Below are 86,346 nucleotides of genomic sequence, written 5' to 3'. Positions count from 1 at the left end.
CGGCGCCGGAGGCGCGCCCAGCAGCAGGGTCTGCGGGGCCGGCGCCTGCGGCTGCTGCGGGGCGGGGACGTGCTGCTGTGCCTGCTGGGCGTACGGGTTGGCCGCGTCGCCGCCCGGCGCGGCGGGAGCGCCGTAAGCGCCCGCCTGCGGGCCGCCGTACGGCCCGCCGGGCGCCTGGGGCATCGCGAACGGCTGGCCGCCCTGCTGGGGCGGCGGCGGGGCGTACCAGCCGGGCTGGCCCTGGCCGGGCACCGGCAGGGGCGGCTGGGCGCCCGGCGGCAGCGGCTGCTGCAGGCCCGCCTTCTGGTCGATGGTCGAGCGGTAGTCCACGGCGCCCTGCGTCATCCGCATGTACGCCTCCTCCAGCGAGGCCTGGTGCGGCGACAGCTCCCACAGCCGCACGCCCGCCTCGTGTGCGAGGTCGCTGATCCGGGGCAGCGGCAGCCCGGTCACGCGCAGCGCGCCGTCCGGCTCCGGCAGCACATGGCCGCCCGCCTCGGCGAGCGCGGTGCCGAGCTTCTCGCGCAGCTGCGGCTCGGTGTCCGGGGTGCGCACCCGGGCGAAGTCGGCGGAGTTCGCCGAGATGAAGTCCTTCACGCTCATGTCGGCGAGCAGCTGGCCGCGCCCGATGACGATGAGGTGGTCGGCGGTGAGCGCCATCTCGCTCATCAGGTGCGAGGAGACGAAGACCGTACGGCCCTCGGCGGCCAGGGCCTTCATCAGGTTGCGGACCCAGAGGATGCCCTCCGGGTCGAGGCCGTTGACCGGTTCGTCGAACAGCAGCACCTGCGGGTCGCCGAGCAGCGCGGCGGCGATGCCGAGGCGCTGTCCCATGCCGAGCGAGAAGCCCTTGGACCGCTTGCGCGCCACGTCCTGCAGTCCGACCACGCCGAGCACCTCGTCCACCCGCCGGGCCGGGATGCCCGACAGCTGGGCGAGGCTCAGCAGATGGTTGCGGGCACTCCGGCCGCCGTGCACGGCCTTGGCGTCGAGCAGCGCACCGACCTGGCGGGGGGCGTTGGGCAGCTTGCGGTACGGATAGCCGCCGATCGTCACCGACCCGGACGTGGGATTGTCCAGCCCGAGGATCATCCGCATCGTCGTCGACTTCCCCGAGCCGTTCGGCCCGAGGAAGCCGGTGACGGCACCCGGCCGCACCTGGAAGGAAAGGTTGTACACGGCGGTCTTGTCGCCGTAGCGCTTGGTCAGGCCGACAGCCTCGATCATGCTCCGCACCCATCGAAAGGTTCAGGACAGCGGGGACCCGCCCCCGTAAGGGTTAGGAGGATATCGGGGCGCTGACGGTTCCGCCCAAGAGAAAGTAAAGCTATGCGTCCCGGTTCCTGAGCACTGCGTAACCGCCGGCGAGCGCCGCGATCACCCACAGCACCATGATCCCGAGCCCGCCCCAGGGCCCGTACGGCGTGTCGTCGGCCCTCGGGACCACCTGCATGATCCGGCTGCCCGCCTGGTCGGGCAGGAACCGGCCGATCTTCTTGGTGGCGTCGACGTTGCCGAGGATGTTCGAGATCAGGAAGAAGAACGGCATCAGGATGCCGAGCGACAGCATCGGCGAGCGCAGCATCGCGGCGACGCCCATGGAGAAGACCGCGATCAGCGCCATGTAGAGCCCGCCGCCGAACACCGCGCGCAGGACGCCCGGATCGCCGAGCCGGGCCCGGTACGGGCCGAGCACCGCCTGGCCGAGGAAGAACGCGGCGAAGCTCGTGGCCATGCCGACCACCAGCGCGAGCGCGCCGGCCACCGCGATCTTGCCGGACAGGAAGGTGCCGCGTCGCGGCACGGCGGCCAGCGAGACGCGGATCATGCCGGTGCTGTACTCGTTGGAGACGACCAGCACGCCGAACACGATCATGGCGAGCTGGCCCAGGCTCATGCCCGCGAAGCTGACGTAGGTCGGGTCGAACGCCAGCCGGTCCTGCACCGGCATCGAGGCGAAGCCGCTGCGCGAGAGCGCGGAGATGAGCATCCCGACGGCGATGGTGACCACCACGGCCAGCGACAGCGTCCACACCGTGGATGCCACCGACCGGATCTTGGTCCACTCGGACCGGAGGACCTGCACCGCTGCCATGGCCGTCAGGCCCCCTTCCAGCCGGCGCCCCAGTCCTGCGCGGCGGGTCCCGGCCCGGCCTGCGCGGCGGGTCCCGGCCCGCCCTGCGCGTGGTACTCCACCGCCTGCGCCGTCAGCCGCATGAACGCCTCCTCCAGCGAGGCCTGCCGCGGGCTCAGCTCGTGCAGCACGATCCCGTGCCGCGCCGCCAGCTCACCGATCCGCTCGGCCTTGCCGCCCGCCACCTCCAGCGCGCCCCCGCCGGCCTCCACGACGGTGATCCCGTCCTCGTGCAGCACGTCGAGCAGCCGCTCGCGCTGCGGAGAGCGGATCCGGACGCAGCTGCGCGAGTTCTCCCGGATGAAGTCGGCCATGGACGTGTCCGCCAGCAGCCGTCCCTGCCCGATGACCACGAGATGGTCGGCGGTGAGCGCCATCTCGCTCATCAGGTGACTGGACACGAACACCGTCCGCCCCTGCGCGGCCAGCGATTTCATCAGGTTCCGGATCCAGTGGATGCCCTCCGGGTCCAGCCCGTTGACCGGCTCGTCGAACATCAGGATCCGCGGCTCCCCGAGCAGCGCCGCCGCGATCCCCAGCCGCTGCCCCATGCCGTACGAGAACCCCTTGGCCTTCTTCCGCGCCACCGCGCCGAGCCCGACGGTGTCCAGCACCTCACCCACCCGGCGCTTCGGGATCCCGTTGCTCTGCGCGAGACACAGGAGATGGTTGTAGGCGCTCCGCCCACCGTGCACGGCCTTGGCGTCCAGCAGCGCGCCGACGTACGTCAGCGGGTCCGTGAGCTGCTCGTAGTGCCTGCCGTCGATCCGCACGTCACCGGCGGTGGGGTGATCGAGCCCGAGGATCATCCGCATGGTGGTGGACTTCCCGGCCCCGTTGGGCCCGAGGAACCCGGTCACCACCCCGGGCCTGACCGCGAAGGTGAGATGGTCGACCGCCACCTTCTCCCCGAACCGCTTGGTCAGTCCCTCCAGCTCGATCATGCGGCCACGCTAAAACGGGGGAAAGCCCCCCGCCACTTGAGGACAGGGGGCTCCACAGCGCGCCCGAAGGGGCGCGGGGAACTGCGCGACCAGCCACAGCCGGCCCGCAGTTACCCACGGACCGAAGTCACCGGGACTGCTGCGCCGGCACCCCACGAGAGATGGGCTCATCGTCCCCCGGCGTGCCCGCGGCAGCGACCGCCGCACCGGTCAGCGTCGCCAGCATCTCCCGGACGTTCGTCAGCTGGGCGTTGATCGAGTCGCGGCGGTTGGTCAGCGCGGCGAGCTCACGCTCGGATTCCGAACGGATCCGGTCGGCCTTGGCGTTGGCGTCGGCCACGATGTCCTCGGCCTGGCGCTGGGCGGTCTCCACCGTCTGGCGGGCGCGGCGCTCGGCGTCGGTGCGCAGCTTCTCGGCCTCCAGGCGCAGCTGCTCGGCGCGGTGCTCGATCTCGGCGAGGCGCTTCTCGGCCTTCTGCTGACGCGAGGCCAGGTCGCGCTCGGACTGCTCGCGGCGCTTGGCCAGGTTCGTCTCGAAGTCGGCGGCGGCCTGCGCGGCCTTGGCGCGGGTCTCCTCGAAGAGGGCGTCCGCCTCCTCGCGCTTGGACTGCGCGTCCTTCTGCGCCTCGGCGCGCAGCTGGGCGGCGTCGCCCTTCGCCTTCTCGACGATCCGGACGCCCTCGTCCTCGGCCTTGGCCTTGCGCTCGGCGGCGTAGGACTCGGCGTCGTTGCGGACCTGCTGGGCCGCGGACTCGGCGAGGTCGCGGTGCTGTTCGGCCGCCCGCCGGGCCTCCTCACGCAGCTCCTTGGCCTCTTCCTCGGCCAGCCGCAGGATCTTCTCGACCCGCGCGCCGAGACCCGCGTACGACGGCTCGGCGTCGGTGACCTGGGCCTGGGCGTTCTGCGTCTCGAGGTGGAGCTCCTCGATGCGCTTCTCCAGGGCGGTGATGCGGGCGAGTGCGCTGTCACGGTCGGAGACGAGCTTGGAGATACGTTCGTCCACCTGAGCGCGGTCGTACCCACGCCGCACAAGCTCGAAGCCGTAGGGGGAAGTGTCGCTCATGGGGTTCCTGTCAATGAGACCGGTGAGGTGATAAGGGGAATCCTAGGGGCCGAAGCGGTGTGTCATCGAGCGGATACGGTTTTGATCTGGAGAATGGCACCTCTTTTGAGTGGCTGACCGCCGGACGGCTTGCCAACGAGTCGGGCAAAGCCCCCAGACGTTACCGGAACGCACCGCTCAGGTTAGCCGTCTGACGACTTGCCACCCGATCGGGGGGCGCCCACCGTCGCGCCGGCCTTGACCGAGCCGTCCTTGCCCGGCGGCGCCTCGAAGGACTCGAGCGCCTCCAGGACGTCCTGGACCCGGGAGATCTCGGCGTTGATGTCCTCGCGCCGGCGCACCAGGATCTCCAGCTCGCGCTTGCCCTCCTCGACCGTGCGCCGGGCCTCGCGGATCGCCTCGGCCTTGAGCTCCTCGGCCTCCTTGACGAGGCTGGCCTTCTTCTGCTCGGCCTCCTTGAGCAGCCCCTCCGCCTTCTTGACGGCGGCGATGCGCACCTTGCCGGCCTCGGAGTTGGCCTCCGACACCAGCTCCTTGGCCTTCGCCTCCGCCTTGGCCAGCTGCTCCTCGGCGGCCTTGATGAGCGCGTCGCAGCGGTCGCCGGTCGACTTCATGGTCTCGGCGGCCTCGCGGCGGGCCCGCTCGTGCAGCTCCTCGATCTCGGCGGTGATGCGGTCGCGCAGCTCCTCCGCGCGCTCCCGGATCGCGGTCGCGTCCCGGCGGGCCCCGACCAGCAGCTCGTCGGCGTCCGTACGGGCCTTCTCCACCAGCGAGTTGCCCTCGATCGTCGCCTCGGAGACGATCCGCTCGGCCTCGCTGCGGGCCGCGCCGACCATCGTGTCGGCCTGCGACTCGGCGTCCGCGGTGGTCTTCAGCGCCTGCTCCTGCGCCTCGCTGAGCAGCTTGTCGACCTCGGCCGTGGTCTCGGTGATGAGCGTGTCGACCTGCTCGGCCGCCTCCGAACGCCGCTTGTTGGCCTCCTTGCGGGCCTCGTCCAGGGTCCGCTCGGCCTCCTCGCGGGCGGAGCCCACCAGCCGCTCGGCCGTGTCCTCCGCGTCCGCCTTGAGCTGCTCGGCCTCCGCCCGCACCCGCTCGGCGTGCGCCTGCGCCGAACCGACCGTCTCGGCGGCCTCCGCGCGCAGCCGCTCGGCCTCGCCGGTGGCGTCCCCGAGGAGCTGCTCGGCGGCCGCCCGGGCCTCCGCGCGCACCCGGTCCGCCTCGGCGAGGGCCTCCGTGCGCACCCGCTCGGCCTCGGCGGCGGTCTCCGTCTGCAGCCGCTCCGCCTCGGCGATCGTCTCGGTCTGCAGCCGCTCGGCCTCGCTGCGGGCCTCGGTGATGAGGGTGTCCGCCTGGGTCGCCGCGTCGGAGCGGATCCGGTTGGCGTCCTCGCGGGCGTCCGCCCGGGTCCGGGAGGCGGCCTGGTCGGCCTCGGCGAGGGCGTCCGAGGCCTCGGTGCGCACCCGCTGGGCGTAGTCGCCGGCGTCCGCGCGCAGCCGCTCGGACTCCGCCATCGCCTCCGCGACCGTCCGCTCGGCCAGCGCCTTGGCGGCCTCCGACGCCTCGTTCGCCTCGCGCCGGATCCGGCTCGCGTCCTCGCTCGCCCGCTCCCGCTCGGCGTAGGCGTCGGCGCGGACCCGGTCCGCCTCCTCCTCGGCCTCCCGCCGGGTACGGTCCGCCGCGTGCTCGGCGGCCGACCGCAGCCCGGCGATCTCCTCCTGCGCCTGCTCGTGCAGCCCGGCGACGGAGTCCCGCACCTGCTGGGCGTGCTGCTCGGCGGCGGACACCATCTCGGTGGCGCGCCGGTCGGCCTCCTCGACCAGCCGGGTCGCCTCGGCCTGGGCCTCCTCCACGCGCCCCCGCGCTACGGCCAGCAGCTCCTCGCTCTGCTCGCGGGCCCGCAGCCGCTCCTGGTCGGCCTCCTCGCGGGCCGAACCGAGGGTCTCCTCGGCCTCGCGGCGGCGCCGGGCGGCCTCCTCCTGGGCGGCGGCCAGCGTCTCGGACGCCTCGGTGCCGAGCCGCTCGGCGGCGGCCTGCGCCTCCGCGCGCACCCGGTCGGCGGTGTCCTGGGCCTCCGCCTTCAGCCGCTCGGCCTCGGCGGCGGCCTCGCTGCGCAGCCGTACGGCGACGGCCTCGCCCTCGGCGCGGGAGGCGGACGCGTCGGACGCGGCCTCGGTGCGCAGCCGGTCCGCCTCGGCCTCGGCCTGCTGCTGGAGGGTGCGGATCCGGTCGGCCGCCTCGGTGCGCAGCCGCTCGGCCTCCTCGGCGGCCTCGCGGCGGATCCGGGCGGCCTCCTCGCGGGCGTCGGTGAGCGCCTGCTCGGCCGACTCCAGCCGGTCCTGCGTCTCGGTCTGCAGCCGCGTCAGCTCCTCGGCGGCCTCCGCGCGGCGGGCCTCGACGGCGCGCTCGGTCTCCTCGCGCAGCTCGCGCGCGGCCCGCTCGGCGTCCGCCCTGACCGACTCGGCCTGCTCGTCGGCCTCGGCGCGCAGCCGCTCGGCCTCCTTGCGGGCCCGGTTCAGGGTCTCCTCGGCCTGCCGGCGCAGGCTGGTGGCCCGCTCGATGGCCTCGGTGCGGACCTTCTCGCTGTCGGTGGTCGCCTTCTGCCGCAGCTCGTCGGCGTCCGCCTTGGCCTTGGCCAGCAGCTCCTCGGCTGACCTGGCCGCCTCCTCGATCTGGGCGACCGCCTCGCGGCGGGCCTCGGCACGGATCGACTCGCCCTCGGCGACCGCGTCGGCGCGCAGCTGCTCGGCCTCGCCGCGCAGCCGACGGGCCTCCTCCTGCAGCTCGACGGTCTTGGCGCGGTACTCCTTGGTGTCGTCCTTCGCCGCGCCCTTGAGCTGCTCGGCGATGTCGTGCGCCTCGGCGCGCAGCCGGTCCGCCTCGGCCTCGGCCTCGGTGCGGATCCGCTCGGCCTCCTCGGCGGCGGCCCGGGTGGTCCGCTTGGCCTCCTCGGACGCCTTGTTGAGCACGTCCTCGGCGGTCTTGGCCGCCTTGGACAGCTGGGTCGCGCTCTCCTCGGCGGTGATCGTGCGGGCCTTCTCCGCGGCCTCGGCGACGATCTTCTCGGCCTCGGCCCGGGCGTCCGCGACCAACTGCTCGGCCTCGGACCGGGTGGTCTCGGCCTCCTTGGTGGCCTCCTCCACCAGCCGGGCGACCTGCTCCTTCGCGGTGCGCGTGCGGGCCTCGCCCGCGGCCTCGGCGCTGGAGAGGGTCTTGGCGGCGGCCTGCTCCGCCTCCGTGACCAGCTTCTCGGCCTCGGCCTGCGCCTTGCGCAGCGCCTCCTCGGCCGCCGCGATCCGCTCCTCGGCGGCCCGGCTCAGCTCGGCGGCCTGCCGGCGGGCGCTGTCGGACTCGCCGACCGCGTCGGTGCGCAGCTGCTCGGCGTGGTCGGTGGCCTCCTGGGCCTGCTGGGAGGCGGCGTTCAGCAGGCGTTCGGCGTCCGTCCGGGCGCGGCGCAGGATCTCCTGGGCCTCCGTGCGGGCCGTCTCGGCGTCGCTCTGCAGCCGCTCACGGGCCTCCCGGGTCAGCCGCTCGGCCTCGGCGCGGGCGGCGGCCAGCGCCTGCTCGGCCTCGGCGCGGGACTCCTCCAGCAGCCGGCGGGCCTGCTGCTCGGTGCGGGCCCGCAGCTGCTCCGCCCAGGCCACGTTCTCGTTGACGTGCGACTCGACGGTGGCGCGGCGCTCGGCCAGCTCCTGGTCGAGCTGCTGGCGCCGGGTCACCGCCTCCTGGTGCAGTTCGGCCTGCAGCCGGGCGGCCTGCTCGGCGTGTTCCTGCAGGATGCGCTGGGTCTGCGCGCGGGCCTGGCTCAGCTCCCGCTCGGCGTCCTGACGCAGCTGGTCGGCCTGCATCTGGGCATTGCGGAGCAACTGCTCGGCCTGATAGCCGATGTCACCGCCGTCGAAGGCGGGCCGGGTCATGAGGGTGCGGCGCGCCTCGTGCAGCTTGGCGCGCAGCACCTCGACCTGGTAGCCGAGGTCCTCGGCGTGCTGGATCGCCTTCTCCCGCTCGGTCTTCAGCCGCTTCATCTCGGCCTCGAACCGAGAGAGGTGGTCGACGTCAGCCGCCGGCTCTCGCTCCTGGCTCTCGTAGCCCCGCACTGCGCGGTCCCATCCGTCCCCTGGTCAGCTTCTCCAACGAGCTCCGTCCATCCGCCGAACGGGGCCCCCGGGGAATGGTGTCAGACAGACGGCGGAGCACGGGCTGCTGCCCCGACGCTCGTCCCCCGAAACCCGGACCCCGGCGCGGCCGTCCCCCGCTTTCAGGGACGACCGCCCCCAACCCTACCGGCCCTTATGTACGGGGGTCAGTGCTCAGGGGACTCAACCGGGGCCGAAGTGACCAGTTCTGTGAGCACGCCATGGCAATCCTTGGGGTGCAGGAAGGTGATCCGCGACCCCATGGAGCCGCGTCGTGGCTCGTCGTACAGCACGCGGACGCCCTTGTCCCGGATGTCCGCGGCGTCCCCGTCCACGTCGGCGGTGCCGAAGGCGATGTGGTGGACACCCTCGCCGTTCTTCGCCAGCCACTTGCCGACCGCGGAGTCCTCGCGGGTCGGCTCCAGCAGCTGGAGGTAGGAGGCGCCGCCGTCCGAGGTCTCGTTGATCTTGAGCATGGCCTCGCGCACGCCCTGTTCCTCGTTGACCTCGGTGTGGAACACCTCGAAGCCGTAGGTGGCCTTGTAGAACTCGACAGTGGCGTCGAGGTCGTGGCAGGCGATCCCGATGTGGTCGATTCGCGTCAGCATGGATTCAGTGCAGCGCTACGGCGGTGGTTACGCAACGTGCGAGCGATCACACTGACAGCCCGATGACGGCACGGAGTGCCATCAGTACATTCGAAGTAAACCCTCGTTCACTCCTCGGCCTGGGCAGGCCGGTAAGGGGATCGCAGCTCATGCCTTCTGGAACGAACAGCTCGGTGATCGTCGCTGGGGCGCGCACGCCCATGGGACGACTGCTCGGCTCCCTCAAGTCCTTCTCCGGAGCCGACCTCGGCGGCTTCGCGATCAAGGCCGCCCTCGACCGTGCGGGGATCGGCGGCGACCAGGTGCAGTACGTCATCATGGGCCAGGTGCTCCAGGCCGGCGCCGGGCAGATCCCGGCCCGCCAGGCCGCCGTCAAGGCCGGCATCCCGATGAACGTCCCGGCGCTCACCATCAACAAGGTGTGTCTGTCCGGCCTCGACGCCATCGCGCTGGCCGACCAGCTGATCCGCGCCGGCGAGTTCGACATCGTCGTGGCGGGCGGCCAGGAGTCCATGACCAACGCCCCGCACCTGCTGCCGAAGTCCCGCGAGGGCTTCAAGTACGGCGCGGTCCAGATGCTCGACGCCATGGCGTACGACGGCCTGACCGACGCCTTCGAGGGCATCGCCATGGGCGAGTCCACGGAGAAGCACAACACCCGCCTCGGCATCAACCGCGCCGAGCAGGACGAGATCGCCGCCCTGTCCCACCAGCGGGCCGCGGCCGCGCAGAAGAACGGCCTGTTCGAGGCCGAGATCACCCCGGTGGAGATCCCGCAGCGCAAGGGCGACCCGGTCCTGTTCAGCAAGGACGAGGGCATCCGCGGCGACACCACCGCGGAGTCCCTGGGCAAGCTGCGCCCGGCCTTCAGCAAGGACGGCACGATCACGGCCGGGTCGAGCTCCCAGATCTCGGACGGTGCGGCGGCCGTGGTCGTGATGAGCAAGGCCAAGGCCGAGGAGCTGGGCCTGCACTGGCTCGCCGAGATCGGCGCCCACGGCAACGTGGCCGGACCGGACAACAGCCTGCAGTCCCAGCCGTCCAACGCCATCCAGCACGCCCTGAAGAAGGAGGGCCTGGAGGTCTCCGACCTCGACCTCATCGAGATCAACGAGGCCTTCGCCGCGGTCGCCGTGCAGTCGATGAAGGACCTCGGCGTGTCCACCGAAAAGGTGAACGTGAACGGTGGTGCGATCGCCCTGGGCCACCCCATCGGCATGTCCGGCGCCCGGCTCGTGCTGCACCTGGCGCTGGAGCTCAAGCGGCGCGGCGGCGGGGTCGGCGCGGCCGCGCTGTGCGGTGGCGGCGGTCAGGGTGACGCGCTGATCGTGCGGGTACCGAAGGCGTAAGCACCCTCGTGGTGCGCACCCGCTTGTGGTGCGCACCGGTACGTCTGCGTATGCGCCTGTACGTCTGCGTACGCGTCCGTACGTCTGCGTACGTATCTGTACGTCTGCGTACGTCTGTACGTCTGTGAACTGAACGGAGCTGTTTGATGCAGGACGTCTCCTCTCTGGTGGCCCAGGCCAGGGAAGGCCGGCCGCGGGCCGTGGCCCGGCTGATCTCCCTGGTGGAGGGGGCGTCCCCGCAGCTCAGGGAGGTCATGGCGGCGCTGGCCCCGCTGACCGGCAACGCGTACGTGGTCGGCCTGACCGGCTCCCCGGGGGTCGGCAAGTCGACCTCGACCTCCGCGCTCGTCACGGCGTACCGCAAGCAGGGCAGGCGGGTCGGCGTCCTGGCCGTCGACCCGTCCTCGCCGTTCTCCGGGGGCGCCCTGCTCGGCGACCGGGTGCGGATGTCGGACCACGCGTCGGACCCAGGCGTGTACATCCGCTCGATGGCGACCCGCGGCCACCTGGGCGGCCTGGCCTGGGCCGCGCCCCAGGCGATCCGGGTCCTCGACGCGGCCGGCTGCGACGTGATCCTGGTCGAGACGGTCGGTGTGGGCCAGTCGGAGGTGGAGATCGCCTCCCAGGCCGACACCTCGGTCGTCCTCCTGGCCCCCGGCATGGGCGACGGCATCCAGGCGGCGAAGGCGGGCATCCTGGAGATCGGCGACGTCTACGTCGTCAACAAGGCGGACCGGGACGGCGCCGACGCCACCGCCCGCGAACTGAACCACATGCTGGGCCTCGGCGAGTCCCGTGGCCCCGGCGACTGGCGCCCGCCGATCGTGAAGACGGTCGCGGCCCGCGCCGAGGGCGTCGACGAGGTCGTGGAGGCCCTGGAGAAGCACCGCGCGTGGATGGAGGAGCGCGGTGTCCTCGCGGAGCGCCGCAAGGCCCGGGCGGCCCGCGAGGTGGAGACCATCGCGGTGACGGCCCTGCGCGAACGCATCGGCGACCTGCACGGCGACCGCCGCCTCAGCGCGCTCGCGGAGCGGATCGTCGCGGGCGAGCTGGACCCGTACCGCGCGGCGGACGAGCTGGTGGCGGGCCTGACACAGAGCTGAACCCGGTCGCCGACTCCGCTGCTCCACTGGTAAGTTGACGGGCATGTTCCTCACCTTGGCGTAGAGCGCACACCGGACAGCGAGGCCGTGGACGACCGGCCCTCGCGTCCTTCGGTGTCCCCTCTTCCGCCTCCACCAGAGGAACTCCCGCATGTCGACGCATGCCCCTGCGCGGCCCTCGTACGCCGCCGTGCTGCGCCTCCCGCACGCGCGCCGCACCTTCACCTCCGCCCTCACCGCCCGGCTGTCCTACGGCACGGTCTCGCTGGCGGTGATGCTGTCCGTCACCCGGGCCACCGGCTCCTACGCCGTCTCCGGGGCCGTACTCTCCCTGTTCGGCGCCACGACGGTCTTCCTGGCGCCGCTCAGGGCGGCCTTGATCGACCGCCACGGCGCACGCCGTGCGCTGCCGCCCATGGCGCTGCTCTACGGCGCCCTGCTGTGCCTGCTGGCCGCGCTGACCTGGCGCCCCGGGGCACCGCCGGCGCCCATCGCCGTGGCGGCGGCCCTCGCGGGTGCGTGCGCGCCGCCGCTGGGGCCGACGATGCGTGCGGTGTGGGCCGAACTGGCCGTGGGTCCGCAGCTGCTGAGCCGTGCCTACAGCCTGGACGGCGTCGCCGAAGAACTGCTGTACGTCTCCGGCCCCGTCCTGATCGGCGTGCTCACCGGCTGGGCCCCGCCGGCCGCCGGGATCCTGCTGAGCGCCCTGCTGGTCGTGGGCGGCACCGGAGTCTTCGTCACGTCCCCGGTGCTGCCCGGTCCCCGGGGCGCCACCCCCGGCACGGGACGGGGCGCCCTGTCCGGCCTGCTCGCGCCGGTCGCGGTGGCCACGGGCGCGGGGCTGGCCCTCAGCGGCGTGGACCTGCTGGTGACGGCCTTCGCCACACAGCGGTCGTACGGCACCGCCGTGGTGCCCTGGGTCCTGGGCGCGCTCTCGGCGGGCAGCGCGGTGGGCGGCCTGCTCAACGGCGCGGTCCGGTGGCAGGCGCCGGCCCGGGTCCGCCTGTGCGGGTCGGCGGTGGCCCTCGGCCTGGTGATCGCGGCGGCGGGGCTGGCGCCCGGCCTGTGGGCCCTCGCCGGGGTCATGGGGATCGCCGGGGCGTTCATCGCCCCCACGCTCACCACGGCGTACCTCGTGGCCGACGAAACGGCACCCGAGGGTGCGCGCACCCAGGCGGGCGCCTGGGTCAACACCGGTGTGAACGCGGGGAGTTCGCTGGGTGCGATGGCGACGGGGCTGCTGATCGGGCGGATGCCGCTCGGAGTGTGCTTCCTGCTGGCGGGCGGGGCGGCCGTGCTACCCGCCGCGGGGGCGTATCGCCGTCGCCGGGTGCGGGGCCGTCGTGGCTGATCGCGCAGTTCCCCGCGCCCCTTCGGGGCTCATCGCAGGCGGCACCCCGCCAGCGCGGGCAAAGCGCACCACCCCGCCCAGCTCCCGCACCCTCAGCTTCTCAGGAGGCTCAGGGACGCCCCCGCTGCCCCCGCAGATGCTCGGCGATGGGCTTCAGTGCCTTGTCCAGTTCGTACAGGGCCTCCGGCGACAGCAGATCGATGAAGTGCCGCCGCACGGAGGCGACATGATGTGGCGCCACCTTCTTCATCGTGTCCATGCCATGCTCGGTCAGCACGGCGTACAGCCCCCGCCGATCGGACTCGCAGTTCTCACGGCGCACCAGGTTCGCGTTCTCCATCCGCGTGATCTGGTGCGACAGCCGGCTCTTGGACTGCAGCGTCGCGGAGGCGAGGTCGCTCATCCGCATGCGCAGGTCGTCCGACTCGGAAAGGTTCACGAGGATCTCGTAGTCGTTCATAGTCAGGCCGAACGGCTGCAGGTCCTTCTCGAGCTGGTACGTCAACAGCCTGTTGACCTCCAGGTGGGTGCGCCAGGCGCACTGCTCCGCATCGGTCAGCCAGCGCGTGGCCGTCTCGGTCTCCATGAATGAAGTCTACCTAAGGAAGTTGAATGCCGAACTACTCTGGATGGTGTGACAGTGCGCACGCGTTCGATGTCACCCTCCGCAGACTACCGCTCACAGCCCGAAGCGGCGCTGGAGGTCCCCCAGCTGTCCGGGAAGGCGCGGTGCGCCCGACGGTTGCCGACCGTGTCCATCCGGTGTCGCTCCGCCACCTCCGGGCACCCCCGGTTCGGACGGAACGACGCCCGTCGCCGCCTCCTCCATGAGCGTCTCCGTCGACTGCAGCAGGACCGTCCCGGCGCCCACGAACTCGAACTGGTGCTCCTCCCCGGATACCCCGCCCAGGCCCGTCATCGCACGTAGACCGCCCAGTACGCCCGTCAGATAACCGTGGTCGTAGTGATGGCACGGTGACGGGCAGTCGGCCCACCCGACGAGCGCCTGCGGGTCGACCCGGATCGGAGGTTCCATGAACACCACCGGACCGTTAGATGCGGCCACGAACTTTCCGGTTCCGATCAGGGTCAGAAAGCCCGGCACGATCGATTGTTTGAGCGCGAGACTTGGCTGAAAAGCGAGCAAGTTGCCCGCGCGAATGGTCAGGTTCCCGTCGTCCAGGTCGTAGGAGTTGACGTCGAAGGCCCGGTCGGCGAGCAGCATCTTGCCCGAGCCGGCCGCCACGACCCAGTCGCTCGCGTGCAGTGGCGAATGGAACGAGGTGCGGACGAGCCGGTCGAGCCGGCCGTGCCCGATGCCGTTGAAGTCGATCGCCCCGTAGTAGGCGATCATCTTCCCCTTCTGCAGGAACCACTGCCCGCTCTTGAGCTCGACGCAGAACGTGTACGGGTTCACGTTGTCGTCGGCGGGCAGCGTCATCGGGTCGTACACCACCGGCCCGGCGCCCGGGGTTCCGTACGCGCTCACAGCTTCTCCTCCGACGCCTGGACGTACACCGTGCCGCTGCCGCTCAGCTCCAGCTGGAAGGCCTCGCCGGAGCCGCGGCCCACCATCTCGCGCCAGCCGAGCGCGGCGGACAGCTTGTTGCGGACCTCGCCGTGGTGGGCGACGTAGGCCTGCGGATCGACGTGGACCGGGCGCTGGGGGGTGATCGGGATCTCGAAGACGCCGCCGTGCGCCATCACCGCGACGGAGCCCTGGCCCTGGAGGGTCGTGGTGAACAGCCCCTGCCCGGTGACCTGGCCCCGGACCAGGCCCATCACCCCTCCTTGCGAGCCCATGAACATCGTGCCCTGCCGGAGCGTGCCCTCGAAGGCGAGCAGGCGGTCGGCCTCGACGTAGAGGGTGTCGCCGGTCAGGTGGATGACGTGGACGTGGTGGCCGCCGTGCCCGAAGAAGACGGTGCCGCTGCCCTCCACCGTCATCAGCGGGGTCGCCTCGCCCGTCACCCGGCGCCCGATCATGGACATGAGCCCGCCCTGGCCGCCCTGGATGTTCGGGGTGAAGGTCACGTCCCCCCGGTACGCGAGCATCGCCCCGCGCTGGCTGAACAGCCGCTGCCCGGGCAGCACGGTCGCCTCGACCATCTTGGAGTTGATCTCCCTCAACGCCATGGCTACAGATCCCCCGCGATCGTGTTCCGCTCGCTCGGCTGCACGTACACCAGTCCGTCGCCCTCGAAGCGGATCTGGAAGGCCTCGCCGCCGCCCTCCCCGAGGAACGTGCGGAACGTCACGCCGGACTGGAAGGACTGCCGGACGCTGCCCTGGTGGGCGATATAGGCACCCGGGTCGACGATCAGCGGGTACTGCGGGCTGACCCGGAGCACCACCGCCGGCCCGTCGGACAGGAGCGCCGCCTGCCCGTGCCCCTCGACGGTCGTCGTGAACAGACCGTTGCCCTGCGAGGCGCCGCGCAGCCCCGTGAACGTCGTGCCCGTGCGCAGCCCCGCGTCTGTCGCCAGCAGGTTGCTCGACTCCACGTACAGCTTGTCGCCCTGGAGAGCGACCAGGTTGATCTCCGAGGCCCGGTCCGCGAACCAGCACGTGCCGTGCCCCTTCACCTCCATCACCGTCATCTGCTCGCCGGTGAGCCGCCGGGTCACCATCCCGCGCAGCCCCTCACCCCCACCGGTGAGCTTCTTGAAGCTCATCTGCCCGTCGTACGCGACCATCGAGCCGTTCTTCGCCTTCACGGCGTCCCCGGTCATGTCGACGGCGAGCACCTTGCTGCCTTGCAGTCGGAACATCGCCACGCAGCGAAAGTAGCGGCGCCGCGGGTGGACCGAACAGGGCCCCTGGGTGGACACGGACCCTGAGCCGACCCCTAGGGCCGCCGTTTGCCACAATGGGGGGCGCTTGTGCTTCCGTTCACAAATTGTGGACGTCTCTCCCACCGAAGGTGACCAGTGGACCTCAAGACAGCCTCCGCCATCCGCCGCCTCCGCCTCATCTCCGTGCCGGAGGGCATCTCCTGGATCGTTCTCGCGACCTGCACGGTCATCAAGTACACGGTCGACTCCGGGGTCAACGTCGCCCCGGTGCTGGGCCCGATCCACGGCGTGCTGTTCATCCTCTACGTGATCTTCTGGGCCGACGCCTGGAACCGCGCCAAGTGGAACAAGGGCAAGGCGGCCCTCTACTTCGCCTACTCGATCATCCCGTTCGGCGGCTTCATCATCGAGCGCGCCCTGCGCCGCGAGGCCGAGGACGCCGTGATCGCGGCCCGCGCCCGCAAGGAAGGGATCGTGAACGCGTGATCGTCGCCTTCTCCGTGACGCCCCTCGGCGTCGGCGAGGACGTGGGGGAGTACGTCGCCGACGCCGTCCGCGTGGTCCGCGAGTCGGGCCTGCCCCACCGCACCGACGCCATGTTCACCTCCATCGAGGGCGAGTGGGACCAGGTCATGGACGTCGTCAAGCGCGCCGTCGCCGCCGTGGAGGCGCGCGCCCCGCGCGTGTCGCTCGTCCTCAAGGCCGACATCCGCCCCGGCGTGACCGACGGGCTCACCTCCAAGGTCGAGACCGTCGAACGGTATCTGGCGGGGTAGTCGGCCCCCTTTTGAGCGGTCGCAGGCGGAGGTGTACGTTCCCCTCCTGATCATCCGAATCATCCGAGCGATCGCTCAACTTCACGTTCTGGCCTGGGGGAACACCATGGGTCTCTACCGAGAGACACACATACGCGCCGACCTCGACGAGGTGTGGGCGCGCACCCAGGATCCCGTCACGCGCCTGCGCTGGGACCTCCGCTTCGCCTCGATCGCCCCCCTGCCGCCCGTGGCCGGCGAGCCGCGGCGCTTCACCTGCACCTGGCGTGTGCTGCCGCTCTTCACCGTGCCCGGCGCCGGCGTCGCCGCCGGTGAGCGGGACCGCCCCGACGGCACGCGCGTGTGCGCCCTGCGCTTCTCCTCCTCGCACCCGCTCTCCCCGATCGCCGAGGCGAGCGCCTACTGGCGTTACGTGCCGGACGCGCAGGGCGTGCGCCTGCTCACCGGGTACGAGTACCGCGCACGCGGGGGCGCGTTCGGGGCGGTCGCCGACCGTCTGGTGCTCCGGCCGCTGACGGGCTGGGCGACGGGGTGGTCCTTCGACCGGCTCCGGTTGTGGCTGGAGCGGGGGATCACTCCCGAGCGGGCCCTGGTCAACTGGCTCGTCGAACTCGCGGTCCGCGCGGTTGTCCTCACGGTGTGCCTGACCGGACTGGGGCTGGAGTCCCTGCTGCGGCTCTTCGGCTCCTTCGCGGACACCGTGGCGTATCTGTGCCCGCTGGTGCTGGTGGTCGCCGGGTCGCTCGCGGTCCTCAAGGCGCCGGCCGCGGGGACGCCCGCGGCTCGGCGGTGCCTGCGGGCGCCGGTGACTCAGGCACGTACGCCCCGGGTGCTGCGGAGGCTTGAGGCCGTACGGATGGCGTGACGGTGGTGCTGTGGGCTGCCGGTCGGCCTACCCGGAGCCGGTGAGTGCCATCCCCAGTGGTGTCCTCTCGTACAGGACCTGGTGGCCGTAGCGACGGGCCGTGAGCAGGCCCGCGTCGCGCAACACCGTCAGATGGGACGAGACCGAGGACGCGGCCAGCCCCAGCCGGTGGGCCAGGGCCGTGGTGGTCGCCGGTTCGTCCAGTGCGGTCAGCACCTCGGCGCGGTTCCGCCCCAGCAGCCGTACCAGCGCCCCTGGTGTCCGTTCGGCCGGCTCGGTCCACAGACCCGCGGTGCCCCGGGCCGGGTAGACCACGGTGGGCTGCCACGGGGGCTCGAAGCCGGTGACCACGTCGGGCCAGGAGAACACGCTCGGCATCAGGACGAGGCCCTGGCCGGCCAGGTCGCGGGTGTGCTCGGTGTGCTGGGCGAGGGTCAGCGTGCGGCCGTCCCAGGACAGGCGGGGGTCCAGCTCCGGCAGCAGCGTGCCGAGGCCCACCTCGGCCAGGCGACGGGAGTGGAAGGCCACGTCCGCCTCCAGCAGCGCCCGCAGCCGGGGCCAGTCCGGGGCGATCAGCACCCGCCAGGCCTCCTCGACGGCGTCCGCCAGCTCCCGGATCATCCGGGCCGGATCCGCGAGCCACGCGCGGCCCCGCGACGAGTCCAGCGCACCGGGCGTGCAGGCCAGGGAGAGGGCGGTGTCCTCGCGGGCCGCTTCCGGGTCGGACGCCCGTACGGCCGCGATCTCCTCCTCGAACGTGGCGGCCGGCCCGATCGGCGGCGCCCCGAGCCAGTCCGGCGAGTGCCCGCGCCGGGGCATCAGCAGCCACAGCGGAGCCAGGTCGAGCCCCGCCGCCGCGTCCCTGATCCGCCGCAGCCAGGGCGCCTGATAGGCGTGCCGGTCGGGCCGCTTCAGGGTGCGCACCGCCTCCTGCGTCTCCCACAGCGGGGAGATCGCGAACCGGCAGCGCAGGAAGTCGTCGTCGCCGAAGTGCAGCCTCGACGCCATGCACACCCCCGGGAAGATTCGGCTGGAGCCGAAACTCTACGGCCGTCCGCCCACCTTCGCGCACGCTGCCCGGCATGTCCGCACCCACCCGGGCCGCCCCGGCGTCCGCCGGCTACGGCCGTGTCCTCGCCGTGCCCGAGTTCCGGGCCGTCTTCGCCGCGCACGTGCTGTCGATGCTCGGCGTGATCGTCAGCGAGATCGCGCTCTCCGTCCTCGTCTACGACCTCACCCGCTCGCCCCTGCTGAGCGCGCTCACCTTCGCGCTGGGCTTCCTGCCGTACGCCGTCGGCGGCACCCTCCTCGCACCCCTCGCCGACCGCTTCCCGGCCCGGCACGTGCTGGTCGTCTGCGACCTGGTGTGCGCGGGCTGCGTGGCCCTGATGACGCTCCCGGGCACCGGCATCGGCCTGCTGCTCGCACTGCGCTGCGGGCTCGCCGTCGTCGCGCCGGTGTTCGCCGGGACCCGCATGGCCACGCTGGCCGACGTCCTCGGCGAGGGCGACCTGTTCGTCCTCGGCCGCTCCCTGCTGCGGATCGTCGCCCAGAGCGCCCTGCTCGTCGGCTACGGCCTCGGCGGCCTGCTGCTGACCGCCGTCAGCCCGCGCCACGCCCTGCTGATCACCGTCGGCACCTTCCTCGCCTCCGCCGCGCTGCTGCGCCACGGCACCCGGCACCGCCCCGCCCGCACGCGCCGGGACACGGACACCCCGCCCGGCCCGCGCAGGCTGTTCGCCGATCGCCGCGTGCGCGTTCTGCTGCTCGCGTTCTGGCTCCCGGCGGCCTTCTCGGTCGTACCCGAGGCGCTGGCGGCGCCGTACGCCGACGAGCTGGGCAGCGGTTCCGCGGGCCTCGGCCTGCTGATGTGCGCGCTGCCCGTCGGCACGGTGGCCGGCGAGCTGTTCGCCGGGGCCGGGCTGGGGCCGAAGGCCCGCGAGCGCGTCGCCCTGCCGCTGCTCTGCCTGACCCTGCTGCCGTACCTCGGCTACGCCCTGCGTCCCGGCCTGACCGCCTCCCTGGTGCTCCTGCTGCTGTCCGGGGCCGGGTCGGCGTACACCCTGGGCCTGGACCAGTGGTTCGTGCGGGCCGTGCCTCCGGAGCTGCGCGGGCGGGCCATGACCGTGCTGAGCGCGGGGCTGATGACGGTGCAGGGCGTGGGCATGGCGCTGGCCGGTGTGGTGGCGCAGACGACCGGCGTGCGTACGGCGGTGGCCGGGGCCGGCGTGGCGGGGGTGCTGTGCTGCTGCGGGCTGGCCGCGGCGGCCCGGGCCACGAAAGAGGGACCGGGAGGCGGGCAGGAGACCGAAAGCCGAGACAGGGCTGCCCGGAATATGACTGGCCGGTAGGGTCTGATGACGTGCCGAAGCCACTCAGCCTCCCCTTCGACCCCATCGCCCGTGCGGACGAGCTCTGGAAGCAGCGCTGGGGAAACGTGCCGTCCATGGCCGCGATCACCTCGATCATGCGGGCCCAGCAGATCCTGCTCGCCGAGGTCGACGCGGTGGTCAAGCCGTACGGACTGACGTTCGCGCGGTACGAGGCACTGGTGCTGCTCACCTTCTCCAAGGCCGGCGAGCTGCCCATGTCCAAGATCGGCGAGCGGCTGATGGTGCATCCCACCTCGGTGACGAACACCGTCGACCGGCTGGTGAGGTCCGGGCTGGTCGCCAAGCGCCCCAATCCCAACGACGGCCGCGGCACCCTCGCCGTCATCACCGACAAGGGCCGCGAGGTGGTCGACGCGGCCACCCGGGACCTGATGGCGATGGACTTCGGGCTCGGCGTGTACGACGCGGAGGAGTGCGCGGAGATCTTCGCGATGCTGCGTCCGCTGCGGGTCGCGGCGCACGACTTCGAGGACGAGTGACGCCGGGGACGGGTGACCCCGACCCCGGGCAAGATCTCCCGGAACGGGTGGTTACGCTCGTCTGCATGAAGAAGAGCGTGCTGACCCGCTACCGCGTCATGGCCTACACCACCGGTGTCCTGCTGGTCCTGCTGTGCCTGAGCATGATCGCGAAGTACGGGCTGGACATCAGCGGTGCCGCCGACGTCACCCGGGTCGTCGCCATCGCCCACGGCTGGCTGTACGTCGTCTACCTCGTCGTCGCCTTCGACCTGGGCTCGAAGACGAAGATGCCGATCGGCAAGCAGCTGTGGGTGCTGCTCGCCGGGACGATCCCCACCGCCGCCTTCTTCGTCGAGCGGAAGATCAGCCGCGAGCTGGAGGCCAGGGTCGCCGACCAGGCCCCGGCCGTCGCCAAGGCGTAAGGGCGACCGTCGTCACACCGTCGTACGGACACCGTACGGCGGTCAGCCATCGACATTTACTAGGACGTCCAAGTAAATTCGATGGTATGGACGCTCACGCCATCGAGGAGGGCCGCCGCCGCTGGCAGGCCCGCTACGACGCCGCGCGCAAGCGCGACGCAGACTTCACCACGCTCTCCGGCGATCCCGTGGAGCCGGTGTACGGGCCCCGACCGGGCGACACGTACGAGGGATTCGAGCGGATCGGCTGGCCCGGGGAGTACCCCTTCACGCGCGGGCTCCATCCGACCGGCTACCGCGGGCGTACCTGGACCATCCGCCAGTTCGCCGGGTTCGGCAACGCCGAGCAGACCAACGAGCGGTACAAGATGATCCTGGCCGCCGGCGGCGGGGGCCTGTCCGTGGCCTTCGACATGCCGACGCTCATGGGCCGCGACTCCGACGACCCGCGCTCGCTCGGCGAGGTCGGGCACTGCGGGGTGGCCATCGACTCGGCCGCCGACATGGAGGTCCTGTTCAAGGGCATCCCGCTGGGCGATGTGACGACGTCGATGACCATCAGCGGTCCGGCCGTGCCCGTCTTCTGCATGTACCTGGTCGCCGCGGAGCGGCAGGGCGTGGACCCGTCGGTGCTCAACGGCACGCTGCAGACCGACATCTTCAAGGAGTACATCGCGCAGAAGGAGTGGCTCTTCCAGCCCGAGCCGCATCTGCGCCTGATCGGCGACCTCATGGAGTACTGCGCCGCCGGTATCCCCGCCTACAAGCCGCTGTCCGTGTCCGGCTACCACATCCGTGAGGCGGGCGCGACGGCCGCGCAGGAGCTGGCGTACACGCTGGCGGACGGCTTCGGGTACGTGGAACTGGGGCTCTCGCGCGGGCTGGACGTCGACGTCTTCGCCCCCGGTCTGTCCTTCTTCTTCGACGCGCACGTCGATTTCTTCGAGGAGATCGCCAAGTTCCGTGCGGCGCGCCGCATCTGGGCCCGCTGGATGCGGGACGTGTACGGCGCGAGGAGCGACAAGGCGCAGTGGCTGCGGTTCCACACGCAGACCGCCGGTGTGTCGCTGACGGCCCAGCAGCCGTACAACAACGTCGTCCGTACGGCCGTGGAGGCGCTGGCGGCGGTCCTCGGCGGGACCAACTCGCTGCACACCAACGCGCTGGACGAGACCCTCGCGCTGCCGAGCGAGCAGGCCGCGGAGATCGCGCTGCGCACCCAGCAGGTGCTGATGGAGGAGACCGGGGTCGCCAACGTGGCCGATCCGCTGGGCGGTTCGTGGTACGTCGAGCAGCTGACCGACCGGATCGAGGCCGACGCGGAGAAGATCTTCGAGCAGATCAAGGAGCGGGGCCTCAGGGCGCACCCGGACGGGCGGCACCCGATCGGTCCGATCACCTCCGGGATCCTGCGCGGTATCGAGGACGGCTGGTTCACGGGCGAGATCGCCGAGTCCGCGTTCCGGTACCAGCAGGCGCTGGAGAAGGGCGACAAGAAGGTCGTCGGGGTCAACGTGAACACCGGGTCGGTCACCGGGGATCTGGAGATCCTGCGGGTCAGCCACGAGGTGGAGCGGGAGCAGGTCCGGGTCCTCGGTGAGCGCAAGGCGGGGCGGGACGAGGCCGCGGTGCGCTCCGCGCTGGAGGCGATGCTGGGTGCGGCTCGGGACGGCTCCAACATGATCGAGCCGATGCTGGACGCGGTGCGGGCCGAGGCGACGCTGGGCGAGATCTGCGGGGTGCTGCGGGAGGAGTGGGGCGTGTACACCGAGCCCGCCGGTTTCTAGGCACCGTTGCCCGGTGCGGGCGTACCAGGGGGCTCCGCCCCCTGGACCCCCGGGCCTATGCCCACCCACCACCCGACTCGGTCGGCTGTGAGGTGGCCGTACGGGGTTCCGGCTCGGTCGGCGGGGAGGTCAGCCCCAGTAGCAGTACCCGCGTGAAGCTTCGTACCCACTCCTCGTCCGCCGGTTTGCCGCTCACCAGGGTTCGGTGGACCACCGCGCCCGCGACCATGTCGAAGATCAGGTCCACCGTGCGGGCGGACTCCGCGGGGTCGGGCTCCGGGGGGAGTTCGCCGCGGCTCTGGGCCCGGGCGCGGCCCTCGAGGACCAGGCGCATCTGGCGTTCCACGATGGAGGCGCGGATGCGCTCGCGCAGGGCGTCGTCGCGGGTGGACTCGGCGACCACCGCCATCAGGCCACTCTTGGCCTCCGGACGGGCCAGGATGGCCGCGAACTGCAGGACCACGCCCTCGATGTCGGCGGCCAGGCTGCCGCGGTCGGGGAGCCGAAGCTCGTCGAAGAGTTCCGCCACCGCGTCGCACACCAGCTCGGGCTTGCCGGCCCAGCGGCGGTACAGGGTCGTCTTCGCCACCCCGGCCCGGGTCGCCACGTCCCCCAGGGTGAGCTTCGACCAGCCCAGCTCCACCAGCGCCTCCCGCGTCGCGGCCAGGATCGCGGTGTCCGCGGCGGCGCTGCGCGGGCGCCCGGTACGGCTGGCGGGAGTGCGGCTCTGCATCCCTCGACCATAACCGGCGGGAACTGTGCGGTCGTGAGGGAGATCACCGGCGTGTGGTGTCGCGAGGGGTCCGCATGGCATTACGCTACGACTCGTAGCGAAAGCTCGCCGAGGCTCGTGATGGACGTACACGAGGCGTACGCGAGCGGTGACCCAAGGGGGCGTGGGGTGGGGACCCGGCGCCCGCTCACGACACTTTTTCATTCCGACGCGGTAACGGGGGAGGATAGACGCATGCAGCCACGGAACATGTCCATGAGCGGCGTCGTCGACCTCGCCGCGGTGAAGGCGGCCCAGGAGGCCAAGGCCAAGGCCGAGCAGGCGCGCGCCGAGGCCGCCCGGCAGGGCGGCACGGGGGCCGTCGCCCCGGCCGATCTCGTCATCGACGTCGATGAGGCGGGCTTCGAGAGGGACGTCCTCCAGCGCTCCGCCGAAGTGCCCGTCGTGATCGACTTCTGGGCCGAGTGGTGTCAGCCCTGCAAGCAGCTGAGCCCGGTCCTGGAGCGGCTGGCGGTCGAGTACGACGGGCGCTTCCTCCTCGCCAAGATCGACGTCGACGCCAACCAGATGCTGATGCAGCAGTTCGGGGTGCAGGGCATCCCGGCCGTGTTCGCCGTTGTGGCCGGACAGGCGCTGCCGCTGTTCCAGGGAGCGGCCGGCGAGCAGCAGATCCGGCAGACCCTGGACCAGCTGGTGCAGGTCGCCGAGCAGCGGTTCGGCATCACCGGCCTGGCCGTCGACCCGGACGCCCGGCCCGGCCAGGCCCCCGCGCCGGAGCAGGCGGGGCCGTACGACGCGGCGCTGAACGCCGCCGCCGACGCGCTGGACGCGGGCGACCTGGGCGGCGCCATCCAGGCCTACAAGAACGTGCTGGCCGAGGACCCGGCCCACCCGGAGGCCAAGCTCGGCCTGGCACAGGCGGAGCTGTTGCAGCGGGTGCAGGGCTTCGACCCGCAGAAGGTCCGGCAGGAGGCCGCGGAGCGGCCGAAGGACGTCGACGCGCAGATCGCCGCCGCGGACCTGGATCTGGTCGGCGGGCATGTCGAGGACGCCTTCGGGCGGCTGATCGAGACCGTGCAGCGCACGCTGGGTGACGACCGGGACACCGTGCGGCGCAGACTGCTCGAACTGTTCGAGGTCGTCGGGCCCGAGGACCCGCGTGTGGTGGGCGCACGAAGGGCCCTCGCGCGCGCGCTGTTCTGACCAGTCGCTAAACGCCGCGGCTTGTGATGCCGGGGTGAAAGGTTTGCCGACGAGTCGTCGCGGTGACTCGGCTTTACCAAATCTTGGTAATCGTGCGACCTGTTACTCGGAGTAAATCGAAGCCGTTGGTCTGTCTGGTTTTGTCCAGCGATCAACGGCTTTGCTCTGCCCTTGGATGCCACCGAGCGTCGCACTCCGAGACCGGTCGGTCGTACTCCGGTTATCCGGCCGTTACTAGCCAGTAACGAACCCCCTTGTGCCCAGGCCGAGAATGCACCACGATCGGCGACGCTCGGTCCATTCCCGCACCCCGGCAGCCGGTCGGGTCACGGGAGACTCTGGGTCCCCACCGAGCAGAGCCGGCGGCAGTGGCGCCGGCTCTAGGGCAGGGGGGTCTTCGTCCACCCGGCGAAGCCTGTCCAGCAAGGTTGTGCGTGATGCGTGTCAGGCGCGACCAGTGGTTGTCGCTCGGGGGTGATCGCCGGTGATTCGGGCGCGGTTCGCGCCACCGAGCGCGGGCGCTCTCCTTCCCGAGGACGTAGCACTTCTCCCATCCCTGCCTGGCTGAGCCCCCGTTCCGGGGCGAGGTCCGGGCCAGGAGATGTACGTCCGAGAAGGAGGAAATATGGAGTCCCAGGTGCGTGGCGGGACCAGATGGAAGCGGTTCGCTGTGGTCATGGTGCCCAGCGTGGCCGCCACGGCGTGCATAGGTGTCGCCCTCGCGCAGGGCGCTCTCGCGGCGTCGTTCAGCGTGTCGGGCCAGTCGTTCAAGGTCACGGCCGACAAGCTCGTCGGTCAGGGCTTCGAGCAGTACGGCGCGATCGACAGCGGGTACACCCTCGACGGGCAGAAGACGGCGCACCCGGTTGCGGTCTCGGGCTTCAAGTCGGCCTCGATCAGCAACATGTGCCAGTCCGTCGTCACGCCGAACATCCCGCTGTTCGGCTCGGTGAGCCTGGTCCTGAAGGCGGGCGCCGACAAGCCGGTCGAGGCTGACAACCTCTACATCGACGTCGCCGACCTCAACGCCGACGCCACCTTCAACAACATCGACATCGGTGTGGCCGGCAAGGACGCCAGCAAGGGTCCCGGCATGAAGGGCGGCGGCGAGCAGGCCAACCCGTACGGGTTCGCGCAGCAGGCCGACTCGGCCACGCTGACCGACGTGAAGCAGACGGCCTGGGCGACCACGGCCGGAACCTTCAAGCTCAGCGGTCTGCACATGTCGCTGCAGACGGGAACGCACGAGTGCTACTGAGCACTCGGTGACGGGCGGGGGAGCCATCGGCGCCCCCGCCCGTGTCACTCCGGCCGCGTTTTCACACGCGGCACACATCACCACCACAGCAACGCCGCACCAGGGAGCTGTTTTCCATGAGCGCCGAGATCTCTGCCGCCGCACCCGGCCAGTTCACCCGCCGGAGGCTGCAGTTCCGCGCCTGGCGGGGCTCGCGTCCGTTCTGGGCCGGACTGTTCGTCATGCTCGGTGGCTTTCCGATCATGTACTTCCCGTACGCCCATCTCCAGATCGGACACCTCACGCTGGCGATGGCGACCACCGCGGGAGCCGGGTCCCTGATCATCGGCGTGCTGCTGATCGTCCTGGGCATCAGCCTCTGGTTCCAGAAGCACGTGCGCACCTTCGCGGGCGTCGCGGCGATCCTCCTCGCGCTGGTGTCCATCCCCGTGTCCAACTTCGGCGGCTTCGTCATGGGCTTCCTCTTCGCCCTCATCGGCGGAGCGATGGCCGTGGCCTGGGCGCCGGGCGCGCCGCCGCAGCCGCAGCCGCCGGCCGGGGCCGCCCCGGGCGAGGGCGGTGCCCCGCAGACCGCGGAGCTGCCGCAGCAGTACCCGGACGCGCTGGAGAAGAACGACCTGTCAGGAACGAGCCCGGCCAACGGGGCGAACGGGAGGCACAGTGCCGGCTGACGAGGTGACCCGCGGGACCGATGTGGACGGGTCCCGCGCGAGAACCGGGCCCCGACACGCGGCCCCCAGGAAGCCGCTGTTCACCAGGTTCCACATGCCGGCCGGCAAGGCGATCGCCTCCGTGGCGATGCCGACGGCGGTGCTGATGGGCATGGGCTTCACATCCTCGCTGGCCCTCGCGGCCGGCAACGGCAGCCCGTCCCCGTCGACCACGGCCAAGAGCCTGACGGCGGACGAGTACAAGGACTGCGTCAAGGCGCTGGACAGCTCCAAGGACCCCTCGTCCTCGCCCTCGCCGTCCGCCTCGAAGAGCGCCGACACGGCCACGCCGTCGCCCTCGGCCAGCGCATCGAAGGACTCCCAGTCCGGGGACACGGGCAAGACCTCTTCGCCGGATTCAGGTTCCGGCGACAAGGCCACGCCCACCCCGTCCGCGACCTCCGGCTCGTCCGGCTCGGACTCGGGCTCCGGCTCGCCGGGTTCGTCGTCCTCCAGCGGCGCCACGGCCACGCCCACCCCGTCCGCGTCCAAGAGCAGCGGCGGTCTGCTGGGCGCCATCGGCGACACGCTCGGCGGCATCCTCGGCGGCGGCAGCTCGGACTCCGCCGGCTCGTCCGCGAGCCCGACGCCGTCCGCGACCCCGTCGGCGAGCGCGTCCTCGGACTCCGCGACCCCGTCGGGTACGTCGTCGTCCGGCACCAAGGCCACCGGCACCCTGGGCGACACCGTCTCCAAGGCCACCAAGACGGTCGGGGACACGGTGCAGAAGACCACCGACACCGTCTCCAAGACGGCCCAGGACGCCACCAAGACGGTCAAGGACGCGGCCGCCTCCGCCACCCCGAGCCCGTCGGCGAGCTCCTCCGCCTCGGCGCAGAACTGTCCGGCGGCCACGACCGACCAGGGCGGCGTCGACAACAAGGTGCCGGTGGCGGACGACCCCTGGTACCTCAGCGCCAGCTCGCTGCTGCTCAAGGGCGCCGACTACCAGGGCATCGTGGAGGTGAGGACGGCCTCCGGCACCACCAAGAAGGTGCTGAAGTACGTCATCTCCGACGGCACGGACATCGGCGACCTGCACCAGACGGTGAAGGACAAGCTCTCGGGCAAGACCTACCACGTGCAGGCGGCCGGCGGGTCGACGTCCACCATCCGGGGCGGCGCCACCACGATGTACACCGAGAGCATCTCGGGCAACCTCTTCGGCCTGATCCCGATGACGTTCACGCCCGACAGCCCGCCCCCGCTGAACCTGCCGCTGATCTACTTCACCAACGTCAAGGTGGTCCAGGCGGCACAGTTCGGCGGCAACCTGCACGTGCCCGGCATGCACGTGTACACGACCGACTGACCGGTCCTGCAAAGCCCGTTCGGGAGCCGCACACAGCTGAGGGCGCCCCCTGCTCCAGGGGGCGCCCTCAGTGCCGTACAAGGCCCTTACGGAGCCCGTCAGTTGTTCTGCGTGCTCAGGTGGTGGACGCGGAGCATGTTGGTGGTGCCGGGGACGCCGGGGGGCGAGCCGGCGGTGATGATGACCGTGTCGCCCGCGTCGAAGCGGCCCAGCCGGGCGACCTCCTGGTCCACCAGGTCGACCATCTCGTCCGTGGTGTTCACGAACGGCACGACGTGCGGCTCCACGCCCCAGCTGAGGGTGAGCTGGTTGCGGGTGTTCTCGTCCGTGGTGAAGGCGATGATCGGCTGGACCGCGCGGTAGCGGGACAGGCGGCGCGCGGTGTCACCGGACTGGGTGAAGGCAATCAGGCCCCGGCCGCCGAGGAAGTCGGCGATCTCGCAGGCCGCGCGGGCCACCGAACCACCCTGGGTGCGCGGCTTCTTGCCCGGCACCAGCGGCTGCAGGCCCTTGGAGAGCAGCTCCTGCTCGGCCGCCTGGACGATCTTCGACATGGTCTTGACCGTCTCGACCGGGTACGCGCCCACGCTGGACTCGGCCGACAGCATGACCGCGTCCGCGCCGTCCAGGATCGCGTTGGCCACGTCGGAGGCCTCGGCGCGGGTCGGGCGGGAGTTGGTGATCATCGACTCCATCATCTGGGTCGCCACGATCACCGGCTTGGCGTTGCGCCGGCACAGCTCGATCAGGCGCTTCTGCACCATGGGGACCTTCTCGAGCGGGTACTCGACGGCGAGGTCACCGCGGGCGACCATCACACCGTCGAACGCCATCACGACGTCCTCCATGTTCTCCACCGCCTGCGGCTTCTCCACCTTGGCGATGACCGGGACCCGGCGGCCCTCCTCGTCCATGACGCGGTGCACGTCCTGCACGTCCTTGGCGTCCCGGACGAAGGACAGCGCGACCAGGTCGCAGCCCATGCGGAGGGCGAAGCGCAGGTCCTCGACGTCCTTCTCGCTCAGCGCGGGCACGTTGACGGCCGCGCCGGGCAGGTTGATGCCCTTGTGGTCGGAGACGACACCGCCCTCGATGACGATCGTCTTCACCCGGGGGCCCTCGACGTCCAGGACCTTCAGCTCGACGTTGCCGTCGTTGATCAGGACCTGGTCGCCGCGCGAGACGTCGCCCGGCAGCCCCTTGTACGTCGTACCGCAGATGCTCTTGTCGCCCGGCACGTCCTCGGTCGTGATGACGAACTCGTCACCCCGCTCGAGCTCGACCGGACCCTCGGCGAAGGTCTCCAGGCGGATCTTCGGGCCCTGCAGGTCGGCGAGGACGCCGATGGGGCGGCCGGTCTCCTTGGACGCGGCCCGGACGCGGTCGTACCGCGCCTGGTGCTCGGCGTGGGAGCCGTGGCTGAAGTTGAACCGGGCCACATTCATGCCCGCCTCGATCATGGCGACGAGCATCTCGTGGGAGTCGACCGCGGGGCCGAGAGTACAGACGATTTTCGAACGGCGCATGGGGCGATCCTATCGGTTTGTTTCGCAACGGAATATTCCGTCTGGCGGAAGATACAAATGAGTGCCGCGCTGCTCAGGTGCTGCTATTCAGTTGTTCTTTCCGACCAGTGCGTAGGTCTGCGTCGCGATCTCCAGTTCTTCATCCGTCGGCACCACGGCCACCGCCACCCGCGCGCCGCCGGGCGAGATCAGCCGGGCCTCGCCGGAGCGCACCGCGTTCAGCTCCGGGTCGACGGACAGGCCGAGCCCGTCCAGGCCCGCGATCGCCGCCTCCCGCACGGGCGCCGCGTTCTCGCCGACTCCCGCCGTGAAGGCGACCGCGTCGACCTTTCCGAGCACGGCGTAATAGGCGCCGATGTACTTCTTGAGCCGGTGAATGTAAATGTCGAACGCGAGAGCGGCCGCTTCGTCACCCTCGTCGATCCGGCGGCGGATCTCCCGCATGTCGTTGTCCCCGCACAGACCGAACAGACCGCTCCTCTTGTTGAGAAGAGTGTCGATCTCGTCCATGGACATATCCCCAACCCGGGCCAAATGGAAGATGACGGCCGGATCCACATCACCGGAGCGCGTACCCATCACCAGCCCCTCCAAAGGAGTGAGCCCCATGGAGGTGTCCACGCACCGGCCCCGCTCCACCGCCGACGCCGAGGCGCCGTTGCCCAGGTGCAGCACGATCACGTTGACCTCGGACGGGTTCTTGCCCAGCAGCCGCGCGGTCTCCCGCGAGACATACGCGTGCGAGGTGCCGTGGAAGCCGTAGCGGCGGATGCGGTGCCGGTCGGCGATCTTCGGGTCGATCGCGTAGCGCGCCGCCGGCTCCGGCATCGTGGTGTGGAACGCGGTGTCGAAGACGGCGACCTGGGGCAGGTCGGGGCGCAGCCCCTGGGCGGTGCGGATGCCGGTCAGGTTGGCCGGGTTGTGCAGCGGGGCGACCGGGATCAGCCGCTCGATCTCGGTGAGCACCTCGTCGTCGATGACGGTGGGCTCGGTGAAGAACATCCCGCCGTGCACCACCCGGTGCCCGATCGCGGCCAGTTCCGGCGAGTCCAGGCCCAGGCCGTCCCGGCTCAGCTCCTCGGCGACCGCCTTCAGCGCGGCGTCGTGGTCGGCGATCGGGCCGGTGTGCTCGCGGGTGCCGCCGGAGGTGAGGCAGGTGTGCTTGAGCCGGGAGGTCTGCTCGCCGATGCGCTCCACCAGCCCGACGGCCAGCCGGCTCGCGTCGCGCATGTCGAGCAGCTGGTACTTCACCGACGAGGAGCCGGAGTTGAGGACGAGGACACGGGTCGCGGTCACGGTGATGGTCATGCTCTCTGTGGTCGGTGGGCGGGCTGTGGTCAGTTGGCGGGCGTCTGGGCCTGGATCGCCGTGATGGCGACGGTGTTGACGATGTCCTGGACGAGCGCGCCCCGGGACAGGTCGTTGACCGGCTTGCGCAGTCCCTGCAGGACCGGTCCGACGGCGATCGCGCCGGCCGAGCGCTGTACGGCCTTGTAGGTGTTGTTGCCCGTGTTGAGGTCCGGGAAGATCAGCACCGTCGCCTGCCCGGCCACGTCGGAGTCCGGCAGCTTGGTCGCGGCGACGGACGGCTCCACCGCCGCGTCGTACTGGATCGGCCCCTCGATCTTCAGGTCGGGCCGGCGCGCGCGGGCCAGCTCGGTGGCCTCGCGCACCTTGTCCACGTCGGCGCCCGAGCCGGAGGTGCCGGTGGAGTACGACAGCATCGCGATCCTGGGCTCCACGCCGAACTGCGCGGCCGTGGTCGCCGACTGGACGGCGATGTCCGCGAGCGCCTGCGCGTCCGGGTCCGGGTTGACCGCGCAGTCGCCGTAGACCAGCACCTTGTCGGCCAGGCACATGAAGAAGACGGACGACACGATCGACGCATCGGGCTTCGTCTTGATGATCTCGAAGGCGGGCCGGATGGTGGCCGCCGTGGAGTGCACGGACCCCGACACCATGCCGTCGGCCAGGCCCTCCTGGACCATCAGGGTGCCGAAGTAGTTGACGTCCGAGACGAGGTCGTAGGCCAGCTCGACCGTGACGCCCTTGTGGGCGCGCAGGGCCGCGTACTTCTCGGCGAACGCGTCGCGCAGTTCGGAGGTGGCCGGGTCGATCAGCTGCGTGTCACCGAGGTCGATACCGAGGTCGGCGGTCTTCTTGCGGATCTGGTCCGCCGGCCCGAGCAGGGTCAGGTCGCACACCCCGCGGCGCAGCAGCACCTCGGCCGCGTGCAGCACCCGCTCCTCGGTGCCCTCCGGCAGCACGACCCGCCGCTTGTCGGAGCGGGCCTGCTCCAGCAGCTTGTGCTCGAACATCATCGGGGTGACCCGGTCGCCGCTCGGCGCGGAGACCCGGCGGGCCAGGTCGGCGGTGTCGGCGTACCGCTCGAACAGGCCGAGCGCCCGCTCCGCCTTGCGCGGGGTGGCCGCGTTCAGCTTGCCCTCCAGGGAGAACAGCTGCTCGGCGGTGGGGAAGCTGTTGCCGGTCACGGAGAGCACCGGGGTGCCGGGGGCGAGGCGCGCGGCGAGGGTGAGGATCTCCTCGCTCGGCACCTCGTTCAGGGTGAGCAGCACGCCGGCTATCGGCGGGGTGCCGGCGCTGTGCGCGGCCAGCGAGCCGACGACCAGGTCGGCCCGGTCGCCCGGGGTCACCACCAGGCAGCCGGGGGTCAGGGCGCCGAGCAGGTTGGGCAGCATCGCGCCGCCGAAGACGAAGCCGAGGGCGTCCCGGGCCAGTCCGGAGTCGTCGCCGAGCAGCACCCTGGCGTCGAGGGCCTGGGCGATCTGGGAGACGGTCGGCGCGGACAGCGCCGGCTCGTCGGGCACGACGTAACAGGGCACCGGCAGCCGGTCCGCGAGCCGCCCGGCGATCTCGTCCCGGTCCTCGGGGGCCACCCGGTTGGCGACCATGGCCAGCACGTCGCAGCCGAGGCCGTCGTACGCCCGGTAGGCGTTGCGGGTCTCGGCGAGCACCGACTCGGTGGTCTGCCTGCGGCCGCCGACCACCGGGATCACCGAGGCGCCGAACTCGTTGGCGAGGCGCGCGTTCAGGGACAGCTCGTCCGGCAGCTGGGTGTCGGCGAAGTCGGTGCCGAGGACGAGGACGACGTCGTAGTCACGCGCGACCAGGTGGAAGCGGTCGACGAGCGCGGAGACCAGCTCGTCGGTACCCTGCTCGGCCTGCAGCGCGGACGCCTCGTGGTAGTCCATGCCGTAGACCGTCGCCGGATCCTGCGAGAGGCGGTACCGCGCGCGCAGCAGCTCGAAGAGCCGGTCCGGGCCGTCGTGCACGAGCGGCCGGAACACGCCCACCCGGTCGACCTGCCGGGTCAGGAGCTCCATCACTCCCAGCTCCACGACCTGGCGGCCGTCACCGCGGTCGATCCCGGTCACGTACACGCTGCGCGTCACGTGTGCACTCCGATCCGTCTCGTCTGCCCGACTCCGTCATGTCCGGGTCTACGCCATGTCTGGGTCTGCGTATGCCTGGGTCGCAAAAATCGCCCACCGAGGTGAGCGGAACCCTCTTGACAATACCCCTGGCTCCGGATAAGGCGCCCGTCAAGTGGCTCAGTGCCCCGGCGGACGTGGAACAATCGACACTGGCTCACCGGCATACGACAGCGAGCAGGAGACACAGCACGATGCGCATCGGAGTTCTCACCGCAGGCGGCGACTGCCCCGGCCTGAACGCCGTGATCCGGTCGGTCGTGCACCGGGCGGTGGCGCAGTACGGCGACGAGGTCATCGGTTTCGAGGACGGCTACCGGGGTCTGCTCGACCGGCACTACCGCACCCTCGACCTGGACGCGGTCAGCGGCATCCTGGCCCGCGGCGGCACCATCCTCGGCTCCTCCCGCCTGGAGCGCGACCGGCTGCGCGAGGCCTGCGACGGCGCCGCCGACATGGTCGAGGAGTTCGGCATCGACGCGCTGATCCCGATCGGCGGCGAGGGCACGCTGACCGCGGCCCGCATGCTCTCCGACGCAGGGCTCCCGGTCGTCGGCGTCCCCAAGACCATCGACAACGACATCTCCTCCACCGACCGCACCTTCGGCTTCGACACCGCCGTCGGCGTCGCCACCGAGGCGATGGACCGCCTGAAGACCACGGCCGAGTCCCACCAGCGGGTGATGGTCGTCGAGGTCATGGGCCGGCACGCCGGCTGGATCGCCCTGGAGTCCGGCATGGCCGCCGGCGCCCACGGCATCTGCCTGCCCGAGCGGCCCTTCGACCCCGCCCACCTGGTCAAGATGGTCGAGGAGCGCTTCTCCCGCGGCAAGAAGTTCGCGGTCATCTGCGTCGCCGAGGGCGCCCACCCCGCCGAGGGCACCATGGACTACGGCAAGGGCGAGATCGACCAGTACGGCCACGAGCGCTTCCAGGGCATCGGTACGGCGCTGGCGTACGAACTGGAGCGGCGCCTCGGCAAGGAGGCCAAGCCGGTCATCCTCGGCCATGTGCAGCGCGGCGGCGTGCCCACGGCCTACGACCGCGTCCTCGCCACCCGCTTCGGCTGGCACGCCGTCGAGGCCGCGCACCGCGGCGAGTTCGGGAAGATGACCGCGCTGCGCGGCACCGACATCGTGATGGTGCCGCTCGCGGAGGCGGTCACCGAGCTGAAGACGGTGCCGAAGGACCGCATGGACGAGGCCGAGTCGGTCTTCTAGACCGTCCTGATCGCCTGGACCCTCCTGATCGTCTGACCGTCCTGGTCGTTCAGACCGTCCTGTCCGCCACGCCGTTCCAGAAGTTCTCCACGATCCCGTCGAGGAACTCCCGCCCGGCCTCGCTCGCGCTTCTGCTGCCGCCGCCCCAGCTGAGGGTGGCGGCCATGTGGCCCTGGTAGTCCTCGTAGAGCTGCTCCAGCACCTTTTCGAGGACGCCCGCGTCCAGGGGCACCATCTTGCGCACCGGTCGCACATAGGCCTGCCAGCGGGTGGTCACCGCGCTGTGCAGCAGGTCGGCGAGCTTCGCCTCGCGGCCGGTGACGGCGACGAAGTCGGGCAGCGCGAGATCCAGGACCCGGGCGAGCGCGGCCGACTGGCGCTCGTTGCCCCGCCACTGCCCGGTGTCCTCCATGCGCAGATAGGTGCGCAGGTCCATGTCCACGGCGCGGGCGACGTCCTCGGGCGCGACGGCCCGCGCGATGCGGTGCTCACGCAGGGTCTGCGGCCGGCCGAGGAGCTCGCCCGGGGAACACCACAGCACCCCGGCCAGCGCGGTGAGCTCGGGGTGGCTGGGGGCGGCGGAGCCGCGTTCCCAGGCGATCACCAGATCGGGTGTGACGTACGGCAGCCCGTACGAGGCCCGCATGCCGTACGCGACGTGCTCGGGGCCCATGCCGAGCGCGGCGCGCAGCCGGCGGGCCGCCGGGGCGTTGAAGGGGGGAGCTGAGGGTTGGCGCACCTCGCACAACCTAGGGGCGCGGTGACGGGATGGCTACGGTCCGTTCGGACAGGATCACGGATTGTCGGAACGTACAGTTCCGGCCGTTCGGTATGTAACGGACGGACCACCCTTACGGCTCATCCCTTGACCGCCCCGCCCAGCGCGAAACCACCGCCCAGCCGACGTGCGACCAGGACGTACAGAAGGATCACCGGCGTCGAGTAGATGACGGAGAACGCGGCGAGCTGGCCGTACGCCACCATGCCCCGGTTGCCGAAGAAGTCGTTGATGCTGACCGAGGCCGGCATCTGGTCCGGGGTGAGCAGCAGCATGAACGGCACGAAGAAGTTCCCCCACATCATCACGAACGAGAACACCGTGACGACGGCGAGCCCCGGCCCCATCAGCGGCAGCACGATCCGGACCAGGGACTGCAGCGAGGACGCCCCGTCCGTCCAGGCCGCCTCCTCCAGCTCCTTCGGCACCCCGTCCATGAAGTTCTTCATCAGCCAGATCGCGAACGGGAGTTGGGAGGCGGCGAAGAACAGGATCGTGCCCTGCAGGGTGTCGATCAGGTTCACCCGCACGAACAGCGCGTACACCGGCACCATGATCGCGGTGATCGGCAGGCTCGTCGCGAACAGGATCGACAGCAGGAACGGCCGGTTGAGGCGGGAACGGAACCGGGAGAGCGGATACGCGGCGAGGGCGGCGCAGGCGACGGTCAGCGCGGTGCCGCCGCCGCACAGGATCAGGCTGTTGAGCAGCGGGGTGTAGGTGATGTCCGGGGTCAGGATCGCGTCGAAGTTGCCAAAGGTGAATCCGTCCGGGATCCGCACCCTGAGGTCCGCGTGGGGATCCACGGAGGACAGCGCCACCCAGGCGAGGGGCAGCGCGAAGGCGACGGCCACCAGCAGGAGCGACACGTCGGCGGCGAACCGCCGGGACGCGCGTTTCCGGGACATCACACCTCCGTCCGCAGCAACCGCAGATAGACGACCGAGAAGAGGGATCCGACGAGCAGCAGGAGCAGGGAGACCGCGGTGCCGTACCCGATCATGCTGTTCTGGAAGGCCTGTTCGTACATGAACAGGGGCAGCGTCTGGCTCTTGTTCCCCGGCCCGCCCCGGGTCATCACCCAGATCAGCCCGAAGACGGAGAGCGTCTGCAGGGTGTTGAGCATCAGGTTGGTGCCGATGGACCGCCGGATCATCGGCAGGGTGATGTGCCACATGCGCCGCCATCCGCCGGCCCCGTCCACCTCGGCGGCCTCCGTGATCTCGGCGGGTATCCCGTCCAGCGCGGCGGAGTAGACGAGCATCGAGAACGCCGTACCGCGCCAGACGTTGGCGAAGGACACGGCGAGGATGGGGAGCGTGAACAGCCAGTTCTGGCGCGGCAGATGCAGCCAGTCCAGGATGGCGTTCAAGGTGCCCTCCCGCCGGAAGAAGGCGTACAGCAGGAACCCGGCGACGACTTCCGGCAGCACCCAGGCCGTGACCACGACCCCGCCGGTGAACGTGCGCACCGGCTTCGAGGCCCGCTTCATGAGCGCGGCCAGGGCCAGTCCCAGCGTGTTCTGCCCGACGAGCGAGGACAGGACGGTGAACACCAGGGTCAGCCAGACGGCGTTCAGGAACGCGTCGTCCTGGAAGGCGCGCCGGAAGTTGGCGAACCCGGTGAACGAGGAGTGTGCCTGACCGGTCAGCTGCAGGTCGGTGAAGGCGATCCAGACGCAGTAGGCGATCGGCCCGGCGAGGAAGAGCAGCAGGAGGACGAGGGCGGGTGCGAGCGGGAGCGCGCGGCCGATCCGGCGGTGGGGCCTCACTTCCGGACCACTTGGCCGCCGGTCACGTCCTTGAGCGTGTCGTCGTACCCGCTCGCCGCCTTCTCCACCGACCGGTCCCCGGTCGTCACGCCCTCCATGGCCTCCTGGATGGCCGTCGACACCTTCGGGTACGCCGGATACGCGGGCCGGTAGTGCGTGCTGGACACCAGGTCGGTGAAGAACCTGATGCCGGGCTGGGCGGTGGCGTAGGCGGGGTCGGCGGCGACGTCCTTGCGCAGCGAGATGCCCGAGTTGGCGATGTACCACTTCTTGGCGTTCGCCTCGGTCTGCAGTGTCCTGATGAAGTCGAAGGCGAGGTCCGGGTGGGCGGCCCTGGCCGGGATGGCCCAGGTCCAGCCGCCGGACATGCTCACCTTGCCGGGCGCCTGCCCGTGCTGGGTGGGCATGTACGCGAGGCCCAACTGCCTCGACCAGTCCGGCCACTCGTGCCCGCTGCCCGGCAGCCACTCCTGCGGCAGCCAGGAGCCGTCGAGGTCGATGCCGAGCTTGCCCTGGGGGAGCAGCTCGCCGTTGACGGTGGTGGCGAAGTTGGGGTCGAGGGCGTCGGAGACGTCGGGCCCGAGCCTCTCCTTGTACACGGTTTCCACGAACTTCAGCGAGTCCTTGAAGCCCTGCCCTGCCGTGATCCACTTCTTCGCCGTGCTGTCGTAGAGCGGGTCGGAGGTGCCGTCGCCGGTGCCGTACAGGAGCATCTCGAACCCCTGCATGGTGGAGCGCTCCCCGCCCGGCTTGCCGGTGTAGACGTTGACCGGGGTGACGCCGGGCACCTTCCGCTTGATGGTCCGGGCGGCGGCGAGGACGTCGTCCCAGTTCTTCGGCTGCCAGTTCAGCGGCAGTCCGGCCTGCTTGAAGATCCGCTTGTCGAACCACAGTCCGCGGGTGTCGGTCCCGTCCGGCACGCCGTACGTCTTCCCGTCCTGCCCCTTCGCCGCCGCCTTCGCGGTGCCGATGAACTGGTTCCAGTCCGGCCATGTGGCGAGGTAGGGATCGAGAGGCTTCAAGTACCCGCTGGTGATGTCGGAGTTGATGAGGAAGGTGTCCTCGTAGACGAGGTCCGGGGCGGTCCTCGGCGATCGCAGCATCTGCTGCAGCTTGGTGTAGTACTCGGAGTCCGGGGCCTTGATGGGGACGAACTCGACCTTCTTCCCCGGGTACTTCTTCTCGAACTCCTTCTTGATCCCGGCGAGATAGGTGTCCATCACCTTCACGGAGTTGTCCGTGGACTGCTTGTACGACACCTTGAGCGTGTTCGGGCTGCTGCCGGATCCGTTGCCGCACGCCGTGAGGGCGGTGGCGGCGAGAACGGCGGTGAGGAGGGCGGAGAGGGCGGCGGTGGGGCGCACGGGCGTGACCTCCTGCGGGCGCACGTGGGGGTGGCCTCGGGTGGTTGCCGTGTGAAGGTAAGAGGAGTGGTCTAGTCAGGTCAATGCGTGTGCAGGGGATTGGTGCGTCACCGCCCCTGCGGCACCCACCGGTAGACCAGTTCCGGCCTGCCCACCTGTCCGTACAGCGGACTCCGGCCCGCCCGGCCCGCCTCCACCAGGTGCTCCAGATAGCGCCGGGCCGTGATGCGGGAGATCCCCACCGTCTCGGCCAGCGCGGCCGCGGTCAGTCCCTCGGAGGCCTCGCGCAGCGCCCCCGTCACCCGCTCCAGCGTCGGGCCGCTCAAGCCCTTCGGCAGGGCGGCGGGCGACGGGGCCCGGAGCGCCGCCAGCGCGCGGTCGACCTCGTCCTGGCCGCTCGCCTCGCCCGCCGCCGCACGGAACTCGGCGTAGCGGACCAGGCGGTCGCGGAGGGTGGCGAAGGTGAAGGGCTTCAGGACGTACTGGACGACGCCCAGGGAGACGCCCTCGCGGACCACCGCCAGGTCCCGGGCCGACGTCACCGCTATGACGTCCGCGTGGTGCCCGGCGGCGCGCAGGGAGCGGGCCAGCTGCAGCCCGTGCACGTCCGGCAGGTGCAGGTCGAGGAGCAGCAGGTCGACGGGCGTACGGTCCAGGAAACGCCGGGCCTCCACGCCCGTGTGCGCCTTGCCGACCGCGACGAACCCGGGCACCCGGCCGACGTACATGACATGCGCGTCGGCGGCCACCGGGTCGTCCTCGACCACCAGGACGCGGATGGGCCGCTGTTCCTTCGTCATCTGCTGCCACCCGTGGGTGTACGCAGCGGCAACCGCACCTCGAACACCGCTCCGCCCTCACCGTCCTCGTCGGACTCCGCCACCGTCAACGTGCCCTCGTGGCGGGTCACCGCCTGCCGGACCAGGGCCAGCCCGAGACCCCGACCGCCCGGACCGGCCGGCTTCGTCGAGAACCCCCGCTGGAATACCAGGTCGGCATGGGCCGGGTCGACCCCTGGGCCCGTGTCGGACACCCTGAGGACCACCTCGGCGTCCGAGGCGTACGCGGTCACCGTCACCCGCGCCCGCACGCTGCCCTGTGCCGCGTCCACCGCGTTGTCGATCAGGTTGCCGAGGATGGTGACGAGGTCCCGGGCGGGCAGGTCCTCCGGGAGCAGGCCGTCGTCCAGGCGGCTGTCCGGGGACACCACCAGCTCCACGCCCCGCTCGTTGGCCTGGGCCGTCTTGCCGAGCAGCAGGGCGGCGAGCACCGGTTCGCCGACCGCCGCGACCACCTGGTCGGTCAGCGCCTGGGCCAGCTCCAGTTCCGCCGTGGCGAACTCCACGGCCTCCTCGGCCCGGCCCAGCTCGATCAGCGACACCACCGTGTGCAGCCGGTTGGCGGCCTCGTGCGCCTGCGAGCGCAGCGCCTGGGTGAAGCCCCGCTCGGAGTCCAACTCGCCCATCAGCGACTGGAGTTCGGTCACGTCGCGCAGCGTGACCACCGTTCCCCGGCGCTCTCCGCCCGACACCGGGGAGGTGTTCACCACCAGCACCCGGGCCGCCGTCAGGTGCACCTCGTCCACCCGGGGTTCCGAGGACAGCAGCGCGCCGGTCAGCGGGGCGGGCAGGCCCAGGTCCGCCACCGAGCGGCCGACCAGCTCGGTGTCCGGAGCGCCCAGGCCCAGCAGCTCCCGCCCGCCGTCGTTGATGAGGGCGACCCTGTACTGCCCGTCCAGCATCAGCAGGCCCTCGCGGACCGCGTGCAGCGCCGCCTGGTGGTAGTCGTGCATCCGGCTGAGCTCGGTGGCGTTCATGCCGTGGGTGTGGCGGCGCAGGCGCGCGTTGATCACGTACGTGCCGACCGCACCCAGCAGCAGGGTGGCGCCGGCGACGCCGAGCAGGGCGGTGACCTGGCCCTGCACCCGGGCGCTGATCGCCTCGACCTTGATGCCGGCGCTGACCAGGCCGATGACGCGGCCGTTCTCCTCGACCGGGGTCACCGCGCGGACGGAGGGGCCGAGGGTGCCGGTGTAGGTCTCGGTGAAGGTGTGGCCGTGCACGGCGGGGCCGATACGGCCGAGGAAGCGTTTGCCGATCTGGTCGCGGTCCGGGTGGGTCCAGCGGATGCCCTCCGGGTTCATGATCGTCACGAAGTCGACGTCCGCGTCCCGCATGACCTGCAGGGCGTACGGCTCCAGGGCCGCCGTGGGGCGGGTGGTGTGGATCGCCGAGCGCACCGAGGGGGCGTCCGCGATCGAGCGGGCCACCGCGGTGACCTGGCGGACCGCCGCGTCCTCGGCCTGCCGCCGGTCGCCGACGTAGGTGAACAGCGCGTACCCGGCCACGACCACCGCTATCAGCACGGCCTGCATGGCGAACAGCTGGCCGGCGAGGCTGCGGGGCCGGGTCAGGGACGGGAAGCGCATGTCAGCAGTGTGCCTCTCCGGTTAAGCGTGAACTAAATGAACGGAAGGGTGACCGCCCTCACAGGGCGGGAGATAGTCACGGCATTCCCCGAGCAACGCCCGGACGTGAGCCGCACGCCGGTTGTTCACCGACGAAGACGTCAAGGAGGGCAGTCGTGGCCGCCACAACCCCCGATACGGCACCTGCCGCACCCCGCGTGAAGCGGGACCGGACCCATTACCTGTACATCGCCGTCATCGTGGCGGTCGCGCTCGGCATCGCCGTGGGCCTCATCTGGCCCGACGCCGCGGTCCAGCTGAAGCCGCTCGGCACCGGATTCGTGAACCTGATCAAGATGATGATCTCGCCGATCATCTTCTGCACGATCGTGCTCGGGATCGGGTCCGTACGCAAGGCCGCCAAGGTCGGCGCCGTCGGCGGTATCGCCCTCGGCTACTTCCTCGTGATGTCGCTCGTCGCGCTCGCCATCGGGCTCGTCGTCGGCAACGTGCTGCACCCCGGTGACGGGCTGCACCTGACGAACGCGATCAAGCAGACCGGGCACGCCCAGGTGTCCCCGGACGCGCTGCCGCCCGTCGACTTCGTGCTGTCGATCATCCCGACCACGTTCGTCTCCGCCTTCACCGAGGGCCAGGTCCTGCAGACGCTGCTGGTCGCCCTGCTCGCCGGGTTCGCGCTGCAGGCCATGGGCTCGGTCGGGCAGCCGGTGCTGCGCGGCATCGAGCACATCCAGCGGCTCGTCTTCCGCATCCTGTCGATGGTCATGTGGGCCGCGCCGATCGGTGCGTTCGGTGCCATCGCGGCGGTGGTCGGCTCGGCCGGCATCGACGCGCTGAAGAGCCTCGCCGTGCTGATGCTCGGGTTCTACGTCACCTGTGTGTTGTTCGTCTTCGTGGTGCTCGGACTGATCCTCCGGGCCGTCGCGGGCCTGAACGTCTTCTCCCTCTTCAAGTACCTGGGGCGGGAGTTCCTGCTGATCCTGTCGACCTCCTCCTCCGAGTCCGCGCTGCCGCGGCTGATCGCGAAGATGGAGCACCTGGGCGTCAGCAAGCCGGTCGTCGGCATCACCGTGCCGACCGGGTACTCCTTCAACCTCGACGGCACGATGATCTACATGACCATGGCGTCGCTGTACATCGCGGACGCGCTGGGTACACCGATGTCCGTCGGCGAGCAGATCCCGCTGCTGCTCTTCCTGCTGCTGGCGTCCAAGGGCGCGGCGGGTGTCAGCGGCGCGGGGCTCGCCACCCTGGCCGGCGGTCTGCAGTCGCACAAGCCCGCGCTGGTCGACGGGGTCGGGCTGATCGTCGGCATCGACCGGTTCATGAGCGAGGCGCGGGCGCTGACGAACTTCGCGGGGAACGCGGTCGCCACGGTGCTGATCGGCACGTGGACCAAGGAGATCGACAAGGTGCGGGTGCGGCAGGTGCTGGCCGGTGAGCTGCCGTTCGACGAGACCACGTTGATGGACGAGGGCCGGGGCTCGGTTGCCGATGTTCCCGAGCCGCGGGAGGGGGAGCTGGCCAAGGCCTAGGCGTCTGCGGGGATCTGCCGGTGCGCGGGCGCGGGTCTGATGTGGCTTGTCGCGCAGTTCCCCGCGCCCCTTACGGGGCGCAGTCCCTCCGCCTCGCTGAAAAAGCGCACCCAATACTCCGGATGTCCGGCCCCGCCTGAACCCGGGCCGGGCGTCCGGGACCGCTGCCGGGCGGTTGAGGTTCCCCCGTACCTCAGCCGCCCGGCTTCTCGCGTTTCTCCTCGCTCACCCGGGCCACCAGCGCGGTGGCCGTCGAGGCGGGTACGCCCGCCGCGGTCAGGACCGTGACCGTGGCCGAGCGGCCCGCCTCCTGTGCTGTCACGAGGCCGTCGTTCACCGCCTCCATCACCGCGAACAGCAGCTGCTCGTGCACGTACGCCAGCGCCGGCGCCGGCAGCGGGGAGCTGAACACGCCTTCGTCCAGGCCCTGTTGGAGCAGCCTGACCTTGGCGGCGCGCAGCGGGGCGAGGCGTTCGCGGATGCCCTGGACGGTGACCGTGCGCTGGGCGAGCGCGATCAGCAGGCGGTAGCGGTCGGCCGTCGCCCAGATGGCGAGCACCGACCGGGCCACCGCCTCCGCCGGGTCCGTCACCCCGGCGCGGACCTCGGTGTCCGCGTCCGTCAGCGCCTGCACCGCCTCGTCGACGAGGGTGCTGATCAGCGCCTCACGGCTGGGGAAATGGCCGTACACCGTCCGTCGTACGACGCCCGCGGCGCGCGCGATCTGGTCCATGGAGGCGTCGGGGTCGCGCAGCAGTTCGGCGAGGGCGACGTCGAGGATGCGGCGCCGGTTGGCGTCGGCGCGGCTGGTGTTACCCGTGGTCATGGCCGACATTGTGCCTCCCCGGTCGACTTGCACAGTGCTGTGCAACGGCGTACATTGCACATGGTTGTGCAATTGCACGGTGCTGTGCAAATCCACTCCGTACGTCCCGTCGCGCACCGAGGAAGGCGACCCCTGCCATGCGACTCGTCATGACCGAACCGGTCGAGAAGATGGAGCGCCCCTACGCCCGGCGCTGGTGGGCACTGCTCGTGCTCTGCCTGAGCCTGCTGATCATCGTGATGGCGAACACCGCCCTCACGGTCGCCGCGCCCGACATGACGAAGGACCTCGGGCTCTCCAGCGCCGACCTGCAGTGGGTGATCGACGGCTACACCGTCCCCTACGCCGCGCTGATGCTGCTGCTCGGCGCCATCGGCGACAAGTACAGCCGGCGCGGCGCGCTCGTCCTCGGCCTCCTCGTCTTCGGCGGCGGTGCCGTCTTCGGCTACCTCGCCGACAGCGCGGCGACCGTCATCGCGGCCCGCGCCGTGATGGGCGTCGGCGCGGCGCTGATCATGCCCGCCACGCTCTCCCTGCTCGCCGCGACCTTCCCGCGCGCGGAGCGGGCCAAGGCGATCACGCTGTGGACCGCCACCGCCGGCCTCGCCATCGCCGCCGGCCCCGTGGTCGCCGGCGCCCTGCTGCGCCACCACGGCTGGTCCTCCACCTTCCTGATCAACGTGCCCATCGCAGCCGTGGCGATCGGCGCAGCCTTCGTCCTGGTCCCGCCCTCCAGGGCCGGTCACCACGACCGGATCGACTACGTCGGCGGACTGCTGTCGGTGCTCTGGACCGGTTCGCTGGTCTACATGATCATCGAGGGCCCGCACTTCGGCTGGGGCGTCAAGGCCGTCACGGCGGCGGTGGTCGCGGGTATCGGCCTGGTCGCCTTCGTGGCCTGGGAGCTGCGTCACCCCCGCCCGATCCTCGACGTGCGCCGCTTCACCGCCCGCCGCTTCGCCGGCTCCAACCTGGCCGTCGCCCTGTTCTTCCTGGCGGTCTTCGGCGCCTTCTACTACCTCACCCAGCACCTGCAGTTCGTCCTCGGCTACGACGCCCTGGAGACCGGCGTACGCATGCTCCCGCTGGCCGGCGCGGTCTTCGCCGGCTCGGCGCTGACCGGCTGGCTCACCCCGCGCGTGGGCATGAAGTGGACCGTCACCGCAGGCATGGTCGGCGGTACGACGGCCCTGGCGCTGCTGACCCGGGTCGACGCGGCCTCGACGTACACCGACTTCCTGGCCCCGCTGATCATCCTGGGCCTCGCCATCGGCCTCGCCCTCTCGCCCTGCACCGACGCCATCATGGGCGCCTTCCCGGAGTCCGAGCTGGGCGTCGGCGGCGCGGTCAACGACACCTCGCTGGAACTCGGCGGCTCCCTCGGCATCGCGATCCTCGGCTCGCTGCTCGCCACGTCGTACGGCAACCACCTGGGCGACGCCACCGCCGGCAGCGGGCTCCCGGCGAGCGCCCTGGACACCGCGCGGGACTCCGTCGGCGCCGGGTACGCCGTCGCCCAGGGCATCGGCGACAAGGCGCACGCGCTGGCCGCGCAGGCGGCCCACGCCAAGGACCCCCAGCAGGCCGCGCAGCTCAGGCAGCAGGCCGCCGAACTCGCCTCCGGGGCCCGGCGGATGGCGGAGGCGGTCGGCTCCTCCTTCTCGGACGCCGTCGCGCACACCAGCCTGGTCGGCGCGGTGGTCCTCGGCATCGGCACGGTCCTCGTGGGCATCCTGCTGCCGCGCCGTGAAGCCGCCGCGCCGGAGGTGAAGACCGAGGAGAAGGAACTGGTGGACAGCTCGGCCGGCTGACCCTTTCCAGCCTCCATCCGCTAACGTGCCGCTCCGGACCGACCGGAACGGCACGTTCGTGTCCGGCGTCCGTACAGGTGAATCGGTAAGTGCGATGGAGGCACGGGGGAATGAAGATCGACTGGGACCGGCGGACCTGCGCGCGCAAGGGCCATGTCACCTACGCGCCGGACGATCCCCGGCTGCGGCTCCGGCTGCGCGCCGAGACCGCGCTCGGGGACGTGTGGCGCTGCCTGCGCTGCGGTGACTTCGTGCTGGGCGAGCCGCACGGCTCCGGACCGGCCGCCGACGCGCCGCTCGTGCCGCGCGGCAAGGTGCTCCGCGACCTGTTCATCCTGCGCTTCCTCGCGATCGAGCGGGCCGTGCGCGGGGTGTTCATCGTGCTGGTCGCGGTGGCGGTGTGGAAGTTCAGCAACAGCCAGGACGCCGTGCGCAAGCTCTTCAACGAGAACCTGGACGTCTTCCGCCCGGTGTTCCGCCACTTCCACTACGACCTCGACCACTCCCCGGTCGTCGGCTCCATCCAGAAGGCGTTCGGCTACAAGCACAACACCCTGCTGCTGGTCGCCGCCCTGCTGCTCGCCTACGCGCTGATCGAGCTGGTCGAGGCGGTCGGCCTCTGGTACGCCAAGCGCTGGGCGGAGTACCTGACGGTGGTCGCCACCGCCGCCTTCCTGCCTCTGGAGATCTACGAGCTCACCGAGAAGGTCAGCTACCTGAAGATCGCCACGCTGGTCCTCAACATCCTCGCCGTCCTCTACATCGCCCTGGCCAAGCGTTTGTTCGGCCTCCGCGGCGGCCGCCGCAAGTTCGAGGAGGAGCGCCACAGCGCCTCCCTGATGGAGGTGGAGGAGTCGGCGGGGGTGACCGTCTGACGCCCGGCGGGAGCGAGGAGGACCACCGCCTCCCGCCGGCCCTGGCCGACGGTTACGGCCCCAGGGAAGCCCTCTGCCGCTGAGGAGCCCCCCCGGTCACCCGCCGGACGACCGCTTGCCCTGACGTCGACGGCAACCCCTACGGTCGTGGGCATGCGAATCGGCGAGCTGGCCGCACGGGCCGGGACCACCACCCGCACCCTGCGGTACTACGAGGCACGCGGGCTGCTGCCGGCGCGGCGCGACGGCAACGGGCACCGCCGTTACGACGAGGGCGATCTGCGCCTGCTGGAGCAGATCCGGACCTTGCGGGACTTCGGCTTCGAGCTGGAGGAGACGCGGCCCTTCGTGGAGTGCCTGCGCGCCGGGCACCCGGAGGGCGACTCCTGTCCGGCCTCGCTCCAGGTCTACCGGCGCAAGCTGGGCGAGCTGGACGCGCTCATCGGGCAGCTGCAGTCCGTGCGGGAGACGGTCGCCGGGCAGCTGCGGCGGGCCGAGCTGGCCCGGGACGCGCTGGCGGCCGAGGCGCTGGTTCCGGGGGGTCCGGAGCCCGTGTGCGAGCTGGGAGGGCTGTCGCGATGAGCTTGGTGAGCGGACTGGACGAGGTGACGGACGCGGATTTCCAGGCGGAGGTGATCGGCGCCGGTCTTCCGGTGCTGGTGCAGTTCACGGCCGACTGGTGCGGTCCGTGCCGGCAGCTCGCGCCGGTGCTGAAGGACATCGCCTTCGAGGAGGGCGACCGGCTGAAGGTCGTACAGCTCGACGTCGACCGCAATCCGGAGACGACGGTCGCCTACGGGGTGCTGTCCACGCCGACCCTGATGGTCTTCCGGGACGGTGAGCCGGTGCGGTCCATGGTGGGGGCGCGGCCCAAGCGGCGCCTCATGGAAGAGCTGGCCGACGTGCTGTAAAGCGCGGACGCCCATCAAAAAATCCCCTGAGCAATTGCGCTCGGGGGATTTCTGTGCGTATATTCAGTGGTTCGTGACTTCATTTGGAACAAGTCGCGGAGAAGTTCACTGGCACAGTATATCCGGGCGGGAGCGGAATTGTCAAACACCGAATTTCCGGACGATGAATTGCGGCGCGAGCAGGAATTCATCGACGGACTGTACGCGCGCGTGGACGTCCTGCGCGGCGAGGCCGCGACCTCGGTCGAGGACGCGCTCGCCCAGGGCGACAAGCCCATGCAGGCCCGGCTGGAGCGGGACATCCTGGTCGCCGAGCGCTCGGGGCTGCTCGCCGCGCTGAACGCCGTCGACGGCTCGCTCTGCTTCGGCCGGATCGACCTCGCCGACGGCACCGCCCACCACATCGGCCGGATCGGCCTGCGCGAGGACGACGCCGAGCGCACCCCGGTCCTCATCGACTGGCGGGCCGACGTCGCCCGCCCCTTCTACCTGGCCACCGGTCACACCCCGATGGGCCTGCGCCGCCGCCGGCACATCGGCACCGAGGGCCGGACCGTGACCTCCCTGCACGACGAGATCCTCGACCTCGGCGACGCCACCCGCACCGGGTACGAGGACCACAGCGGCGACGACGTGCTGCTGGCCGCGCTGAACTCGGCCCGCACCGGCCGGATGACCGACATCGTGCAGACCATCCAGGCCGAGCAGGACCGGATCATCCGGGCGCCGCACCGGGGGGTGCTGGTGGTCGAGGGCGGCCCCGGCACCGGGAAGACCGCGGTCGCGCTGCACCGCGCCGCCTACCTCCTCTACGAGTACCGCGAGCTGCTGGCCCGCCGGGCCGTGCTCATCGTCGGCCCCAACCCGGCCTTCCTCGGCTACATCGGCGAGGTGCTGCCCTCCCTCGGCGAGACCGGCGTGCTGCTGGCCACGGTCGGCGAGCTGTTCCCCGGGGTGAAGGCCACCGCCACCGACACTCCCGAGGCGGCCGCCGTCAAGGGCCGCGCCGACATGGCCGACGTGCTCGCCGCCGTCGTACGCGACCGGCAGGCCCTGCCCGACCCGGTCATCGCGATCCAGCACGACCGCGAGGTGCTGATGCTCGACGACGGCCTGGTGAGCGTCGCCCGCGAACGCACCCGCGCCGCGAAGCTGCCGCACAACGCCGCCCGTGAGTACTTCGAGGGGCACATCCTCAACACGCTCACCGAACTGTACGCCGAACGCGTCGGCACCGACCCGTACGACGGCAGCAGCCTGCTGGACGCCTCCGACATCACCCAGATCCGCGACGAGCTCGCCGAGAACCCCGAAGTCTGGGACGCCATCGACCAGTTGTGGCCCCGGATCACCCCGCGGCGGCTGGTCGCCGACTTCCTCGCGGAGCCCGACGGGTACGTCAGCGCGGAGGACGCCGCCGCCATCCGGCGCCCGGTGACCCGCGCCTGGACCGTCGCCGACGTCCCCCTGCTGGACGAGGCGGCCGAACTCCTCGGTGAGGACGAGCGCTCGGCACGGGCCCGTGCCGAGCGCGAACGAGAGACCCAGATCGCCTACGCCCAGGGCGTGCTGGACGTCTCCTACGCCTCCCGGACCTACGAGTTCGAGGACAAGGAGGACAGTGATCCCGATGCGAGCGAGGTCCTGTCCGCGCACGACATCATCGACGCCGAACGCTTCGCCGAGCGGCACGAGGAGGCGGACCACCGCAGCGCCGCCGAGCGCGCCGCGGCCGACCGGACCTGGGCGTTCGGGCACATCATCGTCGACGAGGCGCAGGAGCTGTCGCCGATGGCCTGGCGGCTGCTGATGCGGCGCAGCCCCACCCGCTCGATGACCCTGGTCGGCGACCCCGCCCAGACCGCCGAGGCGGCCGGTGTCGGTTCCTGGGCGGACATCCTCGCCCCCTATGTGGAGGACCGCTGGGAGCACACCCGCCTCGGCGTCAACTACCGCACCCCGGCCGAGATCATGGACCTGGCAGCGGCCGTGGTCCGCGCCCAGAACCCCGGTTTCGAGCCGCCCAGCTCGGTCCGCTCCACGGGCGTACGCCCCTGGGTGCGGCGGGCCGACGGCGACCTGCCCGAGGCCGTGGCCAAGGCGGTCGCCGAACTCACCCCGGCCGAGGGCCGGCTGGCCGTCATCGCCCCGCGCGCACTGCACCGCCGGCTGGCCACCCGGCTGGACGGCGTCACGGCGGGCGCCGAGCCCGACCTGACCCGCACGGTCGTCCTCCTCGACCCCCGCCAGGCCAAGGGTCTGGAATTCGACTCGGTCCTGGTGGTGGAGCCGGGCCACTACGGCACCAGCGACCTCTACGTCGCCCTGACCCGCGCCACCCAGCGGCTCGGGGTGCTGTACACGGAGGATCTGCCCGAGGCGCTCGCCGCGGGCGTCACCGGGGAGTAGCGGAACCGCCGGGGGGCGACGGCGGGTAGCTCGGGTGCGGCGCGGAGGACAGGGGCTTCAGCGACGCACGGCTCCCGCTCGCCCAGCGGCTCGGGCAGTCGTACGCGGGCGGCTGCCCTCCGCTCCCTGGTGCAGCCCGACGCCCCTCCGCCGGCCCCTGCCCCCCGGGTGCCGCAGCCGCTCGGCGACGGCCGACGGCACCGCGAGGCGCGCCTCGCCCGGTCAGGCCGGCCGCAGCCACACCGTGGCCAGCGGGGGCAGGGTCAGCCGGATGCTCGCCGGGCGGCCGTGCCATCCCTGGGGTTCCGGTTTGATGACGTCGGGGTTGGTGACATCCCCGCCGCCGTACCGCGCGGCGTCGGTGTTCAGGGACTCGTGCCAGGCCGGTACGTCGTCCGGGATCCCGAGCCGGTAGTCGTGCCGGACGACCGGGGACAGGTGCGACACCGCCAGCAGCGGAGAGCCGTCGGCGGCCAGGCGCAGGAACGCGAAGACGTTGTCGTCCGCGGCGTCCCCGGTGATCCACTGGAAGCCCGCCGGGTCGGTGTCCCGCTGCCACAGCGCCGGGCTCGCCCGGTACAGCGCGTTCAGGTCCCGTACGAGATCCCGCACGCCCCGGTGGTCGGCCTCGGCGCCGTAGGACGGGTCGAGCAGCCACCAGTCCGGGCCGTGCGCCTCGGACCACTCGGCGCCCTGGGCGAACTCCTGGCCCATGAAGAGCAGTTGCTTGCCGGGGTGGGCCCACATGAAGGCCAGGTACGCGCGGTGGTTGGCCCGCTGCTGCCACCAGTCGCCGGGCATCTTCGACACCAGCGACCGCTTGCCGTGCACGACCTCGTCGTGGGAGATGGGCAGGACGTAGTTCTCGCTGTACGCGTACACCATCGAGAAGGTCATCTCGTGGTGGTGGTACTTCCGGTGAACCGGCTCGTGGGCCATGTACTCCAGCGAGTCGTGCATCCAGCCCATGTTCCACTTCAGGCCGAAGCCGAGCCCGCCGAAGCCGCTCGGGCCCTTGTGGTGGGTGGGCCGGGTGACGCCGTCCCAGGCCGTCGACTCCTCGGCGATGGTCACCACGCCCGGGCAGCGCCGGTAGACGGTGGCGTTCATCTCCTGCAGGAAGGCGACCGCGTCCAGGTTCTCCCGGCCGCCGTGCTCGTTCGGGGTCCACTGGCCCGGCTCGCGCGAGTAGTCCAGGTAGAGCATCGAGGCGACCGCGTCCACCCGCAGCCCGTCGATGTGGAACTCCTCGCACCAGTACACGGCGTTCGCCACCAGGAAGTTGCGCACCTCCCGGCGGCCGAAGTCGAACTCCAGCGTGCCCCAGTCGGGATGCGCGGCCCGCACCGGATCGTGGTGCTCGTACAGCGGGCGCCCGTCGAACTCGGCCAGCGCCCAGTCGTCGCGCGGGAAGTGCGCCGGCACCCAGTCCATCAGCACCCCGATCCCGGCCTGGTGCAGCCGGTCCACCAGGTACCTGAAGTCGTCCGGGATGCCGAGCCGGGCCGTGGGCGCGTAGAAGCCGGTGACCTGGTAGCCCCAGGACCCGCCGAAGGGATGCTCGGCGACCGGCATCAGCTCCACGTGCGTGAAGCCCATCTCCCGTACGTATGCGGGGAGTTGCTCCGCGAGCTGGCGGTAGGTGAGGCCCGGCCGCCAGGAGGGCAGGTGGACCTCGTAGACGGAGAAGGGCGCCTCGTGCACCGGGATGTCGGCCCGGTGCGCCAGCCACTCCGCGTCCCCCCACTCGTGCTGTGACACGTCCACGATGGACGCGGTCGCGGGCGGGGCCTCGGTACGGCGGGCCAGTGGATCGGCGCGCAGGGTGCGTGAGCCGTCCGGGCGGGTGATCTCGAACTTGTACGCCTCGCCCGCGCCGATCCCCGGCACGAACAGCTCCCACACCCCGGAGGAGCCCAGCGAGCGCATCGGGAAGCCGGTCCCGTCCCAGAAGTTGAAGCCGCCCGCGATCCGCACGCCCCGGGCGTCGGGCGCCCACACCGCGAACCGGGTGCCGGCCACCCCCTGGTGGCTGGTGACATGCGCGCCGAGCGCCTGCCACAGCTGCTCGTGCCGGCCCTCGCCGATCAGGTGCAGGTCCAGCTCGCCCAGGGTGGGCAGGAAGCGGTAGGGGTCCTCGGTGTCCAGGACGTTCCCCTCGTACGCCACCAGCAGCCGGTATTCCGGTACGTCCCCGAACGGCAGCAGGCCCGAGAAGAACCCGTCGCCGTCGTCGCGCAGTTCGGCCCGCACGGCGCCGGTGACGACCGTGACGGACAGCGCGTACGGCCTGAAGACCCGGAAGGCCACGCCGCCGGGCACCGGATGGGCCCCCAGGACGGCGTGCGGGTCGTGATGGGTCGCCTCCAGCAGCCGCGCGCGGTCCTCGGATGCGAGGGCGGCCCCCGGCCGCGCCCCCTCCGCGACGCTCTCGTGCCGGGGCACCGGCTGCTTCGGAACCGTCTTCGCCCTGCTCTTGGTGTGCTTCTTGCCCTTCGGTGTCACGGACGAGCCTCCTGGGTCTTCACGCGGCGAGGCGACGGATCGCCGAGAGCGGTACGGGCAGCCAGTCGGGGCGGTGCCGGGCCTCGTAGACGGTCTCGTATACCGCCTTGTCGGTCTCGAAGGCCCGCATCAGCACCGGATCGGTGCGCGGGTCGCGGCCGGCCACCTCCGCGTACCCCGCGCAGTAGGCGGCCCGGCAGACGCGCGCCCAGTCCGGCGCGGGCGGGGTCACGGAATGGGCCGCGTAGTCGAAGGAGCGGAGCATCCCCGCGATGTCCCGCACCGGCGGCTGCGGCATCCGCCGTTCGGCCGGCGGCCGGGCCGGCTCGCCCTCGAAGTCGATCAGCGACCACTCCCCGGAAGGGGAGCGCAGGCACTGGCCCAGGTGCAGATCGCCGTGGATCCGCTGCGCGGTCCAGGTACCGCCCTCGGCGGCGAGCGAGGCGAGCGCGGCGTAGGCCGAGCGCAGTCCGTCCTCGTACGGCCGTAAGGAGGGCACCGCCTGGACCGCCGCCTGAAGCCGCTCGGTCATCCCGTCGGCCAGCGACTGCAGCTGCACATGGCCGAGGGTGACCGTCGGCAGGGCGTGGGCGAGCGCGGTGTGCACCTCGGCGGTGGCCCGGCCCAGAGCCCGCGCCTCGGCGGCGAAGTCCTCGCCCTTGGCCAGCTCGCGCAGCGCCAGCTCCCAGCCGTCGCTCGCCCCGCTGACGAAGGGCTGGAGCACCGCCAGGACGTACGACTCCGGGCCCAGCTCAGCGTGCAGCCAGGCGGTCGGCGCGGGCACCCGGGGGCAGCCCTCGCGGGCCAGCGCCAGGGGTATCTCCAGATCGGGGTTGACGCCGGGCACCACCCGGCGCAGCAGTTTCAGGATGAACGTATCGCCGTAGACGATCGACGAGTTGGACTGCTCGGCGGTCATCAGCCGGGCCACGAGACCCTCGCGGATCTCCTGGCGCGGATCCCGCTCGAAACACAGCCCGCCGATGCGGGCCCGGGTGCGCAGGGCCTCCAGGAGCACCTCGGCGGGCCGGGGGTCGTACAGGGCCTCGTACACCGTGCGTCCGGCGAGCGGCCCGTCCGGCACATGTCCGATCAGCGCGGGCGCCAGCCTGGGCGGCAGCGCCTCGCGCACGCCTATGAGGAGCTGGTAGCAGTCGCCCGGGTGGGTCTCGGCGCCGAGCGCGGGCGGCTGGTGGACGCGCAGCAGCAGGTGGTACAGGCCCAGCCGGCCGTCGGGCGGCAGCAGTTCGGTGACGGCCACGGGGGTGAACCCGGTGACCGGACGCCCCTTGCCGGCGAACCAGCGCTGCCTCGGCAGCCACTCACGCAACAAGGGGTCGAGCGAGGCGAGGAGAGGAACGGTGGTGCTGGAAGAGGTGACCGTTTCCGCCATGGGCGTCACGTCCTTTCCCCGGGTCGTCGGGGTGTTACTGATGCGTGCCCCGGGTGGGGCGGTGGAAACCGCCCCACCACAGGGGTCTAGACCGGCTCCCTGCGCAGCCGGAACCAGTAGAAGCCGTGCCCCGCGAGGGTGAGCAGGTACGGCAGCTCGCCGATCGCCGGGAAGCGGACACCGCCGAACAGCTCGACCGGGTGCCGCCCGCCGAACCGGCTCAGGTCCAGCTCCGTGGGCTGCGCGAAGCGGGAGAAGTTGTGGACGCAGAGCACCAGGTCGTCCTCGTACTCCCGCAGGAAGGCGAGCACCGCCGGGTTGGTGGACTGCAGCTCGTTGTAGGACCCCAGTCCGAAGGCGGGGTTCTGCTTGCGGATCTCGATCATGCGGCGGGTCCAGTGCAGCAGGCTGGACGGCGAGGACATCGAGGCCTCGACGTTGGTGACCTGGTAGCCGTAGACCGGGTCCATGATCGTCGGCAGGTACAGGCGTCCCGGGTCACAGGACGAGAAACCGGCGTTGCGGTCGGGGGTCCACTGCATGGGGGTGCGGACGGCGTCGCGGTCGCCGAGCCAGATGTTGTCGCCCATGCCGATCTCGTCGCCGTAGTAGAGGATCGGCGAGCCGGGCAGGGACAGCAGCAGGGCGGTGAACAGCTCGATCTGGTTGCGGTCGTTGTCGAGGAGGGGGGCCAGCCGCCTGCGGATGCCGATGTTGGCGCGCATCCGTGGGTCCTTGGCGTATTCGGCCCACATGTAGTCGCGCTCCTCGTCGGTGACCATCTCCAGGGTCAGCTCGTCGTGGTTGCGCAGGAAGATGCCCCACTGGCAGTTCGACGGGATCGCCGGGGTCTTGGCGAGGATTTCCGAGACCGGGTAGCGCGATTCGCGCCGTACGGCCATGAAGATGCGCGGCATGACCGGGAAGTGGAAGGCCATGTGGCACTCGTCGCCGCCGGAGGAGTAGTCCCCGAAGTAGTCGACGACGTCCTCGGGCCACTGGTTGGCCTCCGCCAGCAGCACCTTGTCGGGGTACTGGGTGTCGATCTCCTTGCGCACCCGCTTCAGGAACTCGTGGGTCGCCGGCAGGTTCTCGCAGTTGGTGCCCTCCTGCTGGTACAGGTACGGCACGGCGTCCAGCCGGAACCCGTCGATGCCGAGATCCAGCCAGAACTTCAGCGCGGAGATCATCTCCTCCTGCACCGCCGGGTTCTCGTAGTTGAGGTCCGGCTGGTGCGAGAAGAAGCGGTGCCAGTAGTACTGCTTGCGTACCGGGTCGTACGTCCAGTTGGAGGCCTCGGTGTCGACGAAGATGATCCGGGCGTCCTGGAACTGCTTGTCGTCGTCGGCCCAGACGTAGTAGTCCCCGTACGGACCGTCCGGATCCCGCCTCGACTCCTGGAACCACGGGTGCTGGTCGCTGGTGTGGTTCATGACGAAGTCGATGATCACGCGCATGCCGCGCTGGTGGGCGGCGTCCACGAACTCCACGAAGTCGGCGAGATCACCGAACTCCGGCAGGACGGCGGTGTAGTCGGAGACGTCGTAACCGCCGTCTCTGAGCGGCGACTTGAAGAAGGGCGGCAGCCACAGGCAGTCGACCCCCAGCCACTGCAGATAGTCCAGCTTGGCCGTCAGACCCTTCAGGTCGCCGATGCCGTCGCCGTTGCTGTCCTGGAAGGAGCGGACCAGGACCTCGTAGAAGACGGCGCGCTTGAACCACTCCGGGTCCCGGTCCCTCGCGGGAGTGTCCGTGAAGGTGTCCGGAACGGGCTCATTGACGATCATATTGTGGGTGACCCTCCGATCTGCGGGTTGGACGGTCGCAGGACGGTGAGAACGTGCGCGGGCCTATGGCCCGGTTCGAGGCGCACATAGTTGGCCCTGCCCCAGTAGTAGGTCTCGCCGGTGAGCTCGTCGCGCACCGGCACGGACTCGTGCCAGTCCAGGCCGAGTTGCGGCATGTCCAACGAGACCGTGGCCTCCTGGGTGTGGTGGGGGTCGAGGTTGGCGACCACGAGAACCGTGTTCGATCCGCTCCGCTTCGAGTAGGCGATCACCGCCTCCTTGTCGGCGTGGTGGAAGTGCAGATCGCGCAGCTGGCGCAGGGCCGGGCTGCGGCGCCGGATGGTGTTGAGCCGGGTGATGAGCGGGGCGATGGTCCGGCCCTCGCGTGCGGCCGTCTCCCAGTCGCGGGGCCTGAGCTGGTACTTCTCCGAGTGGAGGTACTCCTCGCTGCCCTGCCTGAGCGGGGTGTTCTCGCACAGCTCGTAGCCGCTGTAGATGCCCCAGGTGGGGGAGAGGGTCGCGGCGAGCACGGCCCGCACCTCGAAGGCCGGGCGCCCGCCGTGCTGGAGGTAGGCGTGCAGGATGTCCGGGGTGTTGGTGAAGAGGTTCGGCCGCATGTAGGCCGCCGCCTCCCCCGACAACTCGCTCAGGTACTCGGTGAGTTCCTGCTTGGTGGTGCGCCAGGTGAAGTACGTGTACGACTGCTGGAAGCCGATCTGGGCCAGGGTGTGCATCATCGCCGGCCGGGTGAACGCCTCCGCCAGGAAGATCACGTCCGGGTCCGTGCCGTTGACCTCGGCGATGACCCGCTCCCAGAAGACGACCGGCTTGGTGTGCGGGTTGTCCACCCGGAAGATCCGCACCCCGTGGTCCATCCAGTGCCGCAGGATCCGTACCGTCTCCGCGACCAGCCCGTCCATGTCCGCGTCGAAGGCGATCGGGTAGATGTCCTGGTACTTCTTCGGCGGGTTCTCCGCGTACGCGATCGTGCCGTCGGGCCGGTGGTGGAACCACTCCGGATGCTTGTGCACCCAAGGGTGGTCCGGGGAGCACTGCAGGGCGAAGTCGAGGGCGATCTCCAGGCCGTGGGAGCGTGCCTGGGCCACGAACCAGTCGAAGTCCTCGATCGTGCCCAGGTCCGGGTGGACGGCGTCGTGCCCGCCCTCCGGCGAGCCGATCGCCCACGGCACGCCCACGTCGTCCGGTCCGGCGGTGAGGGTGTTGTCGGGCCCTTTGCGGAAGGTCGTGCCGATGGGGTGGATAGGCGGCAGGTAGACGACGTCGAAGCCCATCTCCGCGACCGCCTCCAGCCGGCGCGCGGCCGTACGGAAGGTGCCGTGCGGCTGCTCGGCCGTGCCCTCCGAGCGCGGGAAGAACTCGTACCAGGAGCCGTACAGGGCGCGTTCGCGCTCCACCAGCAGCGGCATCGGATCGGAGGCGGTGACCAGCTCCCGCAACGGATGGCGGGCCAGCAACTCCTGCACCTGCGGTGCCAGTGCCGCCGCGAGGCGCCAGGCGGCGGGGCGGTGCTCGTCCCGCAGGGCCGCCACCGCCTCCTCGAGGACCGGCCGTTGCCCGTCCGGGACTCCGGCGGCGGCGCGCTCGTACAGCCGCGCGCCCTCCTCCAGCACCAGCTCGGTGTCGATGCCCGCCGGGATCTTGATGCCGGCGTGGTGCCGCCAGGTGGCGACCGGGTCGGACCAGGCCTCCACGGTGTACGTCCAGCGGCCGGGCTCGCCCGCGGTGACGGTGGCGCCCCAGCGGTCGGTGCCCGGCGCGAGTTCGCGCATCGGCGTCCACGGTCCGGGCCGGCCGGCCGGGTCGCGCAGCACGACGTTCGCCGCGACGGCGTCGTGCCCCTCCCGGAAGACGGTGGCGGACACCTCGAACGACTCACCGGTCACCGCTTTGGCCGGCCTGCGCCCGTGCTGGACCACGGGGCGTACGTCGAGGACGGGGATACGGCCGAGCGTGGCCGCCCCGGAGCCGGGTGGGGAATCGGCGCCGCCGCCGGGCGGTCCGGGCGGTCCGGGCACGCGGGCGGCGGCCTTCGCCGCCTTCTTGCCCGTTGTCTTCTTTGCCGGAGCCTTCTTTGCCGGTGCCCTCTTGGCCGTTGTCTGCTTGGCCGTTGTCTGCTCGGCCGTTGTCTTCTTGGCCGTCGTCTTCTCGGCCGGTTTCTTCGCGGGCTTGGCTGCCGCTGCCGTGGTGTCGCTGCTTGTCGGAGGTGCTGACGAATGGTGCGTGGCGGGCATGACCGCTCCTGTCCGCGTCAACGTGGGTGTGGCGGATGGATGTGGGGAGGTGGGTCCTGCGGAGGTGCCGTGGGACGCCTGTGGGGCCGTACCGGAGGAGCCTTCCCACCCTGTTCGGGTGGGCAATCCGGAACTTTGTTAACTACTCCCGCGTATGTCCACCCACAAGACCGGCCCCCTTTTCCACGGGTGCCCGCGCGCCGCTCCTTGACGCCCCCGACACCCTCCGGGAGCCTCCCCACCGACCACCCGGTAACCACTACCGTCGAGGTTGACGACGAGACGTACAGCGCCGTGCGTCTCACTCCGCGACGCGTCCGAGGTGGCATGTGAAGGCGATCCGTCGGTTCACCGTCCGTCCCGTTCTCCCCGAACCCCTCCGGCCGCTGAGCGACCTGGCGCGCAATCTGCGCTGGTCCTGGCATGCGGAAACGCGCGACCTGTTCCAGTCCGTCGACCCCGAGGCCTGGGCCGCCGCCGGGGGCGACCCGGTGCGGACACTGGGCCGGGTGCGGCCGGCGCGGCTGGCCGAGCTGGCGGGGGACCGGCGGTTCCTGCGCCGCCTCACCGCCGTCGCCGACGACCTCGACGACTATCTGACCGGCGACCGCTGGTACCAGACCCAGGCGGCCGGCATGCCCGCGGCCATCGCCTACTTCTCCCCGGAGTTCGGCATCACGGCCGCGCTGCCCCAGTACTCCGGCGGCCTCGGCATCCTGGCGGGCGACCACCTCAAGGCCGCCAGCGACCTCGGCGTGCCCCTGATCGGGGTCGGCCTCCTTTACCGGCACGGGTACTTCCGGCAGACCCTGTCCCGCGACGGCTGGCAGCAGGAGCACTACCCGGTGCTCGACCCCAACGAACTGCCCCTCACCCAGCTGAAGGAGGCCGACGGCGCCCTGGCGCGGATCTCCCTTGCGCTGCCCGGCGGCAGGGCGCTGCACGCCCGGATCTGGCTGGCCCAGGTGGGCAGGGTGCCGCTGCTGCTCCTGGACTCGGACGTGGAGGAGAACGACCTCGGCGAACGCGGGGTGACCGACCGGCTCTACGGCGGCGGCAGCGAGCACCGGCTGCTGCAGGAGATGCTGCTCGGGATAGGGGGTGTCCGGGCGGTACGGACCTACTGCCGCCTCACCGGCCACCCGCACCCCGAAGTGTTCCACACCAACGAGGGGCACGCGGGCTTCCTGGGCCTGGAGCGGATCGCCGAACTCTGCGCCGCCGGGCTGGACTTCGACTCCTCCCTGGAAGCGGTGCGCGGCGGCACGGTCTTCACCACCCACACCCCCGTCCCGGCCGGCATCGACCGCTTCGACCGGGAGCTGGTCGCCCGGCACTTCGGGGCGGACGCCGAGCTCCCCGGCATCGACGTGCAGCGGATCCTGACCCTCGGCATGGAGACGTACCCGGGTGGCGAGCCGAACCTGTTCAACATGGCGGTGATGGGGCTCAGGCTGGCCCAGCGGGCGAACGGCGTGTCCCTGTTGCACGGGCACGTCAGCCGGGAGATGTTCGCGGGCCTGTGGCCGGGATTCGACCCCGACGAGGTGCCGATCACCTCCGTGACCAACGGGGTGCACGCGCCGACCTGGGTCGCCCCGGAGGTGCTGCGCCTGGGCGCCCGACAGGTCGGCTCGGAGCGGGCCGAGGACGCGCTCACCGTCGGCGGCTCCGAGCGCTGGGACTCGGTCGCGGAGATCGAGGACCAGGACATCTGGGAACTGCGCCGCACCCTGCGCGAACAGCTGGTGCTGGAGGTACGGGAGCGGCTGCGGACGTCATGGCGGCAACGGGGCGCGGGCGACGCCGAGTTGGGCTGGATCGACGGGGTACTCGACCCCGACGTCCTCACGATCGGCTTCGCGCGCAGGGTCCCGTCGTACAAGCGCCTGACGCTGATGCTGCGGGACCGGGACCGCCTGATGGAACTGCTGCTGCATCCCGAGCACCCGATCCAGATCGTCGTGGCGGGCAAGGCACACCCGGCGGACGACAGCGGCAAGCGCCTGGTCCAGGAACTGGTGAGGTTCGCCGACGATCCACGGGTCCGCCACCGCATCGTCTTCCTCCCCGACTACGGCATGGCGATGGCGCAGAAGCTCTACCCCGGCTGCGACATCTGGCTGAACAACCCCCTGCGCCCCCTGGAGGCCTGCGGTACGAGCGGCATGAAGGCGGCGCTCAACGGCTGCCTGAACCTCTCCGTCCTGGACGGCTGGTGGGACGAATGGTTCCAGCCGGACTTCGGCTGGGCCATCCCGACGGCGGACGGCGCGGGCACGGACCCCGACCGCCGCGACGACATCGAGGCGGCGGCGCTGTACGACCTGCTGGAGCAGCGGGTGACCCCGCGCTTCTACGAGCGGGGCCGGGGCGGACTGCCCGACCGCTGGATCGCGATGGTTCGCCAGACGTTGAGCCTGCTCGGCCCCAAGGTGCTGGCCGGCCGCATGGTCCGCGAGTACGTCGACCGCCTCTACGTCCCCGCCGCGCACGCGCACCGCGCCCTGACCCCGGACACGGCGAGCGACCTGGCCGCCTGGAAGGCGCGGGTGCGGGCGGCCTGGCCCGGGGTGAGCGTCGACCACGTGGAGACGACGGCGCCGACGGCCACGGCGGAGCTGGGCACGACGGTGGGCCTGCGGGTCCGGGTGGCCCTCGGTTCGCTGACCCCGGACGACGTGGAGGTCCAGGCGGTGTCGGGCCGGGTGGACGCGGAGGACCGCATCACGGACGCCACGGTGGTCCCGCTGAAGCCGACGAGCGCCCCGGACCTGGAGGGCCGCCTCCTGTACGAGGGCCCCCTGGCCCTGGACCGCACGGGCCCCTACGGCTACACGGTCCGCATCCTCCCGTCCCACCGCTTGCTCTCCTCCGCCGCGGAGATGGGCCTGGTGGCGGTGCCCACGGAGGAGGGGGTGGAGGGGGCGGGGGTTTTGTTGCGGTAGCGACTGCGGCGGTCCGCGCGCTACGGCGTCTGCTTCAGGGCCTCGATGAAAGGAGCGAAGGACCCGGCCGGGACGGTGGGGGTGCCGACGGCTGGGTCCCTGGATTCGCGGATGGCGGTGTGGGAGGGGGAGGTGGCTATTTCCACACAGGTGTTGCCGTCGTCGGGGCCCGAGTAGGACGACTTCCGTCAGTTGTCCGGGGCGTCCATGGGATGCCTCACAGCTCTTGCGCCAGTTTGTGGATGAAGTCGCGCGGCCGGTCCGGGCCGAGCGATGCGGCCTCCACCTTACGGAAACGCGTTCGAAAGATGCTGAGCTGCGCTTCGGAGTCGATGAAGGCCGAGCCGTGCGGAACGTCACGCACGACCGTGTCCAGCTTGGGAACGGAGCCACCGGCGTACGTCATGGCGCTGGCGGCTCTTGCGAAGCCGTCCAGGTCGAAAGGGATGACCCGTACGGTGGCATGGTCCGACTCGGATCGTTCCAGCAGCTTGCCCAGTTGGAGGCGTCACGGTCGCTGACTCTGATGCGCAGGGCCGCCTCGTGGATGACCAGCGCGTACGGGACGCTGAGCTGCTGACGCCTTAGCCGATGCTGGACGCGCAACTCAAGCTCGTCGTAATGAGACGCCAGCCGACGTAGCCGCTCCTCGATCACTCCGGTGATCCCAGACTCGATATGGCTGATCTGGACCCTGTTCATACCGAGGAGCGCCGCCGACTGGACTGCGGTGAGTCCGGCCGCCTCGCGGAGCCTGCGCAGTTCGAGCCCCAGGCGCAACTGACAATGCCGTCTTGCGGTGCTGTCGGCCATGACGCACGGGCGTGGGCCGCAGGCTCCGGCCATACTGGAATCGTCGGCCGCTGCCCTGCGGACCATCGACCCAGACAGTGCCGCAGTCTTCGTGCAGTTCGTCGACTCCTGCCTGGCCGACCCTCAGGCGAAGCAGATGTGGAGGGATCTGTGACGGCGATCCAGTACTGCTGGCGACACCCGCTGGCCGAGCAGGTACGGGAGGAGGGCCGCATTCAGGACCGCCAGGAGATGACCCTGCGCATCCTGGAATGGCGCGGCATCCCGGTGCCCGACTCCCTCCGTGAGCGCCTGCTGGCCTGCACCGACCTGGATCAGCTGGAGGTCTGGGCCCAGCGAGCCGTCCACGCAACCCATGCGACGGAATTGTTCGACGCGGAGTGAGCATCACGCGGAGCGAGCGGCCTGGAAGGGCGGTGGACCTGACCGGTACCGGGCCTTGGGCCGGCCGGATGCGTTCCGTCGGCCAGGGGCGCGGTCGCGTCTCGCGTGGACGCCGGTCGGCTGAATTCCGATCCCTGCGCGTTCTACGGCGCGAGCAGATGCAGCCCTGAGCAGCCGTACCCGCCTGCCGGGTCCGGTGCGTACACCCAGTAGAGCGCCAGGAGCTGCACGAACAGCAGGAACAGCGCGAGGGTCGCGGAGATCGTCGCGAGCCAGGCACGTCCGCCTCGGCCCGGCACCAGACCAGGGCTGTGCGCACGGCGCAGCAGCCCTGCGTACAGCGCCACCGCGGCGACGGAACACAGCGGACCGGCCCATGCAGTGATGTACATCCGCGTGGACGGTCCCAGGTACTTGCAGTGCTGGAAGGTGTCGGAGGAGAAGGAGAAGTGGGCGGCCAGCAGCCCGAACGACGCGATCGTCAGGACGGGCACGAGCAGGTCGGTGCGGCGCCGGGCCGGGGAGGAGGCGGTGGCCTGGTCGGTGGTGGCAGGCGTAGGGGGAGGTGTCATCAGTACCAGTCCGGGTTGGGGCGAACGATGCGGACGTTCTGGGCGCCTTCGTGCTTCTCGGTGGCGGGGAGACGTCCGTCCAGGCTCACGTTCTGGTAGGAGTCGGTGTGCTGGGTGTACTTGATCTCACCGTCCGGCATCACGGCCGTGACGATCGCCGCGTGATGCGTGTTGCCCTTCGCGATGGAGTCGTTGGGGCCGGACTGCTCGAAGTAGAGGATGTCACCCGGCTTCACCTCGGAGCGCGGGATCTCCTCACCACCGTGCCGGAGCATGAAGTCCTTCTGGTTCTCGGCGGCGGACCAGGTGTTGGAGTAGGCGAGTGACCTGTCTATCCGGTCGATGCCGGTCGGGTTGCCGATCATCCAGCTGTCGTCGTCGCTGGTTCCCCAGATCGACGTCTTCTCCTTCATCCCCGCCGCGTGCAGGGCGTTGGAGACGAAGTTGGTGCAGTTGTTGCCGAAGTCGGTGGGGTCGCTCTTGTCCCAGTTGTCCAGGGCGTACTGGACCAGCTTGACACGGTCGTACTTGCCGTTGCCGCGCAGGTCCTGCTGGACGTCGGGGGGTATGCCGTCGAGGTTGGCGATGAGAACCGGCTCGGCCAGCATCATGTCCTTGCGCTGCTGGGCCGTCAGGCCGTCCCACCACTCGCGCACGGTCGTCGGGCCCTGTCCGACCGGGACGTCGGCGGCCAGCATCTGCATCTCGACGTGCGACGCGTCGTTCTGCAGCTTGAGCGCCTTGTCGGGATCGGACAGGTTGGTCTGCTCGGCGAGTTTGGCGAATTCCGTCGCGGCCAGCTTGTCGGCGGTGGTCACCTGCTCCACGGCCTGGTTGATGAGATCCAGCACCTGCGTCCGGTAGGGCCCGAGATCCTCGGCCTCCATGCGGTTGTGGACGGGCGGGCCGGTGACCGTGCCGTCGGTGCTGATCGTCAGTCCGTACCGGTCGGCGAGCTCGGTCGCCTCACGCAGGGTGCTCTGTGCGGTCTCGATGGCGGTGGTCACGCCCTCGACGGCCATCTTGACGGAGAGCAGGATGTCGGAAGCCGCCTCGAGTTGGTTGGCCAGATTCTCGAACTTGCCGGCGGCGGCCTGTCCGACCTCGTCGGTCCAGTTGTCGGCCAGCGGCTTGACTCCGAGGTTGCGCAGGTCCTTCGCCGCGCCGAGCGCGTACTTGGACAGCGACGCCCACTCCGCCGCGGCCGTCTGCCACTTCTTGGGGAGGGCGTTGTTGATTCCTTCGTACGAGACCACGCTCAGGCCTTCCCCAGATCCTGGACGGCCGCGTGCAGCCGGGCCTCGGCCTCGGCGTCAGCCCTGTCGTAGCCCTGGGCGGAGTCCTTCAGCTTGGCGCTGAGGTCGCCGAGCTGCTTGGCGAGCGACACCATGTGGTCTTCCCAGTCCAATGCACACACCTTGAGCTGGAGAGGGCTCAGCCAGCCATAGCCGTAGTGGGCCCCGTACACCTCGTCGCTCGAGTCGAGGGAGTGGCTCAGGCGCTGCATCGCCTGGCGTGACAGGGTCTCCGTGTCGTCGGCCGCGCCGTGTACGCCATGCGTCTTGATGTCGATGTCCGGGCGGCCCCCGCCGCCGGCGCCCGCGTCGGCCACGTGGTTCAGCCGCATGTGCGCCGATGCGGGGCCGGTCGCGCCCTCCCCGTTCTGGCGTCGCTCAGCGGCCTCGGCCTTCAGCTGCTCCCACTCGTCCCATGCCATGGGCGTGTGCCTCCCCCGTGTGTACTGATCCCGGCGAATCTAGCAGCCGACGGTAGTGAACACGCCAAAGGGCGCGGAGGGTGCCTGGGCGGGGTGTGAAGATTCCGGGTGCGGGTGCGCCTCGGCCCGCTCGACCGGCACACCACCACGCCGCGGAGCGGTCAGGTCTCGGACAGTCCCTCGCAGAGCCTGCGCAGTACCGTCCCGCAGCGGCGTGCGTACGCGTGCTGCAGGCCCCGGGTCGCCGGGCCGCCCGCCCTCGCGTACCACTTGGCCGGCCTGCTGAAGGCCGCCACCGTCAGCCAGGCCGTGCCGTCTCCCGTGCGGTCGACCACGAAGGCCTCCTCGCCGCATTCGGGGTGGCCCTCCAGGGTGCCGTAGGCCCAGCCGGCCCGGCGGGGCTCCTCCACCGTCCAGATGATGCGGCAGGGGGCCTTGATCAGGCCCGCCAGGGTGACCGTGACGTCGGTGCCGGGGGCCGCGCGGTCGGCGGTGGCGGTGATGCCCACGCCCAGGGCACGGTGCATCTCCCAGGTGAGGACCGCCTCGGCCGCCCGGTGGAAGAGCTTCTGGCCCTCGCCGAGGCGGGTGCGGACGAGCATCGGGTGGAAGCCGGGCGGGCAGTACGTCAGGTCGTCGCGGGTCGCGCCGACCGGCTCGTAGGTGAAGGGCGCCGGGGACATGGGTCACAAGGGTAGGGCGGTACCCGGGACGCCTTCCGTCCGGGTACCGCCCGATCGTCAAATGCCCCGTGGTTCCGGCTAGTTGACGTTCACCGCCGACCAGGCCGCGGCCACCGCCTTGTACTCGGTGCTGCTGGAGCCGTACAGCGCCGCCGCCGCGCTCAGGGTGCCCGTGCGGGCCGCCTTGTAGTTCGTCGTCGACGTGAAGTACGTGGTCAGCGCCTTGTACCAGATCTGCAGCGCCTTGTCCCGGCCGATGCCGGTGACCGTGGAGCCGTTGGAGGTGGGCGAGTTGTACGTCACCCCGTTGATCGTCTTCGAACCGCTGCCCTCCGAGAGGAGGTAGAAGAAGTGGTTCGCGACTCCGGACGAGTAGTGGACGTCCAGGTTGCCGACCGACGAGGACCAGGAGTCGGCGCTGCCGCCGTCCTTGCTGGGCTTGTCCATGTAGCGCAGCGGGGTGCCGTCGCCGTTGATGTTGATCTTCTCGCCGATGAGGTAGTCACCGGGGTCCTTGGCGTTGTTGGCGAAGAACTCCACGCCGGTGCCCATGATGTCGCTGGTGGCCTCGTTCAGGCCGCCGGACTCACCGCTGTAGTCCAGGCCGGCGGTGTTGGCGGTGACACCGTGGCTCATCTCGTGGCCGGCCACGTCCAGCGAGGTCAGCGGGTCGGCGTTGCCCTCGCCGTCGCCGTACGTCATGCAGAAGCAGCTGTCGTCCCAGAAGGCGTTGACGTAGCTGCTGCCGTAGTGGACGCGGGAGTAGGCGCCGACGCCGTCGTTCTTGATGCCGCTGCGGCCGAACGTGGACTTGTAGAAGTCCCAGGTCTCCTGCGCGCCGTAGGCGGCGTCGGCGGCCGCGGTCTGGTCGGAGGAGGAGGTGGAGGCGGTGCCCGTGCCGAAGGTGTTGGTCGAGTTGCTGACCAGCGTGCCCTTGCCGGACGTCTTGCGGGCCAGGTTGTAGGTCTTGTGGCCGCCGCGCGTGGCGTCGGTCAGGTTGTACGACGAGCCCGACTGCGTGGTGGTGAGGCTGACGGTGCCGGAGTACAGGGTCTTGCCGGTGCCGGTCGCGTTCTCGATGCCCTGGTACTCGAACAGCTTCTTGCCGGTGGCGGCGTCGGTGATGACGTGCAACTGGTTCGGGGTGCCGTCGTCCTGCAGGCCGCCGACGATCGTCTCGTAGGCGAGGACGGGCTTGCCGGAACCGGCCCAGATCACCTTGCGGGCGCCGTCCGCGGTGGACTTGGCGGAGCCGAGGGTCTTGGCGGCGGACACCGCCTGCTTCTCGGCCTTGGCCGCGGTGATCTGCGGCTTGAGCGAGGCCACCTTGATGGCCGCCTGGTTCGCCTTGGTGACGCCCTCGGTTCTGCCCGACTTGGCCGTGTGGACGACCAGGTCGCCGCCGAGCACGGGCAGGCCGGCGTAGGTGCGCTCGTAGCGGGTGTGGACGGTGCCGTCGACGTCCTTGACGACGTCCTTGACGACCAGCTTCTCCTTGGCGCCGAGGCCGAGTTGCCGCGCGGTGTGGTCGGCGTCGGCCTGCGCCTGCTGTATCAGGGAGACACGGGCCGAGTCGGACAGCGCGGCGGGGGCGGCGGCGAGGGTCGCGCCGCTCTTGCCGGCGCCGGCCGCGGTGGCGGTCGAGGTCAGACCCGTGGAGAGCAGGGCTCCGGCGGCGACGGCGGTGGCGATGGCCAGAGTGGCGCGCTTGTGACGCGTGTAGCGGGGGGTCACGCAAGCTCCTTCTCGTGGGGAGTCCGGTCAGCGTGGGGTTACTGGCCGGAGAGGTGGGGTGAAGCTCTGCGGCGGGTGAAGGAAGGGTGACATCAGGGGCGCGTACATGTCAGGACCCTGAAGTGATGTTGGCCGGAAATCAACTGTCCGGGAAACGTTTCAGGGGTATTAACGGGTGCCGTCCGAGGGTGCCGGACCCTCGGACGGACCCCAGTTCCCGGGCTTTTTGCCGTCCGTTTACGGGAACGTCAGCTTCCAGCCGTTGATCGTTCCGGTGTCGTAGGTGGCCTGATCCTGCACCTTCAACGTCCAGGTCCCGTTGGCCGGTTCGGCGGAGGCGTTGACCGTGAAGGTCTGCTTCACGTTGTCCGCCGAGTCCGAGGAACTGAAGTTCTTCAGACGGTAGGCGGTGCCCGAGGGGCCGACGAGGTCGATCACCAGGTCACCCCGCCAGGTGTGCGTGATGTCGACGTACACCTGGAGGTTGCTCGGCGCGTTCCCGCTCCGGCCGGAGACCGTGATGCCGGAGGTGACGGCCGGCCCGTTGTCCGGGATGGCGACGGAGGTGTTGCTCTCGTACGTCGTGCCGCCGCCCCCGCCACCGCCGCCGTCGGAGCGCGACCCGACCGCCACGGCGGCCCAGGCGTCCTGCACCGCCTTGTACTCGGTGCTGGAGGTGCCGTACAGCTCGCCGGCCGCAGCGAGGGTGCCGGTGCGGGCGTCCGCGTAGTTCGTGGTGGAGGTGAACTTGGTGGTGAGCGCCCGGTACCAGATCTGCAGCGCCTTGTCCCGGCCGATGCCGGTCACCGGAAGCCCGTCCGCGGTCGGCGAGTCGTAGCTGACGCCGTTGATCACCTTGGCGCCGCTGCCCTCGCTCAGAAGGTAGAAGAAGTGGTTGGCGACACCGGACGAGTAGTGCACGTCGAGGTCGCCGACCCCGTCGTACCAGCTGTCCGCCGAACCGCCGTCCTTGCTGGGCTTGTCCATGTAGCGCAGCGGGGTGCCGTCGCCGTTGATGTTGATCTTCTCGCCGATGAGGTAGTCACCGGGGTCGGAGGAGTTGTTCGCGTAGAACTCCACACCGGTGCCCATGATGTCGCTGGTGGCCTCGTTCAGGCCGCCGGACTCCCCGCTGTAGTCCAAGCCGGCGGTGTTGGCGGTGACACCGTGGCTCATCTCGTGCCCGGCGACGTCCAGCGAGGTCAGCGGGTCGGCGTTGTTCGAGCCGTCGCCGTAGGTCATGCAGAAGCAGCCGTCGTCCCAGAAGGCGTTGACGTACGAGTTGCCGTAGTGCACCCGCGAGTACGCGCCGACGCCGTCGTTCCTGATGCCGCTGCGGCCGAAGGTGTTCTTGTAGAAGTCCCAGGTCTCCTGCGCCCCGTAGTGCGCGTCCGCGCCCGCGGTGGCCGCGTTGGACGTGCTGCCGTTGCCCCAGGTGTCGTTGCTCTGGGAGAACAGGGTGCCGGTGCCCGAGGTGCCGTGGTTCAGGTTGTACGTCTTGTGGCCGCCGCGCGCCCCGTCGGTCAGCGTGTACGTCGAGCCCGACTGGGTCGTGGTCAGCTGCACCTGCCCGCTGTACTGGGTGTTGCCGACGCCGGTCTCGATGCCCTGGTACTCGTAGAGCTTCTTGCCGGTGGCGGCGTCGGTGATGACGTGCAGCTGGTTCGGGGTGCCGTCGTCCTGGAGGCCGCCGACGACCGTCTCGTAGGCGAGGACGGGCTTTCCGGTCGCCGCCCAGATCACCTTGCGGACGCTGTCCGCGGCGGACCTGGTACCGCCCCGGGCCTTGGCCCGCTGTACGGCCTGCTTCTCGGCGGCGGCCTTCGACACGGCCGGGGTGAGAGCCGCGACCTTCACCAAGGCGCGGGTGGCCTTGACGACGTCCATGGTCTTGCCGGAGCTGTCGCTGTGCACGACCAGGTCGCCGCCGAGCACGGGAAGGCCGGCGTAGGTGCGCTCGTACCGGGTGTGCAGGGTGCCGTCGGCGTCCTTGACGACATCCTTGACGACCAGCTTCTCCTGGGCGCCGAGGCCGAGGGACCGGGCGGTGGCGGCCTTGGTGGCGTCGGCGTGGCGGATCAGCTCGACGCGCTGCGACGGCGTGAGCCGCACGGCCACATGGGCCTTGTCGATCTTCCCGGGCCCGGGTTTCGCCGGTGCGGCGCTGGCCGCGCCCGACTGGACGGCGGCGGCGATCAGGGCGGCGACGCCGGCGAGGGCGACGGTGGCGGTGCGCCGGTGGGACGCGTGGGGGGTGCGTCTGCGAGAGGAACTGCTTCTCAACACTGACTCCTTCTGCGTGACCGCGGGTCGCGCGGCCAGGGGAGACCGGACGGTGGGTTGGGGCGTCCGGGCAGAACAGGGCGGTACGCGGAACCACGTGCAGGCCGGCTCACACGAAGCAGGCGTGATGGTGGGGTTGCTGTGAGTCGGCCTGGGAAGAGTGACAGGGGATCACCATTCCTGTCAGGACCGCGTCACAAAGTTGGCCGGAAATGGTCCGTTGTCCGGGTGTTCATGTTCGATATACGGAAGTGGTCACCAGGACGGGGGACAGGGGGGCTGTGCAGGACCGGCGACACCCTTACCGCACGGGGGAGTTGGAAGCCTCGCCGGTGTCGCCGTGCCAGGTCCGCCACAGGTCCGCGTAGGCGCCGTCGGCCGTCACCAGGTCCTCGTGGGTGCCCAGTTCCGTCAGGCGGCCGTCCTCCATGACCGCCACCCGGTCGGCGTCGTGGGCGGTGTGGAGCCGGTGTGCGATGGCGATGACCGTACGGCCCTGGAGGACGGCGGCGAGGGCGTGTTCGGCGTGCCGGGCCGTCGTGGGGTCCAGCAGCGCGGTCGCCTCGTCCAGGATCAGCGTGTGCGGGTCGGCCAGCACCACCCGGGCCAGGGCGAGTTGCTGCGCCTGGGAGCCGTCGGTGGCGCGGCCGCCCGCGCCCAGCCGGGTGTCGAGGCCGTCCGGCAGGTCCCGGACCCAGTCGTCGGCCCCGACCGTCGCGAGCGCCGCCCACAGTTCGTCGTCCGTGGCCTCCGGCTCGGCGATCAGCAGGTTGTCGCGGACCGTGCCGAGGAACACATGGTGTTCCTGCGTCACCAGCACCACCTGGCGGCGCAGCAGCTCCGGCTCCAGCTCGGCCACCGGCACCCCGCCCACCGTCACCTCGCCCGTGCCGGGCCGGTCGATGCCCGCGAGCAGCCTGCTGAGGGTCGTCTTCCCGGCGCCGGAGGGGCCCACCACCGCCAGCCGCTCCCCGGGCCGTACCGTCAGGTCGACCCCGCGCAGCACTTCGCCGCCGCGCTCATAGGCGTACCGGACCCCGCGCACGTCGATCCGGTCGTCCGCAGGGACCGGGGACCCGGCCGCGCTCTCTGAACGCGGGGCCTGCGCCAGCCCCTCCACGCGGGCGAACGAGGCGCTGCTGCTCTGCAGTTGCTCCACGCGCATCAGGATCTGGTCCAGCGGCTCGGTGAACTGCCGCAGGTACAGCGCCGCCGCCACCACCGCGCCGACGCCGACCGCGCCCCGCTGGTGCAGCCAGCCGCCGAGCAGCAGCACGCCCACCACGGGCACGGTGTACGTCACCTCGACCGCCGGAAAGAACACCGTGCGCAGGAACAGCGTGTGGAAGCGGGTACGGCGGGACTCCTCCAGCGCGTCCCGGCTCGCCGCCACCCGCCGCTCCCGCAGCCCGAACGCCTCGACCGTCCGGGCCCCGGCCGCCGTCGCGGCGACGATCTCCGCGACCTGGGAGGTGGCCGCGCCCTCGGCGAGGTAGCCGTCCCGGGCGCGCCGCAGGTACCAGCGCAGCGCCAGCCGGATCGGGGTCAGCCCGAGCAGTCCGAACGCCCCGAGCAGCGGGTCGAGCGCGAACACCGCGACCAGCACGAACACCGCCTGCACGGTGTTGACCAGCAGCTCCGGGCCGACGTCCCGCAGCGTGCTGCCGACGATCGCCACGTCCGCCGTGCCGCGCGCGGTCAGATCGCCGGTGCCGGCCCGCTCCACCACGGACGCGGGCAGCGCTAGCACCCGCTCGACGTACTCCTCGCGCACCCGGGCCAGCGTCCGCTCCCCGAACCGGTACCCCACGTAACGCGCCCAGCGGGCCAGCAGCAGCTGGGCCAGCGCGCACACCAGGATCCACGGCGCGAGCCGGTCCACCGCGCCGGTTCCCTGCCCGCCCCGCACCTCGTCCACGATCCGCCCGACCAGCCAGGGCCCGACCAGCCCGGCCCCCGCCGCCAGCGCGTTCAGCAGCAGCGTGGCCGCGAACGCCCGCCCGTCGGCCCGCACCAGCCGCAGCGCGGCCCGCCGCACCCGGGCCGGACCGGCGACCGGCAGCAGCCCCTCACCCGCCGTCACGGTGCGACCCCTTGGGCCTCGCGGCGCGCGGGCGCCGGACCGCCGGCGCACCGGCCGGCCGCGGTCGCCGCGGCCCCTCGCCCTGCCGCACCGTACGACCTCCCGCGCGTCGCGGCGCGTGGCCGCCCGGCCGCCGGGGCGTCGGCCGGCCGCCATTGCCGCGGCCCCTCGCCCTGCCTCACCGTATGGCCCCTCGCACATCGCGGCGCGGGCACCTGGTCGCCCGGACATCGGCCGGCCACCGTCGGCGCCGTCCCTCGCCCGCCGGTGCCGCGAGGCCCCTGCCGGACGGCGGTGTGTGGGTGCCCCGCGGCCCGCACCCCTGGCGCGCGGCCGCCGATCCCGTCCCGTGCCCCCGTCACCGTACGACTCCTTCCGTGTCCCGGGCGACGAGCGCCCGATAGCCCGGCTCCGCCGTGAGCAGGCGCCGGTGCGGGCCGCTCGCCGCGACCTTGCCGTCGACCAGGAAGACGACCGTGTCCGCGTGGTCCAGCACCAGCGGGGAGGTCGACGTCACCAGCGTCGTACGGCCCTCCCGCGCCTCGCGCAGCCGCCGGGCGACCGTCGCCTCGGTGTGCGCGTCCAGCGCCGAGGTCGGCTCGAGCGCGAGCAGCACCTCGGGAGCGGCGAGCAGCGCCCGTACCAGCCGCATCCGTTGCCGCTGCCCGCCCGACAGGCTGCGGCCCTGGCCGGACACCGGCGAGTCCGTGCCCTCCGGCAGCCCGCGTACGACGTCCTCGGCGGCCGCCGCGTACAGTGCCCGGCCGAGTTCGGCCTCGTCGGCCTGGTGCCCGGCGGCCACGACCTCGCGCAGCGGCCCCGCGAACAGGTCGGCCTCGTTGTCCGCGACCAGGATCCGCCCGCGCACGTCCGCCAGCGGGACCGCGTCCAGCCGTACCCCGCCCCAGGTGGCGTCGGTCGGCCCGAAGCGGCCGAGCCGGTCCACCACGGCGGCGGCCTCGGCGGGCCGGGCGGCGGCCAGCGCCGTCAGCCGGCCCGGCACCACCCGCACCCCCGACGCCGGATCGTGCAGCTCGGCCGGTCCCTCGGGCGCCCGCAGCGTGCCCTCGTCCGGCTCCGGCTCCAGCCGCAGCAGCCGTACCACCCGGCGCGCGGCCACCACGCCCCGGTTCAGGTCGTAGGCCATCTGCACGAAGAAGGCGACAGGACCGATCAGTACGGCGACGTAGCCGTACACCGACACCAACTCGCCGATGCTGATGGACCCCTGGGCCGCGAGCCGCGCCGCGAGCCAGGTCACCACGGCCAGGAACAGGGTGGGCAGGCCCACGCCGAGCGCCTGCACCCAGCTGGCCACCGCGCCCACCCGGTAGCCCTGCGCGCGCAGCCGCCGCGAGTCCTGCCGGAAGGCGTCCGCGAACAGCCCCTTGCCGCCGAGGCCGTTGAGGACGCGCAGCCCGCCGGCGACGTCGCCGATGCGCGCGGCCAGCACGCCCTGCCGCTCCCGGTAGGCGCTCTCCGCGCCCTGCAGCCGCAGCGTCAGCGGCCCGGTGAGCAGCACGATCACCGGCAGCCCGAGCAGTACGACGGCGGCGAGCGGCGCCGAGACCGCCAGCAGCAGCCCGGCCACCACGACGTAGACCACGGCCGAGCCGACGCCCGGACCGACCACGGTCAGCGCCTGCGCGACGGTCTGGACGTCGCCGACCCCGATCGTCACCACCTCACCGGCCCCGGCCCGGCGCGGCAGGGCCGCCCCGAGCCGCACCACATGACCCACGACCACCTTCACGGTGCGGAAGTTGGCGTCCATCCGCACCCGGGTCATCGTGCGGTGCCGCATGATGCTCAGCCAGGCGTTGACCGACCCGAGCACGAACATCACCCCGGTCCACCCGGCCAGCACCCCCAGCCGCCCCGGCACCAGCCCCTCGTCCACGGCCCGCGCCATCAGATACGGCTGCGCGGCCAGCAGCACCATCCACACACTGGCCAGCAGCGCCCCGGCCGCCGACCGCCCCGGCTGACGCAGCACCAGCCACCACAGATAGCGCCAGCCGCCGCGCGTGTCCGGGGTGCCCGGCTCCTCGTACGCGTCGATCATCCGTCCCCCGATCGGCTCGGTCTCGCCGGAGACCTCGAAGGTATCCAGGGTGGGGACGGGTGCTCCATCGAATAAAGAGGCTGTTCGGGGCGCAGGCGGTGGGTACGGCGGAGGGCCGGTTCCTCCTGGCGGAGGCACCGGCCCTCGCGTGCGGCGATCGCTCAGCTCAGGCCGAGGCTGGACAGGGCGGTCGTCCAGTCGGTCATGATGGCGTTCTGCGCGTCGGCGAGGCTGACGTCACCGGCGCAGACGGCCTTCTTCAGCTTGTTCTCGACGGTGTCCTTGTTCGCGGAGGTCTCGGCGCCGTAGTGCGGCTCGGGCCAGAGGTTCTGCTCGCTCCTCGGGGAGCCGCCGAGTTCGAGCGGGACGAAGTGGTCCTCCTCGTAGTCCGAGAGGCTGGTGTCGGAGTAGCCGTACGCGGCGATCTGCTTCTTCTTCAGCGCGGTGGTGTAGGAGCTGGGGGGCCGTACGGTCGAGGTCCAGCCGGAGACGCAGATGGTCGAGTCGATGGTGTCCTGGGTGACGTCGGGGTTGAGGGCCCCGGGCGTGCAGACCGGGTCGGGCAGGGGGAGGTAGCTCTGGCTGCAGCCGGCGGCGTGGGCGGAGCCGGTGGTGACGGTGAGGCCCGCCGCAGCGAGGGCGAGGGAGGAGAGGGCGGTCACCAGGGGGCGCGGTATTCGGGACATGTGGGGGTCTCCCGGTGCGGTGCCCGGCAGAAGTCCGGGCGGTCGTGAGCATGACAGCACCGGGATCGTCTATGCGAGTAGACCCCTTTGCCCGACCGAGAGCCGCTTTGGTTGAACGTTTATTCACGCGAGAGCAGTGCACGGGGAGGCCTTGACGCGGCCTTGACATCCCGACCGACGGAGAGGCGCGGACGGGCGCCGACGGGGCGTGATGGTCCGTCAACTACCCACCATATCCCGCGTGAACACCCGCTGAACTACGCCAGACTGTCCCGCCACGCCCGGTGCAGATCCGCGAACCGGCCCGTGCCGCCGGTCAGTTCCGCCGGAGGGCCGTCCTCGACGATCCGGCCGTGTTCCATCACCAGCACCCGGTCCGCGATCTCCACGGTCGACAGCCGGTGCGCGATCACCACCGCCGTACGGCCCCGCAGCACCGTCGACATCGCCCGCTGCACGGCCCGCTCGCCCGGGATGTCCAGCGAACTGGTCGCCTCGTCCAGGATCAGCACCGCCGGGTCGGCCAGCAACGCGCGGGCGAAGGCGACCAGTTGGCGCTGCCCGGCCGAGATGCGCCCGCCGCGCTTGCGGACGTCGGTGTCGTAGCCGTCGGGCAGGGCGCTGATGAACTCGTGCGCGCCGATCGCCTTCGCCGCCCGCTCGATCTCCTCCCGGGTGGCGTCGGGCCGCCCGATGGCGATGTTGTCGGCGACCGTGCCGGAGAACAGGAAGGCCTCCTGGGTCACCATCACCACCCCGCGCCGCAGTTCCGGCACGGGCAGCTCGCGCAGGTCCACGCCGTCCAGCAGTACGCGGCCGTCGGAGGGGTCGTAGAAGCGGGCGAGCAGCTTGGCGAGCGTGGACTTGCCGGCGCCCGTGGAGCCGACCACGGCGACCGTCTGCCCGGCCGGCAGGGTCAGATCGAAGCGGGGCAGCACCTCGCCGCCGGTGCGGTAGCCGAACCGGACCCGGTCGAAGACCACCTCGCGGCCCGGGAAGTCCCCCTTGAGCGGCGGGAGTTCACGGGGGGCCGCCGGCTCCGGCACGGACGGGGTCTGCGCCAGCAGCCCGGCGACCTTCTCCAGGGAGGCGGCGGCCGACTGGTAGGAGTTCAGGAACATCCCCAGCCGGTCGATCGGGTCGTACAGCCGGCGCAGGTACAGCACCGCCGCCGCCAGCACACCCAGCTCCAGCGAGCCCGACGCCACCCGGTAGGCGCCCCACAGCACGATCCCCGCGACCGCCGTGTTGGCCACCAGCCGGGAGCCGACCACATAGCGGGCCATCTCCAGCAGCGCGTCCCCGTTGGTCCGCTCGTGCCGCCGGTTGAGCACGGCGAACTCGGCGTCGTTGGCCGCCTCCCGGCGGAAGGCGCGCACCGGGCGGATGCCGTTCATCGTCTCCACGAACTTCACGATCACCGCCGCGATCGCCGTCGACCGCGCCCGGTACACCCGTCCCGCCCGCCGCTGGTAGAGCCGGACGAGCAGGTACAGCGGCACGAACGAGGCCACCGCGAGCGCGCCGAGGCCGAGGTCCAGCCACAGCAGCATCGCCGAGATGTAGACGAAGGACAGCACGACGGTCACGAGCTCCTGCAGGCCGTCGTTGAGGAGTTCGCGGAGCGACTCCACGTCCGTGGTGGAGCGGGAGATCAGCCGTCCGGACGTGTACCGCTCGTGGAAGTCGATGCTCAGCGCCTGCGCGTGCCGGAAGATCCGGCCCCGCAGATCCAGCAGCACGTCCTGGCTGACCCGGGCGGAGACCTCGATGAACGCGGACTGCAGCAGGCCGGAGCCGAGGGCGCACAGCAGATAGCCGACGGCCACCGCGATCAGCGGGCCGTGCCGGTGGTCCCGGAACGCCGGTACGGCGCTGTCGATGGCGTACGCCACCAGCAGCGGGCCCAGCTGCACCGCCGCCTGCTGGAGGAGGAGCAGGAGGGTGGTGACGGCCACCCGGGCCCGCATCGGCGCGAGCAGGGAGCGCAGCAGGGCGGCCGTGGCGCCGGGCGGGGAGGGCAGGACGTCCCGGTCGAAGACGTCGCCGTCACCGGCGTCGCCCTCCCGCTGCGGGCCGGGGAGTTCGTCGTCCTCGGCGGTGGGCGTGGCGGCGGTCGTGGTGGTCAACGGGAGCCCTCCTCGTCACCGGAAGCGTCGGCGGAGTCGTCCCCGGAAGCGTCAGCGGAAGCGCTACCGGAAGTGCGACCGGAAGCGCCGCCGGAGTCGTCCCCGGAAGCGTCAGCGGAAGCGCTACCGGAAGTGCGACCGGAAGCGCCGCCGGAGTCGTCCCCGGAAGCGTCAGCGGAAGCGCTACCGGAAGTGCGACCGGAAGCGCCGCCGGAGGCGCCCCCGGAAGCGTCAGCGGAAGCGCTGCCGGAAGTGCGACCGGAAGCGCCGCCGGAGGCGCCCCCGGAAGCGTCAGCGGAAGCGCTGCCGGAAGTGCGACCGGAAGCGCCGCCGGAGTCGTCCCCGGACATCAGATGCGCGTACTCGGCGTTGGTGCGCAGCAGTTCGTGATGGGTGCCGACGGCGGCGATCCGGCCGCCCGAGAGCAGGGCGACGCGGTCGGCGAGCAGCACCGTCGACGGGCGGTGGGCCACGATCAGCGCGGTGGTGTCGGCGAGCACCTGCCGCAGCGCGGCCTCCACGGCGGCCTCCGTGTGCACGTCCAGGGCGGACAGCGGGTCGTCCAGCACCAGGAACTCCGGTCTGCCGACCACCGCCCGGGCCAGCGCGAGGCGCTGCCGCTGGCCGCCGGAGAGGCTCAGGCCCTGTTCGCCGACGCGGGTGTCCGTGCCCTGGGGGAGAGCGTGCGCGAAGTCCGCCTGCGCGACGGCGAGCGCCCGGTCCAGCTCCGGCTCTCCGGCACCGTCCGGGGCGCCCATCAGGACGTTCTCCCCGACGCTCGTGGAGAACAGCGTGGGTTCCTCGAAGGCGACGGCGACCTTGGCGCGCAGCTCCTCGCGGGGCAGCGCGTTGATGTCGACGCCGTTGAGCGTGATGCGGCCGGAGCTGACCTCGTGCAGGCGGGGGACGAGCGCGGTGAGCGTGGTCTTCCCGCTGCCGGTGGCACCGACGAGGGCCATCGACTCGCCGGGGCGGATGTGGAGGTCGATGTGGGTGAGGAGGGGAGGTGACCCCGGGGGTGCGTCGGGGTAGCGGAACGAGACGCTCTCGAACCGAAGTCCCGCGGTGCCTCCCGGCGTCGAGTCGTGCGACCCACCGCCGGCCCCCGCATCCTCCGGTACCTCGTCCATCACCTCGAAGTACCGCTCCGTCGCCGTCGCCGCCTCCTGGCTCATCGCCAGCAGGAAGCCGATGGAGTCGACCGGCCAGCGCAGGGCGAGCGCGGTGCTCAGGAAGGCGACCAGCGTGCCCGCCGACAGGCCGCCGTCGGCCACCCGGACCGCGCCCAGCACCAGTGCCGTGCCGATGGCGAGTTCGGGAAGGGTCACGATGACACCCCAGATGACCGCCAGCAGCCGGGCCTTGCGCAGCTCCGTGCCGCGCAGGGTGACCGCCAGCTCGCGGAACGCCCGTGCCTGGCTGCGGTGCCGGCCGAAGCCCTTGATGATGCGGATGCCGAGCACGCTCTCCTCGACCAGCGTCGTGAGGTCGCCGACCTGGTCCTGCGCGCGCCGCGCCACCAGGGCGTACCGCCGCTCGAAGACCACGCAGGTCCACATCACGGGGATCGCGGGACCGAGGATGACCAGGCCCAGCACCCAGTCCTGCATCAGCATGATCACCACGCCGACGAGGATCGTGACGCCGTTGACCAGGAGGAACGTCAACGGGAAGGCGAGGAACATGCGCAGCAGCATCAGGTCCGTCGTGCCCCGCGACAGCAACTGGCCGGAGGCCCAGCGGTCGTGGAAGGCGACGGGCAGCCGCTGCAGATGGCCGTACAGGCCCGCCCGCATCTCCGCCTCCACGTGCGACAGGGGACGGGCCACCAGCCAGCGCCGTATGCCGAACAGGACCGCCTCGGCGATGCCGAGCAGGAGCAGGTACAGCGCCCCGAGCCAGACTCCCGCCGGGTCACGGTCGGCGACCGGCCCGTCCACGAGCCACTTCAGGACGAGCGGGATCACCAGCCCGGTACAGGAGGCGACGACCGCGACGAACGCGGCCGTGAACAGCCGCGCCCGCACGGGGCGGACGTACGGCCACAGGCGCAGCAGCGTGCGTACGGCGGAACGGTCGGTCTCGGTGGTTGCACGTGTCGTGGGCATCACTCGCGAGCGTACGGACCGGCACTGACAACGCCCACCGAGTTTTGGCCGGACCCGGGTCCGTCGCTGGTCCTACGACCTGCGCGTTCGACCCCTCGGACACGGGTTCCGGGCGACGGGTCGTAGGCCCGCCTCAACCGATCGGACGATGCCGCTTCGAGCGGGGCGGCCGATGTGCCGGGCCCCGCCCGCCCGGGATTCTCGGAGCATGCCATCCGTCATCGAAGTCACCGATCTGCGCAAGTCGTACGGCGGCCGGGCCGTCGTCGACGGCGTCTCCTTCGCCGTCGAGGAAGGCGAGATCTTCGGCATCCTCGGCCCGAACGGCGCCGGCAAGACCACCACCGTGGAGTGCGTCGAGGGGCTGCGGGTCCCCGACGGCGGCCGGGTCCGGGTCACCGGCCTGGATCCCGTCGCCGATCACGACGAGGTCGCCCGGATCCTCGGCGCCCAGCTCCAGCAGAGCGAGCTGCAGCCCAAACTGACCGTGCGCGAGGCGCTGGAGCTGTACGCCTCCTTCCACCCGGACCCGGCCGACTGGCGGCCGCTCGCCGAACGCCTCGGCCTCACCCCGAAGCTCGGCACCCGGTTCGCCAAGCTCTCCGGCGGGCAGCGGCAGCGGCTGTTCATCGCGCTCGCCCTCGTCGGCCACCCGCGCGTCGTCGTGCTGGACGAGCTGACCACCGGCCTCGACCCGCGCGCCCGCCGTGACACCTGGCAGCTGATCGAGGACGTCCGCGCGAGCGGCGTCACCGTGCTGCTCGTCACCCACTTCATGGAGGAGGCGCAGCGGCTGTGCGACCGGATCGCGGTGATCGACAAGGGGCGGGTGGCCGCCCTGGACACCCCGGCCGGGCTCATCCGCCGGTCGGCGGGCGCCACCGTCATCAGCTTCACCCCGTCGGCCCCGCTGGACGACCATGACCTCGCCGCCCTCCCGGCCATCGCCTCCATCGAGCGCAAGGACGGCCGGATCACGCTCTCCGGCACCGACGAGACCGTGAACGCGGTCATCACCCTGCTCGCGCGGCACCGCGTCACCGCCCATCAGCTGCGGGTGCTGGACGCCACCCTCGACGACGCGTTCCTGGACCTGACCGAAGACCGGACCGACCGGACCGACCGTACCGGCGACCACACCGAGGAGGCCGCGGCATGAACACCGCCGTCCTGCGCACCGAGTTCCGGCTGTTCCGCCGGGAACCCGGCGCCGTCTTCTGGATCTTCCTCTTCCCGACGCTGCTGCTGGTGATCCTCGGCTCGATCCCGTCGTTCCGGCACGCCGACAAGGCCCTGGGCGGGCTGCGGCCGGTCGACGCCTATGTGCCCATCGCCGTACTGATCGCCCTGATCATGTCCGGGGTGCAGGCGCTGCCCCAGGTGCTGACCGGCCACCGGGAGCGGGGCATCCTGCGCCGGATGCGGCTCACCCCCGTACGGCCCTCCGCCCTGCTGTCCGCGCAGATGGTCGTGCAGGGCACGGTGGCGCTGGCCTCGGCGCTGCTCGCGCTCGCCGTCGGCCGGCTCGCCTTCCACGTACGGCTGCCCGGGCAGGCGGCCGGCTATCTGCTGGCGCTGCTCCTCGCGACCGCGGCGGCCCTCGCCCTCGGATCCGTCGTCTCCGCGGTGTCCCGCACCACGAAGATCGCCGGTGCGATCGGCTCGGCGGTGTTCTTCCCGATGATGTTCTGCTCGGGTCTGTGGCTGCCGGTGCAGGAGATGCCGCACACGCTGGCCCGGGTGGTCGGTCTGACCCCGTTCGGCGCGGCGGCCCGTGCCCTGAACGAGGCCGCGGCCGGGCACTGGCCGGGCTGGACGCACCTGGGTGTGCTCGCGCTGTGGACGGTGCTGCTCACGGCCGGTGCCGCCCGCTGGTTCCGCTGGGAGTGAGCGGGCCGTGCCGGACACTGGTGGGATGACGAACGCCGCGCAACCGCAGATCCGGGCGCGCTTCGACAGGTGGGGGCCCTGGGCACTGCTGGTGGCCGGTACCGTCGCGGCGGCCATCTCCGCCCACCCGGTCGGCATGGACCGGCACAAGACGGCCCAGTCGGCGGTGCTGGTGGTCGCGGCCGCCGTGCTGCAGGGGTACTGGGCATGGAGGAAGCGCAGGCGGCCGGACCCGGACTGGACCGGTGCCTGCCTCTACCTCCTGCGCTGGGCCATCGGCTTCGTGCTGGCCTGGCTCAACCCGTTCTTCGCCTTCTACGCCGTGATCGGCTACTACACCGCCGCCGTCGACCTGCCCCGCCGTCTGGTGCTGCCCGGTCTCTTCCTGACCGCCATCACCATGGCCGGCGGCCAGGTGGGCGGCTGGCCACCGCACGGGCCGGTCCTGTGGACCGGCTTCTTCCTCGTCCTGGCCGTCAACATGGGCCTGGTCACCGCGTTCACCCGCTACGCCCAGCAGGAGCAGGCCCGTTCCGTCGTCCAGGCCGACACCATCGCCGAACTGGAGCGCACCAACACCGCGTTGCAGCAGGCGCTGGACGAGAACGCGGCGCTTCACCAGCAACTCCTCGTCCAGGCACGGGAGGCGGGCGTCGCCGACGAGCGCCGCCGGCTCGCCGCCGAGATCCACGACACCATCGCCCAGGGCCTGACCGGGATCATCGCCCAGCTCCAGGTGGTGGCCAACGCCCCCGACCTGGTCACCGCCCGCACCCACCTGGAGCGCGCCTCCGCGCTCGCCCGGCACAGCCTCGGCGAGGCCCGCCGCTCGGTGCACAACCTGGCCCCGGTCGCCCTCGCCGCCGACGGGCTGCCGGAGGCGCTGCAGAAGACGGTCGACGAATGGGGCCAACGCACCGCAGTGCGGGCGGAGTTCACCGTCACGGGCACCGCCGAGCAGCTGCACGACGAGGTCTCGGCGACCCTGCTGCGCATCGCCCAGGAGGCCCTGTCCAACGCGGCCCGGCACGCCCGGCCGACCCGGGTCGGGGTGACCCTGTCCTTCATGGGCGACGAGGTCACCCTCGACATCCGCGACGACGGCACCGGCTTCAATCCGGCCGCCGTACCGCGGCGCACCCGCGGTGGCGGCTTCGGGCTGGACGGGATGCGGGCGCGCGCCGAGCGCATCGCCGGCTCCCTCACGGTCGAGTCCGAGCCGGGCAGCGGCACGGCGGTGTCGGCTCGCGTACCCTTGGTCCGCGATGACCGCTGAGCCCGCCGTCACCCTCCTGATCGTCGACGACCACCCGGTGGTCCGCGACGGCCTGCGCGGCATGTTCGAGTCGGCCCCGGGCTTCCGGGTACTCGGGGAGGCGGCGGACGGCGCCGAAGCGGTGGCCCGTACCGCGGCCCTGGACCCGGACGTGATCCTGATGGACCTGCGGATGCCCGGCGGCTCGGGCGTGGACGCGATCCGCGAGCTGACCCGCCGGGGCGTCCGCGCGAAGGTCCTGGTCCTCACCACCTACGACACCGACTCCGACACCCTGCCCGCGATCGAGGCGGGCGCGACCGGCTACCTCCTCAAGGACGCCCCGCGCGACGAGCTGTTCACCGCCGTCCGCGCCGCCGCCGAGGGCCGTACGGTCCTCTCCCCGGCCGTGGCCTCCCGCCTGGTCCACGCGGTCCGCACCCCGCGCAGGACCGACGCCGAGCCGCTGTCGGCCCGTGAGCGCGAGGTGCTGGCCCTGGTCGCCAAGGGCACGTCGAACCGCGAGATCGCCCGCGAACTGTTCATCAGCGAGGCCACCGTGAAGACCCATCTGACCCACCTCTACGCCAAGCTGGGCGTGAAGGACCGAGCGGCGGCGGTCGCGGCGGCGTACGACCGGGGCATCCTGGGCTAGGCCCTGTCGTCAAACTCCCTCCCCCAGCCTTCGGCCGGGGGGACCCCCAGAGCACGCACCTACGGCAGGCATCAGCTGCTCCGCAGCGGGCGCGAAACCCGCCTTCCGGGCGGACGGCGGGAGTTTGACGACAGGACCCAGCGGGCGGGGCGACGCAGGGTCAGGCCACTTTCAGCAGCAGTACCGCCCGCTCCGGCACCGTGATCTCCGTACCCGCCGGGTGGACCGTGCCCGGGGCGTCCGCCTGCTCCTCCCGGGAGGTGTCCACGACGACCTCGTACCGCTCCGCCCACGGCGGCCCCGGCAGCACGAAGCCCGTCGGCCGCTCGCCCGCGTGCAGGACCGCGAGGAAGCTGTCGTCCGCGACCGGCGCGCCCCGCTCGTCGCGGCCCGGGATGTCCCGGCCGGAGAGGTACATGCCGAGCGTGGCGGCGGGGGCGTACCAGTCGCTCTCGGTCATCTCCGCGCCCCGGGCGGTGAACCAGGCCAGGTCCCGCAGCCCGTCCGCCGAGTGGGCCCGGCCGGAGAAGAAGGCCCGGCGGCGCAGCACCGGATGCCGGTGGCGCAGCGCGATCAGCCGGGAGGTCAGGTCGAACAGGGGCCGCCAGGCCGGGTCGTCCAGCAGGGACCAGTCCAGCCAGCTGATCTCGTTGTCCTGGCAGTAGGCGTTGTTGTTGCCGCGCTGGGTGCGGCCGAGTTCGTCGCCGGCCACCAGCATGGGCACACCGGTGGACAGCAGGAGGGTGGTGAGGAGGTTCCTCAGCTGGCGGCGGCGCAGCGTCCGTACCCGCTCGTCCTCCGTCTCGCCCTCCGCCCCGCAGTTCCAGGAGCGGTTGTCGTCGGTGCCGTCGCGGTTGTCCTCGCCGTTGGCCTCGTTGCGCTTGCGCTCGTACGACACCAGGTCGCGCAGGGTGAACCCGTCGTGCGCGGTGACGAAGTTGACCGAGGCGTACGGGCGGCGGCCGCCCCAGGCGTACAGGTCGCTGGAGCCGGACAGGCGGTAGCCCATCTCGCGCACGTCCGGCAGGGCGTGCCGCCAGAAGTCCCGGACGGCGTTGCGGTAGCGGTCGTTCCACTCCGTCCACAGCGGCGGGAACGCGCCCACCTGGTAGCCGCCGGAGCCGATGTCCCACGGCTCGGCGATGAGCTTCACCCGGCGCAGCACGGGGTCCTGGGCGATGACCGCGAGGAACGGGGACAGCATGTCGACGTCGTGCATCGAGCGGGCCAGCGCCGCCGCGAGGTCGAAGCGGAAGCCGTCCACGCCCATCTCGGTGACCCAGTAGCGCAGGGAGTCGGTGATCAGGCGCAGCACCTGGGGCTGGACGACGTGCAGGGTGTTGCCGCAGCCGGTGTAGTCGGCGTACCGGCGGGCGTCGTCCTGGAGCCGGTAGTAGCCGCGGTTGTCGATGCCCTTCAGGGACAGGGTCGGGCCCAGCTCGCCCGCCTCCGCGGTGTGGTTGTAGACCACGTCGAGGACGACCTCGATGCCGGCCGCGTGCAGCGCGCGCACCATCCGCTTGAACTCGCCGACCTGCTGGCCCGTCGTACCGGAGGCCGCGTAGGCGGCGTGCGGGGCGAAGTAGCCGATGGAGTTGTAGCCCCAGTAGTTGCGCAGGCCCCGGCGCAGCAGGTGGTCCTCGTGCGCGAACTGGTGCACGGGGAGCAGCTCCACGGCCGTGACGCCCAGCCGCACCAGGTGCTCGATCGCCGCCGGGTGCGCGAGGCCGGCGTAGGTGCCGCGCAGCTCCTGAGGGACGCCGGGGTGCAGCTTGGTGAAGCCGCGCACGTGCAGCTCGTAGATCACCGAGTCGGCCCACGGCGTCTTCGGCCGGCGGTCGTCCTCCCAGTCGTCGTCATCGTCGACGACGACCCCCTTCGGGACGTACGGCGCCGAGTCCCGGTCGTCGCGCACGGTGTCGGCGACCTGCTGCTGGGGCCAGTCCCGGACGTGCCCGTACACCTCCGGCGGCAGGCCGAACTCGCCGTCCACCGCGCGCGCGTACGGGTCCAGCAGCAGCTTGGCCGGGTTCCAGCGGGCGCCGGTCCACGGGTCCCAGCGGCCGTCCACCCGGTAGCCGTACCGCTGCCCCGGCATCACGCCCGGCACGAAGCCGTGCCAGATCTCGTGCGTCAGCTCGGTCAGCCGGACCTGGGTCTCCCGGCCCCGCTCGTCGAACAGGCACACCCGGACCGCCTCCGCCCCGCCCGCCCACAGCGCGAAGTTGGTGCCCGCGACCCCGTCCGGGCCGACCCGGAACCGGGCCCCCAGCGGGGTCGGGGCGCCCGGCCACACCACCGGGGCCGGCACCGCGGCGCGCCGGGCGCCGTTCACCACGGCCGGCTGCTGCCCGGTCCCGGCGGCCGGCTCCCCGGCCGGTGCCCGCTGCTCGGCTGCGCTCGTCACCTGTCGGCCCCTCTTTCAGTGGCTCGCCCCGGGGCGGTGCAACCGGCCGTGCCGAAGCGCCGGGGCTGCCCCGCAGCACCCCCGGCCGCCCGGTACGGCTGCGCCCCGACGGTCGGGGGCGCCCTCTGGATCGCGCTCCTGCGTCCCTTTCAGCCGATCCGATCCAAGAGGGCGCCCCTCCGGCGCGGGCGCGGCGGCTCCCCAGCGTGTCGTCCTTCCCTCTGTTCTGCCCAGTGCATGGGTCGCACTCACGTTTCCCCGGAGCGGGCCCGGTCGTTGAGCCGCGCGTGAGGCACGTACAAGGACGCGCGCGGCGCGCGGGGGCCGCGCTGGCCGCCGCGGTGACGTCGGCGGCACTGCTGGCAGGGTGCTCCTTCGGGGGCCTGGGACCGCTCGGGCTGGACGGGGCCCCCGGCAAACCCCCGGCACCCGAGGACGTCATCCACGTCACCCCCGACGACGGCAGCAAGGCCGTCCGCCCCGGCGAGCGGCTGCGGGTCCGGGTGCCCGACGGGCGCCTGCGGAAGGTGACCGTGGTCAGGTCGCAGGACGCGCAGGACTCCCCGGTGCCCGGGCACATCAGCGCCGACGGCCGGACCTGGCGGCCGGACCGGGACCGGCTGGCGCTCGCCGCCCAGTACACCGTCGACGTCGTGGCGCAGGACGCGGACGGCCGCCGCTCGGCCCGGCACACCACCTTCACCACGCTCGTCCCGGACGAGCGGTTCATCGGCTACGTCACCCCCGAGAACCGCGCCGTCGTCGGCACCGGGATGATCGTGTCCCTGAGGTTCAGCCGGAGGATCACCGACCGGGCCGCCGTCGAACGCGCCGTCCGGGTCAGCGCACAGCCCCCGGTCGAGATCCGCCCGCACTGGTTCGGCGACAGCCGTCTCGACTTCCGTCCCGAGCAGTACTGGAAGCCCGGCACCCAGGTCAGCGTCGATCTGAACCTGCGGGACGTCCAAGGGGCGCGCGGTGTCTACGGGTTGCAGGACAAGACCTTCGCCTTCACCATCGGCCGCAGCCAGATCTCGCTGGTCGACGCGGCCCGGCACACCATGCAGGTGCGCCGGGACGGCCGGCTGCTCGCCACCGTGCCGATCACCGCGGGCGCCCCGGAGAACCCCACGTACAACGGCCGCATGGTGGTGATGGACATGCTGAAGGTCACCCGCATGAACGGCAGCACGGTCGGCTTCGGCGGCGAGTACGACATCCCCGACGTCCCGCACGCCATGAAGCTCACCGACTCCGGCACCTTCGTGCACGGCAACTACTGGTCGCCGGACGCCCCGGGGCACGCCAACGTCAGCCACGGCTGCGTGGGCCTCAGGGACGTCAGGGGCGGCAGTTCCGCCACCCCGGCCGGCTGGTTCTTCGACCGCAGCCTCGTCGGTGACGTCGTCGAGGTGGTCAACAGCCGGGAGAGGACCGTCGCCCCCGACAACGGCCTCGGCGGGTGGAACCTGACCTGGCAGGAGTGGAAAGCGGGCAGCGCGGTGAAGTAACCAGGTGAGGGGCCCGGTCTCGGACGGCGGTGTGCGGGCGGAAGTTGCGACGGAACGGTGACATTCGCCTGACACCCCGCTCAAAACCAGGCGGTTAATATGCGCGCACCAAGTGTGGTGGGGAGCGGGCCGGGGCCAGGCCCGGCGAGGGGAGAACAACTTGAACATGCGGCCTGTATGGGGGGCGTCGGTGGCGGGACGGCGGGGTCGTAGGGGGCTGGCGCTGATATCCGGTGCCCTGGTGCTCTCGCTCGCGGCGTGCGGCGGGGGAGGGGGCAAGGGATCGGACGCCGGCAAGGGCGAGGACTCCAGCACCCAGCAGGGCAAGCAGCAGTCCACCGCCACCGTCTCCATATCCCCGAAGTCCGGTGCCACCGGCGTCGACACCAGCGGCGCGCTGAAGGTGAACGTCGCGAAGGGCAAGCTGACCGAGGTCACCGTCAAGGACGCCAAGGGCCATGCGGTCACCGGCAGCATCACCGGCGGGGGCGCGTCCTGGACGCCGGCGACCCATCTGGCCGCCTCCACCAAGTACACGGTGCACGCGGTCGCCAAGGACTCCGAGGGCCGCGAGGCCGCCGAGGACTCCACGTTCACCACGCTGACCCCGAAGAACACCTTCCTGGGCTACTTCACCCCCGAGGACGGCTCCACCGTCGGCGTCGGCATGCCGTTCTCCGTGAACTTCACCCGGGGCATCACCCACCCCGGCGCCGTGGAGAAGGCCATCAGGATCCGGACCGAGCCGGCCGTCGACGTCGAGGGCCACTGGTTCGGCAACGACCGCCTGGACTTCCGCCCGGAGAAGTACTGGAAGGAAGGCACCAAGGTCACCGTCGACCTCGACCTCGACGGCGTCGAGGGCCGCGACGGCGTCTACGGCAAGCAGCACAAGACCCTCACCTTCACCATCGGCCGCAACCAGGTCTCGATCGTGGACGCCAAGAAGCACACGATGAAGGTCACCCAGGACGGCAAGGTCATCAAGACCCTCCCGGTCACCACGGGCAAGCCGGGCTACGACACCTGGAACGGCCAGATGGTCATCAGCGAGAAGCTCGCCGTCACCCGGATGAACGGCGAGACGGTCGGCTACGGCGGCGAGTACGACATCAAGGACGTCCCGCACGCCATGCGCCTGACCACCTCCGGCACCTTCCTGCACGGCAACTACTGGGGCGGCGACGCCTTCGGCAACTACAACGCCAGCCACGGCTGCGTCGGCCTGCGCGACGTGCGCGGCGGCTACGACAGCTCGACCCCGGCGGCCTGGATGTTCAACCACTCCCTCATCGGCGACGTGGTGATCGTGAAGAACTCCCACGACCGCACGGTGGACCCGGCGAACGGGTTCAACGGGTGGAACATGTCGTGGGCGGACTGGACGAAGTAGACCTTCACCGACGTACGGACCCGGTGCTGTGAGGCTGCATTTTCCGGGGGGAAACCCCCCAGACCCCCCGTGCACCGGGTCCGTTGCGGTTAGTCCCCGTTAACCTGCCTCCATGACCGTGAATCTCGAAGTCGCCGAAGGCGTCGGAACCCTGCGCCTGGACCGTCCGCCGATGAACGCGCTGGACGTCGCCACCCAGGACCGGCTGAAGGAGCTCGCCGAGGAGGCCACGCGCCGCGACGACGTGCGCGCCGTGGTGATCTACGGCGGCGAGCGGGTGTTCGCGGCCGGCGCGGACATCAAGGAAATGCAGAACATGGACCACACCGCGATGGTCCTGCGCGCCCGCGCCCTGCAGGACTCCTTCACGGCCGTGGCCCGCATCCCCAAGCCCGTCGTCGCCGCCATCACCGGCTACGCCCTCGGCGGCGGCTGCGAACTGGCCCTGTGCGCCGACTACCGCATCGCCGCCGAGAACGCCAAGCTCGGCCAGCCCGAGATCCTGCTCGGCCTGATCCCGGGCGCCGGCGGCACCCAGCGGCTGCCCCGGCTGGTGGGGCCGTCCAAGGCCAAGGACCTCATCTTCACGGGCCGTCAGGTCAGGGCCGACGAGGCCCTCGCGATCGGTCTGGTGGACCGGGTCGTCCCGGCCGCCGAGGTGTACGAGCAGGCGCACGCCTGGGCCGCGAAGCTCGCCCAGGGCCCGGCGATCGCCCTGCGCGCGGCGAAGGAGTCCGTCGACGCGGGCCTGGAGACCGACATCGACACCGGCCTCACCGTCGAACGG

67 protein-coding genes and 3 pseudogenes (1 of these 70 cut by a window edge) are annotated in these 86,346 nt (G+C 71.4%); 30 read left to right on the top strand and 40 right to left on the bottom strand.

Features of this window, described 5'->3' with window-relative positions:
• The 6 genes from ABB07_RS12360 to mce form a co-directional block, all read right to left on the bottom strand.
• The coding region (locus tag ABB07_RS12360) for an ABC transporter ATP-binding protein (RefSeq protein WP_208898768.1) at positions 1–1,227 on the bottom strand (1,227 nt) is incomplete at its 3' end.
• Positions 1,228–1,327: 100 nt separating this feature from the next.
• A complete protein-coding gene (locus ABB07_RS12355) occupies positions 1,328–2,095 on the bottom strand; it encodes an ABC-2 transporter permease (protein WP_208898767.1) in 768 nt (255 codons plus the stop codon).
• A gap of 5 nt (positions 2,096–2,100) precedes the next feature.
• Positions 2,101–3,078, bottom strand: coding sequence for an ATP-binding cassette domain-containing protein (locus tag ABB07_RS12350; RefSeq protein WP_208898766.1), 978 nt, complete (start codon positions 3,076–3,078; stop codon positions 2,101–2,103).
• Positions 3,079–3,205: 127 nt separating this feature from the next.
• Positions 3,206–4,141: a coiled-coil domain-containing protein gene (locus ABB07_RS12345; protein ID WP_055704834.1), complete on the bottom strand. Its 936-nt coding sequence runs from the start codon at positions 4,139–4,141 to the stop codon at positions 3,206–3,208.
• Positions 4,142–4,323: 182 nt separating this feature from the next.
• Complete coding sequence (gene scy, locus ABB07_RS12340) at positions 4,324–8,235, bottom strand: polarized growth protein Scy (RefSeq protein WP_208898765.1); 3,912 nt, start codon at positions 8,233–8,235, stop codon at positions 4,324–4,326.
• A gap of 206 nt (positions 8,236–8,441) precedes the next feature.
• On the bottom strand, positions 8,442–8,882 hold the full coding sequence (gene mce, locus ABB07_RS12335; protein WP_208898764.1) for a methylmalonyl-CoA epimerase: 441 nt from the start codon (positions 8,880–8,882) through the stop codon (positions 8,442–8,444).
• A gap of 149 nt (positions 8,883–9,031) precedes the next feature.
• Here mce and ABB07_RS12330 point away from each other — a divergent pair, with 149 nt between their 5' ends.
• From ABB07_RS12330 to ABB07_RS12320, 3 genes are all read left to right on the top strand, one after another.
• A complete protein-coding gene (locus ABB07_RS12330; protein ID WP_208898763.1) occupies positions 9,032–10,231 on the top strand; it encodes an acetyl-CoA C-acetyltransferase in 1,200 nt (399 codons plus the stop codon).
• 146 nt (positions 10,232–10,377) lie between these two features.
• Complete coding sequence (meaB, locus tag ABB07_RS12325) at positions 10,378–11,334, top strand: methylmalonyl Co-A mutase-associated GTPase MeaB (protein WP_208898762.1); 957 nt, start codon at positions 10,378–10,380, stop codon at positions 11,332–11,334.
• 151 nt (positions 11,335–11,485) lie between these two features.
• A complete protein-coding gene (locus tag ABB07_RS12320; RefSeq protein WP_208898761.1) occupies positions 11,486–12,685 on the top strand; it encodes an MFS transporter in 1,200 nt (399 codons plus the stop codon).
• Between the two features lie 109 nt (positions 12,686–12,794).
• On the opposite strand, the gene ABB07_RS12315 is transcribed toward ABB07_RS12320, so the two are convergent.
• The 4 genes from ABB07_RS12315 to ABB07_RS12300 form a co-directional block, all read right to left on the bottom strand.
• Complete coding sequence (locus tag ABB07_RS12315; RefSeq protein WP_055704828.1) at positions 12,795–13,271, bottom strand: MarR family winged helix-turn-helix transcriptional regulator; 477 nt, start codon at positions 13,269–13,271, stop codon at positions 12,795–12,797.
• A 93-nt stretch (positions 13,272–13,364) separates the two neighbouring features.
• Entirely contained in the window at positions 13,365–14,174 is an 810-nt protein-coding gene (locus ABB07_RS12310; RefSeq protein ID WP_208898760.1) for an AIM24 family protein, read from the bottom strand.
• Entirely contained in the window at positions 14,171–14,821 is a 651-nt protein-coding gene (locus ABB07_RS12305; RefSeq protein WP_208898759.1) for an AIM24 family protein, read from the bottom strand. Before ABB07_RS12305 ends, ABB07_RS12310 begins: the two co-directional genes overlap by 4 nt.
• Before the next feature lie 2 nt (positions 14,822–14,823).
• Complete coding sequence (locus ABB07_RS12300; RefSeq protein WP_208903403.1) at positions 14,824–15,456, bottom strand: AIM24 family protein; 633 nt, start codon at positions 15,454–15,456, stop codon at positions 14,824–14,826.
• Between the two features lie 159 nt (positions 15,457–15,615).
• Between ABB07_RS12300 and ABB07_RS12295 the strand changes: the two genes are divergently transcribed.
• From ABB07_RS12295 to ABB07_RS12285, 3 genes are all read left to right on the top strand, one after another.
• Entirely contained in the window at positions 15,616–15,966 is a 351-nt protein-coding gene (locus tag ABB07_RS12295) for a DUF3817 domain-containing protein (RefSeq protein ID WP_208898758.1), read from the top strand.
• On the top strand, positions 15,963–16,256 hold the full coding sequence (locus tag ABB07_RS12290) for an MTH1187 family thiamine-binding protein (protein WP_208898757.1): 294 nt from the start codon (positions 15,963–15,965) through the stop codon (positions 16,254–16,256). Before ABB07_RS12295 ends, ABB07_RS12290 begins: the two co-directional genes overlap by 4 nt.
• Before the next feature lie 106 nt (positions 16,257–16,362).
• On the top strand, positions 16,363–17,121 hold the full coding sequence (locus ABB07_RS12285) for a hypothetical protein (protein ID WP_208898756.1): 759 nt from the start codon (positions 16,363–16,365) through the stop codon (positions 17,119–17,121).
• A gap of 27 nt (positions 17,122–17,148) precedes the next feature.
• Here the strand turns inward: ABB07_RS12285 and ABB07_RS12280 are convergent, their stop codons facing one another.
• Positions 17,149–18,129, bottom strand: coding sequence for an ArsR/SmtB family transcription factor (locus ABB07_RS12280; protein ID WP_208898755.1), 981 nt, complete (start codon positions 18,127–18,129; stop codon positions 17,149–17,151).
• 74 nt (positions 18,130–18,203) lie between these two features.
• On the opposite strand from ABB07_RS12280, the gene ABB07_RS12275 reads away from it, so the two are divergent.
• The 4 genes from ABB07_RS12275 (at position 18,204) to icmA (ending at position 22,184) form a co-directional block, all read left to right on the top strand.
• Positions 18,204–19,472, top strand: coding sequence for an MFS transporter (locus ABB07_RS12275; RefSeq protein ID WP_208898754.1), 1,269 nt, complete (start codon positions 18,204–18,206; stop codon positions 19,470–19,472).
• An 11-nt stretch (positions 19,473–19,483) separates the two neighbouring features.
• The gene (locus ABB07_RS12270) at positions 19,484–19,993 is read left to right on the top strand and encodes a MarR family winged helix-turn-helix transcriptional regulator (protein ID WP_208898753.1); all 510 of its coding nucleotides are present in this window, start codon (positions 19,484–19,486) and stop codon (positions 19,991–19,993) included.
• A 65-nt stretch (positions 19,994–20,058) separates the two neighbouring features.
• Positions 20,059–20,397: a DUF3817 domain-containing protein gene (locus ABB07_RS12265; RefSeq protein ID WP_208898752.1), complete on the top strand. Its 339-nt coding sequence runs from the start codon at positions 20,059–20,061 to the stop codon at positions 20,395–20,397.
• An 86-nt stretch (positions 20,398–20,483) separates the two neighbouring features.
• On the top strand, positions 20,484–22,184 hold the full coding sequence (icmA, locus tag ABB07_RS12260) for a coenzyme B12-dependent isobutyryl-CoA mutase large subunit (RefSeq protein WP_208898751.1): 1,701 nt from the start codon (positions 20,484–20,486) through the stop codon (positions 22,182–22,184).
• A 55-nt stretch (positions 22,185–22,239) separates the two neighbouring features.
• On the opposite strand, the gene ABB07_RS12255 is transcribed toward icmA, so the two are convergent.
• Positions 22,240–22,917, bottom strand: coding sequence for a TetR/AcrR family transcriptional regulator (locus tag ABB07_RS12255; protein WP_208898750.1), 678 nt, complete (start codon positions 22,915–22,917; stop codon positions 22,240–22,242).
• Between the two features lie 234 nt (positions 22,918–23,151).
• On the opposite strand from ABB07_RS12255, the gene ABB07_RS12250 reads away from it, so the two are divergent.
• From ABB07_RS12250 to ABB07_RS12235, 4 genes are all read left to right on the top strand, one after another.
• Positions 23,152–24,120: a tetratricopeptide repeat protein gene (locus tag ABB07_RS12250; protein WP_208898749.1), complete on the top strand. Its 969-nt coding sequence runs from the start codon at positions 23,152–23,154 to the stop codon at positions 24,118–24,120.
• 625 nt (positions 24,121–24,745) lie between these two features.
• On the top strand, positions 24,746–25,378 hold the full coding sequence (locus tag ABB07_RS12245) for a DUF6230 family protein (RefSeq protein WP_208898748.1): 633 nt from the start codon (positions 24,746–24,748) through the stop codon (positions 25,376–25,378).
• Between the two features lie 116 nt (positions 25,379–25,494).
• Positions 25,495–26,049, top strand: coding sequence for a DUF6114 domain-containing protein (locus tag ABB07_RS12240; protein ID WP_208898747.1), 555 nt, complete (start codon positions 25,495–25,497; stop codon positions 26,047–26,049).
• Complete coding sequence (locus tag ABB07_RS12235) at positions 26,039–27,400, top strand: hypothetical protein (protein ID WP_208898746.1); 1,362 nt, start codon at positions 26,039–26,041, stop codon at positions 27,398–27,400. The genes ABB07_RS12240 and ABB07_RS12235 overlap by 11 nt, the downstream gene beginning before the upstream one ends.
• A 98-nt stretch (positions 27,401–27,498) precedes the next feature.
• Here ABB07_RS12235 and pyk read toward each other — a convergent pair whose 3' ends face one another.
• The 3 genes from pyk to pta form a co-directional block, all read right to left on the bottom strand.
• Complete coding sequence (pyk, locus tag ABB07_RS12230) at positions 27,499–28,926, bottom strand: pyruvate kinase (protein WP_208898745.1); 1,428 nt, start codon at positions 28,924–28,926, stop codon at positions 27,499–27,501.
• Between the two features lie 87 nt (positions 28,927–29,013).
• Positions 29,014–30,222, bottom strand: a complete 1,209-nt coding sequence (locus ABB07_RS12225; protein ID WP_208903402.1) for an acetate kinase — start codon at positions 30,220–30,222, stop codon at positions 29,014–29,016.
• 41 nt (positions 30,223–30,263) lie between these two features.
• On the bottom strand, positions 30,264–32,339 hold the full coding sequence (gene pta, locus ABB07_RS12220; protein WP_208898744.1) for a phosphate acetyltransferase: 2,076 nt from the start codon (positions 32,337–32,339) through the stop codon (positions 30,264–30,266).
• Positions 32,340–32,572: 233 nt separating this feature from the next.
• Between pta and ABB07_RS12215 the strand changes: the two genes are divergently transcribed.
• On the top strand, positions 32,573–33,598 hold the full coding sequence (locus ABB07_RS12215) for an ATP-dependent 6-phosphofructokinase (RefSeq protein ID WP_208898743.1): 1,026 nt from the start codon (positions 32,573–32,575) through the stop codon (positions 33,596–33,598).
• Positions 33,599–33,647: 49 nt separating this feature from the next.
• Here the strand turns inward: ABB07_RS12215 and ABB07_RS12210 are convergent, their stop codons facing one another.
• The 6 genes from ABB07_RS12210 to ABB07_RS12185 all read right to left on the bottom strand — a co-directional run bounded on the left by ABB07_RS12210 (position 33,648) and on the right by ABB07_RS12185 (position 39,939).
• Entirely contained in the window at positions 33,648–34,337 is a 690-nt protein-coding gene (locus tag ABB07_RS12210; protein ID WP_244189333.1) for an XRE family transcriptional regulator, read from the bottom strand.
• Between the two features lie 119 nt (positions 34,338–34,456).
• A complete protein-coding gene (locus ABB07_RS12205) occupies positions 34,457–35,284 on the bottom strand; it encodes a carbohydrate ABC transporter permease (protein ID WP_208898741.1) in 828 nt (275 codons plus the stop codon).
• Positions 35,284–36,147 carry a carbohydrate ABC transporter permease gene (locus tag ABB07_RS12200; protein WP_208898740.1) on the bottom strand — a complete coding sequence of 288 codons (864 nt, stop codon included), beginning with the start codon at positions 36,145–36,147 and terminating at the stop codon, positions 35,284–35,286. The genes ABB07_RS12205 and ABB07_RS12200 overlap by 1 nt, the downstream gene beginning before the upstream one ends.
• Positions 36,144–37,511, bottom strand: coding sequence for an extracellular solute-binding protein (locus ABB07_RS12195; protein ID WP_425264710.1), 1,368 nt, complete (start codon positions 37,509–37,511; stop codon positions 36,144–36,146). The genes ABB07_RS12200 and ABB07_RS12195 overlap by 4 nt, the downstream gene beginning before the upstream one ends.
• A gap of 107 nt (positions 37,512–37,618) precedes the next feature.
• Positions 37,619–38,311 (bottom strand): response regulator, encoded by a 693-nt coding sequence (locus ABB07_RS12190; protein ID WP_208898738.1) that lies wholly within the window; start codon positions 38,309–38,311, stop codon positions 37,619–37,621.
• Positions 38,308–39,939, bottom strand: a complete 1,632-nt coding sequence (locus ABB07_RS12185) for a sensor histidine kinase (protein WP_208898737.1) — start codon at positions 39,937–39,939, stop codon at positions 38,308–38,310. The genes ABB07_RS12190 and ABB07_RS12185 overlap by 4 nt, the downstream gene beginning before the upstream one ends.
• Before the next feature lie 155 nt (positions 39,940–40,094).
• Here ABB07_RS12185 and ABB07_RS12180 point away from each other — a divergent pair, with 155 nt between their 5' ends.
• Complete coding sequence (locus tag ABB07_RS12180; RefSeq protein WP_279617385.1) at positions 40,095–41,474, top strand: cation:dicarboxylate symporter family transporter; 1,380 nt, start codon at positions 40,095–40,097, stop codon at positions 41,472–41,474.
• A gap of 193 nt (positions 41,475–41,667) precedes the next feature.
• On the opposite strand, the gene ABB07_RS12175 is transcribed toward ABB07_RS12180, so the two are convergent.
• On the bottom strand, positions 41,668–42,309 hold the full coding sequence (locus ABB07_RS12175; RefSeq protein ID WP_208898736.1) for a TetR/AcrR family transcriptional regulator: 642 nt from the start codon (positions 42,307–42,309) through the stop codon (positions 41,668–41,670).
• Between the two features lie 128 nt (positions 42,310–42,437).
• Here ABB07_RS12175 and ABB07_RS12170 point away from each other — a divergent pair, with 128 nt between their 5' ends.
• The 5 genes from ABB07_RS12170 (at position 42,438) to ABB07_RS12150 (ending at position 48,306) form a co-directional block, all read left to right on the top strand.
• Complete coding sequence (locus ABB07_RS12170; protein WP_208898735.1) at positions 42,438–44,111, top strand: MFS transporter; 1,674 nt, start codon at positions 42,438–42,440, stop codon at positions 44,109–44,111.
• Between the two features lie 110 nt (positions 44,112–44,221).
• Positions 44,222–44,986 carry a DUF2127 domain-containing protein gene (locus ABB07_RS12165; protein ID WP_208898734.1) on the top strand — a complete coding sequence of 255 codons (765 nt, stop codon included), beginning with the start codon at positions 44,222–44,224 and terminating at the stop codon, positions 44,984–44,986.
• Between the two features lie 153 nt (positions 44,987–45,139).
• Positions 45,140–45,568: a MerR family transcriptional regulator gene (locus tag ABB07_RS12160; protein WP_208898733.1), complete on the top strand. Its 429-nt coding sequence runs from the start codon at positions 45,140–45,142 to the stop codon at positions 45,566–45,568.
• Complete coding sequence (trxA, locus tag ABB07_RS12155; protein WP_055704800.1) at positions 45,565–45,897, top strand: thioredoxin; 333 nt, start codon at positions 45,565–45,567, stop codon at positions 45,895–45,897. Before ABB07_RS12160 ends, trxA begins: the two co-directional genes overlap by 4 nt.
• A gap of 168 nt (positions 45,898–46,065) precedes the next feature.
• Positions 46,066–48,306, top strand: a complete 2,241-nt coding sequence (locus ABB07_RS12150; RefSeq protein WP_208903400.1) for a HelD family protein — start codon at positions 46,066–46,068, stop codon at positions 48,304–48,306.
• Positions 48,307–48,528: 222 nt separating this feature from the next.
• Here ABB07_RS12150 and glgB read toward each other — a convergent pair whose 3' ends face one another.
• The 4 genes from glgB to ABB07_RS12130 all read right to left on the bottom strand — a co-directional run bounded on the left by glgB (position 48,529) and on the right by ABB07_RS12130 (position 56,243).
• Complete coding sequence (gene glgB / locus ABB07_RS12145) at positions 48,529–50,751, bottom strand: 1,4-alpha-glucan branching enzyme (protein WP_208903399.1); 2,223 nt, start codon at positions 50,749–50,751, stop codon at positions 48,529–48,531.
• A 79-nt stretch (positions 50,752–50,830) separates the two neighbouring features.
• Positions 50,831–52,204, bottom strand: coding sequence for a maltokinase N-terminal cap-like domain-containing protein (locus ABB07_RS12140; RefSeq protein ID WP_208898732.1), 1,374 nt, complete (start codon positions 52,202–52,204; stop codon positions 50,831–50,833).
• Between the two features lie 86 nt (positions 52,205–52,290).
• On the bottom strand, positions 52,291–53,991 hold the full coding sequence (gene treS, locus ABB07_RS12135) for a maltose alpha-D-glucosyltransferase (protein WP_208898731.1): 1,701 nt from the start codon (positions 53,989–53,991) through the stop codon (positions 52,291–52,293).
• Entirely contained in the window at positions 53,988–56,243 is a 2,256-nt protein-coding gene (locus tag ABB07_RS12130) for an alpha-1,4-glucan--maltose-1-phosphate maltosyltransferase (protein ID WP_244189332.1), read from the bottom strand. The genes treS and ABB07_RS12130 overlap by 4 nt, the downstream gene beginning before the upstream one ends.
• 329 nt (positions 56,244–56,572) lie before the next feature.
• Between ABB07_RS12130 and ABB07_RS12125 the strand changes: the two genes are divergently transcribed.
• Positions 56,573–59,191: a glycosyltransferase family 1 protein gene (locus ABB07_RS12125; protein WP_208898730.1), complete on the top strand. Its 2,619-nt coding sequence runs from the start codon at positions 56,573–56,575 to the stop codon at positions 59,189–59,191.
• 20 nt (positions 59,192–59,211) lie between these two features.
• Here the strand turns inward: ABB07_RS12125 and ABB07_RS12120 are convergent.
• Together ABB07_RS12120 and ABB07_RS12115 are read right to left on the bottom strand one after the other, a co-directional pair.
• Positions 59,212–59,367: pseudogene (locus ABB07_RS12120) on the bottom strand (DUF397 domain-containing protein); the annotation flags it as partial.
• Between the two features lie 41 nt (positions 59,368–59,408).
• A pseudogene (locus tag ABB07_RS12115) lies at positions 59,409–60,004 on the bottom strand (Scr1 family TA system antitoxin-like transcriptional regulator).
• On the opposite strand from ABB07_RS12115, the pseudogene ABB07_RS12110 reads away from it, so the two are divergent.
• A pseudogene (locus tag ABB07_RS12110) lies at positions 59,985–60,388 on the top strand (hypothetical protein); the annotation flags it as partial. The pseudogenes ABB07_RS12115 and ABB07_RS12110 overlap by 20 nt on opposite strands.
• A gap of 143 nt (positions 60,389–60,531) precedes the next feature.
• Here ABB07_RS12110 and ABB07_RS12105 read toward each other — a convergent pair.
• The 11 genes from ABB07_RS12105 to ABB07_RS12055 form a co-directional block, all read right to left on the bottom strand.
• The gene (locus tag ABB07_RS12105) at positions 60,532–60,960 is read right to left on the bottom strand and encodes a hypothetical protein (protein ID WP_208898729.1); all 429 of its coding nucleotides are present in this window, start codon (positions 60,958–60,960) and stop codon (positions 60,532–60,534) included.
• Positions 60,960–62,216, bottom strand: coding sequence for an amidase domain-containing protein (locus ABB07_RS12100; RefSeq protein ID WP_208898728.1), 1,257 nt, complete (start codon positions 62,214–62,216; stop codon positions 60,960–60,962). The genes ABB07_RS12105 and ABB07_RS12100 overlap by 1 nt, the downstream gene beginning before the upstream one ends.
• Before the next feature lie 2 nt (positions 62,217–62,218).
• Positions 62,219–62,677 (bottom strand): hypothetical protein, encoded by a 459-nt coding sequence (locus ABB07_RS12095; protein WP_208903838.1) that lies wholly within the window; start codon positions 62,675–62,677, stop codon positions 62,219–62,221.
• A 161-nt stretch (positions 62,678–62,838) separates the two neighbouring features.
• A complete protein-coding gene (locus ABB07_RS12090) occupies positions 62,839–63,360 on the bottom strand; it encodes a DUF1990 domain-containing protein (protein ID WP_208898727.1) in 522 nt (173 codons plus the stop codon).
• 78 nt (positions 63,361–63,438) lie between these two features.
• Positions 63,439–65,094 carry a M4 family metallopeptidase gene (locus ABB07_RS12085; RefSeq protein WP_208898726.1) on the bottom strand — a complete coding sequence of 552 codons (1,656 nt, stop codon included), beginning with the start codon at positions 65,092–65,094 and terminating at the stop codon, positions 63,439–63,441.
• 237 nt (positions 65,095–65,331) lie between these two features.
• Positions 65,332–67,377: a M4 family metallopeptidase gene (locus ABB07_RS12080; protein WP_208898725.1), complete on the bottom strand. Its 2,046-nt coding sequence runs from the start codon at positions 67,375–67,377 to the stop codon at positions 65,332–65,334.
• Positions 67,378–67,678: 301 nt separating this feature from the next.
• Positions 67,679–69,460 carry an ABC transporter ATP-binding protein gene (locus tag ABB07_RS12075; RefSeq protein ID WP_208898724.1) on the bottom strand — a complete coding sequence of 594 codons (1,782 nt, stop codon included), beginning with the start codon at positions 69,458–69,460 and terminating at the stop codon, positions 67,679–67,681.
• 358 nt (positions 69,461–69,818) lie between these two features.
• The gene (locus ABB07_RS12070) at positions 69,819–71,525 is read right to left on the bottom strand and encodes an ABC transporter transmembrane domain-containing protein (RefSeq protein WP_208898723.1); all 1,707 of its coding nucleotides are present in this window, start codon (positions 71,523–71,525) and stop codon (positions 69,819–69,821) included.
• Between the two features lie 161 nt (positions 71,526–71,686).
• The gene (locus ABB07_RS12065) at positions 71,687–72,211 is read right to left on the bottom strand and encodes a hypothetical protein (protein WP_208898722.1); all 525 of its coding nucleotides are present in this window, start codon (positions 72,209–72,211) and stop codon (positions 71,687–71,689) included.
• Between the two features lie 257 nt (positions 72,212–72,468).
• Positions 72,469–74,340, bottom strand: coding sequence for an ABC transporter ATP-binding protein (locus tag ABB07_RS12060; protein WP_208898721.1), 1,872 nt, complete (start codon positions 74,338–74,340; stop codon positions 72,469–72,471).
• On the bottom strand, positions 74,337–76,448 hold the full coding sequence (locus ABB07_RS12055) for an ABC transporter ATP-binding protein (RefSeq protein ID WP_244189331.1): 2,112 nt from the start codon (positions 76,446–76,448) through the stop codon (positions 74,337–74,339). Before ABB07_RS12055 ends, ABB07_RS12060 begins: the two co-directional genes overlap by 4 nt.
• Positions 76,449–76,656: 208 nt before the next feature.
• Between ABB07_RS12055 and ABB07_RS12050 the strand changes: the two genes are divergently transcribed.
• From ABB07_RS12050 to ABB07_RS12035, 4 genes are read left to right on the top strand one after another with little or no spacing between them, the layout of a single operon-like run.
• Positions 76,657–77,607 (top strand): ABC transporter ATP-binding protein, encoded by a 951-nt coding sequence (locus ABB07_RS12050; RefSeq protein WP_208898720.1) that lies wholly within the window; start codon positions 76,657–76,659, stop codon positions 77,605–77,607.
• Positions 77,604–78,338 (top strand): ABC transporter permease, encoded by a 735-nt coding sequence (locus ABB07_RS12045; protein ID WP_208898719.1) that lies wholly within the window; start codon positions 77,604–77,606, stop codon positions 78,336–78,338. The genes ABB07_RS12050 and ABB07_RS12045 overlap by 4 nt, the downstream gene beginning before the upstream one ends.
• Before the next feature lie 25 nt (positions 78,339–78,363).
• Positions 78,364–79,614 (top strand): sensor histidine kinase, encoded by a 1,251-nt coding sequence (locus ABB07_RS12040; protein WP_208898718.1) that lies wholly within the window; start codon positions 78,364–78,366, stop codon positions 79,612–79,614.
• Positions 79,604–80,248 (top strand): response regulator, encoded by a 645-nt coding sequence (locus tag ABB07_RS12035; RefSeq protein WP_208898717.1) that lies wholly within the window; start codon positions 79,604–79,606, stop codon positions 80,246–80,248. The genes ABB07_RS12040 and ABB07_RS12035 overlap by 11 nt, the downstream gene beginning before the upstream one ends.
• A gap of 160 nt (positions 80,249–80,408) precedes the next feature.
• On the opposite strand, the gene glgX is transcribed toward ABB07_RS12035, so the two are convergent.
• On the bottom strand, positions 80,409–82,655 hold the full coding sequence (glgX, locus tag ABB07_RS12030; RefSeq protein WP_208898716.1) for a glycogen debranching protein GlgX: 2,247 nt from the start codon (positions 82,653–82,655) through the stop codon (positions 80,409–80,411).
• Between the two features lie 287 nt (positions 82,656–82,942).
• Here glgX and ABB07_RS12025 point away from each other — a divergent pair, with 287 nt between their 5' ends.
• From ABB07_RS12025 to ABB07_RS12015, 3 genes are all read left to right on the top strand, one after another.
• Positions 82,943–84,166 (top strand): L,D-transpeptidase, encoded by a 1,224-nt coding sequence (locus ABB07_RS12025; RefSeq protein WP_208898715.1) that lies wholly within the window; start codon positions 82,943–82,945, stop codon positions 84,164–84,166.
• Positions 84,167–84,332: 166 nt separating this feature from the next.
• Complete coding sequence (locus ABB07_RS12020; RefSeq protein WP_208898714.1) at positions 84,333–85,559, top strand: L,D-transpeptidase; 1,227 nt, start codon at positions 84,333–84,335, stop codon at positions 85,557–85,559.
• 112 nt (positions 85,560–85,671) lie between these two features.
• Positions 85,672–86,346, top strand: the 5' portion of a protein-coding gene (locus ABB07_RS12015; RefSeq protein WP_208898713.1) for an enoyl-CoA hydratase/isomerase family protein. The gene runs 93 nt beyond the window's last position; only the first 675 of its 768 coding nucleotides appear in the window; the start codon lies at positions 85,672–85,674; its stop codon lies beyond the right edge, outside the window.

Source organism: Streptomyces incarnatus, assembly GCF_001027185.1.
GTDB classification, from domain to species: Bacteria; Actinomycetota; Actinomycetes; order Streptomycetales; family Streptomycetaceae; genus Streptomyces; species Streptomyces puniciscabiei.
Note: the sequence above shows the minus strand (reverse complement) of the source record. Positions and strands in the feature narration are given on the sequence as shown.

Coding starts and splice junctions, on each gene's coding strand:
- ABB07_RS12355 (WP_208898767.1), bottom strand. CDS start 2,095: ATGGCAGCGGTGCAGGTCCTCCGGTCCGAGTGGACCAAGATCCGGTCG.
- ABB07_RS12350 (WP_208898766.1), bottom strand. CDS start 3,078: ATGATCGAGCTGGAGGGACTGACCAAGCGGTTCGGGGAGAAGGTGGCG.
- ABB07_RS12345 (WP_055704834.1), bottom strand. CDS start 4,141: ATGAGCGACACTTCCCCCTACGGCTTCGAGCTTGTGCGGCGTGGGTAC.
- mce (WP_208898764.1), bottom strand. CDS start 8,882: ATGCTGACGCGAATCGACCACATCGGGATCGCCTGCCACGACCTCGAC.
- ABB07_RS12330 (WP_208898763.1), top strand. CDS start 9,032: ATGCCTTCTGGAACGAACAGCTCGGTGATCGTCGCTGGGGCGCGCACG.
- meaB (WP_208898762.1), top strand. CDS start 10,378: ATGCAGGACGTCTCCTCTCTGGTGGCCCAGGCCAGGGAAGGCCGGCCG.
- ABB07_RS12320 (WP_208898761.1), top strand. CDS start 11,486: ATGTCGACGCATGCCCCTGCGCGGCCCTCGTACGCCGCCGTGCTGCGC.
- ABB07_RS12315 (WP_055704828.1), bottom strand. CDS start 13,271: ATGGAGACCGAGACGGCCACGCGCTGGCTGACCGATGCGGAGCAGTGC.
- ABB07_RS12305 (WP_208898759.1), bottom strand. CDS start 14,821: ATGGCGTTGAGGGAGATCAACTCCAAGATGGTCGAGGCGACCGTGCTG.
- ABB07_RS12300 (WP_208903403.1), bottom strand. CDS start 15,456: ATGTTCCGACTGCAAGGCAGCAAGGTGCTCGCCGTCGACATGACCGGG.
- ABB07_RS12285 (WP_208898756.1), top strand. CDS start 16,363: ATGGGTCTCTACCGAGAGACACACATACGCGCCGACCTCGACGAGGTG.
- ABB07_RS12280 (WP_208898755.1), bottom strand. CDS start 18,129: ATGGCGTCGAGGCTGCACTTCGGCGACGACGACTTCCTGCGCTGCCGG.
- ABB07_RS12275 (WP_208898754.1), top strand. CDS start 18,204: ATGTCCGCACCCACCCGGGCCGCCCCGGCGTCCGCCGGCTACGGCCGT.
- ABB07_RS12265 (WP_208898752.1), top strand. CDS start 20,059: ATGAAGAAGAGCGTGCTGACCCGCTACCGCGTCATGGCCTACACCACC.
- icmA (WP_208898751.1), top strand. CDS start 20,484: ATGGACGCTCACGCCATCGAGGAGGGCCGCCGCCGCTGGCAGGCCCGC.
- ABB07_RS12255 (WP_208898750.1), bottom strand. CDS start 22,917: ATGCAGAGCCGCACTCCCGCCAGCCGTACCGGGCGCCCGCGCAGCGCC.
- ABB07_RS12250 (WP_208898749.1), top strand. CDS start 23,152: ATGCAGCCACGGAACATGTCCATGAGCGGCGTCGTCGACCTCGCCGCG.
- ABB07_RS12245 (WP_208898748.1), top strand. CDS start 24,746: ATGGAGTCCCAGGTGCGTGGCGGGACCAGATGGAAGCGGTTCGCTGTG.
- ABB07_RS12240 (WP_208898747.1), top strand. CDS start 25,495: ATGAGCGCCGAGATCTCTGCCGCCGCACCCGGCCAGTTCACCCGCCGG.
- pyk (WP_208898745.1), bottom strand. CDS start 28,926: ATGCGCCGTTCGAAAATCGTCTGTACTCTCGGCCCCGCGGTCGACTCC.
- ABB07_RS12215 (WP_208898743.1), top strand. CDS start 32,573: ATGCGCATCGGAGTTCTCACCGCAGGCGGCGACTGCCCCGGCCTGAAC.
- ABB07_RS12205 (WP_208898741.1), bottom strand. CDS start 35,284: ATGTCCCGGAAACGCGCGTCCCGGCGGTTCGCCGCCGACGTGTCGCTC.
- ABB07_RS12190 (WP_208898738.1), bottom strand. CDS start 38,311: ATGACGAAGGAACAGCGGCCCATCCGCGTCCTGGTGGTCGAGGACGAC.
- ABB07_RS12185 (WP_208898737.1), bottom strand. CDS start 39,939: ATGCGCTTCCCGTCCCTGACCCGGCCCCGCAGCCTCGCCGGCCAGCTG.
- ABB07_RS12175 (WP_208898736.1), bottom strand. CDS start 42,309: ATGTCGGCCATGACCACGGGTAACACCAGCCGCGCCGACGCCAACCGG.
- ABB07_RS12170 (WP_208898735.1), top strand. CDS start 42,438: ATGCGACTCGTCATGACCGAACCGGTCGAGAAGATGGAGCGCCCCTAC.
- ABB07_RS12165 (WP_208898734.1), top strand. CDS start 44,222: ATGAAGATCGACTGGGACCGGCGGACCTGCGCGCGCAAGGGCCATGTC.
- ABB07_RS12160 (WP_208898733.1), top strand. CDS start 45,140: ATGCGAATCGGCGAGCTGGCCGCACGGGCCGGGACCACCACCCGCACC.
- trxA (WP_055704800.1), top strand. CDS start 45,565: ATGAGCTTGGTGAGCGGACTGGACGAGGTGACGGACGCGGATTTCCAG.
- ABB07_RS12140 (WP_208898732.1), bottom strand. CDS start 52,204: ATGGCGGAAACGGTCACCTCTTCCAGCACCACCGTTCCTCTCCTCGCC.
- treS (WP_208898731.1), bottom strand. CDS start 53,991: ATGATCGTCAATGAGCCCGTTCCGGACACCTTCACGGACACTCCCGCG.
- ABB07_RS12130 (WP_244189332.1), bottom strand. CDS start 56,243: ATGCCCGCCACGCACCATTCGTCAGCACCTCCGACAAGCAGCGACACC.
- ABB07_RS12105 (WP_208898729.1), bottom strand. CDS start 60,960: ATGACACCTCCCCCTACGCCTGCCACCACCGACCAGGCCACCGCCTCC.
- ABB07_RS12095 (WP_208903838.1), bottom strand. CDS start 62,677: ATGGCATGGGACGAGTGGGAGCAGCTGAAGGCCGAGGCCGCTGAGCGA.
- ABB07_RS12090 (WP_208898727.1), bottom strand. CDS start 63,360: ATGTCCCCGGCGCCCTTCACCTACGAGCCGGTCGGCGCGACCCGCGAC.
- ABB07_RS12070 (WP_208898723.1), bottom strand. CDS start 71,525: ATGATCGACGCGTACGAGGAGCCGGGCACCCCGGACACGCGCGGCGGC.
- ABB07_RS12065 (WP_208898722.1), bottom strand. CDS start 72,211: ATGTCCCGAATACCGCGCCCCCTGGTGACCGCCCTCTCCTCCCTCGCC.
- ABB07_RS12055 (WP_244189331.1), bottom strand. CDS start 76,448: ATGCCCACGACACGTGCAACCACCGAGACCGACCGTTCCGCCGTACGC.
- ABB07_RS12050 (WP_208898720.1), top strand. CDS start 76,657: ATGCCATCCGTCATCGAAGTCACCGATCTGCGCAAGTCGTACGGCGGC.
- ABB07_RS12045 (WP_208898719.1), top strand. CDS start 77,604: ATGAACACCGCCGTCCTGCGCACCGAGTTCCGGCTGTTCCGCCGGGAA.
- ABB07_RS12040 (WP_208898718.1), top strand. CDS start 78,364: ATGACGAACGCCGCGCAACCGCAGATCCGGGCGCGCTTCGACAGGTGG.
- ABB07_RS12035 (WP_208898717.1), top strand. CDS start 79,604: ATGACCGCTGAGCCCGCCGTCACCCTCCTGATCGTCGACGACCACCCG.
- ABB07_RS12020 (WP_208898714.1), top strand. CDS start 84,333: ATGCGGCCTGTATGGGGGGCGTCGGTGGCGGGACGGCGGGGTCGTAGG.